Raw genomic sequence first — 96,175 nt, forward strand, 5'->3', positions numbered from 1 at the left:
GGGGAGGTGGGGTCGGTTTCGGGTGGGTTGGGTGTTGGATTGATCATGGTGAAACTCCTTGTATCGTCATCAGGAGCCATCACCCACTCGCTACCAAACGTTGGGTGGTGGCCATACGCAGGTTGGTAGACCGGGACACAAGGAGACCGGCGCGCCCGAAGACGCCCTGTGCATGGCCACCATAAAGCGGAGGCGATTGACCGCCGCGATGGTGTGCTCTGCATCTTGTGTTTGTCTCGGGCTACCAAACCCCATCACTGTTTTTCAGTGACCGGGAAACGATAAGACCCGCGTCGTAGACGCACAAGCCGGCGGATTCTGGCGTAGTCGTAGGCAATGACGCAAGGCGTTGTAGCCTTGGGGAAGTTACGGCGGGTTGCTTTAAACGGAGCTGTTTAAGCGCTCAAAGCCTGGAGGAAATCTCCTTCCAGATGTAGCCATAGTTGTATTGCAGCCAGCGAACCAACGCCTTATCAAACTGCCTGCGAAACCAGCTGTTCTCTCTCGCTGCCAACCGCTCCTCGATCATTGCCCTGAGCGAGTCTGGATCAAAGCCAGTCCATATCGGAGGCACAGCGGCCACAAGGTTGGTGAAGCACACCGGCGCGACTTCTGAATAAAGGATTTCGTAGAGCACGTCAGGATCGATGCCTCTGACCTCCGCCGCTACATGATCGTATTCGACCGGCAAATCGTTGAAAGGCCAGGAGAGTGCAGCTCTGACGTCGGTCAGTTGAGGCTCAGTCAGAAGATGTCCCAAAACCAAAACTCCTTTAGTTCGCCACTTAGCGGATGAGGACAAGGGACGGGGATATTTCTTGAAAGATAGTACTGGGCTTAATTGGCAGAAAAGGAGTGGGGGGATTTTCAGGATTTCGGAGAACGCGGGATTTATGCGAGCCATTCGCGGTGGGCGAGAGCGCTTGGCACGCAACCAAGCGCTCAGGGTAGGGCGAGGCACTTACGGCTCCACCCTGATATTTCAGTTTTTGCTGGCGTTCAGCTTGCGCAGTTCTTCGTAGGTCGCCGACTGGACGAACCAAAAGCCGGAAATGATGCACCAGCACAGGGTGCCGGCCACGAAGATACCCAGCGCCGGCAAGAACCCGCTGGTGAAAATCGCGACGATTGCGACCAGCCAGATGAAAGCCAGGGAGAGATAAAGGACGGTGTTGTTGACGCTGATGACGAAGTCTTTCACGGGGCATATTCCTTGCGGGATGTAGAAAAAATCCCCCTCTCCGGGGGGAGCGGACGCATGCTATCACATTGCCTTCACTGGCAAGGAAAAGTGAGTTCTTCATCTGAAAATAAATCCGTCCACTATTTTCGGTCCCCTATATTCGTTGCGAATGTCCGCTATCGGCCAGAAGCAGTCATTCGAGATATATCCTCTAAGCAGGCGCCCCATACCTGCCCTCGCACGTTGATTACAATGCTTCCGTTCTAGTTGCTACTGATCAACGTCAGGATATGGCCAGATCTGAATCGCAGACTTCGCCAGCGCCGCTCCCCTGGCGAGAATTTCCTGCTCCGACCATTCTTCATGGTCATGCAGGTCACGGCTGAGATTCAGCTTGCTCCATTTCAAGAGCTCCGGTTTCTTGGCTGTCCAAGCGGAGTTGGACAATGCGGGGTTCAGGCTGCTGGTCACCAGTGTCAGATTGCCTAGCGTGTGCTTGATTCGATCACGACGCTGGCTGAATTCCACCTTAGTCTGAGGATCATTCTGCACCTCCGCGGGCAGCGGCCAGTACTCCTGCCACTTCACAGGCAGAATGTGCTCGATGGTCAACCCTGTCGGCAGGCTGACAGCCTCGCTTTTTGCATGCGTCATCGCCCGCTCCAGGGCCTCCAGCACCGCCCGCACACGGTACTGCGGCCACCACTGGTATAGCGGGAAGTCGAGTAGCGCATTGTTCAGATCGCCGTCTTTCGGGAAGCGCACACTTTCGCCTTCGCTGGAGAGCAGGAATGCACCGACCACCTGGACCGTAATCTGCTTTTCCCGCTCGAGATGACGAATCAGATCGAGGAATAGTCGGTTGTAGTTTTTGGTGGTCAGGCCACAGATCATCCGACGGAACAGATAGGACTCAAGCACCGTCAGGATCGCCTCGAACTCGGTTTGCTGCTGCGGACGCAGTCGTTGGCTGCATAGCAGCAGCAACGGGTAAACCGTCGAAGTATCGATCACCACGAGGCGCGCCAGAAAACGGGCCAGACGAGATCCTGCCGTGGGCGAAGAGAACTGGCGAAAATGCTCGGCATAGGTCTTGAGCAGCGCCATATGCTCACTGGCAGAGTTGGCCGGTTCGATGAAACAAGAGCCCCAGTCAGCGGTGTACTGCACGTAGTTCTTGTATTCTTTAAAGATGTGGCCGACACGAATATCGCGGCGCATCGCCAGGGTCAGGAAATGGCGGATGAAGATGTCAATGCGTGGACGGTTTTCCCGCCCCTGCTTCACCTCTTCACGCCAGAACTCGCCATCGAACTCCGCCCAATGCTCTTCGTACAGCGTATCGATATCACCGCCTTCGCTTTGAGCGCGCCGGAACAGAAAGTTCTTGATCAGGTCCGCCGGCAGCAACTGCGTACCACGTGCATTGAGCGTCTCAAAGATCACTTGCGATTCGTCGTCTTCGCCGAGATCAATCACCACCAACTGCAAGCCATTGCGAACCACGGCCCAAAGCGCATCCAGCTGTTTCTCCGGCGACTCTTCGGCTTCTACAGCCTCCGGCCGCAACCACTCCTCGAACTGCCCATAAAAGTACAGGTAGGCACCGACGATGCCCTGATCGTAGCTGAAGTCCACGCCCTTTTTGCTCGCCTGCTGCAACAACGCATCCGGGCTGCCCGCGCCATGTACCAAGGCAAACGCAAGGCGATCGGCATTGGTTGGCAACAATTTGGGCACCTCTGACGGGTCATCGACCATCGTGTCACTGTTGGAGACCATCGAATCGAAGCGCCCGGCGAAGCGCTCGCTACCCCGGCTGCGGCACAGGTCGCGGGCGGCGATCAGCAGCAGCTGCAAGGTAGTGAAGCGCTGCTGCCCATCAATGACCTGACGGCCCTGCACCGAACCCGTGTCATTACGCAGTTGCTCAAGCACCACGGCACCGAGGAAATGCGGGCGCAGCTTCTCACCGGTCAGCATCACATCAAGCAGGCGCTCGAAGTCCTCCCAGAGCGGCTGCCAATTATCCTCACGCTTCCATACATAGGGCCGCTGGAACAGCGGAATCTGGTAGCACACCGTGGGTTCGAAGATCCGCAGCAGAGGACGGCTGTTGGCTTCCATCGTTCATTCAATCCTTAGTTATCTACTAGCGCAGCCGACTCATCAGCAACTGCTGTCTCGCTCGCGTACAACCTACATACAACCGGTTGCGGAATACCGGCTGACCAAGGTCGTAAAGGTCGATCATTGGCAACAGCACGACATCGAACTCCAGCCCCTTCACATGCAGCACCGACGTGAAGTGCACAAGGTACTTTTTCGACAGATCGATCTGTTCCGATACGCTCATCTTGCGGAAGCTGCCCTCCAGCTTCTGCGCACATAAAGCATGCAGAGACCGGGCGGTTTCCTGGTCGGGCAACACCACAACAACCGACTGATTTTCAGGGATAGCGGCGATCGTCTCGCATAGATACCTGAATTCTTCTTCACGCCGAGCAAAGCCATGCAGCGTGTAAGCGCCTTGCTCGCTGACCTGATCATGCAGAAGGGCAGCGTCCAGCTGCTGTACATCCGTATCGGCTCCGCGCTCGAACAACTGCCGCAGTACCGCACTTAGCGCAGCGAGATCCGGCTGCCCTTTCTGCCGCAGGTTCTCATCCAGCACTACAAACTCTGGACGCTTGCCAATAGGGAAGCAATCCGCGATGTGAATTTCCTCGTTGCGCAGCAACTGCTGCGAACGGTCTCCGACCACAGTGATTGCGCTGTAACGCGGATCAGCCTGGGAGGTCATCAAGTAGATCTGCTGCTCGCTGAAGTCCTGCACTTCATCGACAAACACGCTCTGATAGAAAGGGGCCTCACGCAGGCTAGCGGGGAGCTTGGCTGTTACTCCGGCACTGAGGTCGTGAGCCAGGCACAGCAGCAAGTCGATATCCGAATCGCACAGGCGTTGCTCTTCAAGACGCTCCAGTACCTGCCATGCAATGGCCGCATCAGGGAAGCTGTCGGCGTATTCATACAGCGCCTTTGCATACAGCCCCGCGAAGTTCTTCAGCGGCTTGGCCAGATGGTCCAACGCCGCCTGCCGGAATATCCTAAGCACCGAAGTACGGGCCTGTTCATCCTCACCAGGCAACACCTGACTACCGATGCCACTGCTGACCCTCAACCACTTCAGCACCTCACCGTCCAGGTAGAGCAGGGATTTGGGCGTACCAAGCACAATGAACAGCTCATTCACAGGCATGAATTTAGTCTCATACCCGTCACCACTCACTAACGATGGCAGCAGAGCGCGGACGCTCGTGCCCGAGAGTGAGGCCTGTACAGCATCATTGAAGGACAAGGGCTGGTTATCCGCCGAGAGGAACTGGTAACAACTACTCGATACACAGGGCAATGCCTCGGCCCCCTCAACAACACTTGCCCTGTACAGCACCAAAACCTGATTGGGTTGCTGGAACAAATCGACAGGTAACTCTGCCAGCCTTTGCGCCAGCTCCGGAATGCCCTCGCCATAGGCCATGTACTCCCCTACATGAATACTCAGGGTTGCCGGGCCCAGGATTCGCTGAGCCAGCGCCTGAATCCTCTCCAACAATTTGGCCCCCAACCGATACAAGGTTCGCTCCGCAGCCAAAGGCGAGAGCAGCTCTTGCACCAGTTCATTAACGCTGGCTGCAAGCGCTTGGCGGGCAGCGGCAAACTGACTGCGCTGCTGGGTAGTAAACCGTTGCAACTGCTCACTTTCGACCTCAACCAGCAGCTGCTGCAAGTCGGCGGCAATCACCCGCGCCAGCGCAAGCCGGGCGGCATTGAGCCACGCCAGTGTGGTGGTCAGAGAATGCCCCTCGTCGCTGCTGTGTTTGAAGCGCTTGCCAGAACCGCCCGAAGACTCCAGATGGCGATAGCTGCGCAGCTTGGAGCGCAACTCGTGATACTCAAGCACCGGCAAACCGGGCATACCTAGACGGCTGCAGGTTTGCTTGAGGTACTGGATCAGCTCCGCAGTGCGCACAAAGCCGACGCTGCCGTCCTGGGAGAACTTGCCGGCAAACTCCCCTTCCCAGTAGTCGAAGTCGTCGCCGAGAATGGACCGGAACGTCTCACGATCCGTAACTTCGTTCGAGTTGAAGTCACAGAGCATCTTGGTCCGCCCGAGCGCCGCCGAGGTCTTGCCTGAGCCCGCAACGCCCTCGACCCACATCGGCCCAACCGGCTCCCGGGAAATGATCTTGTCCTGATTCGGGGTTCTATTCAGAAAAAAGTGCTCATCCAGGCTCATCCGCTCAATTAGCTCGCCACCAACTTCATCGTCCACATCATCGAGATCGGCAATCGCCAGTGCGGAATCTTCTTCCTCGTCATCGAGAATCTGCAGCCGCGGTGCGGCAGGCACGGACGGTGTCAGCTCTACTGGCACGGCCGCCGGCTGCCCGTCTTCTGGTGGGTGTGTAACAACAAGAACCTCTGTCACCGGTGTGTTTGGCAGCCCGGCTTCGTTAGTTGTTCGCTTCGCAGGTTCGAGCAGCTCCTTGCCAATGGGCAGCACAACGGCGACAGGCTCCTCCACACTATTGGATTTTGCAGGCTTTTTACTCGGCGCGGTGGTTTGCTTGCCTGCTAAATTAGCCGTTGTCAAAAAGGCTCGCAGATCCATGACCTTTCCCTGGCCGTTAGCATTCTCCACGCCCACCGCTAGAAAGTTGCGTGCATGACGCTCCAGTTCCTCCAAATCATGGCGACGAAACTGGCGAGCCTCAGTGACCCGGTAATCACCCCAGGCTTTGGAAAAGCTCTCAAAACCGACTCCTGCCACGGCGCAAAGACGGCCCACCGGTGAGTGGGGAGTGGCATAGCCCGAGCTGGCTTTGGGGTACACCAGCGAGTCCATACCCAGCCGGAATGTAGCAACCCCCTCGTTCTCACGCTCGATCACTAGTGCCTTGCCGTAGGCGTTACGCTTAAGATTCCGGTAAGCCAAATCGCCCTCACGGATCATCTGCTCGGCGTAATCAATAATCCCCTCAAGGACCTCCAGCTCCTCACGGGCAACCTTGCGCAGGGATGTTTCACTAAGCTGCTTTGCCATACCTGTCACTCCTTATCCTTAGCAGAAAACGCCCATGCCCGACGTTACCCGATAGTCAGCGTAAATCATTTATCCCAGCATTGGCATTAGGCCAGCACGGCTGAGTCAAAAATGTCTTGAGCCTAAGCGGTAACCCATGCCCGCATCTAACGGCCAAAAGAAGCCGTTCCAGAGTGACCTCTTTCGCCCCATTGCTACCCTCGTTGAGCTAAGCCAACTGCCGCCCCCAAATATCTAAAGCTAAAAAGGGTCCCAGCCTTCGACAGTTAGGCTAGGATTTCAAACGGAGCGAGGAGTACTAGTTTTCTGATTGCTCTCTTCATGTGTCAGGGAGGAAGGCTTTATGAGAGTGAGCGGTGTTGCAATTCGAAATTTTCGTCGACTGGAAAATGTTCAGATTGACATTGAAGAAAGGGAATCTATTTTTGTTGGCCCCAACAATAGTGGCAAAACTTCTGCCACTGCAGTTTTTCGCTGTTTTCTTGGTGGGCGCGATTTCAAAATTCACGACTTCTCGGTCGCCCGAATGGCCGATATCGACGCATTTGTCACGACCGGAGATGTTGCGCAGCTCCCCAAAATTAGTCTTGATCTGTGGTTCTCCATCGACCCCGAAAGTATCGCATTCGGTAGAGTGTTCACACTGCTGCCGAAACTTTCGGATTTTACACGCGTTGGAATTCGGCTGTCGTATGAGGTCTCTGAAGCAAAGAAGTTACTCGAGCATTACGACGCCGCCTATCCATTAGAGGAAGGTGGGACGCGCGCCAAGGCGTTGTCGCAATATCTGGCGCTCGACGGAAATCTTGGCCGACATTTTGCGGTTTGCTACTCGTCACTAGAAGAGAAAATTCAGGACGGAGTGCCACCTGAGATCTTGACGAGTTACCTTGATCCCGACGAAGGCAAACGGCTTCTGAAACATCTCATACGGGTAGAGTTTGTAGACGCGCAGCGCAACATTAACGATGATGACAGTAGCCGCAGTAACCGGCTCTCGTCGGCCTTCGCCGCCTTCTACCGAAAGAATCTTGAGCAGGTTGGTCCTGCCGCCGATGCTCACAGTGTGATCGATGAGAACAACAAACAGCTAACCGATCACTATGCAAAGCAGTTTGCCCCACTGATCAACCTCATCAAGCACCTTGGCGTACCATCGATTAATGATCGGGAATTACAGATTATCTCCTCGCTTAGCCCTGAAACTGCTCTGCGCGGGAACACCGAGTTGCTTTACATTGATCCCAGCCGTAAGCATGAACTGCCTGAGCTCTATAATGGACTTGGCTTCAAAAACCTAATTTATATGGCTATTCAAGCTCGGCATTTCCATTCTCAATGGGTGATGACCTCCGAGAATAGGCCTTTATGCCTGATGATCTTTATTGAGGAGCCTGAGGTTCATCTCCACGCACAAGTGCAGCAGACTTTCATCTCCAACATCTGGCAGGTAATCAATCAATCTGCTGAGGCCGCTGGCGAGCCTAATCTTGTGCCGCAACTTGTTGTAACCACACACTCCTCTCATATTATGGAAGCCGTGGATTTCGAGAAAGTTCGCTATTTTCAGCGATGCCATACCGAGGGTGAGATGGTCGCGACTGGGATTCGCAATGCGTCCATAGTTAGAAGCCTTCGGGCCTTCCAGCCGGAGGTAGAGACGATTGATGGTAAATTGGTTTCACCGTCAGAATCGCTGGCTTTCCTCAAACGCTATCTACGCCTAACACACTGCGACCTATTCTTCGCTGATGCTGCCATCCTTGTTGAAGGTGCCGTTGAGAAATTGCTAATGCCGTCCATGATCGAGCGCGCCGCTGGGCGATTGCGAACTGTATATCTAACAATATTGGAGGTGGGAGGGGCCTACGCCCACCGCTTCGAGGGTCTGCTCAGCTTCCTTCATATTCCCTACCTTGTTATCACTGACCTCGACTCCGTGGCCCCCACCGGCTATCCCAGTGCCTGTCGGGCGGACGTTGTCGGTGCAAGAACCTCTAACGCGTCTCTAAAAAAACTTTGCGGACGGACTACGATCGCCGATCTGATCGCATTGACCTCCGCTGAGAAACAGCACATCGACAAAGATCGTTGCATTGCCTTCCAAACAGATATTCTTGTCGCGGATGGCGCTGCCAACGAAACATTGCGCCCCCGAACTTTGGAGGAAGCAATCGTCTATGAAAATTTTCGACTGCTTCGGTCCGGTGCTTTATCTATCGGTATCCTCGTCCCTGAACTTCTTAACGACGCTTACCAGGAGGTCTACGACAGAGTTCGGTCGGATAATTTTAAAAAGACTGACTTTGCCATGGATATTTTAGCTTGCACCGAAGAATGGATTGTCCCTGGATATATTGCCGAGGGATTAAGTTGGCTTGAGTCGCGCCTATCGCCCCCGCTAGCCGCGGTGACGGAGATAGAAGTCGCTGTCGCGGTGGAGGTATAACATGGGGGCATGGGTGGAAAGCGAAGCGGATATTCTAGTCCGTAAATGCATAGATGATCGTCGCAGCTTCACGATGATAGCCGGCGCCGGCGCGGGTAAGACTAGTTCGTTGGGCGATGCTCTTAATCGGGTTCGGGATAATGAAGGACGTGTCCTTAGAAAAAATGGTCAACGCATTGCCTGTATTACCTTTACCAAGCGTGCCGTTGAGGTCATCAAGAAAAGATTAGGGTTCGACGAGCTATACCTAGTTTCAACTCTTCATGGGTTTCTGTGGGGTCAGATTAGCCGCTTCCATGAAGATATTCGCCAAGCGCTGTACGCAAGTCGTATCCCAACGCTTATAAAAAAGGCCATGGGAGATGATAACGGGGGTAACAGCAAAAAGGCATCAAAGGCCCGTACAAAAATCGCTCGACTGACAGAACAGCGCGCTCTTCTCGAGTCAGTCAAACGTTTTGACTATGCCGACACAAGCTTCAGCGATTACGGCAAGGGACAGATCGGCCACGACGACGTCATAGAGATTGCAACTTACTTGCTTGCAAATAATGAAACTCTCAGGCGGATCATCGGCTTACGCTTCCCATATATCTTCGTCGATGAGGCGCAAGACACATTTGAAGGCATTGTCGCAGGACTCAATCTCGTGTGTGCGGGCGCTGAACTTCCTGTGGTCGGCTACTTCGGTGACCCCTGGCAGCAAATTTATGACCGGAGTGCCGGCAATTTTGCGCCACCTGACAATGGTGAGGTCATCAAGAAAGCTGAGAATTTCCGCAGTTCCAAGAGTGTTATCCGTCTTCTAAATGCCTATCGTGGGGATGTTGAGCAGTATGCCGCTGGTGAAAATGCGGCATGTGAAGGTAGCGTCGAATTCTTGCTGATTAAAGCAGAAGATCCAACGGAACCGCGCAGGCGTTACTCAGAGGAGCAGGTTGAGCGGGCGCTGGGACGTTTGGATGCTGCAGTCGAAGGCTGGGGCTGGACAGGGCGCAACGATGTCATGAAGCTCTTCCTCGCACGTCAAATGATCGCACGGAGGCTTGGCTTCGCTGACCTCAACCGACTCTTCACAGGCGACTATGCGTCGTCTCGTGCCCAAGATGCCTTTGAGGAAGGTGCACATTTCCTTCTCAAACCATTTATTTCGACGATTTGCCCTCTTATCTCTGCTCATAACCAAGGTGACGAACGAGAAATTATCAATCTGCTTCGTCGCGATAGCCCAGCTTTCGCGATCGATGGATTAAACGCGGAAAAATCGCTGAAGTTGATGATTGAAACTTCGAAGGCTTTGGTTGGCCAACTGCAGATTCTATGGGGTACTGAGACGATCGGAGCGATCCTTCGTTTTTGTATCGAGAAGCAGATAATCCAGCCTTCCGAAAGGCTAAGCGAGCATCTTGATCGTGCCCCTCGGGTTGAGCCGTTTGATGAGGATGTTCACAGTCTAGACAAAGGAGACTGGCTCGCAGACTCTCTCTTCAGAATGACGCCTGAGATGGTCGCACGTTACGCCGATTATCTTAACAACAACTCCGCCTATAGCACCCAGCATGGCGTAAAGGGCGAGGAGTATCCAAAAGTTTTGGTCGTCTATGACGATGTCGAGGCCGCATGGAACCAATACAGCTTTAGTAAGACCTTAACGCCGCTTACGGCCGGCGAGCCCTCTGACCGGCAACGCGCCCTAACTCAGAAGCTCGCGTATGTCTCGTTCTCCCGTGCGAAGGAGGATCTGCGTGTCGTACTGTTCACTGCTGACCCGGAAAGAGCACGGGTAGAACTCATAGGAAGCAAGCTATTAGTGCCTGATCAAATCCGAGTAGTAAATTGAATGTTGTGCCTGTCTGTTTATTCAGCAAATAACGATTAAGCCTTAGCGGGGGAAGGGCACTTATTTGCGTATGCTGAGAAAGGCGCTGTCGCGTAGTCCACTTCTGAAGTCAATAAACGGTTTACGCTGTCGACATTGGCGCTTCGACCGTCGCTCAAGAGGCGGTTGCTGCCGATCGTCGCTGACATTTATTGAATCTAAGAGGATGGATTTGAACGTCCGTTTTGGCCGGAAGCGGGCCTCGACGAATATTTGTTTTATCCGACTTCAAAGACCATCCAACTTAAGCCTTAACCCACCGCCCGCGACTCCAAGCACTCAACGAATCCACCCCCCACACAAGCACCAACATCGCCAAAATCACCGTCCCCGCCTGCGCCTCCTGAAACAAACTCAAGCTCACATACAACATCTGCCCCAACCCCCCAGCCCCGACAAACCCTAGCACGCTGGCCATCCGAATATTGTTCTCCCACCGATACAAACAGTACGCCAGCAACTGCGGCGCCAGGTTCGGCAGCGTGCCGTAGCAGAACGCCAAAACCGGATTCCCCCCTTGCAACCGAATCGCGTCCGCCGGTTCCGGCGGCGTGTTCTCCAGCGCCTCAGCAAACAACCGTCCCAATACACCCGTGGTGTGCAGGGCTAGGGCGAGTGTCCCGGCATTCGGCCCAAGCCCAGCCGCAAGCACCATCAACGCAGCCCACACCAATTCCGGAATCGCGCGCAGCGCATTGAGCAGCAGGCGCGCGGCACTCTGAAAAAACCAGCCAAATCGGCCTGCGGCGGGGAGCGCCAATAACAGCCCCAGCACGGCAGCAAGCAGGGTGCCCAGCGCAGACATGGCCAGCGTTTCCATCGACCCACGCAAGATGGCGGTCAGGTAGTCAGCGCTGAGGTCAGGGCTGAGAAAGCGCGCCACATACAGACCCATCTGTTTCAGGCTCGTCGGACTGCCAAGTTCTTCAAGATCAAGGCCAAGGTAGGCGAACGAGGCAATGACGGCCGCGACAATGGCAAGAATCAGCAACGGATTGATCAGGCGCTTCATGCCAGCCTCCAGCGCAGCAGGCGGCTGAGTTGGTCGGCGCCGAGGACGAGGAGGAGGAAGGTTAGGAGCATGCTGGCGACTTCGCCGCCAGCGAACATGCGGATCGAGAGGTTGATCTGTTGGCCGAGGCCGCCGGCGCCGACGAAGCCCATGACCACCGAGGCGCGGATGGCGCATTCCCAGCGGTAGACGGTGTAGGAGAGCAGTTCCGCCGCGACGTTGGGCAGTACGCCGTAGGCGAAGCTGGCGAGGCGGCCGCTGCCGGCCTGGAGCAGGGCGTGGGCCGGGCGTTGGTCGGTGGATTCGTAGATTTCGGCGTAGACCTTGCCGAGCATGCCGCTGTAGGTGATGGCGATGGCCAGCACGCCCGCTGCCGGGCCGAGGCCGACGGCGCGCACGAACAGCAGCGCCCAGACGATTTCCGGCACGCTGCGCAGGAAGATCAGCAGCCCGCGCACCGGCCAGCGCAGCAGGCGGCCCAACAGGCTCGGGCGGCCGCTGCGGGAGGCGGCGGTCAGCGACAGGGCGCGGCTGGCGAGCAGGCTGGCCGGCACTGCCAACAGCAGCGCCAGGGCCATGCCGGCGGTGGCGATGGCCAGGGTTTGCAGGGTGGCCTTGAGGAGTAATTGCAGAAACTCGCGGTCATGAGCCGGAGGCCAGAACATCGACACGAAGCGGCCCATTTCACTCTGGCTGTCGGCGTGAAACAGCACGCCCAGATCCAGTTCGCTGAGCTGGATGCCGGGCCACAGCAAGGCAATCGCCAGCCCGGTCAGCAGCAACCGTGGCAGTGCGGCGGGGTCGCGGGTGTCGGCGCTCAGCATCGCGGAATCTGCACAATCAGCGGGGGGACGGCGGGCGCTGGGGATTGCAGTTGTTCGTTGGCGTAGAGGGTGTCGAGCATGTCGCGGCTGACTTGTGCGGACGGGCAGTCGAACAGGATCCGGCCCTCGCGCAGGCCGACGATGCGCGGGAAGTGCGACAGCGCCAGTTCCACCGCGTGCAGGCTCGCGACCAGCGTGACGTTGTGCTCCCGGGCATGGCGCGACAGGATCGACAGCGTGTGCCCGGCCAGCACCGGGTCCATCGCCGAGACCGGTTCGTCGGCCAGCAACACTTCCGGCGCTTGATACAGCACGCGGGCGATACCGACGCGCTGCAATTGCCCGCCGGACAGTTGCTGGCATTGGCTGAAGAGTTTGTCGGCCAGATCCAGTCGTGCCAGTGCGGCGCGGGCGCCGGGCACGTCGAGCGGATGCAGCAGGTTGATCAGGCTTTTGCCCAGGCTCCATTGCCCGAGTTTGCCGGCCAGCACCGCCGTTACCACCCGTTGTCGGGGCGGCAGGGGCGGCGCCTGATGCACCAGACCGATGCGCGCACGCAGGCGCTGGCGTTGGCGGGCGGACAAATGCCAGGCGCGCTCGCCCAGTACTTCGATGTCGCCGCTGCTGGGCCGAATGGCGGTTGCCAGCATATTCAGCAGGCTGGATTTGCCGGCGCCGGACGGGCCGATGATCGCCACCTGCTCGCCGGCCTCGATCTGCAAATCCACGCCGCGCAAGGCCTCCACGCCATTGGTGTGGTGCAGAAAAGCCTGTTTGAGGCGCAGCGTCATTTCAGCAAGTCGGCGGCGCGGGCGGCTTCCTCGATGCCTTTGTAATTGTCCGGGCTGGTTTCGATGAAGCGGCTGGCGGCTTGCAGGTCGAGGATTTTCTTGTGCTCGGGGTTGGCCGGGTCGAGGTCGAGGAAGGCTTTTTTGATCTTCGCCGCCAGCGCCGGGTCGAGGGTGCCGCGCACGGTCCAGTTGTAATCGAAGTAGGCCGGGGTGGTGGCGAAGACCTTGACCTTGTTGGTGTCGACCTTGCCGGCGTCCACCAGTTTCTGCCAGACGCTGGCGTTCAGCACACCGGCGTCGACCTTGCCGGCCTGCACCCAGGCGACGGTGGCGTCGTGGGCGCCGGAGTAGCCGACGCGGCTGAAATAGCTTTCCGGTTTGATGCCGTCCTTGAGCATGAAATAGCGCGGCATCAGGCTGCCGGAGGTGGACGACACGGAGCCGAAAGCGAAGGTCTTGCCCTTGAGGTCGGCGAGGCTTTTGACGTTCGGGTCGGCGGTGATGAATTTGCTGGTGAACTGGGCGTCTTGTTCGCGCTGCACCAGCGGAATGACCTTTGGATCACTTTTCAGCTGCGCCTGGACGAAGGTGAAACCGCCGAGCCAAGCCAAGTCGAGACGGTTGGTGGCCAACGCTTCGACCACCGCCGGGTAGTCGGCCACCGGCACAAACTCGACTTTCATGTTCAGTTGCTTCTCCAGATAAGACCCCAGCGGCTCGAACTTGCGCAGCAGCTCGGTCGGGGCTTCATCGGGAATCGCGCTGACCTTCAGCACCTCCGCGGCTTGCGCCAGCACGGCGGACAGGGACAGGGCCAAACCAGCGGTCAGTGCCAGGGTTCGCTTGAGCATGGAATTCTCCGTTTCGTGGGCGTCAAGATCGGTGCGCCGACGATGGGTAATCATCGTCGGGTGCAGAGTCAGGTTAGACGAAACGGCGCGATTGCGAGGGAGTCGGGCCGTGGTTGCTTGTCAGGCGCTGGGCAATCGCGCCACCCATTTCCCGCCACCCGCGCCGTCCTTCAAGGCGCACAAGGCCTGAGGCAGTTCGCGGAAGTCGAACATCTGCAACGCCGGGCCGATCAGGCTGCCGTCGAGCAGGGCTTGCAGCAGGTGTTCGCCGTTGCGCCGCAAGGTCTGGCGGGCGTGCAGGCTGGCGTGGGCATGGAAGCTGTTCAAGGCCACTTCATGCAACGAAATCGCGGTGGTGAAGGCCGGCAGCGGCGCGCTTTCCTGACGATCCTGAATGCACACCAGATGGCCGTTGTAGCCCAGCAGGTCGGCCATTTCCGCCGCGTGAGCGCCGCTGACCGTGTCGAACACGGCATGCAAGCGACGTTCGCCGAGACTGGCTGTGAGTGCGTTTTTCCAGTCCGATTCGCGGTAATCGAATACGCCGACTGCGCCCAGGGCTTTGAGCTTTGCATGATGCGCGCCTGATGCGGTCGCCCAGACCCGCCATCCGCGTTGTGCCGCCAATTGCACCAGTAGTAGACCTACCGCGCCGCCGGCGCCGATCACCAGCACATCGACCGCGCCATTCGCGGGGACTTTTTCCACGGCTTGCCACGCGGTCAAACCGGGGCAGGGGAGTGACGCCGCAGCGGCATCATCAAGCGCTGTGGGCACCGACAGCACGGTGGCGGCGTCCAGCAGGCAGTACTCGGCGAAGCTGCCATCGCTCGCCAGCGATTGGTGATACGCCACGCGACTGCCGGGTTGCAGTGTCACCCCGGCGCCGGCTGCGACCACCACGCCCATGCCGTCGACACCCGGCACGCGGCCGGTGCTCCATGCGGGGTGGCCCCACTTGATGATCTTCCAGTCCACCGGGTTCAAGGCGATGGCGCGGTTGGCCACCAGCACTTGGCCGGGGCCGGGTTGCACGAGGGGTTTGCGGGTCAGTGTCAGGCCATCCAGCCCTTGGCCGGACGTCCAGGCCCAGGCAGCGTAATCGGTTTGCATTGTGCGATTTCCCATGACAGTCGATGGCCGCCAGTATCGGTGGCAACGTGCATGAGAAGAACCGGCCTTGGGTCAAAGGTGTTTTGCTTAAAAATCAGCAATGCCCCGCAGCACTTCAATCGACCTGCGCAAACCGCTCCACCAGCCAATCGATAAACACCCGCACCCGATTGCTCAAATGCCGGTTCGGCGGATACAGCACGTGAAACGGATACGCCGGTGGCCGCCAATCCTCGAGGATCGGCACCAGTTCGCCGCGCTCGATGGCCGTCCTCACCGTGTAGTTGAAGGTGTGGATGATCCCCAGTCCGGCGAGCCCGGCCGCCAGATGCGCGTTGCTCTCGTTGACGCTGATCAGGCCTTTGCCTTCGATCTGATGGCGTTCGCCGTTGCGCTGGAAGTTCGACGGCAGGATGCGCCCGGTGGAGGCCGAGCGGTAAGCGATCAGCTGATGGCTGGCCAGGTCGAGCGGGTGGCTCGGGGTGCCGTGGCGTTGCAGATAATCGGGCGTGGCGCAGGTGGTCCAGGACACTTCGCCGAGGCGGCGCACGGCCAGGGTTTGTTCGGTCAGCTGGCCGCCGCGAATCACGCAGTCGACGCGTTCGCTGATCAAGTCCACCGGGCGGTCACTGACGCCCAGATCAACCTGGATGTCCGGATAGCGTTCGAAGAACTTCGGCAGTTCGGGGATCACCAGCATCGTCGCGGTCGAGCCGCCGATGTCCACGCGGATCCTGCCGCGCGGCAGCCCTTGCGCCTGGCTGAAGCCTTGGTCGATGTCGTCCAGTTGATGCAGCAATTGTTGGGTCAGTTGGTAATAGGAAGCGCCGTCGGCGGTGACGGTGAGGCGGCGGGTGGTGCGTTGCAGCAGGCGTACGCCGAGGTGGTTTTCCAGTTGGCCGATCAGTTTGCTGACCGTGGTTTTTGGCAGGTTCAGCGAATCGGCGGCTTTGGTGAACGAACCGCTTTCCACGACGCGGGCGAAGGTGCGGATCGCCATTAACTGATTCATCGGCTCGGGCTCAGTGATGTAGATGCCGATGAGTATTGTGCATGTCTGTGCACAAACAAAACCGATTTAGCGGATTTTTCAATTCAATCGATCGGCCTAAAGTCGCTTCCAACGGCTCACCTACGACCCGTCACCTACCTCGAAACGGTTATTGGAGATTCATCATGAGCAACAGACTTGAAGGCAAAATCGCACTGATCACTGGCGGCACCACCGGCATCGGCCTGGCCTCGGCGCAGGAATTCGTCGCCCAGGGCGCCACCGTATTCATCACCGGCCGCCGTCAGGCCGAACTGGACAAAGCGGTCGCCGCCATCGGCCCGCGTGCCATCGGCATCCAGGGCGATGTGGCGAAGCTGGAGGATCTGGATCGCATCTACAGCGAGATTTCCGCCAAGGCCGGGCACCTCGACATCCTGTTCGCCAACGCCGGCGGCGGGGACATGCTGCCGCTGGGCTCGATCACCGAAGAGCACTTCGACCGGATTTTCGACGCCAACGTGAAGGGCACGCTGTTCACCGTGCAGAAGGCCTTGCCGCTGCTGCGCGATGGCGCCTCGATTCTGCTGACTTCGTCGACCACGTCAGTGCAGGGCACGGAGAACTTCAGCGTCTACAGCGCGAGTAAAGCGGCGGTGCGCAACTTCGCCCGCTCATGGTTGCTGGACCTGAAACCACGGCGCATCCGCGTCAACGCCATCAGCCCTGGCCCGGTGCGCACGCCAGGTCTGGCAGGGCTGGTGCCGGCGGAACACACCCAGGGGCTGTTCGATCAACTGGCGTCTATCGTGCCGATCGGGCGTCTCGGCGAGCCGAGCGAGATTGCCAAGGCTGCGTTGTTCCTGGCCTCGGATGACAGCAGCTTCGTCAACGGCATCGAGTTGTTCGTTGACGGTGGCACCGCGCAGATCTGATCTGATTTAAACCGCTTGATGCCCCGGCACTTGTTCAGTCGAGTGCCGGGGTTTTTCCGTTTCTTCGTCCGGCGCGTTGTCCCAGATCAGGCGCGGGTCGAAACTCATGGCCGAGAGCATGGTGAACACGACCACCAGGCCGAAAAACAGAATCCCTACGCGCGGTTCGATATCCCCCAGCGCCTGGAATTTCACCAGCGCCGCCACCAGTGCGACCACCAGCACATCGAGCATCGACCAATAGCCGATCAGCTCGACGAAGCGGTACAGCTTCGAACGCTCCTTGCGCGCCCAGTGGCTGTCCCGTTGCACGGTGACCAGCAGCAAGGTCAGCGCCACGAATTTCACCCCCGGTACGGCGATGCTGGCGACGAAGATGATGACGGCGATGTCCCACGCACCGTGTTCCCAGAACTCCAGCACGCCGCTCATGATGGTGCTGTCGGCGCCGCTGCCGAGCAGGGTGGTATTCATCACCGGCAGCAGATTGGCCGGCACGTAAAACGCCAGCGCGGCGAACATGTAGGCCCAGGTGCGGGTCAGCGAGTTGGTCTTGCGCCGGTGCAGCGGCGCCTCGCAGCGCGGGCATTGGTGCGGTTCGCCGGTCATGTCGCAGGCCAGTCCGCAGCTGTGGCACAGGCAGAGGTTGAGCTCGGTTGCCGTCGGTGGCCGTTTCATAGGATGTCCCACAGTTCACGCACGTCGCGCCCGGCGATGCGGATCAGCAACAGGCTGAGCACGGCCAGGGCAAACAGGCCGATGCCGGGAATGACGTCGAGCATGCCCGCCAGTTTGAACACCGCCACCATCGCGCCAAGCAAACACACTTCGAGCATGCTCCACGGGCGCAGCGTTTCCAGCCAGCGCATGCACAGCTTGAACCCCGGTGAACGGCGCGAGGCGAGGGCGAAGCTCAGGACCCAGATCAACAACACCAACTGAAAGGCCGGAGCGATGATGATCGATATTGCGGCGACCATCGCCATGAAGGTGATCGGTCCCTGACTCAGGGCCAACACCGAATCCCACAGGGTCGCGCTGTTTTTCAGGCCCTTCATGCTGATGCTCATCACCGGGTAGAAATTGGCGAACAGCCACAGCATCGCCGCCGTGAAGCTCAGCGCCAGACGTTGCTCCACGCTCAGGCCGTTGTAGCGCTGGAGCACGCCGCCGCAGCGCACGCAGAGGGTCTTCTGGTGTTTGGCCAGCGTGACTTTTTCGTACACGCAGTCGCAATGCTCGCAGATGATCAGTTGATCGGTGCTGGCCATGGGGCGCTCGACGGGAGAAGGGCTTGAACCCCTTCACTATAGAAGCGCTGGGGCATTCGGCAACCGGAGCGCCATTCGTCCAGCAGGGGGCACTAACCCGCACGCGCTTGTTTCACACGTTCAGGTACACATATCCCGCAGCAGAACGGAGAACCCCATGGACATTGATGAAAATGCACCCGGCAACCTGTCACAACAGGCCGTGACGCGCACCACCGACAACGAAACCGGTCATGATCCCCGCAAGGATGAGTCGCCAGTCCCATTGCCGCCGGACGATGAAGCACCCCTGGAAGAAGACATGAGCGATGTGGCGGCCAACGATTCGGTGGGATCCGAGCATCCGCAGGACGGCAACCGCTCAGGAAGCGCCGACGCCAATCCTCAGAGCACCGCCAAGGATGATGAAGACAGAGAGGCGCGTGGCTTGCCGGCGAGTGATCCGGAGTCGGGCGCCTGACTGCGCGACTGCCCATTTGAGAGCGTTCAGCGCAATCGGTCGTGCCAGAGGACCGGTTGCGTGGCATCCTCTTCCGCGATGGCAGCCCGCACGCTGGGCCGCTCGGCGATGCGCGTCATGTAGTTCGCCAGCGCTGGCCAGTCTTCGATGGCGATACTGAATGTCGGCAACCACTTCAGCACTGTGAATAGGTAGGCATCCGCTACACCGAACGCCTGCATCAGAAAGGGCTGGGTCGCGAGAATGCGGTTCAGGTAATCCAGACGCTTGAATAGTTTGTGTTTGAAGATCGTTTTGGTGGTTTCCGGGATTTCGCTGCTGAACAACGGCGCGCTGCCGCCATGAATTTCCGAACTGATGAAATTCAGGTATTCCTGCAAACGCGAACGTTCCCAGGTGCCATTGGCCGGGGCCATCGAATGACCGGGTACGAGGTCGGCGAGGTACTGCAGAATCGCCGGGCCTTCGGTCAGCACTTCACCGTTGTCGAGCATCAGCGCGGCCACGTAACCCTTCGGATTGATCTGGCGAAAGTCCCGGCCATCGGCGGTTTGCTTGGTCTGGTTGTTGACCCGGATCAGCTCGAACGGCAGCGCCAGTTCGCGCAATACGATGTGCGGCGCCAGTGAACAGGTCATGGGGGCGAAGTACAGTTTCATGGGATCTCCTTGCAGGTAGAGCCTCAGAATCCGCTATCGCCACGGCGCTTCGCAAAGGACAAATCCAGTGCTAGCGTATGACAAAATCTCATGGACTGAAGAGGTCATATGCTCCCGCGACTGCCATCGCTCAATGGATTGCGCGCCTTCGAATGTGCGGCCCGGCACCTGAGCTTCACCCGCGCCGCCGAAGAACTGAACGTCACACAGACCGCGATCAGCCATCAGATCCGGCGCCTCGAAGATGAACTTGGCGTGCGTCTGTTCATGCGCTTGAAGGACGGGTTGGCGCTGACGGAGGAGGGCAATGCTTATTTTCCCGGCATCCGCTCGGCGTTTCTTGAGTTGCGTTACTCGACTGAAAAGCTGCTGGAATCGGGCAACAACAGTGTCCTGACCATCAGTACTTTGGTGTCGGTGGCGTCCAAATGGTTGTTGCCGCGTCTGCCGTCGTTTCGCGAAGCGCATCCGCAGATTGATGTGCGGATCAGCGCCTCCACCGAGCTGGTGGACTTTCGCAAGGCCGGGATAGACGCGGCGATCCGCTACGGTAACGGCGAATGGCCTGGGCTGCGGGCTGACTGGTTGATGTCCGACGAGATCTTCCCGGTGTGCAGTCCGCGACTGCTGAACGGCGATAAGCCTTTGAAGACGCCGGCGGATCTGGCCCATCACCCTTTGCTGCAAGTCAGCGGCCTGACCGCCAATGACTGGAACGACTGGCTGCACGCGGCAGGCCTGCCACCGCTCACGGCCAAAGGCCCGCGACTGACCTTCGATCTGGCAATGATGGCGGTGCAGACCGCGATTGACGGGCAGGGCGTGTGCATCGGGCGTTCGACCTACGTCGATGACGATTTGCGCGCCGGGAGACTGGTGGCGCCGTTTGATCTGCGGCTGAAGTCCACGTCGGGTTTCTACTTTGTCACGCCCCATGAAAACGCCGAGTCGAAAAAAATCGTGGCATTCAGGCAATGGCTGTCAGAAGTGCTGTGAGTTGTATGCGCGTGTATCAATCCCGCCGCCATACACAATCGGGTAACAAACCCCGGCCTCAGGACACATCCCGCGTACATGCCTCGGCCAAAGTAGTCGTCAACACATCACTACTTTCAAGAGGGCAACACCATGCGCCGCACACTTCTGATGACCGCTGCCGCCGTACTCGTTTCGCTGACCGGCCTCGCCCACGCGGCTGACACCCAATCTGCCGCCCCGGCGAAGAGCTGGCAGCAGGGCCTGAGCCGTACCGATCTGGTCCGTCAGGATCTGGGTGCTGCGGATCGCGAAGTGATCCAGGCCCGTGTCGATTTCGAACCGGGCGTCACGTCGCCTAACCATGCGCATCCGGGTGTGGAAGTGGCTTACGTGATCAGCGGCACGTTCGAGTATCGGCTTGAAGGACAGGCGCCGGTGACGCTCAAGGCGGGTGATTCGCTGTTTATCCCGGCGGGTGTGGCGCATATCGCGAAGAATGTCGGCAACGAGAAGGGCTCGGAACTGGCGACTTACATCGTCAAGAAGGGCGAGCCGCTGTTGATTCTCAAGCAGTAACGCTCCGCGAAAACGAAGAAGGCCTGCCGATGTGGCAGGCCTTTTTGCGTCCGCTGTTCAGCGTATCAGTGGGCGTGCACCGGGTAGTCGGTATAGCCACGTTGATCGCCGCCAAAGAACGTGCTCGGGTCCGGTGTATTGAGCGTCAGGCCTTCGCGGATTCGCCGAGGCAGATCGGGGTTGGCCAGAAACGGTCTGCCGAACGCGATAATGTCGGCGCGACCGTCGGCCAGGGCCTGTTCCGCCGACTCGGGGTCGTAGCCGCCGGCGATCATCAGCACGCCATCCCAGGCATCACGCAACTGAGCGATGATCGCGTCCCAGCGCGGATCGAAGTTTTCATCCTTGACGGTGCCGACCACGGCCGGCTCGACCAGATGCAGATAGGCCAGTTTCCAGCGGTTCAGCGAGCGCACGATGTAGCCGAATGTGGCCTCCGGCGATTCATCGCCCATGCCCATGAAGCGGCCCATGGGCGTCAGGCGCACGCCGACCCGGTCGGCACCGACTTCGTCGACCACGGCCGCCACCACTTCCAGCAACAGGCGCGCGCGGTTTTCCAGGGTGCCGCCATAACCGTCGGTGCGCTGGTTGCTGTTGCTGTTGATGAACTGGTCCAGCAGATAGCCGTTGCCCGCGTGAATTTCCACACCATCCATCCCGGCGTTCAGTGCATTGCGGGCGGCGCGGCGGTAGTCGTTGATGATGTCGGCGATTTCCGAAACCTGCAGTGCGCGCGGCACGGGCACGTCGCCCCAGACACCGTTGCCCTCGGCATCGACGATGAAAGTCTTGCCCGGCACAGGCAATGCGCTCGGCGCCACCGGCAGTGCGTTGTCCGGTTGAAAGCTTGGGTGCGATACGCGGCCCACATGCCACAGCTGCATGAAGATCAAGCCGCCGGCCTCGTGTACCTGGCGGCTGACTTCGCGCCAGGCTTGCACCTGTTCATCGTTGTAGATGCCAGGCGTCCACGCATAACCCTGGCCCTGACGAGAAATCTGCGTTGCCTCGGTGATGATCAGCGCGGCGCTCGCCCGCTGGCGGTAGTACTCGGCGTTCATGGACGTCGGGATGTCGCCCGGTTGCCCTGCACGGGAGCGAGTCAACGGCGCCATCGCTACTCGGTGGGGAAGTGTGTAGGGGCCGAGGGCGATGGGACGGAACAGTTGTTGTGTCATGGAGGTTCTCCAGTCTTCGAAAAGGATCGGCAGGGCGGTGTCGGGACATTTGGCCCGACACCGGATGGCCCTACGTTAAGCGGCTGTCCGGCGCTTGATAATCCACACGCGACGCCACGCTGCATTGCGTGAAATGCAACGTGGCGCGGTTCAGGAAGGCTGTTGCGAGCGGGTCAGGGGCAGGTTCAGCCAGCGCCGTCCGGTGGCGTTCGCCACGGCATTGCCGATGGCGGCAGCCATGGGGCCCTGGACGATTTCGGCGGCTCCCAGAAACGGTTGCCCCGGCTGGTCGAGCAGGTGAACGTCGACCTTTTTGGGTACTTGCGAGAAGCGCAGGATCGGGTAGCCGCTCCAGTCGTAGCTGCGGATGCCGCCGGCGTCATAGGCGACCTTTTCATACAGCGTCCAGCTGGTGGACTGCACGATCCCGCCCTCGACCTGGTTGCGCAGGCCATCGGGACTGACGATCTGTCCCACGTCGACCGCCGTGACGACGTGATCGATCTGCACTTCGCCGGTTTGCGGATGCACCCGCAGACGCACGGCAATGGCGCAGTAGCCCATGATGTTTTTGTAGCGCGCGAAGGCGAAGCCAAGGCCTGCGCCGGGTTCACTGCTTTTTTGCGGCCAGCCGACGGCATCGCGAACCTTTTCCACAACAGCCCGTGCCCGAGGATCGGTCAGGTGTGCCAGGCGCAGGGCAACCGGATCGACTGCGGCCTTGGCGGCGAGTTCGTCGATACAGGCTTCGATGGCGAAGACGTTGATATGCGCGCCGAGCGAGCGCATGGCTGAGGTGCGGAACGGCATCTCGGTGACGAAGTTCATGTCGATCCGCGAGGAGGCCACGGCGTACAGCGGCACCGCGTTGCGATCGCCATCGCCCTCAGGCTGGGCGATCGGCACCGACGGTGCGGAAGCGAACGGCCGGGCCAGCAGGCGTGCAGGCAGCAAGCGCCCGGCGTTGACGATGCGTTCGTTGTGCGGCGTGGTCCACAGCTCATAGTTCCAGTCCTGCAGCCGACTCTGTGCGTCAAGGTTGGCTTGCACCTCGGTGACCATCGCCGAGCTGTACGGCTCCCAGAGGTTTTCCTGCTCGCGCATCCATTGCACCCGCACCGGCGTGCCCGGCACGCGCATGGCAATCAACGCCGCGTCGGCTGCTGCATCGTCCGCGCCGTTGTGGCCGTAACAGCCGGAGCCTTCGGTGTGGATGCAGCGCACGCGCTCGGGTGGTAGCCGCAGCATCTCGGCGATGCCGGCGCGCAGCGGATATACGCCCTGGGTGTGGGTCCAGACGGTGAGGGTGCCGTCCTTGAACCAGGCCACGGCGCAGGACGGACCGATCGAACCGTGCATCAGGTATTGCTTGGTCACCCGGGCGCGATATTCGTTGTCGGTCGCGCCTTGTGGGGTGCCTTCATGGCTGATCGGATAACGCCGTGAAGGCAGGCGTTTGAGCAAGGTGTGGATGTCGCGCGATTCGGGAATCGCCTGTCCGCCGCTCCAGCGCGCCGATGCGTATCCGTGGCGCATGGCTTTGATCGCTTGCCATTCGTCCCGCGCGACCACGGCCAGATAATTGCCGTCGCGAATCACCTGCACCACCCCGGACAGCGCCTTGATCGATTCAATATCGATGGCTTCCAGCGTGCAGCCGGGACGCGGCGGGCGGATGACCCGGGCATGGAGCATGCCCGGCAGGCGAATGTCCTGCACGAACGCGGCGCCGCCGCTGACTTTGCCCGGGATATCCAGACGTGGCAGCGAATGGCCGATGAGCTTGAATGACGCCGGTGGCATCGAGGGTGACTCGGACGTTGCATAGCAGTGCAGATCGACCTGCTGCACGGCGTCGGCGTAGGACATGCGTTGCCCGGTCGGGCCGAGAATGATGCCGTCGCGAGTCGTCAGCAGTGCCGGCGCAACGTTCCAGCTGCGCCCGGCCGATTCGAGCAGCATCTCGCGCACTTGTGCCGCCGCGTTGAACAGCGCGGTGCCGCTGTCGAAAATCGTGTGGCTGCCGGCGGTGTAGCCTTCGTTCGGCGTGAGTGCGGTGTCGGCGGTGAGCAGGTTGATCGCTGTGGGGGCGACCTCCAGCCGTTCAGCGGCAATTTGCAGTAACGCGGTTTTGACCCCGGTGCCCAGTTCGACCTTGCCGGTGTAGACGGTGATGCCGTCGGGGCCGACGCGGATCCACGCATCGAGCCAGGGGTTGGTGCGCAGGCTGCCGGGCAGGTCCGGCGCCAGCACGACCGTACCGAGGGTATCGACTTCGGTGTCAGCTAGGGCGCGGCGCGAGACCGGTACCAAAGCAAACGCCACCAGCAGCGCGCCCCCGCGCAGGAACGCGCGGCGACTGTGATCGACCTCGTTGATCGTCGTCATTGCGCACTCCCGTTTTGCCGGGCGACAAGGTTGATCGCCTCGATGATGCGCAAATGCGTGCCGCAGCGGCACAGGTTGCCTGCCATGTGTTCGCGAATGGTCTGTTCGTCGGGATGCGGATTGCTTTCGAGCAGTGACTGCGCACGCATCAACATGCCGGCGATGCAGTAACCGCATTGAGCGGCCTGTTTGTCGATGAACGCTTGCTGCAGGGAGCCGGGGCGTTCGGCGGTTCCCAGACTCTCGACCGTCCGAACCTTTTTGCCTTCAAGGCCGGCGCAGGGTGTCAGGCAGGAAAACACCGGTTGGTCATCGACGATGACGGTGCAGGCACCGCATTGGCCCAGACCACACCCGTACTTGGCGCCGTTCAGGCCCAGGTGATTGCGCAGCGCATAGAGCAGCGGCATGTCGGGTTCCAGCTCGAGAGCCCGGGAAGATCCGTTGACGTTGAGGGTGATCTGAGTCATTTCGTCTCCTGACGTAGCGCTTGGAGGGTGGCAGGAAGGTCGGTCCAGGGTTTGTCGGGGCTGGCCTGATGGCGCAGGTAGACGGCCAGGGCGTTGAGTTGAGCGTTGTCGAGACTGGCGGCGAACGAGGGCATCACCGGCCCCGGCTGGCCGGGTTCTGCCGGGATGCCTTCGAGTACGGTTTTCACAAAGTTGCGCGGGCTGGTGGCCTGCAGCGCCGAGGTGCGATCCAGTGCCGGGCGTCCGTCGATGTCACGCATCGGCGCGCCTTGGGCATGGCAGCCGGCGCAGGCACTGGCGAACAGCAGCGCGCCAGAGGATCGATCCGCAGGTTCAGTGCTGGCGCTCGGGATTTCGTTGATCGCGGTTTTCGCCGGCAGACTCAGCAGGTATTCGGCAATCGCCTGTGCATCTTCCACGGGCAAGCGCGCCAGACCGAGACTGACCGGGCGCATCGGGCCCGCCGCCGTGCCGTGTCCGTCGACCACTTCGGCTCGCAGGTAACGCACCAATTGTTCGCTGCTCCACGGGTTTGCCCGGTGCGCCATGCCCAGCAGTGACGGCGCGTCCCAGCCATCCACACTGCCGCCGGCCAGGTTTTCGCCGGATTTCTCGGCACCGATCAGGTTCAACGGCGAATGACAGCCCGCGCAGTGACCCGGACCTTCGACCAGGTAACGCCCGCGATTCCACGTCTGCGATTGCTCCGCCAGTGGCGTCAGCGGCTTTCCGTGCAGGAACAGCAGGTTCCAGAACGACACCAGTGGCCGGATGTTCATCGGGAAGTTCATGCGGTTCTGTTGTGGCGGCGAGTCCACGGCGGGGCCGCTCATCAGGTACGCATAGGCGTCGGCGATGTCGTCCTGGCTCATGCGTCGGTAATGAACGTAGGGGAAGGCCGGGTACAGGAAGTGGCCGTCGCGGGAGATCCCTTCACGCATCGCCCGCTCGAAGGCCGGCAGCGACCATTGGCCGATGCCGGTCTGTGGATCCGGAGTGATGTTGGTGCTGTAGAGGGTGCCGAACGGCGTCACCAGCGGCAGTCCACCGGCCAGGTATTGGCCGCCGGGACGCGTGTGACACACCGCACAGTCGCCAGCCTCGACCACTCGTGCGCCGCGTTGCCGTTGCGCGGAGTCGAAGGTTTGCGGGCGTTCGACCGGCGCAATTGCCGGCCGCCACATCAGCGCCAGGGCAGCGATTGCGCCGATCGACGCGAGGGCTGCCGCGCTGACCCACAGCGCTCTGGATCTCATGAAATGGCCGTTCATGAGCGTTGGCCCAAGAGGCACGCGGTGGGCGTGAGGGACGGATTCGGCATCTTCGACAACTCCTTGAACGACCGGGGAAGGGCGCCGATGCAAAGCCCTGCGCCAGGTGCCCAAGGGTAGAGAAGGTGCAAACGTCCGAGTATTGCCAGACCGCGCAATAGCACGTTGCGCCAAGTGCAACGCCGAGGGTCGTTGCATTTGGCGCATCACTCAATTGCCTTTGGGATGGATACTCGAAGGCCTGCGCGACCCTTAGCCTTGGCGTCACTTTCCCAACTCATTGAGGTGTCATCATGCTTACGGGCAATCCGGCAGCGGCGGCCAAGGCCGAACCATCCGCTTCTCTTTCCGGCCTGATGGTCGCGTTCCTGGCATTCTGCTGCGGCGCGGTCGTGGCCAACCTTTATTACGCTCAGCCGATCGTCGAACTGATCGCGCCGCAGATCGGCCTGTCCAGCGCCAATGCCAGTCTGATCGTTTCACTCACGCAGTTCGGTTATGCATTGGGCCTGCTGTTGCTGGTGCCGCTGGCCGACCTGATGGAAAACCGTCGGCTGGTGGTGGGCTTTACCCTCGCGGCGAGCGTGACGCTGTTGTGCGCCGGTCTGACGCATTCGCCGTCGATGTTCCTTGTCCTGTCGTTGCTGATCGGCCTGACTTCGGTGGCGGTGCAGATTCTGGTGCCGTTGGCCGCGCATCTGGCGCCCGAGGCGACCCGTGGCCGGGTGGTGGGCAACATCATGAGTGGCCTGTTGCTGGGCATTCTGCTGTCGCGGCCACTGTCGAGTCTGCTGGTGGAAGTGTTCGGCTGGCGCGGTGTGTTTTTCAGCGCGGCGGCACTGATGGCCGTCATCGCACTGATCACGGCGATCGCCTTGCCGCGCCGCGTCCCGAGCCATCAGGCGACGTACGCTGCGCTGATCGGCTCGGTGTTTGCGCTGGCCCGTCGGCACGCGGTTCTGCGTCAGCGTTCGCTGTATCAGGGCTTGCTGTTCGCCAGCTTCAGCCTGTTCTGGACCCTCGCACCGATCGAGCTGATGCGGCACCACGGTTTCAGTCAGGCACAGGTGGCGATATTTGCCCTGGTCGGCGCCGTCGGCGCGGTCGCAGCGCCGATTGCCGGGCGGCTGGCCGATGCCGGGCACGGTCGGCGCGGGACGCTCGTTGCACTGTTGCTGGCGCCAGCCTCGTTGCTGATCGCCGCGCTGCCGGGCAGCAGCTATGTCTGGCTGGTGGTTTGCGCGGTGCTGCTGGACTTCGCCGTGCAACTGAACATGGTGCTGGGCCAGCGCGAGGTGTACGCCATCGATCCGCACAGCCGCGCACGCCTGAATGCCGTGTACATGACCAGCATCTTCGTCGGCGGCGCGCTGGGATCGCTGGTCGCCAGTCCGCTCTACGAACATTTTGGCTGGAACCTGTCCGCCGTGTCCGTGGCGTTGCTGCCGGCGCTGGCCCTGGCGCTGTTCCTGAGCCGCAAGGCCGATGCCTGAACCGCAGGCACCGCTGAGTCCTATGAAGCACGGTCTTACAAGACGATTGGCGAACGGTGATGCACAATCATCACCGTTTCCTTTCGATCGGGCTCCACTTATGGACAAGTTGCTGGCACTGAAGATGTTCGTTGAAACCGTCCGTTGCGGTGGTTATTCCTCGGCGGCGCGCAAACTCGGCATCTCCACCTCTTCGGTGACACGCCAGGTGGCCGGGCTGGAAAACGAATTGGGCGCCAGCCTGCTCAATCGCACGACACGCAACACCAGCGTGACGGTCGCCGGCCAAACCTATTTCGAGAAAGCGGTGGCCATTCTCGATGCCATCGATGAGGCCGACGCGGTTGTCGCCGACCGTGGCAGCGAGGCGCAGGGACGCCTGCGCATCAGCGTGCCGGTCGAATTCGGCCGACAGATCATTGCACCGCAACTGGGGGTATTGCTCGACCGCCATCCGGGGCTTGAAATCAGTGTGTCGTTGAGCGATCAGGTCAGCGATCTGCTGAGCGAGCAGATCGATGTCTCGGTGCGCCTGGGATCGTCGGTGGTCAGTGACGATATCGTCAGCAAGCGGGTGGGCGGCTTCCAGCGCTGGGTGGTGGCGAGTCCGGATTACCTGAGCCTTCACGCTGTTCCGGCGCATCCACGAGACTTGCTCGAGCAGCAATGCCTGCGCTTCGACTACGCTGGTTCGCACCAGCACTGGACGTTCCAGGGCGACGAGGAAACCATCCAGCTCAATGTCCATGGCCGCCTGCAAAGCAACAACGCCGATATCCTGCGCGAAGCAGCGGTGGCGGGGCGCGGGGTGGCGCTGCTGGCCGACTGGCTGGTGCGCGCCGATGTCGAGGCCGGTCGGTTGACGCGGCTGCTGGAGGGTTATGAAGTCAACCCCGGTAATGCGAGCTGCTGCATCAATGCGTTGTACCTGCCGAATCACCGGGGCTCCAGCCGTATCAATGTGTTCATTGATTTTCTGGCGGAAATTCTGGCGACGGATCCATCGAGTCAACGCTAGATTGCCGTTTGCTGACGCTGCGCTATTGGTGGGTCAGGGTTCTCCCGCCGGCAGTGCTCCATTCCCTTAACACCTTCGTTTGATTGCCGCGTGTCGGTTTTACTGCAAAGATTTTCGTTGGTTTTTCCCCCTGCATTTCTCTCAGCTACGGTTAGCAATGGTGCCGAACGGCATACAGGTAACGGTGCCCCATGATCCAGCGATTACCAACGGCTGCGACGGCGATGAATGAAGGCATGCAGATTCTGTGGGACGACGGAGAACGCATTCTCCACCGGGCCAGACGTGCTTCTGGCGGTCGCGAGGTTGATGTCCTGATCGCCTCGCTCGCTGCGGAGCAACCATCGGGCGCCAGCGTCGAGCGTCTTGCCCATGAATTTTCCCTGAGAGACCAATTGGAGGGCGACTGGGCGGCGTGCCCCCTGGAGCTGTTGCAGGACGATGGCCGCGTGCAACTGGTGCTCGAAGACCCGGGTGGTGTGCCGCTGGCCCGTTTGCTCACGGCTCCCCTGGACGTTGCGACGTTTCTGCCGCTGGCCATCAGCGTGGCGGTGGCGCTGGGCAAGTTGCATCGGCGCGGCCTGATTCACAAAGACATCAAGCCCGCTCATCTTCTGGTGAACTGCCCCGATGGTCACGCCCGACTCACCGGTTTTGGCCTCGCATCGCGCCTGCCTCGCGAACGCCACGCCGCAGAACCACCCGAGACGTTGTCCGGGACCCTGGCCTATATGGCTCCGGAACAGACGGGCCGGATGAACCGCTCGGTGGATTCGCGCAGCGACCTCTATGCCTTCGGCGTCACGCTCTATCAAATGCTCACCGGGTCGTTGCCGTTCAGCGCTGCCGATCCGATGGAATGGCTGCATTGCCATATCGCCCGCACGCCGATGCCGCCGAGTGCACGCGTGGCGACCGTTCCCGAGATGCTGTCGCGGATCGTCATGAAGTTGTTGGCCAAGACCGCCGAGGAGCGTTATCAGTCTGCGCTTGGCGTCGAGCAGGATCTGCGCCGTTGTCTGGTAGGCTGGCATCAGCAGCACGTGGATGAGTTTGCGCTGGACGAGCAGGGGACATGCGACCGTTTGCTGATCCCCGAAAAACTCTACGGCCGAGAGGCTGAAGTCCAGACGCTGATCGCCGCATTCGAACGGATCGCCGTCAGCCGCCGACCGGAGCTGGTGCTGGTTTCCGGCTATTCGGGCATCGGTAAATCCTCGGTGGTCCACGAGCTGCATCAAACCCTGGTGCCGGTGCGCGGATTTTTCGCCAGCGGCAAATTCGATCAGTACAAACGCGACGTGCCTTATTCGACCCTGGCCCAGGCGTTTCAGGGACTGGTGCGCACGCTTCTGGGCCAGAGCGATTTGCAGATGGCCGGCTGGCGCAATGCGCTGCAGCAAGCGCTGGGCGCCGAGGCGCGGTTGGTGACGGACCTGATCCCGGAACTGAAACTGATCATCGGCGATACGTCGCCTGTGGCGGATCTGGAACCGCCACAGGCGCAACGCCGGTTCTTGCGGGTATTGCGACGGTTCATCGGCGTGTTTGCCCGCGCCGAACATCCACTGGTGCTGTTTCTCGACGACTTGCAGTGGCTGGACGTGGCGACGCTCAATTGGCTGGAGGAACTGCTGACCCGTTCCGACTTGCAGCACTTGATGCTGATCGGCGCTTACCGCAGCAACGAGGTGGATGCCTCGCACCCGTTGAGCACCCGGTTGAACGCCATCAAAGCGGCGGGCGGCCGGGTGCAGGAGATAACTTTGTTGCCGCTGGCCCGATCGCACATCGAGCAATTGGTCGCCGAGTCGTCGCGTTCCGAGGGATCGTACATCGCGCCGCTCGCACAACTGATTCTGGACAAGACCGCGGGCAATCCCTTCTTCGTCATTCAGTTTCTGCAAACCCTCGTCGAACAGGATCTGCTGACCTTCGATCATGACCGCAGGCAGTGGGTCTGGGACGCACAGCGCATTCATGCCAAGGGCTACACCGACAATGTGGTCGATCTGATGCTCGACAAACTGGCGCGGTTGCCCGCTGAAACGCAGCAGGCGTTGCAGCAGATGGCCTGCCTGGGCAACGTCGCGGATGTCGCTTCACTGGCTACCGTTCTGGGCCTGCCTGACGCGCAGGTTCACGGGGTGTTGTGGCCGGCGGTTCGTCACGAGTTGATCACGCGTCAGGACAGCGTCTATGGCTTCGTTCACGACCGGGTCCGGGAAGCCGCGTATCTGCTGGTTGATGAGGCTTCCCGTGCGCAGCATCACCTGCGGATCGGGCGTTTGCTGGTGGAGAAGACGCCGGCAGACAAGCATGCAGAAAAGATTTTCGAGATGGTCGGCCAGCTCAATCGTGGCGCCGTGCTGATGGACCGACAACAGGAGCGCGAACACCTGGCGCAGTTGAACCTGCTGGCGGGCGAACGGGCCAGAGCGTCGACGGCCTATGCTTCGGCGCTGACGTATTTCGCCCAGGGCGCAGCGTTGCTGGATGAGGACGGCTGGGAGCATCAGCGTGAATTGATGTTTGCGCTGGAGTCCGGCCGGGCCTTGTGCGAATTCCTCACCCGGCAATTAGGGGCAGCCGAAGCACGCCTGCGGCAATTGTCACGCCGTGCGCAGACGCTGACCGAACGTACCCGAGTCGCCTGCCTGCAAGCGGATCTCTATCTGATCCTGAACCAGAGCGACAACGCGGTGGCGGTGTGTCTGGCTTTCCTGCGTTATCTGGGGATCGAGTGGTCTCCTCATCCCGATGACGACGAGGTGCGTGACGAATATTTGCGGATCGGGCAACGGCTGGGCGAGCGCCCCATCGAGGCACTGATCGACCTGCCGCCCATGGTGGATGAAATCGCACTCGCCACCCTGGAAGCACTGACCAAGCTGATCGTCACGGCGGTTCACATGGACGGCAATCTTCCGGGGCTGGCCATGTGCCGGGCGATCAACCTGAGTATCGAATACGGCAACAGCGATGCTTCGTGCGTGGCCTATGCCAACGTGTCGCGGATCGCCGGGCGGCGGTTTGCGGACTATCCGGCCGGTCTGGCATTCGCGGAGCTGGGCTGCCGGCTGGTCGAACGGCGCGATCTGGAACGCTACAAGGCACGTACGCAACTGGCGTTCTGGCTGTTTGCCAAGCGCTGGGCTCAACCGATACGCACGTGCCTTGAACCTTTGGCCCAAATATTTGAAGTGGCGAACCGCACCGGCGATCTGCCGATTGCCGCGTTTACCGGCAACAGCCGGGTTTCCAACCTGCTGGCCACTGGCGAGCCTTTGGCCGGGTTGCAGGAGGAGGCTGAACGCGGGCTGGCGTACGCCAGAAAAATCGGCTTCGGCGTGGTCATCGATTTCATCGAAACCCAGTTGGCGTTTATCCGGATGCTTCGGGGCCAGACGCCAATCTTCGGCGATATCGGCCCGGGAGCGTTTTCCGAGCGCCACCCCGAGGATCACCAGACCTCGCTGGTCGCGATTTGCTGGCACTGGATTCGCACGTTGCAGGCCTGCTATTTCGCCGGTCAGTACGAGGCAGCAGCAGAGGCCGGCGTGGCCGCTCGACAATTGCTTCGCTCATCGCACTCGTTCCTCGAGGAGGCCGAATATTGCTTCTATCAGGCCTTGACCTTCGCCGCCCTGTGCAGCGCCAAGCCTGCCGGAGAGCGGCACGAGCAACTCGAGGTCATTACCGCGCAATACCGGCAACTGCAGGTCTGGGCCGAACTCTGCCCGGACAATTTCGCCAGCCACGCCGCGTTGCTGGCGGGTGAAATCGCTCGCCTTGAAGGTCGATTGCTGGAGGCCGAACATGGCTACGAGCAGGCGATCGAACTGGCGCAGCGCAGCGGCTTCCTGCAGATCGAAGCATTGGCCAACGAGCTCGCCGCGCGCTTCTATCAACACCGTGGGTTGCAAAAGATTGCCCGGGTCTATCTGCAGGATGCCCGCTACGGCTACCAGCGCTGGGGTGCCGAGGGCAAGGTTCGACAACTGGAGGCCGAGCACCCGTTTCTGCGGGTCGAAAAACCGCTGCCCGGTCCCACCAGTACCATCGCGACACCGGTCGAGCATCTGGACTTGGCCACCGTGCTGAAGGTGTCGCAAGCGGCCTCCAGTGAAATCGTCCTCGAAAAGCTGATCGACATGATCATGCGCACGGCGATTGAACAGGCCGGCGCACAGCGCGGCGTGCTGATCCTGACGGAGCAGGGCGAGCAGCGGATCGTCGCCGAGGCAACTACCCGCGATGACACCACTCACTTGGATCTGCACGATGCGCCGGTGGCGACGAAGCTGCTGCCGGAGTCGGTCCTCAACCACGTGCTGCGCACCCAGGAAAATCTGGTGCTGGATGATGCTTTGGGCGAACCATCGTTCGCTGCCGATCCGTACGTTCGCCAGCATCGCGCGCGCTCGGTACTGTGCCTGCCGTTGCTCAATCAGGCGAAGCTGATCGGCGCGCTGTACCTGGAAAACAACCTGACGTCACGGGTATTCAGCCCTTCGCGGATCGCCGCGCTCAGGCTGGTCGCTTCACAGGCAGCGATCTCGCTGGTCAATGCGCGCCTGTACCGCGATGTCGCCGAGCGCGAGGTAAAAAGCCGTGAGAGCGAGCAGCGTTATCGCGAGATACAGGCGGAGCTGGCCCATGCCTGCCGCGTTGCGACGATGGGGCAGCTCGCGGCCTCGATTGCTCATGAAGTCAGCCAGCCGCTGGCCTCGACACTGGCCAGCGCCCAGGCTGCCTTGCGCTGGTCGGGTGCCGCGCCACCGAACCTTGAGGAGACTCGCCTGTGCCTGGAGCGCATCGTCAAGGATGCCCATCGGGGCAGTGAGGTGCTGGATCGCATTCGCGGGCTGATTCGCAAGGCCCCTCAGCCGAAGGAGCCGGTCAACTTCAACGAGGTGATTGGCGAGGTCATCGAGATCACCCAGAGTCAGGCGCAGAAGGGTGGAGTGCTGGTGGAGGCGCAGATGGCGTCCGGTTTGCCACGAGTTGATGGCGACCGGGTCGAGCTGCAACAAGTGGTGCTCAACCTGGTGATGAACGCGCTGGAAGCCATGAGCGGTGCAGGCGTCATCAAGGGAGTGCTGCGTATCTGCACGCAGACCAATGAAGCGGGGCAGGTGTGGGTTTGTGTCAGCGATTCGGGACCGGGTTTCGGCGCGCATTCGATCGGGCAGTTGTTCACGCCGTTCTACACCACCAAACCCACGGGGCTGGGCATGGGGCTGTCGATTTGCCGCTCGATCATCGAGACCCATGGCGGCCAATTGTGGATCGAGGCCAATCAGCCGTGCGGTGCGATCGTCCAGTTTGTTCTGCCGGCCGATGCCGTACTGCTTCCGTAATCACAAAAAAAGGCGCCCGCCAAAATAACCGTGGCGGGCGCCTGGGAGTGCGCAGCAGTAGAGTGATCGTGGAGCGTCGGGGGATCAGGCCACCGGAATCAACGGGTCGGCAGCGGCCAGTGCGGTTGCACGATCGGCGGCCGGTGGGTAAATCCATACGGTGTTGATCTGGGTCTTGAGGTCTTTGGCTTCTTGCCCGACCAGTTTCAATTGGCGGTCCCAGCCTTCGGTGAACACCGCGCCCCAGGCCCCGAGGTCAAGGCAGGTCACGTACTTGGGCTGGCTGTAGGTCATCGGTGCGATGCCGATCAGGTCAGCCGCCACGTTGTTGCCGGCATAACGGCCCAGGCAAATGGCGTGCTGGCAGGACATTGCAGCGTAGTTTCCGAGATCATCCGTGGCGGCATAAGCCACATCGCCGGCGGCGAAGACATCCACGTGCCCTAGCACTTTCAGGTTGCCGTCGACATGCAGACGACCCTGCGGATCACGGCTGCCAGGCACCTGTTCGGTGAGCGGGCTGGCGCGGAAACCAACAGTCCAGACGACGGTGTTGGACTCGATCCGTTTGCCGTCGGCCAGGGTCACGCCGCCGGCATCCACCGAGGCGACCGAGGCGTTGACTATCCATTCAATGCCCAGCTCTCGAGACGCTTCGACAATGGACGGGCGAATGCCGTCACCCATGGTCGCGGCGATTTGCGGCGCGCGATCCACCACGATGACTCTGATCTGCGCATCGTCACCCAGTGCGGCACGCAGGCGGGCCGGCATTTCGGTGGCGGTTTCGATCCCGGTAAAACCGCCACCGGCGACCACCACGGTATTTCGCGCAGCGCTCGGCGGCTGGTTCTTCAAGGACTTGATATGGGCTTCGAGGCGGGCGGCTTCTTCGATCTGATCGACGTCGAAGGCGTGTTCGATCATGCCCTTGAGCGGTGGGCGAATCACGCGACTGCCGGCGGCCAGTACCAGTCGGTCATAGCTCAGTGTGCCTTGGGTGCCGAAGGCATCGCTGTAGGTCACTTGCTTGCTGGCGGTGTCGATGCTGTCGGCGATGCCTTTGACGAATTTCACGCCGACCGCATCGAACAGTTCACCCAGCGGCGCCTTCATGTTGTGGACATCCGGCTCGTAGAAACGCGGGCGGATGCGCAGTTCTGCCTGGGGCGCGAGGACGGTGATCTGCACGTCGTTACGATCATGCTGGTCCAGCAGACGTGCGGCGCTCAAGGCGCTCCAGACTCCACCAAACCCTGCGCCTATCACTAAAATGTGCTGTTTCATCGGATGACTCCTGAGGAAATTCTGATCGTTGAACGGCTTGTCTGTTCACGCGTGACCGTCTCCCGGTCTGCACGAAAATGGTTGTTGTGAACAACCGCAGAACCGGTTCGATTCGCTGGAGTTGATGCTATCGGGGAAGGCGCGCCGGGACACTTCTACATAGGGTCAGTGCCGACATGCTTAGGTGTGAGGTGGGGTATACACAGGTATAGGTAGAGGGCCGTCAAACGGGCCGATTGAACGCACTTTCGATGCAGGTGATGAGTTCGCCGCAAGGGAAAGGTTTGGGGAAGTAGGCGAGCGGCTCGGGGAATGCTGCGTCGACCTGTGGCGGTGGCCCTTGATAGCCAGTGATGAAAATGATCGGGATGCGGATGCCTCGGGCGCACAGTGCGTCGTACATCTGGATGCCGGACAGGCCGGGCATCTGGATGTCCGAGATGATGCAGCCGGGGCGGGGCGGTGCAGTCATCGCCAGAAAAGCCTCCGCGTTCGGGTACAACTGCACGGTGTAGCCGTGCGAACGCAACAGGCTGTCCAGCGCCATGCGCACGGATTCATCATCATCGACAACCGAAACAACAGCGGTGTGGGACATTGCTTTACCAGGGCTGATCTCGGGTAGCCCGTCAAGGACGCCCGCCATTCCCGCACCATACGCCGCTCGGTCCGGCGGCGTACTTATACGTGTGTATAGCGACAGTGTTTGAACTTCTCCGAGCCCGGTGCCATTGCAGCGTGTAGCTTCAGCGGGAGAACCGGCTGCGGTATTCCCGGGGCGAAACCGAGAGGTGGCGGTAAAAGGTGTCGCGCATGCGTTCTTCGTCGCCGAACCCGCACAGCAGAGCGATCTGGTCGATGTTGCGCTGGGAGTCTTCGAGCATCCGCCGCGCGGCTTCCAGGCGAAACAGCTCGAGTGCCTTGGCCGGCGTGCGACCGACCTTGCGCTTGTAAACCCGCGCGAAATTGCGCGGGCTCATCTGCGCCTGGCGGGCCAGGGATTCAACGTTCAGGCGGGTGTCGCCGAGGTTTTCGCTGATCCACAGGTGCAATTCGTCGAAGCAGCCTCTGTCGTCGATCTGCGATTGCAGCAACTGGCTGAACTGCGCCTGACCGCCGGGACGCTTGAGAAAAACCACCAACTCCCGCGCCACTTGCAACGCGACCGCACGGCCGCAATCGGCCTCGACCAGCGCCAGCGCCATGTCGATTCCGGTGGTGACCCCGGCGGAAGTCCAGACTTTGCCTTGCTGGATGTAGATCGCATCAAGGTCGACATCGACACTCGGAAAACCACCTTTGAGCATGTCGCACATTCCCCAGTGGGTGGTCGCGCGCAATCCTTCCAGCAGCCCGGCCTGGGCCATTAGAAAGGTGCCGCTGCACACCGAGGCGGTGCGTCTGGCGTTGACTGACGCCGCGCGCAGCCAGTCCACCAGTGCAACATTGTCGAGCATGGCCTGACGGATGTTCGGCGCACCGGGCACGATCAGCGTATCGATCGCGGTTTCGTCAAAGGTGTGCAGGGGCAGGGTGTCGACCGACAGCCCTTCGGCAGTAGTGATCAATCCGCCTTCGAGACTTGCGGTGTGTATCGCGTAGCCAGGCAAGCCGCGTTCAGCCCTGGCTTTGGACGCTGCCCAGAACACGGTCTGCGCGCCGGTCAGGTCCAGCAAGCCCATTTGCGGATACGCCAGGAACACCAGGGTGCGCGGTTGCGCGAGCAAACAGGTGAGCGGGTCGGGTTGGAGAAGAATCGAGTTCATGACTGCTTTGAAGGCTGGGTGACCGCCAGTTTTCGACGATCCGGTGTGCCGTAGTGTCCGCGTTTGCGGACAGGAGCGCGAATATACATTGGTATGGGGCACAGTCTCTTTAGCGCCGGTCGTACTCGCTCAATCCGGCGCAAACCCTATACCCGCGTATGGTGTTGGCCGTCGTGGTCGCGATGCACACTCGATTTCAAGGAGCGCTATTTCGCTCTTGCGGCATTCCTCCGAGAAATCCTGACTCAGCCAAAAGGAAAGCGACCATGTCTACCTATCTGAACCACTCCCAACAAACCAGCACAGCCACCAGCCTGCCGTTCACCTCGAACTTCGGTCAGGCGCAGGAGCTGGTGCCTTCGCGCTACGCACTGCGGGTCGGCGACATCGACGTGGTGGTGATCAGCGATGGCGTGCTGCCGCTGCCGACCTCGACCATGTCGACCAATGCCGATCCGCAGGCTCGCGCCGCGTGGTTCAAGGACATGTTCCTGGGGCCGGACGCGTTCGACTGGGCACTCAACGTGCTGGTGGTGCGCAGCGGCGAGCAGATCATTCTGGTCGACGCCGGACTGGGCGGGCAGTTTCCCGGTTTCCCTCGGGCCGGTCAGTTACCGAAGCGACTGGATGCGGCCGGCATCGATCTGGCAGCCGTGACCGACATCGTGATCACCCACATGCACATGGACCATGTCGGTGGTCTGCTGGTGGATGAAGTGAAGAGCCGGCTGCGTCCTGACGTGCGCATCCACGTGTCGGCGAAAGAGGTCGAGTTCTGGGAGACGCCGGACTTCACCCAGACCGTCATGCCGGCGCCGGTGCCTGACGTTTTGCGCGCGACGGCCAATCAGTTCATCAACGATTACCGCCGCCAGGTGCGCACCTTCGACGATGAATACGAAGTGGCGCCGGGTGTGGTGGTCAAGCTGACGGGTGGACATACGCCGGGGCACAGCATTGTCTACGTCAACTCGGGTGGCGAACGCCTGACCTTCGCCGGCGACGCCTTGTTTCCGGTGGCCTTCGAGCACCCGGAATGGCACAACGGTTTCGAGCATGATCCTGAAGAGTCGGTGCGTGTTCGGGTGCGCCTGATGCGCGAGGCGGCGGCGAGCGGTGAGTGGTTTGTCGCCACCCACCTGCCGTTCCCGTCGGTGGGCCGAGTGGCGGTCGATGGTGATGCGTTCCGCTGGATCGCAGCGTTCTGGGATTACTGATCGGCTGTCGGCGGCCCGGCTGCATTCGGCCGGGCTCGATAGAAATCAGGCCCCGCAAGTGGTGAACTTGCGGGGCCTTTTTTTGCTTTGAGGTTTATCGGTCGGGCAGGGCTGCGGCTTTTTTGGGGGTCAACGTCCGCGCATCAGCGCCTGCTCGATGCAGGCCAGCAGTGCCTCGGTATGGAAGGGTTTGGAGAAATAGCCTTCCGGCGTCTTCACACGGGCGCTGAACTCGGGGGGCAGGCCTGGCTTGCCGGTGATGAAGATCGTCGGAATGTGGATCTTCCTGGCCGCCAGTGCCTCGTACATTTCGACCCCGCACATGCCGGGCATCTGAATGTCCGAAATCAGACACCCGGTCTGCTCTGGCGCGCTGGATTCAAGAAATGCCAAAGCGCTGGTGAAAGTCTTGACTGTATAACCGCAAGACCGCAGCAAACTGTCCAGTGAAACCAGAACAAGTTCGTCATCATCGACAACTGAAATAATAGCTGAGTTGAACATGGGGTAAACCTTGCGTCTTTTGCGGGTGGCTGTAGCGCCCGCCATACTTGCAAGATACGCTTTCAAAAATTGTGGAATAGTATACGTGCGTATGTTTGGTTGGTTTTTTGTTAGTTGCGAAAGTTAATCAATTATTCAGGAAACAAGTGGTTGTTGATTAACGAAAGAAAATAACCGTTATGCCGAGTGCAGGCCTCGAAAAGTTGCCGGCTGGCGTAGTCGTTGTTGGCAATTGCGCTGGCGCGACAGTCACGGAACAAGGCGTCGGCGGCCCGTAGCGTTCGTAGGGCGCGATCGATGCCTTTCAGGCAGTCGGCGAAACACAAAAGCTCTGCAGCGTCATTGAGACGGTAAAGCGCGTCACGCTGGGCATGGCCGCCCAGGTCTGTGATGCCGGTGACGAGGAAGTCGGCGTATCGGGTATTGGCATTCAGCAATCTGCGCAACAGTGTCTGCACCGGCAAAAAGCTGACGGTCCGCAATGTCTGCTGGCTGTGTCTGAGTCGCGCCAGAATGCCCAGCGTAGCGCCCAGGGTCTGGGTCAACGCGTCGATGATCTCCACGCGCTCAGCGGTTGATAACGAGGTGTGCGTGCCATAGCGGCTGACGCAGGGCGGGTGACTGACAGGATACAGTGTGTGCGGTGCGTTCATGACCACCGTCTCCGGCTAGCGCTCGGGCGCGATTGAATGTTGTGATTGCAGCAGCGGACTCCATTGCTCCTGGTTGTCCGGGCGCCGGTAGTAAACAACCATGCGCCGGGCGACCTGCATGGCCAGATCGCGACCGTTGTCGGCCTCGACCAGCGCCAGCGCCAGATCGATCCCCGCACTGACGCCGGCGGAAGTCCACACCGATTCCTGGCGGACGAAAATCGCTTCGCGATCCAGTTCGACCTTGGGGTACAGCCGCTCGAACATGTCAGCCATCAACCAGTGTGTCGCCACGCGCAGGCCATCGAGCAAACCAGCCTGGGCCAGGAAAAAAGCGCCGCTGCACACCGACGTCGTTCGGTCGGCTGTGGCTGAGGTGACGCGCAACCAGTCCACCAGTGGCGCGTTGTCGAGCATGGCCTGGCGGATGGACGCCGAGCCCGGAACAATCAGCGTATTGATCGGCTCGTCGCTTAGCTCATCCAGCCGCCGGGTTTGCACCACCAGGCCTTCGCCGGTCCGCACCGGCCCGCCTTGCAGGCTCGCGGTGTGCAAGGCATAACCGGGCAAACCGAGTTGCGCCAGTCTGCAGGTCGCCGCCCAGAACACGGTCTGGGCACCGGTCAGATCCAGCAGGCCCATTTGCGGGTACGCGACGAAAACAACGGTACGGCCTGATTGCGGGGTTTCGGGTCCAGCGCCAGGGTTTGTACTTTCGATAGGCAATGCTGATCTCCATATCGCCGGCCGGCGACATCAGGGGTGGATGACGGTCATTGATCGTGTTCGGGCGCAGCCAATGGAATCGCAAACACAAACTGCGTGCCGACGCCCTCGGTGCTGTTGACCCAGATGCGCCCGCCGTGGAATTCAATGATCGAGCGGCAGATCGAGAGCCCCATTCCCAGGCCCGTTGGCTTGGTCGTGAAGAACGGATCGAACAGTGAAGGCAGGATGTCTTCGGCAATGCCGACGCCGGAGTCGGCGATTTCAAGCACGGCCTCGTTGTGCAGGAGCGAGGTGGTGATTCGCAGCGTCCGGGCCCGTTCATGCACGTTGGCCATGGCCTGGCAGGCGTTGATGATCAGATTGATGATGACTTGCTGCAGCTGCACCCGGTCGCCTTTGATCAGTGCGCTGCGAGTGCCCAGTTGGGCGTGCGGGCGAACCTCATGGAAGCAGATGTCATGCTGCATCAGCGTCAGCGAGTCACTGACGATGTCGTCGAACACTTCGACATTGCGCTGCACCTCGCTGTGGCGCGACAAGGCCCGGATACAGGCGATGACATCGGAAACCCGGACGGAGTTTTGAATGATTCGATCCAGCGAACGGCGCGCTTCTTCCAGGTTCGGCTCGGGACGGTTGATCCAGCGCTTGCAGGATTCGCCGCTGGTGATGACCGCCGCCAGCGGCTGATTGATTTCGTGGGCAATCGACGCGGCCAGTTCGCCCATCGACGTCAGGCGCGTGACGTGGGCGAGGGTGGCTTGCGAGTGAAACAGCGCCTCTTCGGACTGTTTGCTGGCGGTCACGTCCATCAGCGCCCCGGCGTATTCCGTGCGCCCGCGATGCCTGGGCATGGGGCTGGCGATCATCTGTACATGCTTGATCCGGCCATCGGGCATGACCAGCCGATGCTCTGCTTCGATCAGCTCCTGCCGGCGCGCGAACTGGTCCAGCACCTGATCGATCACCGGCAAGTCATCCGGATGGGTGCGTGACTTGACCAGGGCGAGTGTCGGGGGGACGTTCGGCGGATACTCGAAAATGCGCGAGGACTCCTCCGACCATGACAAGGACACGCTGACGTTCTTGTCGATGATGAAACCGATGCTGCCGGTGTGACTGAGCTTCTGTGCGCCGAGAAAGAACGCTTCCTTGCGCCGCAGCGTTTCAGTGGCGCGTTTGCTGCGCAGTGCCAGCAGGGAGATGGTCGTCAGCGCGATCACGCACCTGACGAATCCGGCGATGCCCCGGTGATCGCGATAGCCTTCGTCGACCAGGAAGTCGGCAGTCAGCAGCGTGAGGCAACCCAGCGCGACGGCCAGGAATACCGGAACCGGGAAGATGTTCGCGGACATGAACACCAGCGTGATGTAGAACAACGTCGGTGCAACATCCAGGTCAAGGTACGCGTTGGTGATATAGATCATGCTGCCGACCGCAATGGCGGCCAGCCAGGCGAAGGCGTCTGAGCAAAGAAGTTGTGCGCGACGTTTGATGATAGACATTTATTCTTCCAGATTTTTGCTATCGGACGGCAGGTCGTGTTCTCTCGATGAAGCAGGCAAACGCTATGAAAGGCGTATTAATGAAGAGATTGAAAAGTCTGAAGTTGTTTTTCAGGCATGACGGTTGTTGGCGACTGTCGGTCATTCACCAATCGTTGTATTGAGTAATGTTTATTTGAATAAAGATGTTATTCGAAGACTTATTCTCTGGCACCGCTGCATTGGGTCAATCGAAGTATGACTGTGTATGAAAGGGATATACCTAAGTGTTAGTTGCGCCGGGTCTGTCGATGGCTTGTCTGATGGCGCAAGCATGCGCCATCCCGGCAATCCTGAGCCGTGCCGTATCGGTTCATAAGGTCACCGATTGACAGGCTGCGCCGCGATGACTTCGGCCATGCGCACCAGGTCGGCAAAAGAGCGCGCGCCCATTTTGCGCATGGCCTGGCCCCGGTGGATCTTCACGGTGATTTCACTGAGGCCGATTTCCCCGGCGATCTGCTTGTTCATCAGGCCCGAGGCTGCCAGCGCCATGACCGTCTGCTCACGGGGTGTCAGCGTCCCATGGCGTGCGCGCAGCTCATCGGCATGTCGCCCGGACTCGCGACGCTGCTTGTCCCGCGAGTGCGCGGCACACACTGCATCGATCAGGTCCTGCTCGCGAAACGGTTTGGTCAGGAAGTCCACCGCGCCGGCTTTCATGGCGCGCACCGTCATGGCGATATCGCCGTGTCCGGTGATGAACACGATCGGCACGTTGATGCCGGCGGCGGCCAGTTCACTCTGGAAATCCAGGCCGCTGCTGCCTTGCAGGCGCACGTCGAGCACCAGGCAACTGACGGTGTCCGGACGCTGATACTTCATGAATTCGGCGACCGACCCGAACAGTTCGACCTTAAGGCCAATGGAGCGCAACAGGCTGCCGAGGGATTCGCGCAGCGCTGCATCGTCGTCGACGATGAATACCACCGGCTCGCTGGGGGTGTTGCTGATGGGATTGTTGTTCATTGCTTTTTTCCCAAGAGTTATGACGTTGTGGGTCTCGTCGTGGTATCGGCGAGGACCCATCAAGAATATGCGAATCCCTCGGCACGGGGGCCTGTGTTTGCTCGTTCAAGTTTATGCCCGACCAAAGGCACGGTCATGCTGCAGGTGTGGGCGGGGGAGCAGATAAACGGTTCAGCATCGTAGTGGCGCGGCACTCCGTCAGCTAGGACAAAAAACCCGAAAAAACCGCCATCGCAGCGGTCTTTTCGCGGCCGGATACAGCCACCCGTATCAAACGGTTCATACGCAAGTATCAAAACACTCACCTAACGCATGATCTCGCTGACCCCAAGTACCACAGACGCCCGGCAGGCTCGCCCTTAACCTTTATGAGCTCTCCGTCGATCTCAATGGCCGCGTGCCGGGTGGTGAACTTCATGAACAGAAATGAACTCCGTCGTGTCGACATCCATCTGCTGGTGGTCTTCGAGACGCTGATGCATGAGCGCAATGTCAGCCGGGTCGGCGAGAAGTTGTTTCTCGGTCAACCGACCATCAGTGCGGCGCTGGGGCGTTTGCGCGTGCTTTTCGACGACCCGTTGTTCGTGCGCGCGGGGAGGGTGATGGAGCCGACGGCGCGAGCCGAGGAGATTTTCGCCAATCTGACGCCGGCGCTGGATGGCGTGGTCGCGGCGTTGAGCCGTTGCCAGCCGTTTGATCCGGGCACCAGCGAGGCGACCTTTCAGGTCGGCCTGTCCGACGATGTCGAATACGCGCTGCTCCCGCGACTGCTGCGCCAACTGCGTATCGAGGCGCCGAACATTGCCTTGGTGGTGCTGCGGGTCGATCAGCAGCAGATGTCACAGCGGCTGTTCAATGGCGAGATCTCTCTGGGGATCAGCCCTACGCTTGATCTGCCGGCCAACGCCCGACGCAAGAGTCTGCGGTCGATCCGGCCGATGCTTTTGCGCTCGGACATGCGTCCGGGACTGCTGGCGCTCGATGAATTCTGCGAGCGACCGCACGCCATCGTGTCGTCCATGGGTAAGGCCAGGGATGACACCGACCACGCGCTGGACCTGCTCGGGCGTCGGCGCAAAGTGGTGCTGGCAGTGCCGCAGTTCAGTGCCTTGCCAAGGTTGTTGGCGCAGAGCGACATGCTGGTTATCGTGCCGGATTACGTGGCCAGGGCCATGGCCTCGGTTCAGGGTATCAGGGCCGAACCGGCCCCTCTGTTGCTGCCATCGCGGGAGCTTTCCATGGTCTGGCGTGCCGCTGCGCACAACGATTGCGCTCAGCGTTGGCTGCGGTCGCGTTGCCAGGCATTTTTCGGCACGCCGATCGAGTTGCAGGTAGTGCCCACGCTGCGCCCGGCGTTGCCCGTCGATCAGGCGTTGATGATGGCGCGGTAGATAACTGCAACGGCTGTGTCATTCGCCCAATAAAAAAGCTCCGACTTGATCGGAGCTTTTCTTTTTACGGGGTTTTACGCGGCTTGCCGTAGGGGCGCGGACCCGGCACATCACGCATTGATGAACGCCAGAAGGTCCGCGTTGATGGTGTCGCCGTTCGTGGTGCACATGCCATGGGGCAGGCCGGGGTAGGTTTTCAGCGTGCCGTGCTTGAGCAGTTTGATGGACAGATGGGCCGAATCCGCGATCGGCACGATCTGGTCATCTTCGCCGTGCAACACCAGGGTCGGCACATCGATGTTTTTCAGGTCATCGGTGAAGTCGGTTTCGGAGAACGCACTGATGCAGTCGTACTGTGCCTTGATCCCGCCGTTCATGCCCTGACGCCACCAATTTTCGACGATCGCCTCAGACACTTTCGCACCTGGGCGATTGAAGCCGTAAAACGGGCCGCTCGGGAAATCACGATAAAACTGGCTGCGGTTCTGCGCGAGTGCTTTGCGCAGTCCGTCAAACACTTCCATTGCAAGGCCGCCGGGATTTTTTGCGGTGCGCAGCATGATGGGTGGCACAGCACCGATCAGCACGGCCTTGGCCACCCGGCCGCGACCATGCCGCGCGACATAGCGCGCCACTTCACCACCGCCGGTGGAGTGGCCGATGTGCACGGCGTTGCGGATGTTCAGGTGCGCCATCAACTCGGCAACGTCGGCGGCGTAGGTGTCCATTTCGTTGCCCGTGGCGGTCTGCGAAGAGCGACCATGGCCACGTCGATCATGGGCGATGACGCGAAAGCCCTTGCTGAGGAAAAACAGCATTTGCGCATCCCAGTCATCACTGGAAAGGGGCCAGCCGTGATGGAAAACGATCGGCTGGCCCTGGCCCCAGTCCTTGTAGAAAATCTGCGTGCCATCTTTGACGGTAAGCATTCCCGAGCCACTGCCGTTGCCGGCGCTTTTGCTGACCCCTGACGCGGATGCCGGTGTCTGCTGCGTCGCCAGCGCCGGTAATGCCACCGCCAGGGTCGCGGCCATGGCCCCCGTCGTGATCAAGCCACGACGCGTGGTTCCGTTTTTCTCGTCAGTCATTTTGAACACCCATTGAGTTATTGAAGTCGCACAGGCGGCGCAAGGCTGCTGCCCTGGCCGAAGGCAATCTTTGGGCAAAGGAAAGCCGCTGAATACCAGACATGGGTTTTCGAAATTAACGCTTTGGTATGTAGGTGTGGCGGGAGGAATCTTGGCGGGGTTGGCGCGTCCCTGCGCCCGGACAGCTTAGAAGGTGTATTTGGCCGTCAACATCATGTTGCGCGGCGTGCCATAGCTGTCGCCGCCGTAGCTGACGGAGTTGGCGATGGTGGAGTAGTACTTGCGGTCGAAGATGTTGTTGGCGTTGAGTTGCAGGTCGAGGTTGTCATTGACCCGGTAGCCGGCCATCAGGTCGGTCACGGCGTACGCGCCTTGCTTGAGTCGGTAGTTGCCGCCATCAAGCAGTTCGATGTCGTTGTACATGCGGCTCTGCCAGGAGATGTTGCCGCCCACGCGCAGTTTTTCCAGCGGGCCCTGGAAGTTGTAGCCGGTGGTCAGTTTGAACAGGTGTTCCGGCGTGTCGGTGTCGAACTGCTTGTTGACGTTCTGCGGGTTCTCCGCGTCTTTGATGGTATGCGTGCGGGCGTAGGTGTAGCCGCCGCCGATCTGCCAGTTGTCGGTGAGCGCGCCTTGCAGTTCGAAGTCGATACCCTGGCTGCGGATCTCGCCGGAGGCCTCATAGCAGGAAGACTGCGGGCAGTTCGGCACGAACACTTGTACCGCGCGGTTTTCCTGATCGACACGGAACACGGCGAGGCTGGCGTTCAGCGCGCCGCCCAGGTATTCGCCCTTGATGCCGACCTCGTAGTTCTTGCCCACGATCGGCTTGACCGGGTTACCCGAGGTGCCCTTGTTGCTCTGCGGGGTGAAGATGTCGCTGTAGCTGGCGTATACCGAATGATGGTCGTCCAGCTCGTAGATCAGGCCGGCGTAGCGGGTGACGTTGCGGGTGACTTTGTAGTCGCCGTCACCATCGCGGTTGTCGTAGTCGTACCAGTCCAGACGTCCGCCGAGGATCAGCTTCAGCGGGTCGGCCAGGCTCAGGCGGGTGGTCAGGTACACGCCGTCCTGAGTGGTGACTTCACGCCCGTTGTCGGTGTGGACGAAGTCCGGTTTGCCGGCGTTGATCGGCCAGTTGGTGTCGTACGGCGAGTAGTTGTGGGTGGTCAGGTCGTAGATGCGTTTGCTGGCGCCTACCACCAGTTCATGGCTACGTCCGAAGGCTTCGAACGGGCCGCTGAAGAAGGCGTCCAGACCGGCCTGGTTTTCATCGGCCTTGGACTGGTAAACCGTGCGGGCCAGGGTGTTGTTGACCCAGCGCGACTGGTACGAGCCGGAGAACAGTGCGTTCTGCTCGGAATAGTTGGCGTTGACCTGCAGCTTCCAGTCGTTGGCCAGTTGCTGACGGATCTCGGCGAATACGGTGTTGATCTCTTGATCTTTGTCTTCCCAGGAAGTGCCGGGGTTATACGAGCGCGGCAGGTCGAGGTGATGGCCGTCGAGGCCGATCATTGATGAACCCCAAAAGTAGTTGGTCCTGTCCTTTTGGTGCGAGAAACCGAGGGTCAGGGTGGTGTCGTCGCTCAGATCGGCTTCGGTGACGGCGTAGAACAGGTTGTGTTGCTCGTCGACGTCATCGATGAAGCTGTTGGCGTCGTGGTAGGACGTGACCACCCGGCCGCGCAGTGTGCCGCTGTCGTTGAGCGGGCTGGAAGCATCGAGCTCGCCGCGATAGTTGTCCCAGGTTCCGGCGGCGCCGGTCAGGGTGACGCGCTGCTCGGCCAATGGCCGTTTGCGCACCAGGTTGATCGCCGCCGAAGGGTTGCCGGCACCGGTGACCAGACCGGTCGCGCCCCGAACGACTTCAACCCGATCGAACATCGCCAGATTCGGCTGGGAGCCGACGTTCACGCCGTTGTATCCACTCGGAATGCCGTCGTACATCAGGTTGTCGATGTCGAAACCGCGGGCTTTGTAGGACTGCCGGCCGGGGCCGTTGGAGTAGTCGAGGAACAGCCCTGGCGTGGCGTTGACCACGTCGTTGATGCTGGTCATCGCCTGATCGTCCATGCGCTGGCGAGTGATGACGGTGACGGCTTGCGGGGTTTCGCGCAGGGTCAACGGCAGTTTGGTGGCGGTGGCCATGGTGCCGGTGGTGTAGGAGTCGGAGCCTTCGGTGGTGCTGCCCAACTGGGTGGATGTGATGGCGGTCGCGCCGAGTTCGAGGGTGGCGGGCGGGGCAGAGTCTTGCGCCTCGCGGGTTTCATCGGCCAGCGCCGGGGTCATGACGGCCATGCAGATGGCCATGGACAGGAGATTGCGTGACGGGTTGAAACGACTCTGCGAGGTGGGGCGCGACATTGAGGCTTCCTGATTTTAAATAGCAAACAAAGAGCAGTTGAGAATCATTGCCAATAATTGTGTCAGGGTTTTTTACAGCGACAAAGCGATTCGTGAAAAAAATGTGAAATCGCGCAACGGGAGAGGGCGATGGGCTGGAGTCGTTATGGAACCGCTCAAGCACGGACGTTGCAGCACAGCCAACCGAAAAGCCGTTTGTCAGTTTCCAATGCAAACCAACGGGTTGGCGTCTATTTTTGTGGCCGGGTCAGCCAAATGACAGGAGAAATTCTGAAGTCATTGAAGCGAATTCGAACTGGCCCCGTGACGTTGATTTCAGGATGGATCTTGAATGAGGCGCGGAGCGTCGCCCAGGCGATGCGCAACGGAAACCCGCGCCTTTTAACTCGTTAAGGAGAACGCAGATGGCAATCAGCCGAGTCACCGAAACAACCGATAAAACAGCGCTGGTCCAAGCCGAGGTGTACCGCTGGTACAACCTCTTTTTCCCGTGGTCGCGCGGCGTGGCTTCCCAGTCGGAAGACGCGATAAAGCCTTTGTACGAAGCCCTGGCGAACGATTTCCGGGTGGTGCTCACGGACGGTCAGATCATGGACCGGGAGAACTACTGGGAGCGCCTTTGGGGCCTGCACGGCAAGCGTGCCGGAAGCCCCGAATCGCACATCATCAATCTCTCGATCACGCCACTTCCCGGTGACTGCTTCCTGACGGTTTTCGACCTGGTCAAGAACGGGATCACCAAGAAAAAAGTCGACTCGGCGCTGATGCGCCTCGACCCGGATTCACCGTCGGGAATCTCGTGGATTTACGTCCACGAAAGCGAGCACGAGACGTCGTTCGCGTAAATCATTCAATGACCGTTCGCTCCTCTGGTTATTTGAACCGCAGGAACGGCATCGCTCCAACCCTGTAAAAAAAACCGCCCGAAGCCGTGCATCGGGCGGTTTGCAGGATCAAACAGGGTTGATTCAGATCAACCGCAGGTTTACGTCGATGTTGCCGCGAGTGGCCTTTGAGTAAGGACAGGTCTGATGCGCAGCGTCCACCAGCGCTTGAGCAACCGAAGGCTCCAGCCCCGGCAGGCTGACAATCAAGCGCGCCTGAAGAAAGAATGCATCGCCGGCCTTGCCCAGATCGATTTCGGTTTCGACCGCCACATCCGCCGGAAGCCTGATCTTCTGTGCCGCGGCTGCCTTGCCCATGGCGCCGATGAAGCAGGCCGACCAACCGGCTGCCAACAGTTGTTCCGGATTGGTGCCGCTGCCATTTGAACCGGGTGGCGAGAGCTTGATGTCCAGGTTGCCGTCCGAACTGCGCGACGCGCCATCGCGCCCGCCAGTGGTGCGAGTCTTGCCGGTGTACAGCACGGTGTCGAGTTGATTGATCATGGAAATACCTGCCTGAGTGATGGTTGATGTCGGACAGTGAAGGTTCCGATGGCTCACACTTTTGCATTGGCATGTACCCGGGATGTGTCGTGCAGCGGCGTTTTTGTATCGCTCTGTAGCCTGGCCTGGACATCGGGGACGCGGCAGGCCATTGGTTCCTGTCGTTTATCACGTGGCGATACGCATTGATGGCGTACAGAGGTCGCTGTGCATTGCGCAATAGGGCAGGCTTGCGTCTGCCTGCCTCTTTCGCGATCCGGGCGGATAACCGTTCCCCGCGTCTGCGTCAAAGTGCGGGATTTACCCAGTGCGACGCGTGCGGCTGGCATCTTTGGAAGGTGGGCAGCCAAACTGGCGACTGTATTCCCGGCTGAATTGCGACGGGCTTTCGTAGCCCACACGATAACAGGCGCTCGCCACGTCCAGCCCTTCGCCGAGCAACAGACGGCGGGCTTCCTGCAGGCGCAGTTGTTTCTGATATTGCAGCGGGCTCATGGCCGTCACTGCCTTGAAGCGATGATGCAATGTGGAGTTGCCCAAATTGGCGACCCGGGCGAGTTCTTCGATGCGCAAGGGTTGGGTGTAGTGGTTGTTCAACCAATCGATTGCCCGCGTTACCCGGCGCGTTTGCGAGTCGCCGAGGGCAAGCTCATACAGACGACGGCCGTGCATGCCGCGTAGAAGGCGGTAATACAGCTCCCGCAGGGCCAAAGGTGCCAGCATGCCGATGTCTTTCGGGGTGTCCAGCAGTCGGACCAGTCGAAGCATGGTTTCCAGCAGGGGCACATCGACCCTTTCAAGGAAAAGGCCCAATTCCGGCTCGTCCGGTACGCCCGAGGGCGGAGCGTCGGCGATGACCTGCGCAATTTCCGTGGCCTCGAAATCGAACCGGATACACAGGTAGGGCGATTCCGGACTGGCCTTCAGCACGCGCCCGGCAACCGGGAGCGTCACCGAGACCACCAGGTAACTGAGCGGGTCGTAGAGGTAATGATCATCACCCAGGCTGATCTCTTTTTGTCCTTGCACGATCAGGCAAAGTGCCGGTTTGTGCACGGTATGGATCAGCTCCGAAGGTGCATCGAAACGAATCACATGCAGCGGAGCTATGGCGGTCTCATAGATCCCGGGTGTGGTAAACCGTTGCGTCAGCAGGCGAACCAGTTCGTCACGGTAGATGGCGGTGTTCTGAAGGATGAAAGCATCGCTCTGTTCCATTTCAAGGCTCTCACAAGTGTTCATGAGCGTCTGCCCGGAACTGCCCGGGCAGACGATATTCACCCGACATCATGAAAGTACTCATTGCCGATACAGGATCATTCCGGCGTGATACAGCACGTCGTCATGAAAGTGGCCATCAGCGGTGAAGCCGGTGTCGTCCCAGTACTGGATGTAATCACCAACCAGTTCGTAGCGGCCCTGATAGGCGCTCTTGTTTTTACCACGGGCCTCGTCGTAACGACCAGTCGTCAGAAGCTCATGACGGATGAATCCATCCGCGGTGACCCACATGCCTGCGTAACGATGATCCTGAGTGGTTTGTCTGGCATTTTTCATCAGTTTTTCTCCTCTATTTTCAGACTCAGCCGATACGACCCAAAGCCGTGCGATCAGCGCCGTCTTCGGCAACGCGGAACCCTGGAGTGCGGTCACTGCCGCCTTCACTCACGCGCATGCCGGGAGTTCGATCAGCACCGTCAGCGGCCAGGTACAGGCCGGTCGAGGAAAGGTTGATCGCGCAGGCCACCATCGCGCCGATCAACAGTGAAAGGGAAAGCCGTTTTGCGTTTTTCATTGTTCAGTCCTCATTGACGTTGTTCATCTGAACGGCCTGCCGTGGCCTGTGTGTGCATCCGTTGCGTGCTTTCAGATTACGTAGCCGAGCGCAGCGGTGTTAGGACGAAACTGCCGCAGATTTGCCTGATCCTCTCGGGCTGGTCGGGCATGCCGTGCGGCGCGTTTGTGCTGCGGCTCAGCCGGCCGTGACAGTCATGCCTCCGTCGGCCATGACCACCGAACCGACCATGAAGCTGGCCCGATCCGAGGCGATGAACGCGACCACTTCGGCGATTTCTTCCGGTTGGGCGGCGCGGCCGATCGGCGCCGCTTCGCCATGTTGGGCGAGAAAGGCAGGGCCGTCGTCGACCACATTGTTGAGGATGTTGGTCACCACATCGCCGACACCGACAGCGTTGACGCGGATGCCGTGGCCAATGACCTCAAGCGCCAGGGTGCGCGTCAATTGGGCCAGCGCGCCTTTGGAAGCGGTGTAGGCGGCAATGGTGGGGAAGGCGAAATAGGAAGCGTAGGACGCGATGTTGACGATCGATCCGGACTTGTTGGGCATCATCGCTTTGACCGCCTCCCGGCTATGCAAAAAGGCCGCCGTGGCGTTGACCGCCTGAATGCGTTCCCAGTCTTCGCGGGTCATGTCGATGACCAGTTTGTTGATGATGATGCCGGCGTTGTTGACGAGAATGTCCAGCCGACCGAATTGCTCGACGGCCAGGGCGACCGCGCGTTCGGCTGCTCCGTCCTGAGTGATGTCTGCCACCAGGGGGATCAGGCCTGGGCGGGCCAGCGCTTCAACCTCAGGGTTTATATCTTCAGCAATGACCTGGGCGCCGCGGGCATGCAGCAGCAGTGCGATGGCCTTGCCGATGCCACTGGCCGCGCCAGTGACCAGCGCAACTTTACCGGCCACTTCGTTTGGGGTGCTGTTCTTGAAGTCGTTCATGATGTTCTCCAGCGATTTGATCGAGTAGCGACAAGCCGTGTTGGCGCCGGCGAGGCGCTGTCATCGGCGACAGGCCCACTGTCTCGCAGCGAAGCGAAGTCGGCTTTCGTGGGATTGCCCGCGCTGTCGGGGTTTTGCGCTGAATGTCAGTGAGGAAGGTTCGGTGCTCGATTCAATCCACGGCAAAAGCCCGATATCATCGAGCCGGTCTGCTGACGCGGTGTGCGGGCAAGCATCCAAGACCTGTCGGGCTTGGCACAGCCGAATCTGAAAAGGACGAGTTCATGGCAAATACCGGGCGTACCTCCCAGGAACAGATGTCGACATCTTCTCGAGACTTGCGCATCACCGGCGAGTCGATGGCTGAGTTCCTGCCAGGCGAACCGCAGGCGTTACCCTCGCGCCCGGAAATCACGGATGTTGTGATTCAGCTGTTCACCCATCGCAGTGTTACCGAACCCATTCTCGTGCCTGCAGTGGTGGAGCCGTTGCTCGTTCTGGTTCTGGCCGGGGCGGCCAGGGTGGAGGAGCGCGCATTGGGTGGCGAGTGGGAAGCTGCGCAGGTCAGTGCCGGCGATTTTTTCCTTACCAGTTCCGATGAGCCGTATGAAATGCGCTGGCAGACGCACGGAGGCGATACCTTCGAAGTCATGCATCTTTATCTCGGGCTGCCGCTGATCGAGCAAGCGTCTCGAGAGCTGTCGGGTCAGCACGCAGGGTCTGTGCGTTTGCGCGATGTTTCAGGGGCACGGGACGGGCGCGTCGCGTTTGTCATGGAGCAGTTGCGCACCGAGCTGCTCCTGGAACGCTCGCCCAGCGCGCTTTTCGCCCGCTCTCTGGCGCAGGCGCTGGCCGTGCATCTGGTGCGCAGCTATCTCGATGAAGGCCAGCCCGGGCGTCGGGTCAATGCCTTGCAAGCCTACAAATTGCGCAAAGTCACGGACGCCATGAGCGCGCATCTGAGCGCTGAATTCAGCCTGGCCAAACTGGCCAGTCTTGCCGAGCTGAGCGAGTACCACTTCAGCCGCCTGTTCAAGCGGGCGACGGGGCTTTCGCCGTCGCAGTACTTCATTCGCTTGCGCATGGCTCGCGCGCGGCACCTGTTGCTGAAAACCCGCCTTAACGTCATCGATGTCGGACTGGAAGTCGGCTACTCAAGCCCCAGTCACTTCTCTCAGATCTTTCGGCGTGAAGTGGGCGTAACGCCTAGCGAGTTCCGTGGGGCTTGAGCGCCGCTGCGTTTCAGGTTTGCAGGCGATGCACACAGACACGAATAGGCAAAAGTTGCGCAGGTTTCGGCACGCGTCGACGAGGCTCGTGCCCTTAATCTTTTCGACGTACCCCGCAGTAACGAACGCGTCTTCAGCGGTCGGTGCTGAACTTCAATGCAGACAGCAGGAGCTACGGATATGTCGAACATTCAAAACAAAGTCGTCCTGATTACCGGTGCAAGCAGTGGTATTGGCGAAGCAGCGGCCAGGTTGATCGCCGCCAAAGGCGCGCATGTGGTTCTCGGCGCCCGCCGTACCGAGCGTCTGGACAAACTGGTCAGCGAGATCCAGGCCGAAGGGGGCTCCGCAAGTGCCTGCGCACTGGACGTTACGGATCTGCAATCGATGCACGCCTTCGTGGCATTCGCCAAGACGCAACATGGCAAGGTCGATGTGATCATCAACAACGCGGGGGTGATGCCTTTGTCTCCGCTGGCTTCGTTGAAGGTCGATGAATGGAACCAGATGCTCGATGTCAACGTTCGCGGTGTGCTGCACGGTATTGCCGCCGTCTTGCCGGACATGCAGGCGCAGGGCTTCGGGCAGGTCATCAATATCTCGTCCATTGGTGGCCTGGCGGTTTCTCCGACCGCTGCGGTCTACTGCGCGACCAAATTCGCAGTCAGGGCTATCTCGGATGGCTTGCGCCAGGAAACGGACAAGATCCGGGTGACCGTGGTGTGCCCGGGTGTGGTCGAGTCCGAACTGGCCGATACGATTTCCGATGAGGTGGCACGCGAGGAAATGAAAGCCTTCCGTCGTGTGGCACTCAATGCAGACGCCATTGCGCGAGCGCTCGCCTATGCCATCGAGCAGCCTGACGATGTTGATGTGAGTGAGATTGTGGTTCGCCCGACCGCCAGTCCACACTGAGCAGTCTGGGGGCAAGGCGCGCTCGCCGGCGGCTAGCCAGTCCCGCGCCGTGCGCGGGACCCGCAAGTCGATGTTTTATCAATCTCTCCTCTAGCGCATCTGCAGGATGATCGGACTGCTGCTGGCCGGATCGGTGTGCTCACGTAGCTTGCCCACCGTCTGCGCATCAACGGCACTGCCGTGGTTGCCCCAGGTGCTGCGCATGAAGGTCAGCACTTCGGCGATCTGCTGATCCGACAGCTGCTCACGGAAGGCCGGCATGCGATAGGCATCCGGCACGCCGGCCGCCACCACACGTTGCGCGCCATTGAGGGTGATGTTGATCGCCGAGGCGCTTTCCTTGGCCAATGCCGAGGTGGCGCCCGCCAGCGGCGGCATCCATTGCGATTGACCCTTGCCGTCCAGACCGTGGCAAGACGCACAGCGTGTCACGTAGGTATGCGCACCGGGCGAGTCCAGACGTTGCGCTGCCGAAACCGCTTGGTACTGCCAGGGTGCGCCATCCCGTTCACGATCGCCGGGAAGCGACTTCAGGTAGTGGGCAATCGCGGTCAGATCATCATCGCTCATGAACTGCGTGGAGTTGTTGAACGCCTCGGTCATCGAGCCGTAGACCACCGCGTGCTGGTTGCGACCGGTCTTGAGGAACTGCACGATCTCTTGCTCGCTCCAGCGGCCCAGCCCGGTGTTGTGATCATCACGCAGGCTCGGTGCGTACCAGCCATCGAGCAGGGCGCCGGCGAGGTATGGCTTGCCGGACTCATCCAGTGCCTTCTCGTTGAACGCCAGGCTGCGCGGCGTGTGGCAACTGCCACAGTGCCCGGCGCCCTGCACGAGATAAGCGCCACGGTTCCATCGTTCATCCTGCGTCGGTTTGGTCACATAAGGTTCGGCGTCAACAAATACACCGCTCCACAGCGCAATCGGCCAACGCAGGTTCAGCGGAAACGGAATCGCACTGGGGATGTTCGCCTGTTTGACCGGCGCTACGCCTTTCATAAAAAACGCATACAGCGCTCGTACGTCTTCATCACTGAGCTTGGCGTAGGACGGGTAGGGCATCGCCGGGTACAGACGGCGACTGTCGGGCGCCACGCCGTGGCGAACGGCACGGTCGAAGTCCGCCAAGCTGTAGTGGCCGATTCCGGTTTCCGTGTCCGGGGTGATATTGGTCGCATGGATCGCGCCCAGCGGTGTGGCCATTTCCAGCCCACCGGCGAACGGCGCGCCATCCGGCACGCTGTGACAGGCCACGCAATCACTCAACCTGGCGACGTATTCGCCCCGAGCGACCAATGCCGGGTCGATGTCGGCCACGGCGATCTGGTGGTTTTCCAGGCGCGAGACGGGCTCGCGGGTGACATACCAGGCCAGCAGGCCTGCCGCGACCAGACACGGCACGGCCAGCCAGCCAGCGGTTCTTGCGAATCGGCTGTTATTCATGAACGCTCCGGCGCTGATCAGGTGAAGGTGTGTCGGCTCAGGGGCAGGCTGCGCACCCGCTGACCGGTTAGCGCTGCCACCGCGTTAGCGACAGCGGGCGCGACCGCAGGCAATGGCGGTTCACCGATGCCACCCATTTTTTCCCCGCTCTCGACCACACGCACATGAACCCGTGCCATCCGCGCAGGCGGCAGGATCGGATACAAGTCGTAGTTACGCGCCCGGGGTTTGCCATCGATCCACACGGCTTCTTCCACCAACGTCTGCGACAGACCCAGCGCCACGGCGCCATTGACCTGAGCCTCGACAATCGCCGGATTGACGATGCTGCCCGGATCAATCGCCTGCCAGATGTCATGCACCTTGACCTGGCCGTTCTCTATGGACACCTCGGCGATCACCGCCGTCTCGGTACCGAACGGCGAAGCCATGGCCACGCCGCGTGCACGTTTGCTGCCATCCTCGGCGGTAAACGGCCCGCGCTTCCAGCCTCCGGACAGTTCACCCACCGCTTGCAGCAGCGTGGTCAGGCGTTTGTTGTCACGCAGCAAATGCAGGCGCAGCTCGAATGGGTCTTTGCCCCCCTTGTCGGCCAGTTCATCGAGGAACGATTCATAGAAGAAGTCGTTGAGGGAATTACCCACCGAGCGCCAGTAACCGAGCATGGCCGGGCCTTTGACGTAGATCTGCGCGATGCGCTTGTTGGGGATCGCGTAGGACTTGCCCGACAAGCCTTCAAGCGCAGTCGGGTCGAGCTTTTCACCTTGCTTGCCGGCGAGGGCTTCGGTCGGCCCTTCGGTGGCACTGACCGCTTCGATTGCCAGCGGCCAGCCGTCGTTGTCCAGTGCCGCGCGGAAATTCACGGCGGCAACCGGGCGAAGCACGTCACGCAGGAACTCTTCTTCACGACTCCAGATCAGTTTGACCGGGCGGCCAACCGCTTTCGCCAGCGCGATCGCCTGAGGATAGGGACTGGCCGAGTCGTAGAGAAAATGCCGGCCGAAGAACCCACCCAACAACGGCGAATGCAAGGTGATGCGCGACGGATCCAGCCCGGTGCGTTTGGCGATGTCGGCGCGGAACATGTCCGGCGCCTGATTCGGCAACCAGACTTCCAGCGAACCGTCCGGATTGAACCGGGCCAGCGCTGAAGGCGGCTCCAGTTGGCCGTGGTTCAGGTATTGGTTGTGGTAAGTGGCGTCGATCCGGGTCTTGGTCTCCTTGAGAATCGAAGCCACATCGCCCTCATGTTCATCGTCTCTGGCGGGGCTTTTATCTTCAGCGAGGCGCTTGAACCAGGCATCGCTGGAAAAGTCGGCGGGCATCGGCCGCACCTGGCTGTCTGCGGTGGGTTCCTGCCAGTCGACCTGAATCGCTTCTACCGCACGCTTTGCATGCCACCAGCGCTCGGCAACCACCGCCACAGCGCCCGGCAGACGATGCACGGAATGTACGCCTTTCATCGCCTTGACCTGGTCTTCGTTGCGCAGGTTGCCCACGGTCATCCCCAGGCGCGGGGCATGTTGAACGGCGGCATGCAGCATGTCGTCAACCTTCAGATCGATGCTGTACAGCGCCTTGCCCGTGGACTTGTCGTAGGCATCGAGGCGCTTCACCGGTTTGCCGATCCAGCGGAACTGACTCGGATCACGCAGCTTCACAGAGGCCGGATCGGGAACCGGCAGATCCATCGCGCGCTCGGCCAGTTCACCGTAGGCCAGCGAGCGGCCCGACTTGGCGTGCACGACTTTGCCAGGCTCGGTGGTCAATTCACTTACCGGCACGCCGAGTTGCTGCGCGCCCGCCTGCAACAACATGGCGCGGGCGAGGGCGCCGAGGCGGCGCATCACCGGATAGCTCATGCGCACCGACATACTGCCGCCGGTGATGCGCATGCCGTTTTCCATCACTACGTAGGCTTCTCCGGGCGGCGCTGCTTCGACCAGGAAGGTTGCCGGGTCGGCATCCAGTTCTTCACCGACGATCTGCGCCATCGCAGTGAACGTCCCTTGTCCGCCTTCCATGAACGGGCAGAGCAGGCGCACCCGATTGTCCGGGCGGATCTCGAGAAACGCCGGGACCTGTGTGCCGCGCTCGGCAGTCGCTGCCGCTGCCGCTTGTACCCGTGTCACACCGAGTGGCAGACCGAAGCCGAGCACCAGTGCGCCGACGGCGGTACCGGTCAGGAAACGTCTGCGCGACACATTGATCGGTTCCTGCAGATCCAGGACTGAAGCGTGTTGTGAAGGATCGATACGAACGTCCATCACGCGTCCCCCTTGCCGGCAAGTTCATGCACGGCGGCATGAATGGCGTTGTAAGTACCGCAGCGGCACAGATTGACCATCGCCGCCTCGATCTGCGCATCACTCGGTTTGGGGTTCTGCTTGAGCAGCGCGGTGGCGGCCATTACCTGTCCGGACTGGCAGTAGCCGCACTGGGCGACCTGCAGATCGACCCAGGTCGAGACGACTCGTTTGCCCACGTCATCGCTTTCGATGGCTTCAATGGTGGTGACCTCGCGGCCAACCACACCGGCCACTGGCGTGACGCACGAGCGCACGACGTTGCCGTCCACCAGCACCGAGCAGGCGCCGCATTGCGCCAGCCCGCAGCCGTACTTGGTGCCGGTCATGCCCAGATCATCGCGGATCACCCACAGCAAGGGTGTATCGGCGTCGGCATCGACCTGATAGGTCTTCTGGTTGATTCGTAGTTCCATGATTCACCCGCTGATCATCGGTTGACGTGCATTGTTATGAGCGGTGACACGCGGCGGGGCGCATCATCGGTGACGCTGGTTGTTCGTTCAATTCGCGACTGTGCCGAGCGCTTCTGCCTCGAAGGGCTGCCCGCGCAAAAGAGCCATGTCGCGACTCGGTGCGGTGCCGAACAGCCGGCCATATTCGCGGCTGAACTGCGAAGGACTTTCATAGCCGACCGCAAACGCCGCCCGCGACACGTCCAGGCGCTCGACCAGCATCAGCCGCCGGGCTTCGTTGAGCCGCAGCCATTTCTGGTACTGCAGCGGACTCATGCCGGTGAGCTGGCGGAAATGATGGTGAAAAGTCGGCGCGCTCATCTGCACCCGCGCGGCCAAATCATCGATGCGCAGGGCATCGGTGTAGTTGACCTTGAGCCAATCAATCGCCTTGGCGATGCGATAACCCTGACCGTCGACGGCAGTGATCTGCCGCAGCCGCGGGCCTTGGTCGGTATGGAGCAGCCGATAGTGGATCTCGCGCAGAATCAGCGGTGCCAGGACCGGGATCGCCTCGGGTTCATCGAGCAATGCCAGCAGGCGATCGAGCGCGTCCTCCAAAGCTGACGACAGGCTGCCAATCGCAGCGCCCGTACCCGTTGATGGCTGGCGTTTCGCGGGCAAGCCGCTCTTGGTAATGACCTCGGCAAGCATGCTGACATCCAGCTTCAACACGAGGCCGACACAGGGCTGTTCAGGACTGGCGAGCATCACTTCGGAGTTGGCGGGCAGATCCAGTGAAGTGACCAGAAACCGCGACGGGTCATAGCTGTAGCCCTCACCGCCGACCCACAAGCGCTTTTCGCCGCGACCCACAAGAATCAGGCTGGGTTCGATCATGCACACAACGGGTGGTGCCGGTTGGTCGCGACGAAACAGAGACAGACCGGGTATCGACGTGGCGAAGTCGCCCGGTGCGTTCACACGCGGGTCGATGTGCCGTGCCAAAGGTGATTCCTGGGGCAGAGGGGTCGGGATCATGTGGGCTCACTCCTTTGACCGAACTCTAATGCGCGCGCGCGACGTTTCCTATCCATGACCCTGCATCGCTAGAGGATCAGGCAAGCATTCAAGAGGAATGCGCTAGGGAAGCACCGGACTGACCGGGAGAATGTGTCTATCTGTTACAGGGGCACTGCCCGGATAGGCGACAAACTGTTTGCCCCTGCGCATCACCCCCCCCACACGTTTTTCGCACCACAGGTAGTTCCCATGACGTTTCCTTCTACAGATCCTTCTAAAAGAACAGGCGGCTGGAGCGCCGTGCTGGCGATGTCGTTAGCGGCATTCGCTCTGGTCGCTTCAGAGTTCATGCCTGTCAGCCTGCTGACGCCGATTGCGGCGGACCTGCACATCACTGAGGGCCAGGCCGGGCAGGGGATTTCCGTGTCCGGTGCCTTTGCCTTGATCACCAGTTTGTTGATCGCCTCGGTCGCCGCTCGCATCGAACGCAAGCAGCTTCTGCTGGGCCTTACCCTGCTGATGATCGTCTCCGGTACGGTCGTCGCACTCGCCCCAGGCTACCCGTCATTCATGTTTGGACGTGCGCTGATCGGGATTGCGATCGGTGGTTTCTGGTCGTTGTCGGCGGCGACTGCCATGCGCCTGGTGAAGCCTGAACAGGTTTCCCGCGCGCTGGCCATCGTCAATGGCGGTAACGCATTGGCCACGGTCATCGCCGCTCCGGCGGGCAGCTTTCTCGGCTCGTTGATCGGCTGGCGCGGTGCATTCTTCTGTGTGGTTCCGGTCGCGGTGCTTGCCGCCGTGTGGCTGCTGATCAGCCTGCCGTCCTTCAAGGCCGAACGCCAGGCAGGTAGCGGCAACGTTCTGCGTCTGATGAAGCAATTGCCAGTGGCCTTGGGCATGGTCGCCGTGAGTGTCTTTTTCATGGGGCAGTTCATGCTGTTCACCTATCTACGGCCCTTTCTTGAAGGCGTGACTGGCGTCAGTGTCTCAACCTTGTCCTTCATGCTGCTGGGGCTTGGAGTGGCAGGTTTTATCGGCACCTTTCTGATCGAACGGTTTATGGGTCGCGGCCTCTACCGCACGCTGACTGCCATTCCACTGATCATGGCGGCCATCGCGCTGGCGTTGGTCAGCTTCGGCAAATCACCGGTGCTGACCGCCGTGTTGCTCGGAATCTGGGGGCTGGTCGCCACGGCCGCGCCGGTTGGCTGGTGGACGTGGCTGGCGCAGACGCTCCCGGATGATGCGGAAGCCGGAGGCGGCTTGCTGGTGGCCATCGTCCAACTGGCGATCGCCGGCGGTGCAATCATTGGCGGTCTGGCCTTTGATTTGAGCGGCTACAAAGCCACCTTCGAGCTTAGCGCCGCTGTCCTGGTCGCCGCGTCTGTGTTGGCCTGGCTGGCCGGACGCAATGCCACGGAAGTTCATCTTGTCGAGCCGAACGCGACAGCCTGACGAGATCACCTGCAACCGGTTTCGCCTTATGGCTCAAGCATCAAACTGCGCCAAACGATAACGGGCGGTTCAACCCGCGCAACATCCGGTTGCGGCGCTTGCTGTTCCTGCACCTCTGGCGAAATCACTTCGGATGATGAGCGCTCAAGCAGTAAAAGCTGTGCAGTTTCTATGGTCGACTCATGAGTAGGCGGCGTGGTCATTTGAGCGCAACAACGACCTTGCCCTTGGCGCATCCCTGCTCAACGTACTTCAATGCTTCAGCCGTTGATTCAAAGGGGAAGGAACGATCAACCACTGGTTTGATGATCCCGTCCTCCACGAGCGCGGTGATGTGTTGCAGTTGAGCGCCATTGGCCCGCATGAACACGAACGCGTAGCTGACATCCTGCTTGCGCGCTTTGCGACGAATGCCAAGGCTCAGCAGGCGCATGACTTGCTGCAATGGCCAGGACAACCCTTGCTCCCGCGCGAACTGCACAGTGGGTGGGCCCGAGATGGAAATGAGTTGACCACCGGGTTTCAGGACCGCGAGTGATTTCTCCAGCACGTCGGCGCCAAGGCTGTTCAGCACCACGTCGTAGTCACGCAGCACATTTTCGAAGTTCTGTTGTTTATAGTCGATGACTAGATCGGCCCCCAGCGCTTTGACCCATTCGACATTGGCGGTGCTGGTAGTCGTGGCGACAAACGCACCGAGGTGTTTGGCAAGCTGAATCGCAATTGTGCCGACGCCGCCGGAACCCGCGTGAATCAGCACTTTCTGGCCCTTTTGCAGCCGGGCGGTTTCAACCAGTACTTGCCAGGCGGTCAGTGCAACCAAGGGCAGGGATGCGGCTTGTGCCATGTCGGTATTGGCGGGTTTCAGGGCGACCGCGTTTTCGTTCACGGCGATCAATTGGGCGAACGTCCCGATCCGCGCTTCGGGCGGGCGAGCGTATACCTCGTCTCCCGGTTTGAAGCGTGTCACCTGCGGGCCGACTTCAACCACAACCCCCGCCAGGTCATTGCCCAGGATCAACGGAAAGGCGTAGGGCAGGATCAGTTTGAACTCGCCTTTGCTGATCTTCGAATCCAGCACGTTGACGCTGCTCGCATGGACCTCGATCAAGACGTCGTGGGCACCGACTGCAGGGGCGGGCGCTTCGCCAATGCGTCCGGGATTCTTGCCATAGCCATCAATCAGAAATGCTTTCATCGTGGTGCGGCTCTTGCTGGTTGTACGGAGGGTAGTCGGTGGGTTGCGGTGTTGCTGCGTGACGTGGTCAAGCATCGAGAAACGCCTGCGCCTTGGCCACAAAGTCGGCGTGATGCTGGAAAATCCCACCGTGCCCGGCATCCTCAAAAATCACCAACTGTGCGTTGGGGATAAGCCTGGCCAGTTCAAACGAGTTAACGCTGGGCACCATGATGTCGTTGTCGCCGTTGACGACCAGCGTCGGCGTGCGCAAGCGTCCAAGCGCTTGTTGCGGTTGTCTGCCCCACGCGGTGATGGCTTTCAATTGCCGCAGGAAAGCGCGGGGCGTCGGGCCCTTGTCGCGATTTTTCTTGCGTGCCTTGAGGCGTCTTAAATACTGCGAGGCAGACCGTCGCCCATTGGCCGACGAGGTGAAGAAAAGGTAGAACTTGGGATCGCGCAGGGTCAGCAAACCTTTGAGGATCAATGGCCATGAAACTGTGCCGACCTTGTCTATGCCGGTGCCGCCCGCCGGTCCAGTACCGGTCAGAATCAACCGGCGTACCAAGTCAGGCGCCTTGAGGGCAATGTCCTGAGCGACGAAACCTCCGAGGGAGAAACCGAGCACATCCACGGTTTTCAGCCCCAGCGCCCTGATCAGCTGGATGGCATCGTCGGCCATTTCGCCCACCGTCAGTGGCGCGGTTCCACCCGAGTTGCCGATGCCGCGATAGTCGGTGGTGATGACGCGTCTGGTTTGCGCCAGGCCATCGATGATCGCGGGGTCGAAGTTGTCCAGTACCGCGCCCCAATGGTTGAACAGTACCAGGGGCATGCCGGTTGCGGGCCCAGTGTCGCGATAGGCGAAGGGAATGCCGTTGACCGTGATCGACTGGTTCGCCGCGTCGACGAATGACGGCGGCGCACCCGAGAGGGGATTTGTCTGCATTGAATTCATTGTCACTCCGGACAGCGGGCAGGATTCGATGCAATGCCAGGTGCCTGCATCGAATCTGCCGCGAATGCTCGCTAGCAAAAAATCACTGTGGCGTCTGATAGCGCTGGGCAACCGCAGACTGGCGAATTTGCCCCAGCAGGCCCTGGCGTGCGCCCTGCAGGTCATCCCAGCGCTCGGCTTCGTGCAGCGGCGGGATGGTCACAGGTTCGCGGCGATCGAAACCGACCAGTGCGGCATCCACCAGATCACCCACTTCCATGATTTCGCTCAGGGTGTTGATGTCGACGCCGGAGCGATCCCAGATTTCCGTGCGAGTGGCGGCGGGCAACACGGCCTGCACGTAGACGCCCTGAGGCGAGAGTTCCAGGCTCAGGCCCTGGGACAGGAACAGCACGAAGGCCTTGGTCGCACCGTAGACGCTCATGCCGAACTCCGGCGCCAGGCCCACCACCGAACCGATGTTGATGATTGCGCCGTCGCCGGCCTTGGCCAGGCGTGGGGCGATGGCGCTGGCGAGCCGCACCAGCGCCGTTGTGTTCAGGGCGACCAGTTGCGCAACGCTGTCGGTGCTTTGATCGACGAAGTGGCCGGACAGCGCGGCGCCGGCGTTATTGACGAGAATGCCGATGCGGGCGTCGTCGCGCAGGCGGCTTTCAACGGTGGTCAGATCGCTGAGTTGGGTCAGGTCTGCCGGGATGACATCGACGGCGACGTCGTGCTCGCTGCGCAAGCGCGCTGCCAGTGTGTCCAGGCGAGCCTGATCGCGGGCGACCAGTACCAGATCGTGGCCACGTTTGGCGAAGCGTTCGGCATAGACGGCGCCGATACCGGTGGAGGCGCCGGTGATGAGAACAGTAGGGCGAGTGCTCATGGGGTATCTCTTTTTCAGGAGGTGAGAAACGGAACGCGCTCAGCTTGCGCTGACGCTCGATTCAGCGAGAGCCGGGTAGTCGATGTAGCCCGCCGCGCCGCCGCCGTAGAGGGTGGCGGGATTGAACGCGGACAGCGGCGCGCCCTGCTTGAGGCGCTCCACCAGATCCGGGTTGCCGATGAACGGTCGACCGAAGGCGATCAGGTCGGCCTGGTCTTCGGCGAGCCGCGCGTTCGCCAGGTCCAGGTCATAGCCGTTGTTGGCGATATAGGTGTTTTTGAAGCGTTGGCGCAGGGCCCCGAAATCGAAAGGGGCCACGTCGCGCGGGCCGCCGGTCGCGCCTTCGACCATGTGCAGATAAACCACACCGAGGGCGTCGAGTTGCTCAACGACGTAATTGAATTGCGCCTGCGGATCGCTGCTGGATACGCCGTTGGCCGGCGACACGGGAGACAGACGCACACCGGTGCGATCCGCGCCGATCTCATTGATGACGGCCGCCGTCACTTCGAGCAACAGACGTGCACGATTTTCAATCGAACCGCCGTAAGCGTCGGTGCGCAGATTGGCGTTGTCTTTGAGAAATTGATCCAGCAAGTAGCCGTTTGCACCGTGAATCTCCACGCCGTCGAACCCGGCGGCGACCGCGTTGGCCGCGGCCTGGCGGAAATCGGAGACGATCCCCGGCAGTTCGCTGGTTTCCAGGGCGCGGGGTTCGGAGACGTCTTCAAAGCGGTTGTTGACGAACACTTTGGTCGCGGCACGCAGCGCAGAAGGGGCCACCGGTGCGGCGCCGTTTTCTTGCAGGTCAACGTGTGAGACGCGGCCGACATGCCACAGCTGCAGGAAGATTTTTCCGCCCTTGGCGTGAACCGCATCGGTGACCGTGCGCCAACCGTCTATCTGCGCCTGCGTGTAGATCCCGGGGGTGTCCTGATAACCCTGGCCCTGTCGGGAAATCTGCGTCGCTTCGCTGATCAGCAAACCGGCGCTGGCGCGCTGGCTGTAATAGACAGCCGCGAATTCGCTCGGGACAAAGCCCTGGCCTGCGCGGTTGCGTGTCAGCGGTGCGAGAACAACGCGGTTCGACAGCGTGAGACTGCCCAGGGTGTAAGGGGTGAACAGAGTCTGCTTGGTCATCTGATGAATCTTCCGTGCCCGTTGATGGAGATCGGTGGGTGCGAAATTAGGATGATGATCGAAATCTAAACTGTCAACAGTTTTGATTATGGCCAACATCTATGTATCATCGGACGCAGGAAATCCCGCTGAACACGAGGTATTGCACGTGAGAGTGACCAAGGCCCAGGCGCAGGCCAATCGAGAACACATCGTTGAGACGGCCTCAGAGCTGTTCCGTGAGCGTGGCTTTGACGGCGTCGGTGTGGCGGATCTCATGGCGGCTGCCGGTTTCACACATGGGGGCTTCTACAAGCATTTCGGGTCGAAGGCCGACCTGATGGCCGAAGCTTCGGCCTGCAGTCTCGGCAAATCGTTGACCGGCGCCCAGGCGCTCGATGTTCCCGGTTTCATCAACGTCTATGTGAACAGAGAACATCGCGACGGACGCGGCAGCGGTTGCACGATGGCCGCACTGTGTGGCGACGCGGCGCGTCAGTCGGACGATGTGAAAGCAACGTTTGCCGAAGGCATTGAACGCACCCTGCAAACTCTGGGGGAAAAATATCCGACAGGGCCGGATGCTGGGGAGGGCGAGGGGAGAAAGAAAATGATCGACTTGCTGTCGCGTGCGGTCGGCGCAATTGTCTTGTCACGCGCCTGTCCGGATGATTCCGCCCTGGCGGATGAAATCCTTGAGGTATGCCGCGCCGAAATGTTTGCTTCATTGCCGGTGTTGCCGGTCGATGAAGTAGAAACCTTGTAGAAGGACTGATCCGCCCTGTTCGATGACTTGAACGTCAGCCCGTTTTCAGCCAGCCGGTTTTTCGTGAAATATGTACTCTGTTGGTCACGATTTGTAAGACCTCGACAGGCTGAGTAAGCTACGCCCATGAATCAGCCATCGATATCTTCGCCCGGCCCACGTGGCCCAGTCGATCACGACATTCGTGATCAGATTGTCGCGGCAGCCAATGAACACTTCAGCCAATACGGCTATGGCAAAACCACGGTTTCCGATCTGGCCAGGGCCATCGGTTTTTCCAAGGCGTACATCTATAAATTCTTTGATTCCAAGCAGGCGATCGGCGAAGCGATCTGCTCAAATTGTCTGGGGCAAATGGTTGCAGCGGTCGAACAGGCTGTTAACGCAGAGGCGATTTCGCCGACCGAGCGTTTACGCCGGCTGGTGAAGACCGTGATTGCCACGGGTGTGGACCTGTTCTTCAATGATCGCAAGCTTTACGACATCGCGGCATTCTCGGCAGCGGAGCGTTGGCCAAGTGCTCAGGTGTATGAGGAGCAGATCAAGCGCTTTATTTTCGACATCGTGCGTGAAGGGCGAGAGCTCGGAGAGTTCGAGCGCAAGACTCCGCTGGACGAGACCGTCGAGGCGATTCATCTGGCGCTGCGTCCCTTCGTCAACCCGTTGCTGCTGCAGCACAATCTCGATTTTATCGAGGTAGCGCCCACGCTGACCTCGAACCTCATTTTGCGCAGCCTGATGCCCTGACCTGAAAGCGATCTGGTGGTGCTGCTCAGCGTGCCGCTACAGGTTGTGATTCAGTGGGTTGCCAGCCACCACCAAGTGACTTGAATACCGCCACCGCCGCACGGGCCGATTCCGTCCGCGCCTGCGCTCTGGCGTCGGAGGCCTGCAACAGTGTTTCGTCGGCGTGCAGGACATCAATCAGGCTCGCGGTGCCTTTTTCATAGGCGGTGAACGAGGACTGGCGAGCTTGAGTCAGCGCGGCTTCGCCGCCGGTAAGGGTGGTGGTCTGGGCTTGCCGATTCACCAGTGAGGACACCGCGTTCTCTACATCTTCGGTGGCACGCAGTACCGACTGGCGATAGGCCGCCAATGCTTCTGATTCCTGACCTTTGGCCTGATCGATCCGGGCGTTGATGCGTGCGAAGTCGAAAAGCCGCCAGCGCAAACCCAAGACACCGGCAGACTGGCTTGCGCCACCAGTGAAAAGATTGCCGCCGGAGACGGCTGTCGCGCTGCCCAGCAAGGCGCTGAGAGAAAATTTCGGGTAGTACTCGGCAATCGCTTCGCCGATACGCGCGTTAGAGGCCGCAAGGCGGCGTTCGGCCACGATCAGGTCCGGTCTGCGCCGCAGCAGATCTGCCGGTGTGCCCAGCGCAGTCAGCGACGGCACATCGGGAATTTCGTCCTCACGTGCCAGTTGCGTGCGGTGAGTGCCGGGAGGCGTGCCGAGCAGTACGTCCATCGCATTCATTGCTGCTTCCAGACCGCTTTGCAGTACCGGAGCGGTCGCCTCGACTTGCGACAACTCACCCTCGGCCTGGCGCACCTGATACTCCGCGGCCAGACCCTTGCCGTAAAGCAACCGGACCTTTTCCAGCAACGCGCGCCGAGTATCGACTTGCCGGTTGGCGATGTCCAGCCGCGCCTGTAATCCGCGCAGGGTGATGTAGATATCGGCCGTTTGCGCAGCGATCGCCAACCTCGTCGCCGTGAAACCGGCTGCTGAGGCCTGATACTCAGCCAGTGCCGCCTCACGCCCGCGGCGCAGTCCGCCAAAGACATCGACTTCCCAGCCCGCCTCGAGATTGGCCTCGTAGGCATTGCCGTAACGGTCATAGCCGGGTGTTGAATTCAACACCTGGCCCAGTGGCGTCTCGACGGACTGATAAGCGCGTGCCGCCTGTGCGCTGATGTTCGCCGAGGGCAGCAGTGCTGCATTTGCGACGCCCAGGCCGGCCTTGGCCTGGGTGACGCGCGCTGATGCCTGTGCAAGGTCCAGATTCTGCTGCAAGGCCTGGTCGATGAGGTTGCTCAGTAGCGGATCGTTAAAGCTTTCCCACCAGGCGGCAAGGCTGTCCGGTGTCGATCCGGATCGCGGTTCGACAGCAGACCGCGCCAGGTAATGATCTGAAAGCGGGGCGTCTGGACGATGGTAATCCGGACCCACCGCACAACCTGCCATGAGGCTGGCGCTAACCAAAAGAGCAATCGGGCGCAGGGGAGGCATCGGCATTCCTTAACGAGATTTTTGTGACCATATTAAGCAATGGTCACAGCGTGTCAATTAAGGCTTGAAAAGGCAATCACGGCATAAATGATAAAACTGGAGCGTCGAATACCTCATTTAATGTGACTGTTGACGATATTGGTCACAAAGATGAGAATATGATGATCATCCTATTTCAGTAAGTGAACCTATGCGCCGGCTTCGAATTTCCCCCATTGCCGCATGCCTGTTGCCACTCGCCCTGGCGGCGTGCGGTGATTCCTCATCCGTTGCAGACCCGCGCACACAGGCGCCTCTGGTCAGGTTCACCGCCGTTCAGGCTGCGGCTGACGGTTCTCGCACCTTCACGGGAGTGGTGACGGCGCGCATTCAGGGCGATCTGGGGTTTCGCGTTTCGGGCAAGGTGCTCGAGCGTCTGGTTGACACGGGGCAGAGCGTCAAACGCGGTCAGCCGCTGATGCGGCTCGACCCCATCGACCTGGGGTTGCAGGCACGCGCGCAGCAGGAGTCGGTCACCGCCGCCCGGGCCCGGGCCAGGCAGACAGCCGATGACGAAGCCCGCTATCGCACTCTGGTCAGCGCCGGCGCCATTTCCGCATCGGCCTACGATCAGATCAAAGCCGCCGCAGATACCGCCAAGGCGCAACTCAGCGCTGCTGAAGCGCAAGCGGACGTAGCCCGCAACGCTTCCGGTTATGCGGTGCTGGTCGCCGATGCCGACGGCGTTGTGGTGGAAACACTCGCCGAACCCGGACAAGTCGTCAGCCCTGGACAACCGGTGGTTCGACTGGCGCGGGCAGGGCAGCGCGAGGCCATCGTGCACTTGCCCGAGACGTTGCGCCCCGCAGCAGGATCCACCGCGCAAGCCACGCTCTATGGCGACGCCTCGGGTGCTGTTACCGCGAAACTGAGGTTGCTTTCCGATTCGGCAGATCGCACGACGCGTACGTTCGAGGCGCGCTACGTACTGGAAGGCGCGCTGGCCAATGCGCCGATAGGTTCGACAGTCACCCTCAGAATCGCCGAGGGTTCGACACCTGCCGCATCGTTGCAAGTGCCTGTTGCCGCGCTTTACGACGCGGGTCAAGGTCCTGGCGTGTGGGTCATCGACGGCACACCGCCAACCGTGACCTGGCGAGCGGTTCGGGTGCTGGGGTTGAGCGACGATTCGGCCCGAGTCGCTGGCGATCTCCGGGTTGGCGAACAGATTGTGGCGCTGGGCGCTCACCTGTTGCGCGAAGGTGAAGCAGTAAGAATGCCCGTGCCTGATGCGGCGACCGTTGCCGGGAGTCGTCCATGAGCGAGGGCCTATTCAACCTCTCTGCCATCGCCGTTCGCGAGCGTTCGATCACGGTCTTTCTGATTTTCCTGATCGCCGTTGCCGGCACCCTGGCGTTCTTCCAGCTGGGGCGTGCCGAAGATCCTCCGTTTACGGTCAAGCAGTTGACCGTCATCACGGCGTGGCCGGGGGCGACCGCACAGGAGATGCAGGATCAGGTCGCGGAGCCACTGGAAAAGCGCCTGCAAGAACTCAAATGGTACGACCGCTCGGAAACCTATACGCGGCCAGGGCTCGCTTTCACGATGGTCTCGTTGCTCGATAGCACGCCGCCCTCGCAAGTGCAGGAAGAGTTCTATCAGGCGCGTAAAAAACTCGACGATGAAGCGATCAAGTTGCCGGCGGGCGTCATCGGGCCGATGATCAACGACGAGTATTCGGACGTGACCTTTGCGCTGTTCGCCCTGAAAGCCAAGGGCGAGCCGCAGCGTCTGCTGGTCCGCGATGCGGAGTCCATGCGCCAGCGCCTGTTGCATGTGCCGGGGGTGAAGAAGGTCAACATCATCGGCGAACAAGCCGAACGAATATTTGTTTCCTTTTCGCATGACCGGTTGGCGACCCTGGGCTTGTCACCGCAGGACATCTTCGCCGCGCTGAACAGTCAGAACGCACTGACCCCGGCCGGATCAATCGACACCAGCGGGCCACAGGTTTTTCTGCGCCTCGATGGTGCGTTCGACAAGCTGCAAAAAATCCGCGACACCCCTGTAGTCGTGCAAGGGCGGACACTCAAGCTGTCTGATGTGGCGACTGTCGCACGCGGTTATGAAGACCCGGCTACCTTCCTGGTGCGCAATAACGGCGAAGAGGCGCTGTTGCTCGGTGTGGTGATGCGTGAGGGCTGGAACGGTCTTGATCTGGGCAAGGCGCTGGATGCCGAGACCGTCAGGATCAACGAGGAAATGCCCTTGGGTATGACCCTCTCGAAAGTCACCGACCAGGCAGTGAATATCGACTCCGCCGTTGGCGAGTTCATGGTCAAGTTCTTTGTCGCGCTGCTGGTGGTCATGCTCGTCTGCTTTCTGAGCATGGGCTGGCGCGTTGGCGTGGTGGTCGCCGCTGCGGTGCCGTTGACCCTGGCGATCGTGTTTGTGGTGATGGCGGCCACCGGCAAGAATTTCGACCGTATTACCCTCGGGTCATTGATCCTTGCGCTTGGTTTGCTGGTCGACGATGCGATCATTGCCATTGAAATGATGGTGGTGAAAATGGAGGAGGGCTACGATCGCATCAAGGCCTCTGCCTATGCCTGGAGCCACACGGCGGCGCCGATGCTGTCCGGAACCCTGGTGACGGCGATCGGTTTTTTGCCCAACGGTTTTGCTCAGTCCACGGCCGGCGAATACACCAGCAACATGTTCTGGATCGTTGGCATAGCTCTCATCGCTTCGTGGGTCGTGGCAGTGGCGTTCACCCCTTATCTGGGCGTGAAACTGTTGCCGGATATCAAGGCGGTGGAGGGTGGACATGCGGCGATCTACAACACGCCGCGATACAACCGCTTCCGCCGGGTTCTGACCCGGGTCATTGCCCGCAAATGGCTGGTCGCGGGCATGGTCATTGTGCTGTTCTTTGTGGCCGCTGCGGGTATGGGCCTGGTGAAGAAACAGTTCTTCCCGACCTCTGACCGTCCTGAAGTCATGATCGAAGTGCAAATGCCCTACGGCACTTCCATCGAGCAGACCAGCGCCACGGCGGCCAAGGTCGAGGCTTGGCTGCACCAGCAGGATGAGGCGAAAATCGTCACGGCCTATATCGGTCAGGGGGCGCCGCGTTTCTTTCTGGCGATGGCGCCGGAGCTGCCCGATCCGTCGTTCGCCAAGATCGTTGTGCTGACCGACAGTCAGGAGGCACGGGAAACCCTCAAACTGCGTTTTCGTGACGCGGTCGCTCAAGGGCTTGCCCCTGAGGCGCGCCTCAGGGCATCGCAGATTGTGTTTGGTCCTTATTCGCCATTTCCGGTGGCTTACCGGGTGATGGGGCCTGATCCGGCAAAGTTGCGCGTGATCGCCGAGCAGGTGCGGGGCGTGATGCAAGACAGTCCGATGATGAGAACCGTGAACACTGATTGGAGCCCGCTGACTCCATCGTTGCATTTCAATTTGGATCAGGACCGTCTGCAGGCAGTGGGGCTGACATCGACTGCGGTTGCACAGCAGTTGCAGTTCCTGCTCAGCGGAGTACCGATCACGGCGGTGCGTGAGGACATTCGTTCTGTGCAGGTCATGGGGCGGGCAGCGGGCGATATCCGGCTCGATCCGCAGCAAATCGAAGGCTTCACCTTGGTCGGTGCGGCGGGGCAGCGTGTCCCGTTGTCGCAGATAGGCGAGGTCGATGTGCGCATGGAGGATCCGATCCTGCGCCGGCGTGATCGCACCCCGACCATCACCGTGCGCGGCGACATTGCCGAAGACTTGCAGCCACCGGACGTTTCCAGTGCGCTGCTGAAGCAACTGCAGCCGATCATCGAGAAACTGCCTTCCGGTTACCGGATCGAGCAGGCGGGCGCGATTGAAGAGTCCGGCAAGGCCGGCAAGGCAATCCTGCCGTTGTTGCCGATCATGATCGCCATGACCCTGGTCATCATCATTGTGCAGGTCCGTTCGATCTCGGCGATGATCATGGTGTTCCTGACCTCGCCGTTGGGCTTGATTGGCGTGGTGCCGACACTGCTCATTTTCAATCAGCCGTTTGGCATCAATGCGTTGGTCGGGTTGATTGCACTGTCGGGGATCCTGATGCGCAATACGCTGATTCTGATCGGTCAGATCCATCACAACGCGCAAGAAGGGCTGGATCCGTTTCATGCTGTCGTCGAAGCCACGGTGCAACGTGCGCGACCGGTACTGTTGACAGCCCTGGCGGCGATCCTGGCGTTCATTCCCCTGACACACTCGGTGTTCTGGGGGACGCTGGCCTATACCCTGATTGGCGGTACGCTCGTCGGCACCGTCATGACGCTGGTGTTCCTGCCCGCGATGTACTCGATCTGGTTCAAGATCGGTCCCGACGCCAGGGCGCGGGCTGCAATAGTCAAACCGATGTAGCGATAAATGCAGGAAATCGAGGCCCGTTCTGGCGGGCCTCTTTGTCCGCGCACGTGAACAGCCTGACGCTATTGGCTCGTCATTTCCAAACCCCGGAAACGTCCGCGTGAGCCCTTGGTGCCAGAGCTTATGAAATCGTGTACCAGTGGAAATGGATGTACTCGTCTTCATACTCCGCGAACAGTGAAACGATGAAATCCGTCTTCATTGAGTACATCAACAACGCTCCGACAAAACCTGTCGGCTCATGCAGCGGTTGCTTGAGCGGAGCAATCAAATCAATCGTCCGATCCACAATCATCTGATTGAAAACAGCTTCCGGGATTTTCTCAAACTTGGCGTCGGATACGTGTTGCGGGAAACGGCTGTCACTTTCAGGTCGCCAATCCAGGTACTCCGCCTGGAGCCAGAATTTCAGTCCGTCTTCACCATGCCGTTTGGGTGCGCGAGTTATTCTGATGGTCTCCTGCGACTCAGAATATCGAAAGGCGTCGTTTGGATAGGTGACGTAGTAGAGACCGCGATATTCACTTCGTGCAGCACTACAAATCTGCTGGTCACTCGATAGTTGATCGAAATCGCTTCTGTCGAACATGTAAATACCTGCGGTTTACTTCGTGCAATTGGGCTGGAGCGCGCGATGTTAGCAAAATAGTCTTGCCGATTTTTCCAGGAGGCGTCTTCACCCCGTTTTGGCCAGACTCAAAGCAAGTCTTCAGGCTGCATCGTCAGAATGATTTTCCCGACGTTCTCGGAAGACTCCATTCGGCGGTGAGCATCGGCAGCCCGTGATAACGCAAACGTGCTATCGACGACAGGCTCAAGGCTTCCGGCCCCTTCAAAGCGATCAAGCCAGTGCTCGCGGAAGCGCTTGATCATGTCGTGCTTCTCCGGCTGCGTACGCGACTTCATCACCGTACCGATGATTTGCAAATGGCGGTAAAGAATGTCCTCCAGCGCTACGGTCACGTTGCCGCCTGCGCCGAGGATGCCCACCTGAACCAGGCGACCGCCCTTTGCAAGGGATGCGATGTTGCGTGCGAAATAGGGCGCCCCGATAAAGTCGATGATGACATCGACGCCGCGACCCTGGGTTTTGGCGGCGATTACGTCAGCGAAATCCTGCGTCTTGTAGTCGATCGCCACGTCAGCGCCCAAATGCTCGACACGCGCCAACTTGCTGCCTTCGGCCGTCGCATACACCGTGGCACCCGTGGCATAAGCCAGCTGCACCGCGGCAGACCCGACGCCGCCGGCGGCCGCATGAATCAACACTGAATCGCCGGCCTTGAGCCGAGCCAGATGCATCATCGCTTCATGGGCCGTGACGAAGACCTCTGGAATAGCCGCCGCGTGTACATAGTCAAGCTGCGCCGGGATGTGCATGGCCATGCGGTAATCGATGCGTGCCAGTTCGGCGTAGGCACCGCCTCCGACCACGCCCATGATTCGATCACCTGCTTCGAACCCCGTCACCGCGCTACCTTTCCCGATCACTTCGCCGGCGATTTCCAGGCCGATGATCAGCGAGTCGCCGAAATTCGGATGGCCGTACCCACCGGTTCGATGCGTCAGATCCGCACGGTTCACCCCGGCGGCATAGACACGTACCAGCAGGTCGTCAGGCCGCACTTCAGGATTGGCGACTTCGACGAGTTCAAGGACGTCTGGCGCACCGAATTGTCTGATGTTGATGGCTTTCATTCAGTTGTTCTCCGTTTCGCTGAACGTGGCGTTGGCAATAGCAGAAGCAGTGATGGCGCCAGGGAAGCCCACATAGAAAGCCAGGTGCGTGATCGCTGCCGCCAGTTCGTCTTGGGTCACACCGTTGCCAGCCGCCCTGCGTAAGTGAGCAGGCAACTCCTCCGCGTGACCACCGGCAATCAATGCCGCCACGGTGATCAGGCTACGGTCGCGCGGGGACAGCGCGGGATCGCTCCAGATTTGCGGATAAAGCGTCGAGTCGACGAATTGCGCCAGCTTTGGCGTGAACGCGCGCGCGGCTTCGCGAGGACTGCTGAAATTGAGCTTGGACATGGGCGAGTTCCTTAAACCTGGCTGATGAATTTGTGGGTGAGATAGTGCTCTATGCCTTCAATGCCGCCTTCGGAGCCGTGACCGCTTTCTTTCATGCCGCCGAACGGGAGCTCAGTCGCGACGATGCGATATTGGTTGATCCCGATCATCCCAGCCTCTAACCCGTCGGCGACGTCAATGGCCGTGCGCGCGCTGGAGGTAAACGCGTAGGCCGAGAGTCCGTACGGCAGGCGGTTGGCTTCTTTCAGCCCATCGGCCAGTTCATCGAACGCCATCAGCACGGCAATGGGGCCAAAGGGTTCTTCGTGCATGACGCGGGCGTTCATCGGCACATCTGCCAGAACCGTGGGTTGGAAGAAGTAGCCTTCGCCTGACAAGGCTTCACCACCGACCAATACCCGCGCACCTTTTTCGACGGCATCGGCCACCAGTTCTTCCATCTTTGCCAATTGCCTCGGGTTGGCCAACGGTCCGACCTGGGTGTCAGGATGCAAGCCGTCGCCGATCCGCAGGGCCTGGGTCGCAGCGACAAAGTGATCAACGAAGGCTTGATAGGCACCACGCTGGATCAGAAACCGAGTGGATGAAATGCACACTTGCCCGGTCCCGCGAAACCGATTGGCGACACCTTCGATGGCGGCTTTTTCAATGTCGGCATCTTCGAATACCAGAACCGGTCCGTGCCCACCCAGTTCGAGGGTGATGGGCTTCACGCCTTCAGCCGCTCGTGCAGAGAGCAGGCGCCCGATCGGCACTGAACCGGTGAAGGTCACTTTGCGAATGATCGGCGAGGCGATTAGATGGCTGGACACTTGATCCGGTACGCCAAAGACCACTTGCAGTACACCTTTGGGCAATCCAGCATCATCGAGTGCACGCGCAAGGGCCAGCGCTGTGGAGGGGCTTTCTTCACCTGGCTTGAGAATGACGCTGCAACCCGCAGCCAGCGCTGCCGCGAGTTTGCGTGCCGGGGTGATGGCCGGGAAATTCCAGGGCGTGAATGCGGCCACCGGGCCGATGGCCTGGCGTTTGACCAGTTGCAGCATGCCTGGTCGATTGGCCGGGACCACACGGCCATCGATTCGCCGGGCACTTTCGGCGAACCATTCGAAATACTCCGCCGCGCGGGTCACTTCATCCAGGCTTTCACCCAGCGGTTTGCCTTCCTCCAGGGTCATCTGCGCAGCAATCTGCGGTGCACGTTCGAGGATCAGGTCGGCGGCACGCTTGAGAATTTTTGCGCGTTTGTCGGGCACGGTCTGGCGCCATTGCTCGAAGCTCAGTCGAGTCACTGCCAGGGCGTGATCAAGATCGTCTGCGGTGGAGAGTGGGACGCGTCCGATTTCCCGGCCGGTTGCCGGGTTAACGACGGCGACAGTCTCGCGCCCTTCGGCGTTGAGCCATTCACCACCGATGAAAAGATAAAGCGGATCGTAGGAAGTCTTCATGATGTGGCCTTCAGTTGGTTGTGAGATTCGTATGAAGCTCGGTGCCTGATTGGCTGTGCTGCAAAGCCAGATCAGGAAGCTTGTGCAAACAAGTCTATGGAAGGAGGGCCCGTTGATTTAGTCGGGCCAAAGGGAATCATTGTTGTCCGCAGAGGTAATATCGGGCTGCGGGCCGACCGTGTAGCATCCTGAAAAAAGCGGTATCACGGGTGAGCGCCAGATCTACAGGAAGGTCGTGATGGATAAGCTTTCGAACATGTCGGTGTACATAAAGGTTGTCGAGATGGGCAGTTTCACGGCCGTGGCCAATCATCTGGACTCCACGGTCGGTAACGTATCGCGTGCTGTATCTGCGCTTGAAAACGTGCTCGACGCACGACTGTTGCAGCGCTCGACGCGGCGCCTGTCGGTCACCGATGCGGGGCGACGGTTCTATGAGCGCTGCACGAAAATTCTGGCTGATCTGGAAAGTGCCGAAGCCGAAGCCAGCAATGCGGCGCTGGAGCCTCGGGGAACACTGCGGGTGCATTGCGTTCCCGGGCTGGCTCGGCATCTGGTCACGCGGGCCGTGCTGGAGTACCGCCAGCAATTCCCGGAGGTGTCCGTGGATTTACTGCTTTCGCAACGAATGCCAAACCTGCTGGAAGACCAACTGGATGTCTCGATTCTGATCGCCCGAGCGCTGCCCGATTCCGCGTACGTCAGCCAAAAGATCGGTGTCAGCCACTGTGTTCTGGTGGCGTCGCCAGACTACCTTGCCCGGCATGCGCCTCTTGAGACGCCTGAAGATCTGCGTGATCACCAGTGTTTGCTGCTGGGTACGGTGGACTATGCGCGGGATGAGTGGCAGCTCAAAAGCAAGGCGGGGGACGCGACATTTATCCCGACAGGGCCGAGTTTCAGCGTCAACGATATGGATGCGATGGCGCTTGCCATTCGAGAGGGTGCCGGGATTGGCTTGCTGGCCGGGTTCACGGCCATCGACGACCTGCGCTCCGGCAAGCTGGTGCGGGTTTTGCCTGACTACCATACCTACGAGCGTAACGTGTATGCCGTCTATACCTCGCGACAGTTCGTCGATGCAAAAATCACGCGTTTCATCGAAACGTTGAAAGATCAGGTTGGCAGTCAGCTGGCAGCCACGGCCAAAGCACTTATCGGTTGAAACACTGCGGGGCAGAAAGGTATTTGCGCCTCGATGAAGCAACTTCCCGAGGCGCAATGATCGGCGAACAGGTTACTTAGCCCTGGCTGCAGCGGCCCATGACGTTATAGGCCAGTACGTGTTGTTTGCCTTGCGAATCCTGGTAGGTCATGTGTGTCGGTACGACTGCACAAATATCCGGCACCGGGTCTTCAGAGATGACCTTGGCGACATCAAGGTGGGTGCCGTAGCCATATTGCTCGACCTGTTGATTCTTGGCAGTACCGTCCTGTGCCGCTACCACAGAGCTGAAGCCCAAGAGTGCGACGATGATCATTGCAGTTTTCATGATGAGATTTCCTGAAGTAAGTTTGATCTTGCTGGCAGGACGAACTTTAGGCTTGAGGGTTTTGTGGAAACAGGAGTGAATCAGGGAAAGACTTTTCTACATTCCGAACACAATCGTCAGGTTTCGGACGTCAGAACGCTTGATTTTGGGACTGTCGGCTTTTGACTGAAAACTGCATGTTGAAGACAGCTGCCTCCCTCAGTTGCGAGGTGGAGACAACTAATTTTTTTTGGGGGGGGCGCCGCCTTGTCGGAAGAGCAGGGGGTGCGGAAGTGACCGAAAAGATGCGCAAACCATCCTGAGGGAGAGGAGTAAAATTCCTGGAAGCCAGAAACGACAAAGCCCTGAATAATCAGGGCTTTGTCGTACATAAGATGGCGGAGGCGATGGGATTCGAACTCATGGACCTGTTACAGTCGACGGTTTTCAAGACCGTTGCCTTAAACCACTCGGCCACACCTCCGTTGCGTTGCGGGCGCCATAATACCTGAATGAAACACACTGTCAAACTCTGTGCATGGCTTGTTACAGAGCGTCTGTTATGATCTTTGCGACTGAACGTTTCAAACCAACAGGAGTGTCGCCATGCGCGAACAGGATTACGCAGTTCACAACAGCGTGCAGGCTGAGCAGCTAGAGGTTAGCCGCGTCCTGCGCAACACTTACGGTCTACTGGCGCTCACCCTCGCATTCAGCGGTGTGATGGCGTTCGTGGCCCAGCAGATGCGGGTCGGCTACCCGAATATTTTCGTGGTGCTGATCGGTTTCTACGGGCTGTTCTTCCTCACCAACAAGCTTCGTGATTCCGCCTGGGGCCTGGTGTCGGCGTTTGCCCTGACCGGTTTCATGGGTTTCCTGCTCGGCCCGATCCTCAACCGTTACCTGGGCATGCAGGGCGGCGCTGAAGTGGTCAGCTCCGCGTTCGCGATGACCGCACTGGTGTTCGGTGGTCTGTCGGCTTATGTGCTGATCACCCGCAAGGACATGAGCTTCCTCGGTGGTTTCATCACCGCCGGTTTCTTCGTCCTGCTGGGCGCGACGCTGGCGAGCATGTTCTTCCAGATCAGCGGCCTGCAACTGGCGATCAGCGCAGGTTTCGTGCTGTTCTCGTCGGTCTGCATCCTGTTCCAGACCAGCGCCATCATCCACGGCGGCGAGCGCAACTACATCATGGCGACCATCAGCCTGTATGTATCGATCTACAACCTGTTCGTCAGCCTGTTGCAGATCTTCGGCATCATGAGCCGCGACGACTGATCGCTGCACTGCAATAAACAGAAAACCCGCGAAAGCGGGTTTTTTGTTGCCTGCGAAAAAGCGAGCAGGCGATCAATTGATCACGATGCTGCCATCGGCCTGTTGCTTGTAGATCGTGTAAGGCAACAGCAACGTATCGAGCACTCCCGACACGGCCGCATCGACCAGCAAACCCGGCGTCGCGTTCTTGTAGTTAAACGCATCGACGTCATCCGGCTTTTCGGCGTGCAGCAAGCAGAAGTCGTACGTCACGCCGCTGTAGATGCGTGGTACGGCGCCGCAGTAGGATTTGTTCGCTTTCAACTGGTCGGTGGAGTGCTTGTCACTGAACGCAACGGTCTGCACCGTCCCGCACCCAGCCAGCATCAACGCCGTCAGCATCATTGCCTGAATTTTCATACCGCCAATCCTTCGCCGGAAAAAACTCAATCTACGCCGCTCAGGCCATCGGCGGCAATCGACGTTTCACCGGGGTCTTCTTGACGATCGCAGTATTGGTTTCCGCCAGCGTATTCAGCCGATCAAGCAGGGTATCCAGCTGTTCCATCGAACGCACATGCAGGCGGGCGATAAAGCAGTCCTCGCCGGTGACCTTGTCGCACTCGGTGAACTCCGGAATCGACATAATCTGCCGCTCGACTTCCTGCAACTGCCCCGGCAATGGCCGCACCCGGACAATCGCCTGCAACTGATAACCGAAGCATTTGGGATCGATCTCCACGGTGTAGCCCTTGAGCACACCGCGTTCTTCCAGCCGGCGCAAACGCTCGGCCACGCTCGGCGAGGACAACCCGCTGATCTGCGCCAGCGCCTTGAGCGAGCGCCGCGAATCCTCCATCAAGGCCCCGATCAGGATCTGGTCGATATCGTCGGTCATACAAAAACTCCCGCATTAGGCGAATGACGCAAACCACCCTTGATAAAAAAGGCAGAAATCGAGTTTAGCCTGCTTTTTGCGCTGGAGAAGCCCCGGTCGCGCTTGGCATACTTTTGCCACACATTAAGGAGATTGATGATGGACAAAACAATCCGTCGCGGCTCATTCGAAATGACCGCCGCCATGTTGATATCCGGGACCATCGGCTGGTTTGTGCTGGTGTCCGGGCAACCGGTGCTGGACGTGGTGTTCTGGCGCTGCGTGTTCGGCGCCGGCACCTTGCTGCTGATCTGCGCTGCGTTCGGTTTCCTGCGGCCGGGTATCCTGACCCGCACCACGTTTCTGCTGGCGGTGCTCAGCGGGGTGGCAATCGTCGGCAACTGGGTGCTGCTGTTCGCCTCCTACTCACGGGCCTCGATCGCCATCGGCACGGCGGTGTACAACGTGCAGCCGTTCATGCTGGTGGGTTTGGCGGCGCTGTTTCTCGGCGAGAAGATCACCCTGCAGAAGCTGTTCTGGCTGGCGATTTCTTTCATGGGGATGCTGGCCATCGTCAGTGCCCACGGCGGGCAGGGCGAGGGCGGCAATGATTACCTGACGGGGATCGCGCTGGCGCTGGGGGCGGCGTTTCTTTACGCCATCGCCGCGTTGATCATCAAGCGCCTGACCGGCACGCCGCCGCATCTGATTGCGCTGATCCAGGTCTGCACCGGGGTGTTGCTGCTCGCGCCGTTCGCCCATTTTTCAGCGATGCCCGAGGCACCGAGTGCCTGGGCCAGTCTGGTGACGCTGGGCATCGTCCACACCGGTCTGATGTACGTGCTGCTCTACGGCGCGATCCAGAAATTGCCGACCGCATTGACCGGCGCTCTCTCGTTCATCTACCCGATTGCGGCGATTTTCGTCGACTGGTTTGCCTTCGGCCACCAACTGCAAACCCTGCAATGGATCGGCGTGGCGGCGATTCTGCTGGCCGCTGCGGGTATGCAACAGGGTTGGGGCTTCAAGGCGCGGCGCCTGGCCGCGCAGTAAACCTCAGATGTTCCAGCGCGGCGCAGTCTTCGCAAGGCGCTGGCGCATCTCGCCGACGTTGGCCGCCAGTTGCCGGGTCAGCAGACGGTAGCCATCCAACGGGCTGTAGACCGGCGTGTCGAGGCTGGCGTCCGGCAATTCCACCGGACGCCCCAATCGACCGGACGCCCCGGTTTTCAACGCCCGGGCCATGCCGATCAATTGCACGCGAATATGCCGGTGCTCAGCCTTGAGCGCCGCTTGCAGGTGCGCCATGGCGTCGGGGTCGTTGGCGTCCGGGCGGATATTGCCGAGGATTTCCAGGGTGCTGATGCACATGCGCAGGTTGCGCTGGATGGCGTCCAGTTCGGTCATCGAGACTTTGACTTCCTTGGACACCGACGGCATCAGCGAACGCAGTTGCACCATCGCCGCGTTCAGCCGGTTCATCAACTTCAAGTGTTCGTCGGCGGTCACCGGTTGGCCGCCGATGATCCGCCCGTACACAGTGGCGCAATCGCGCAGCGCGTCGGCCAGGTTGTATCGCCACGAGTACACCGCGTACAGCGGCAGGGCGAAGGAAAAGGCCAGGGCCAGGGCGATACCGATCAGGATATCGACCCCGCGCCACAGCCCGTCGGTGATCGGGTTGTCGCCATGCCCGGCGACGATGAACACGGTGATGGCCGAGAGCAGGGCGGTGTAGCCGCCCTTGCCGATGGCGTGATACGAGAAGAATCCGCACACCACCGCCATCGCAAAATAGGTCAGCCACGGCATTCCCAGCCACGCCTGCTGCGCCACTATCAACAAACCGACGCCGGCACCGATCAAGGTGCCGGTTGCACGTTCGGCGGCTTTTTTACCGATGTTGCCGTGGTGCTGCAAACCGCCGATCACCACCAGCATGGTCACCGACGCCCATTCGCCGTGGGGCAGATTGATGCCGGTGGTCAGCAGGATCGTCGCCAGCAACCCCAGCGCCACCCGCACCGCGTGAATCGTGCGTGCATGGCGGTAACGTCGATACGGGTCGAGCAACGGCCGCAGGATCCGCCGCAACAGCGGCGGCCAGCGGTGGGGGCTGAAAGTGCTCAGCGCTGATTCCTCCTCAGAAGATGTAGTCGGTGGCGATGAAGTTCGAATCGCGGCCGCGAATGATTTCGCTGATCAGATCCTTGTTGGGTTCCTGGAACTTGGTCGCCACCAGGGTGCGGATCGAAAACACCCGCAGTGCATCGTGTACCGACAGCGTGCCTTCGGCGGAGTTCTTGCGACCGTTGAACGGGTAGGTGTCCGGGCCGCGCTGGCACTGGGCGTTGAGGTTGATCCGCCCGACCTGGTTGGCGAAGGTGTCGACCAAGCGGCCGACGGCCACCGGGTTGGTGCCGAAGATGCTCAGTTGCTGGCCGAAGTCCGATTCCAGCACGTAGTCGATCACGGTATCGAGGTGACGGTACGGCACGATCGGCACCACCGGCCCGAACTGCTCTTCCTGATAAACGCGCATCTGCGGCGTCACCGGGTACAGCACCGCCGGGTAGAAGAACGAGCTCCGCGCTTCGCCACCATTCGGGTTGACCACCTGGGCGCCTTTGCTCTGCGCGTCAGCCACCAGCCCATGCAGATAATCGACCTTGCCCGACTCCGGCAGCGGCGTCAGCGAAACCCCGCTGTCCCACGGCATGCCCGGTTTGAGGCTGGCCAGTTTGGCGTTGAATTTCTCGATGAAGCTGTCCACCACATCTTCATGCACGAACAGAATCTTCAACGCAGTGCAGCGCTGGCCGTTGAACGACAGGGAGCCGGTGACCGCTTCGCTGACCGCGTTATCCAGATCGACTTCCGGCAGGACGATGCCGGGGTTCTTCGCATCCAGCCCCAGCGCGGCGCGCAAGCGGTGTGGTTTCGGGTGCAGCTTCTTCAGGTCGCTGGCGGCCTTGTTGGTGCCGATGAAGGCGAAGATGTCGATCTTGCCGCTGGCCATCAGCGCACTGACGGTCTCGCGGCCGCTGCCGTAGATGACGTTGATCACGCCAGTGGGGAAGCTGTCGCGGAAAGCTTCAAGCAACGGACGGATCAGCAGCACGCCGAGCTTGGCTGGCTTGAACACCACGGTGTTGCCCATGATCAGCGCCGGAATCAGCGTGGTGAACGTCTCGTTCAGCGGATAGTTGTAAGGGCCCATGCACAGCGCCACGCCGAGCGGGACGCGGCGGATCTGGCCGAGGGTGTCCTGTTCCAGCTCGAAACGGCTGGAGCGGCGGTCGAGCTCTTTCAGCGCATTGATGGTGTCGACGATGTAGTCGCAGGTGCGGTCGAACTCTTTTTCCGAGTCCTTGAGGTTCTTGCCGATTTCCCACATCAGTAGCTTCACCACGGCGTCGCGCTGCTGGCGCATGCGCCCGAGGAAGGCCTCGACGTGCTGGATGCGTTCGGCCACGCGCATGGTCGGCCACAGGCCCTGGCCCCGGTCGTAGGCGCGGACGGCGGCGTCGAGGGCGGTGAGGGCGGTGTCGGCGTCCAGCAGCGGCGTGCTGCCGAGGATCACTTGTTCGTCGCCGTTGTCGCTGTGCAGATAGACCGGACTGCGCACTGTCGCGAGCGGGCCGTCCCAGCGGCGCAATTCGCCATCGACCAAGTATTCGCGTTGCTCGACCTGACCGTCGAGGCGGTATTTTTCCGGGATGTCGCTGACAGAAGGGAACAGGTTGCCAAGGATGTTTGCTGTGGTCATGTCGCTACCCCGTGTTGATGTCCGCATGCAGATCAAAAAGTCTCAACAGGTTATACGCCTGAATGCGCGGAAATTTAAACCCGCAAATGTCACGCGAATGTCACGCGAAACCGCACAGCAGAGCGGGCATCCACACATGATCGTTCCCACGCTCTGTGTGGGAATGCCTCAAGGGACGCTCCGCGTTCCAAGCGGACGCAGAGCGTCCAGGGCTGCATTCCCACGCGGAGCGTGGGAACGATCGTCTTCAGATAATGGGCTGGCCCCGTTTGCCCCCCTCAATGTCCCGCAATGCCCTCAACCCGCCGACCCGCCTGCCTTAAGGTGTGACCACAACAATAAGCGAGGCCGTTATGCGGGCAATCCGACTCACATTATTACTGGCGTTGGCCATGACGCTGCCTGGCTGCGGCGAAGACCCCAAACCCCCGGCCAGCACCAACAACTCCATTCCCAAAGACCCGGCGCTGGCGCAGATCTACGCCAACAGCTGCCAGCTCTGCCACGCCAACCCCGCCGCGAATGCGCCGCTGACCGGTGACCGCAAGGCCTGGGAGCCGCGCATCCAGCAGGGCGCCGACACGCTGCTCGACCACGCCATCAACGGCTACAACGGCATGCCGCCGATGGGCCAGTGCGTCGAGTGCTCGGAAGAACAATTCCTTCAGTTGATCGGCTTCATGGCCGACCAGCCGCTCCCACAGTAAGGATCCTGGCATGCCGATAGATCTGACACGCCGGCAGTTGTTGCACCGGGCAAGCATCGTCGGCGCGTTCAGCGCGCTGGCTTCCAATCCGGCCCTGGGCCAGTTGATGCGTGCACCGCGGCTGATTCCCTGGCGCAACTGGTCGGGCGGGCAGAGTTGCCTGCCGGCGGCGCGAGTAGCGCCGAAGAATCTGGACGAACTGACGACGATCATTCAGCAGGCCCCCGGCAAGATTCGCCCGGTCGGCTCGGCGCATTCCTTCAGCGCGCTGGTGCCCACCGACGGCACGTTGCTGTCGCTGAGCTACTTCAACGGTCTGCTCGACCACGACCCGAAAACCCTGCAAGCCGAATTCGCCGCCGGTACGCCGATGTCGCGCATGGGCACGCCGCTCAAAGACATCGGCCAGGCGCTGCAGAACATGGCCGACATCGACTACCAGACCCTCGCCGGGGCCATTTCCACCTCGACCCACGGCACCGGCAAAACCTTTCAGTCCTATTCCGCACACGTCTGCGGGATGCAACTGGTGACCGCCAGCGGGGAAGTGCTGGACTGCGACAGCCAGCGTCATCCCGACGTATTCAACGCCGCCCGGGTGTCACTCGGCGCACTCGGCGTGGCCACCAAAATCCGCCTGCAAAACCGCCCGGCCTATCGCCTGCGGGAAACCCAGTGGATCGCCAAAACCGAAGAACTGCTCGAAGACCTGGACAAGAGCACCCGCGAAAACCAGCACTGGGAAATGCTCGTCGTCACCCATTCCGACTACGCCTTGTCGATCGCCCTCAACGAAACCACCGACCCGCCCACGCCGCCGATTCCGCCTGAAGAGGAGGGCGGCAACGAGTTCGTGACCCTGATCGAGAAGATCGACAAGTACGGCAGCGATTTCCCGAACCTGCGCAGTTCGCTGCTCAACAGCCTGCGACATCTGGCGAGTTTCGATGACCGGGTCGGCGACTCGTTCGACATCTACGCCAACGTGCGCACCGTGCGCTTCAACGAAATGGAATATTCGGTGCCCGCCGAACAAGGCCCGGCCTGCCTGCGCGAGATTCTCAAGCTGATCCGCGACAAGGACCTGCGCACCTGGTTTCCCATCGAGTACCGCTACGTCAAGGCTGACGACATCCCGCTGAGCATGTTCGAGGGCCGCGACAGTTGCTCGATCTCGGTCCACCAGCATTACCAGATGGACCACCACAACTTCTTCGCCGCCGTCGAGCCGATCTTCTGGAAGTACAACGGCCGCCCGCACTGGGGCAAGTTGCACACGCTGAATGCCCGCACGTTGCAAACGCTCTATCCACGCTGGCAGGAATTCATTCAGGTACGCCAGGCGCTGGACCCGAGCGGCAAGTTTCTCAACGGGCATCTGTCGTCGATTCTGGGGGTGAGCTGATGGCGGTCAATCGACGTAATTTCGTGCTCGGGACTTTGGGCGTTGGCGCTTTGCTGGTGGGTGTTGGCGCATGGCTGCGGCCGGGGGATCGCGGCGGGCCTTACAGCGAGTACTTCCGGGCGCTGAACAACGAGCTCAAGACCAAAGGCCCGATGCGCCCGGTGTTGCTGATCGATCTGGATCGCCTGGACCACAACATCGACGTGGTTATGCGTTCAGTCAAACGCGCGGGCAAGCAGTTGCGGCTGGTGGAGAAATCGCTGCCGTCACCGGGACTGCTCAGCTACATCGGCCAAAGGGCTGGGACGCAGCGGCTGATGTCGTTTCATCAGCCGTTTCTCAACCACGATGCGGTGACGTTCCCGCAGTCTGACATTCTGCTCGGCAAGCCCTTACCGGTGCGCTCGGCAGAGCTGTTCTATCAAACCCACAACGGCCCGTTCGACCCGACGAAGCAACTGCAATGGCTGATCGACAACCCCGAACGCTTGCAGCAATACCTCGCGCTGGCCCAAGGGCTGGGCACGCGGATGCGGATCAACATCGAGCTGGACGTCGGCCTGCACCGTGGCGGCGTCAGCGATCTGAACGTGCTCGGGCAGATGCTCGCGCTGATCGCCGCCAACCCGCAGCACCTGGAGTTCGCCGGGTTCATGGGCTACGACCCGTTCGTGGGCATGGGCGTGCCGGGGATCCTCGGTTCGCCCGAGGAACTGTTCGCCAAGGTGATGGTGATTTACCAGCGCTGCGTCGACTTCACCCGGCAGCAATACCCGGCGCTGTGGCATGACGGCTTGTGCCTGAACACCGCCGGCAGCCCGAGTTATCGCATGCATGAAAATGAAAAATTGAGCAGTGAAGTGTCGGTGGGGACGGCGATGCTCAAGCCGACTCACTATGACTTGCCGTCGCTGGTTGAACACGAACCCGCCGCGTACATCGCCACACCGGTGTTGAAAAGCACGGGGGCGGTGAACATTCCGGCGCTGGATGATAAGTCGAGGCTGTTTTCGTGGTGGGACACCAACCAGCGGCAGACCTTTTTCATCTACGGCGGCAACTGGATGGCCGAGTTCGAATCACCGCCCGGATTGCAGAGCAATGGGGTTTACGGCCGTAGCTCGAATCAGGAGATGGTCAATGGCTCGAATGCCGTAGGGCTGACGGTGGAGGATCAAGTGTTCCTGCGCCCGACCCAGACCGAGGCTGTCCTCCTGCAATTCGGCGATTTGCTGGCGGTGCGTGGCGGCAAGATCGTCGATACCTGGCCGGTCTACACCTGACGGAATGTTTTTCTGAAAACATCCAATAACCCTGTGGGAGCGGGCTTGCTCGCGAAGGCGTCCCGTCAGTCACTCTATAAGTGACAGACACACCGCTTTCGCGAGCAAGCCCGCTCCCACAGGGTTTTGTGCTGTCTGCAATTCCCCGATCAATTTCTGTAATGAAGCTTTTATGACAAAAGTTCGGTAGCACATCGCCAGTCCGGTCATGCCTATGTAACGCGCTTGAGGGGCCCTTTGGGCGCTTTTCACAAGCCGAGGCGGGACGCCGGGAGTGAGGCAATGGGGACTATGGAACGCTACTCGAAAGTGGGCATGCAGGAACTCGATCAACGCCTGTCGAAGATCGTCGAAGCCGCGCGCAAGAAGCCGGTTTCGGTGTATCGCTACGGCGCGCCGTGGGTCTGGATCGTGTCGCAGGATGACTGGCAAGGCGCCTTGAAAGAGGTCTCCAGCTACATTCCGCCGGGGCATTCGCTGGTGCTGCTGCGCCCGCAGATCGACGATTTGCTCGACGCCCACCGCGACCTCCTGCACGACCTCAATGCCCAACCCGGCATGCTGATCGCCCCGCAGACGGTCATGCACATCCTGCTGCTGCAATTGCTGTATTCGGTGCCCAGCGAGCAGCAGCTCTACGAACAGCTCAATTACAACCTGCTGTTCCGCTGGTTCGTCGGCCTGGGTCTGAACCAGAAAGTCTGGAGCTTCAACGTCCTCAGTCGCGACATCGCCACGCTGCTCAACGAGCCGCGTGCGGTGCAGCTCATCCAGAAAATCATCGGTGAAGTGTTCTGCGGCGCGCTGCTGCAAATGCCCGAGTTCTCCTTGAACTTCGCACTGCTGCACACCTGGCTGGGCAAGCACACCGGGGCCTGCACTTCAGCAATCAAGAACGCCAGTAACTGACGCACACGCAAGGCGCATGAGCGCCAACAGGTCATCGCGAATTTCAGGGGGTAGTGTGGATCAGATTTTCACGTCACGGCTGGCGCTGTGGGGCTGGCTGCTGGTGACGGCCGGCGCGCAGCCGGCGTTCGCCGATGAGGCCGGGAACGCAGCGGCGCAGCGTCTGGTGGACGTCAACGAATACTTCGTGCGCGGCAACACCGTGCTCGACGCGCGGGCGATCGAAGAAGCGGTGTATCCGTTCCTCGGCCCGCAAAAAGCCTTGAGCGACATCGAAGGCGCGCGGGATGCCTTGCAGAAGGCCTATCAGGAACGCGGCTACCAATCGGTGTTCGTCGAGCTGCCGGAGCAAGCCGTAGCCGACGGTATCGTCTACCTGCAAGTCAGCGAAACCAAAGTTGGCCGGGTGCGGGTGGTCGGCGCCAAACACTATTCGCCGCTGGATATTCGCGACAACGTCCCGGCGCTGAAGGAAGGCGAGGTGCCGGACTTCGCCAAGGTCCAGGGCGAACTGGCGCAACTCAACAAGACCCCGGGCCGGCAGGTGATGCCGCTGGTGCGCGAAGGTCAGCGCCCCGGCACCATGGACGTGGACTTGCAGGTCGAAGACCAGAACCCGTGGACCGCCAGCGTCGGGCTGAACAACGACTACAGTGCCGACACCGAAAAACTGCGCACCGTCACCAGCCTCGGCTACAACAACCTTTGGCAGTTGGGGCACAGCGTCAACCTGACGTTCTTTACCGCACCGCAGGAGACCGACAACGCCAAGGTCTGGTCCGGCTCCTACACCGCGCCGCTGACCGAGCGCTGGAGCGTGCAGTTCTCCGGTTACCAGTCCGACAGCAACGTCGCCACCATCGGCGGCAGCAACGTGCTCGGCAAGGGCCATTCCTACGGCGTTTCGGCGATCTACACGATCCCGTCCAGTGGCAACTGGTCGAACTCGCTGTCGGCCGGCATCGACTTCAAGGACTTCGACGAACGCCTGACCTTGTCCGGCGAGAGCGACAAGGTGCCGCTCAAATACGCGCCGTTCACCTTCGCCTACAACGGCTATCGCTACAGCGAAAAGAGCCAGCTCGGCCTCGGCCTGAGCCTGGTTGCGGCCACCCGCAGCATCTTCGGCTACGGCAGCTCCGACGAAGACTTCGACTACAAACGCTACCGCGCCAACCCGAGTTTCGCCGTGCTCAAGGGCGATACCAACTTCACCTGGACCTTCGACAGCGATTGGCAGAGCGCAAGCAAAGCCGCGTTTCAGCTGGCGTCCGGGCCACTGGTTTCCAACGAACAATTTTCCGCCGGCGGCGCGACTTCGGTGCGCGGTTATCTGGCGGCCGAACGCACCGCCGATGACGGCTTCCTGCTCAGCGAAGAACTGCGCACACCGTCGCTGGCCAAGTACGTCGGCGGCTGGATGCAGGACTGGCGCTTCTACGCCTTCGCCGAAGGCGCGCAACTCTACCTGCGCGACGAGCTGCCGGACCAGGACGCCAATTACGCCCTGGCCAGCGTCGGCCTCGGCACCCGCGCCAGCCTGAGCAAATGGCTGTCCGGCAGCCTCGACTGGGGCTACCCGCTACTCGAAGGGCCGAACACCTCGAAACAGGAATCGCGCCTGCACTTCAACCTTCAGGCCACTTTCTAACAAGGAGCACTTCCATGCAGCGCCTTTTCCTTTCGTTGTTGATCTGCCTGGGCTTCGTGCTCCCGGCCACGGCTCAGGCCTGGTGGCAGGACGACTGGCATTACCGCAAACAGATCGCCGTCGACACCACGCCGCAAGGCGCCGCGATCAATCAGGCCCTGGGCCGCACCGCGCTGCTGGTGCGCCTGCACACCGGCAACTTCACGTTTGACGGCGTGAAAGAGGACGGCTCGGATCTGCGCTTCGTCGCCGCCGATGACAAGACCGTGCTCAACCACCAGATCGAAAGCTTCGACGCGCTGATGGGCATGGCGCTGATCTGGGTCGATGTGCCGAATGTCGAGGGCGGTCAGCGTCAGGACATCTGGATGTATTACGGCAACCAGAAGGCGCCGGCCACCGGCAACGGCCAACTGACGTTCGATCCGAATTACACCGCGCTCTATCACTTCGACGGCGCCACCGGCACCCCGGCGAAAGACACTACCGCCTACGGCAACACCGCGCAGAGCGCGACCGGTGCCGCAATTGACGGCGTAGTAGGGCGGGCCTTGCAGTTCAGCGGCCAGCCGTTGCTGCTGCCGGCCAGTCCGTCGTTGCAGCACAACGCCGGCAGCGCGTTCACCTTCAGCGCCTGGCTGCGACTGGATCAGGCCAATGGCGAGCAACTGATCCTGGCCCGCCGCGAAGGCGCCAACAGCCTGCTGGTCGGTGTGAATCAGGGCGTGCCTTTCGTGGAAATCGATGGCCAGCGCGCCGTGGCCACGCAACCGCTGAATCCGGGTCAATGGCAGCACGTCGCACTGACCGCTGAAGGCGCCAAAGTGACGCTGTACATCAACGGTCGCGAAGGCGCGGCACTGGCTCAGGCAATGCCTGCGTTCAATTCGGTCATGGCCATCGGCGCCGATTTGCACGAAGGTCCTTTCCAGCCGTTCGTGGGCGCCATCGACGAACTGCGCCTGTCGAAAGTCGCCCGCCCGGCGCCCCTGTTGCTGGCCGACGCCACTTCCCAGGGCGCCGATTCGAAACTGGTTGCCTATGGTGTCGATGAAGAACAGTCCGGCTTCGGTTTCGGCAGCCTCGGCTTCCTGCTCAACGCGGTGCCGGTGGACGCTTGGGTGATCATCGCGGTGCTGGTGCTGATGATGTTCCAGTCGTGGATCATCATGCTGCGCAAGAACCGTACCCTCAGCCGCGTCACTGCCGCCAACGAAGATTTCCGCGTGCAATTCGCCAAGGTCGGCACGCGCCTGGAAATGTTCGCCGACGACACGCAACTCGCCCAGCGTTTGCAGCACTCGCAGCTGTGGCGTCTGTATCTGGTGGCGGTGAAAGAGATCCGAACCCGCCGCGAGCAGGGCGCCGATACCTCGTCGGTTTCCGCTGCAACCATCGAAGCCATCCGCTGCTCGATGGACGGTGTGCGTACCCGTGAAAACCAGCAGCTGAGTTCGAAACTCTCGACCCTGTCCAACGCCATCGCCGGCGGCCCGTACATCGGCCTGCTCGGCACCGTGCTGGGGATCATGGTGGTGTTCCTCGGCACGGCCATGGCCGGCGACGTCAACATCAACGCCATCGCGCCGGGCATGGCGGCCGCCTTGCTCGCTACCGCCATGGGCCTGTTCGTCGCGATCCCGGCGCTGTTTGGCTACAACCGCCTGATCACCCGCAACAAGGAAGTCAGCGCCGACATGCGCGTGTTCGTCGACGAGTTCATCACCCGTCTGGCGGAGATGCACGGCGAAGGCCAGTCCAGTGAAGCGGCGCATCAGCGCGGTCATCACGCCAACCACTCCGTACCGGCCTGAGGAGCACAGACATGGCGTCCGTAAATGCCTCCCACGACGATGACGAAGATGCAGCGGTGGACAGCATCAACATCACGCCACTGGTGGACGTGCTGATGGTGGTGCTGGTGATGTTCATCCTCACCGCCACCGCGCAGGTCTCCGGGATCCAGATCAACCTGCCCAAGGCCAGCGCCGCGGTGTCGCTGTCCGAGGCCAAGACCAAGGCGATTTCGGTCAACGACGGCGGCCAGGTGTTCCTCGACGCCTACCCGGTGACGTTGCCGGAGCTGGAAGAACGCCTGCGCATCGAGAAGGCGCAGAACCCGGACTTCCCGGTGATCGTGCGCGGCGACGCCACGGTGCAGTACCAGAAAGTCATCGAAGTGCTGGATCTGCTGCGCCGGCTCGAACTGTCCCAGGTCGGTCTCGTTACCGGCAAACCGACGCAGGGCTGAGTGATGACTGCACAACTGCCAATCGAGCCTTTGCCGGTGAAAAAGTCGCCACTGCGTTACGTGAAGTGGGGCGCCGGGCTGTTGCTGGGCGCCGTCGCGGCATTCCTGTTGTGGCAGTGGGCCAACGACATGAGCGGCATCCGCCGGGAAGCGCCGAAGGTGCCGACGATCATCCCGTTGCCGCCACCGCCACCTCCGCCGCCGGAAAAACCGCCGGAGCCGGAAACCCCGGTGGAAGAAAAAATCGTCGAGCCCGAGCCAACGCCCGAGCCGCAAGAGGTCAAGCCCGAGGAAGAAGCGCCGCCATCGCCGGCGGACGATCTGGCTAACCCGATGCAGATGGACGGTGACGCCCAGAGCGGCAGCGACGCCTTCAACATCGGCGCGGGCAAGGGCGGCGGCATGGCCGGTTCCGGCGGTGGGCGACTGGGCAACGGCACGTATAGCCAGTTCCTCGCGTTCACCTTCCAGAAGCTGCTGCGCGAGAACCTCGACCTGCGCAACCTCGCGTTTTCGCTGCAGGCCGATGTGTGGCTGAGCAGCGTCGGCGAGATCACCCGGGTCGAGCTGATCAAGTCCAGCGGCAACCCCGAGATCGATACGCAAGTGCTCGCCGCGTTGCGCAACGCGCCTGCTTTGAGCGAGCGGCCACCGGCCTCCATCACCTTGCCTGTGCGCATGTCCCTGCAAGGGCGGCGTCCGGGTTAACCGCATTCATAAAGCTGTATGAAAAGGAGTTGTGTGCAGATGATTTCCAACGTGAATCGATTGTCCCTGGCGGTCGGCATGGTCATCGCGACCCTGGTCGGTCAGGCCGCGGCAGCGCCTGCGCCCTCGGAGAACGCCACGATCAATCTGATCCGCTTGCTGGTCGAGCAGGGCATTCTGAAACAGGACAAGGCCGACGCACTGATCGCCCAGGCCCAGAACGAAGCGGCCCAGGCCAAGCAGGCTGCGGCGTCTACTGCCGTGGCGGCCGGGCCGGTCGCAGCACCGGGCGATGTGCGGGTGCAATACGTGCCGGCTGCGGTGCGCGACCAGATCCGCGATCAGGTCAAGGCCGAGGTCATGGCCACCGCCAAACAGGAAAACTGGGCCGCGCCCAATACGTTCCCGGACTGGGCGTCGCGCATCAGCTTCGACGGCGACATTCGTCTGCGTGACGAATCGCGCTACTACTCGGGCAGCAACAGCAACGAAATCGTCGACTTCGCCAAGCTCAACAACAACGGCCCGTACGACGTGAACCCCAACAGCAGCACCGCGTTGCCGCCGTTGCTCAACACCCGCGAAGACCGCGAAAACCTGTTCCGCCTGCGCGCCCGGCTGGGCATGAAAGCAGTGATCTCGCCGGAATGGACCGCCGGCATCCGCATCGGCACCGGCTCGGACAACAACCCGGTGTCGACCACCCAGAACCTCGGCGGCGGCTTCTCGAAAAAGGACATCTGGCTCGATCAGGGTTACCTGACCTGGAAGCCGTCGGATGAACTGACGCTGACCGGTGGCCGGTTCGCCAACCCGTTCATGTCCACCGACATGCTGTATTCCAACGACCTGAACTTCGACGGCGTGGCGGCGATCTTCGACCACAAGCTCAGCCGCGACTGGGGCGTGTTCGGCACCGTCGGCGCGTTCCCGGTGGATTACACCAACGACACCACCACCAGCAACGGCTTCGACAAGGAAGAAAGCGACAACAAATGGCTGTACGGCGCGCAGATCGGCGCCAAATGGGCGATCAACAGCAACAACCGCTTGAAAGGCGCGCTGGCCTACTACCGCTTCGACGACATCGAAGGCCAGCGCTCCAGCCCCTGCGAACCGTGGGCCGGCGCGCCCGGCTGCGACAGCGACGGCACCCGCGCGGCATTCATGCAAAAGGGCAACAGCGTGTTCCTGCTGCGTGACATCACGCCGAACCCGCTCAACCCGACCACCACGCCGCAACCGCAATTCGTTGGCCTGGCGTCCGAGTTCAACCTGCTGGACCTCAACGTGGTGTGGGACGCCGACCTGCCGGAAGACTTCAAACTGCGCAGCCAGGGCAACTACATCCACAACCTCGGCTACGACGAAGGCGACATGCGCAAGCGTTCGGCCGGGCAACTGGTCAACAACCTCGACAGCAACGGCAACATCGAAAGTGGCGCCAATGCGTGGATGGTCCAGTTCACCCTCGGCAACGCGCTGGAGCTGAAGAAGCAGGGCGACTGGAACCTGTTCGCCGGCTACAAGTACATCCAGCCGGATGCCTTGCCGGACGGCTTCAACGACTCGTCGTTCCACCTCGGCGGCACCAACGCCAAGGGCTACTTCCTGGGCGGCAATTACGGTCTGGCGAAGAACGTCTACGCCACTGGTCGCTGGCTGAGTTCGGAGGCGGTGTATGGCGCGCCGTTCGACATCGACGTCATGCAGCTTGAGATCAACACGCGCTTCTAAGCGCCGGGAGAGGGTTATGAAAATCCGCTTTTTATGGCTTGGGCTCGGGATGTTGATCGCCACCGGGGCGAGCGCCGAAGGCATGGAGGAACGCCTGCGCACCCAGTTGCGCAGCACCACCCAGCAGCTGCAAACCCTACAAAGTCAACAGGCCCAAGCCAGCGCCGCGCAACTGGCGGCGCAGAACGAAGCCAAGGCTGCACAGGCGCAAATCAAGCAATTGACTGCGGAGCTGGCCAAGGCCAAAGGCCTCGCCGAGCAACTGGCCGGGCAGCAGCAAAGCCTGCACAGCCAGGCCCAGGCGCAAGTCGCGGCCAGCAACGAGCAGAGCGGCAAGTTCAAGAAAGCCTATGACGAGTTGTTGGTCATGGCCCGTGCCAAAGAGGCAGAACGGTCTAAGCTTCAAGCGCAATTGACTGAACGTGACACACAAGTGCAGCAATGTTCGGTCAAGAATCAGCAGATGTACGGCGTGGCCAAGCAGATTCTCACCGCCTACGAAAACATCGATGTGGCCGAGGTGATGAAGATCCGCCAGCCCTTCGCCGGCAGCGCCCGGGTTAAGTTCGATGAGCTGGCTCAGGGCTTCGGCGATGAACTGTACAAGACTCAATTCGATGCGCCGCAAGCCGCGATCGCGCACTGATTAAAAGACTCATGGACAAGGAAGAAGTAATGACTCAATTGATCTCCCACGTATCCCCGCAATCCCTGACCGAAGTGCTGCAAGCCGCCGGTTACCGCGTCAACCAGACCGAACAGAACGGTATCGTCCAGTTGCTCAGCGCCAGCCAGGGCATCGGTTATGCCGTGCGTTTCGGCAACCCGGCGGTGGCGGAGCAGGGCAGCTACGTCGACTTCACCTTCAGCTGCGCCTTGCGCGTGCAGGGCGAGTTGCCGGCCGGTGTGGCCGAGCAGTGGAACGCTACCCGCCGGTTTGCCCGGTTGTCGTTGCAGGGCGAGTTTCTGGTGATGGAGATGGACGTGGTGGTGGCCGCTGGCGTCAGCAGCGATTACCTGCGCGGCAACCTGGAACTGTGGGATCGCCTGTTGCAGGAGTTCATCGTTTATCTGCGTGACTTCACCCAGAACGCTGCTGCCGCCCAGGCTCCAAAGGTTGAGCAAGAGGAAGTCGCGCTGTGACGAAACCTGCCATGGTAATCAGCGCCGCTGCGGTGGCGCTGTTGGTGGTGGCCGTGGCGCTGGTGGTGCGGCCGGGCAATGACCCGGTCGCCGCCCAGCAACCGGCGCCGGTGATTGCGGCGAACAGTGGGCCTGCGGTGGCGCGGTTGGGCAATCAACAGGTGTCGCCGGAGGAATTGCAGGCGTTGCTGGCGGCTGTTCCACCGCAAACCCGCGAGCAACTGCGCGGTAATCGTGAGGCGCTGGAGCGCTGGATTCGTTCACGCCTGGCTGAAAAAGCCGTGCTGGAGCAGGCCGATGCCCAGGGCTGGGCGCAGCGTCCGGACGTGGTACGGCAGACCCGCGCCGCCACCGAACAGATCGTGTATCGCGACTATCTTCAGTCGGTGAGCAAAGTGCCGGCGGATTACCCGAGCGCCGCCGAGTTGCAGCAGGCGTATGACGCGGGCAAGGCCAATTGGCAGACGCCGGCGTTGTATCGGGTCAGCCAGATTTTCCTGGGGGTGAATGAGCCACAGAATCTTGAAGCCGTGCGTAAGCAGGCGGCGGATCTGAGCAAGAAAGCCCAGTCGACCCCTGCGGAGTTTGCAGCGCTGGCCAAGGAGTTTTCACAGGACCGGCTCACCGCTGAACGTGGCGGTGACACGGGGTTGCAGCCGTTGCAGCAACTGGTACCGGAAGTGCGTGGTGCGGTGGCGCGACTCAAGGTTGGCGCGGTCTCCGATCCCGTTCAAAGCAGCGCCGGCTTCCACGTGATCAAACTCACCGAACAACAACCAGCCCGCACCGCGACCCTCGACGAGTTGCGCGATCAACTGACCCAAGCCTTGCGGGCACAGCGTCAGGAGCAGATCGCCCAGGCTTATTTGGACGGCATGCTCAATACCGCAACGCTGAGCATCGACGGGGCCGAGCTCAACAAGGTGCTGGAGGAAAAGCTGTAATTCAGACTCACCACTGAACCTATGTGGGAGCGGGCTTGCTCGCGAAGGGGCCATGCCAGACAACTTATTCGTTGAATGACACACCGCTTTCGCGGGCAAGCCCGCTCCCACATTAGAGCCGTGACGCTTTCCAAAAATACAAAGATCGACAGGGAGTCATCGATGTCATTCACCGAACCCGCAGCACGACAGAGCAGCGCCGATTTCCGCTGGCCCCGGGACAAGGACGAACCCTGGCTGGCGCAAGCCGCGACCCTCGACGGCGACGTCGCCCAATACTTTCTGGTCAGCGCCCGTTGCGGCTGCTTCATGCAGGCCGCCCGCAGCCTCAACGTGCGCTCGACCCTGCTGCGCAAACAACTGGCGCAACTCGAACAACAACTGCAATGCGCGCTGTTCAGCTT

General features: G+C 60.6%; 85 protein-coding genes, 1 tRNA gene and 1 pseudogene. 36 read left to right on the plus strand and 51 right to left on the minus strand.

The annotated features are described in order from the left end of the window. Nucleotides 1-403: 403 nt before the first annotated feature. The 4 genes from K5E37_RS10670 to K5E37_RS10685 all read right to left on the minus strand — a co-directional run bounded on the left by K5E37_RS10670 (nucleotide 404) and on the right by K5E37_RS10685 (nucleotide 6,287). Nucleotides 404-760 (minus strand): hypothetical protein, encoded by a 357-nt coding sequence (locus tag K5E37_RS10670; RefSeq protein WP_221533772.1) that lies wholly within the window; start codon nucleotides 758-760, stop codon nucleotides 404-406. A gap of 222 nt (nucleotides 761-982) precedes the next feature. Beyond that, complete coding sequence (locus K5E37_RS10675; RefSeq protein WP_011333849.1) at nucleotides 983-1,201, minus strand: hypothetical protein; 219 nt, start codon at nucleotides 1,199-1,201, stop codon at nucleotides 983-985. 252 nt (nucleotides 1,202-1,453) lie between these two features. Further along, a complete protein-coding gene (locus tag K5E37_RS10680) occupies nucleotides 1,454-3,310 on the minus strand; it encodes a DUF262 domain-containing protein (RefSeq protein WP_221533773.1) in 1,857 nt (618 codons plus the stop codon). A gap of 25 nt (nucleotides 3,311-3,335) precedes the next feature. Next, nucleotides 3,336-6,287, minus strand: coding sequence for an ATP-binding domain-containing protein (locus tag K5E37_RS10685; protein WP_221533774.1), 2,952 nt, complete (start codon nucleotides 6,285-6,287; stop codon nucleotides 3,336-3,338). A gap of 343 nt (nucleotides 6,288-6,630) precedes the next feature. On the opposite strand from K5E37_RS10685, the gene K5E37_RS10690 reads away from it, so the two are divergent. Together K5E37_RS10690 and K5E37_RS10695 are read left to right on the plus strand one after the other, a co-directional pair. Further along, a complete protein-coding gene (locus K5E37_RS10690; RefSeq protein WP_221533775.1) occupies nucleotides 6,631-8,736 on the plus strand; it encodes an ATP-dependent endonuclease in 2,106 nt (701 codons plus the stop codon). A 1-nt stretch (nucleotide 8,737) separates the two neighbouring features. Beyond that, nucleotides 8,738-10,576: a UvrD-helicase domain-containing protein gene (locus K5E37_RS10695; RefSeq protein ID WP_221533776.1), complete on the plus strand. Its 1,839-nt coding sequence runs from the start codon at nucleotides 8,738-8,740 to the stop codon at nucleotides 10,574-10,576. Nucleotides 10,577-10,859: 283 nt separating this feature from the next. On the opposite strand, the gene phnE is transcribed toward K5E37_RS10695, so the two are convergent. From phnE to K5E37_RS10725, 6 genes are all read right to left on the minus strand, one after another. Continuing rightward, nucleotides 10,860-11,627, minus strand: coding sequence for a phosphonate ABC transporter, permease protein PhnE (phnE, locus tag K5E37_RS10700; protein WP_221533777.1), 768 nt, complete (start codon nucleotides 11,625-11,627; stop codon nucleotides 10,860-10,862). Beyond that, the gene (locus tag K5E37_RS10705) at nucleotides 11,624-12,451 is read right to left on the minus strand and encodes an ABC transporter permease (RefSeq protein ID WP_221533778.1); all 828 of its coding nucleotides are present in this window, start codon (nucleotides 12,449-12,451) and stop codon (nucleotides 11,624-11,626) included. The genes phnE and K5E37_RS10705 overlap by 4 nt, the downstream gene beginning before the upstream one ends. Further along, nucleotides 12,445-13,242 carry a phosphonate ABC transporter ATP-binding protein gene (locus K5E37_RS10710; protein ID WP_221533779.1) on the minus strand — a complete coding sequence of 266 codons (798 nt, stop codon included), beginning with the start codon at nucleotides 13,240-13,242 and terminating at the stop codon, nucleotides 12,445-12,447. The genes K5E37_RS10705 and K5E37_RS10710 overlap by 7 nt, the downstream gene beginning before the upstream one ends. Next, complete coding sequence (locus tag K5E37_RS10715) at nucleotides 13,239-14,093, minus strand: putative selenate ABC transporter substrate-binding protein (protein WP_102718319.1); 855 nt, start codon at nucleotides 14,091-14,093, stop codon at nucleotides 13,239-13,241. The genes K5E37_RS10710 and K5E37_RS10715 overlap by 4 nt, the downstream gene beginning before the upstream one ends. Nucleotides 14,094-14,213: 120 nt before the next feature. Next, nucleotides 14,214-15,206, minus strand: a complete 993-nt coding sequence (locus tag K5E37_RS10720; RefSeq protein WP_221533780.1) for a zinc-binding dehydrogenase — start codon at nucleotides 15,204-15,206, stop codon at nucleotides 14,214-14,216. A 115-nt stretch (nucleotides 15,207-15,321) separates the two neighbouring features. Next, on the minus strand, nucleotides 15,322-16,218 hold the full coding sequence (locus K5E37_RS10725) for a LysR family transcriptional regulator (protein WP_221533781.1): 897 nt from the start codon (nucleotides 16,216-16,218) through the stop codon (nucleotides 15,322-15,324). 164 nt (nucleotides 16,219-16,382) lie between these two features. Here K5E37_RS10725 and K5E37_RS10730 point away from each other — a divergent pair, with 164 nt between their 5' ends. Next, nucleotides 16,383-17,132, plus strand: coding sequence for an SDR family NAD(P)-dependent oxidoreductase (locus K5E37_RS10730; protein ID WP_011333861.1), 750 nt, complete (start codon nucleotides 16,383-16,385; stop codon nucleotides 17,130-17,132). Between the two features lie 6 nt (nucleotides 17,133-17,138). Here K5E37_RS10730 and K5E37_RS10735 read toward each other — a convergent pair whose 3' ends face one another. Next, the gene (locus tag K5E37_RS10735; protein WP_221533782.1) at nucleotides 17,139-17,810 is read right to left on the minus strand and encodes a paraquat-inducible protein A; all 672 of its coding nucleotides are present in this window, start codon (nucleotides 17,808-17,810) and stop codon (nucleotides 17,139-17,141) included. Further along, a complete protein-coding gene (locus K5E37_RS10740; RefSeq protein WP_134023388.1) occupies nucleotides 17,807-18,403 on the minus strand; it encodes a paraquat-inducible protein A in 597 nt (198 codons plus the stop codon). Before K5E37_RS10740 ends, K5E37_RS10735 begins: the two co-directional genes overlap by 4 nt. Before the next feature lie 157 nt (nucleotides 18,404-18,560). On the opposite strand from K5E37_RS10740, the pseudogene K5E37_RS29575 reads away from it, so the two are divergent. Beyond that, a pseudogene (locus K5E37_RS29575) lies at nucleotides 18,561-18,752 on the plus strand (hypothetical protein); the annotation flags it as partial. Between the two features lie 137 nt (nucleotides 18,753-18,889). Here the strand turns inward: K5E37_RS29575 and gstA are convergent. Further along, nucleotides 18,890-19,522, minus strand: a complete 633-nt coding sequence (gene gstA, locus K5E37_RS10750) for a glutathione transferase GstA (RefSeq protein ID WP_221533783.1) — start codon at nucleotides 19,520-19,522, stop codon at nucleotides 18,890-18,892. A gap of 108 nt (nucleotides 19,523-19,630) precedes the next feature. Between gstA and K5E37_RS10755 the strand changes: the two genes are divergently transcribed. Further along, nucleotides 19,631-20,518 (plus strand): transcriptional regulator GcvA, encoded by an 888-nt coding sequence (locus K5E37_RS10755; protein WP_085604332.1) that lies wholly within the window; start codon nucleotides 19,631-19,633, stop codon nucleotides 20,516-20,518. Between the two features lie 132 nt (nucleotides 20,519-20,650). After that, complete coding sequence (locus K5E37_RS10760) at nucleotides 20,651-21,076, plus strand: cupin domain-containing protein (protein WP_085604329.1); 426 nt, start codon at nucleotides 20,651-20,653, stop codon at nucleotides 21,074-21,076. Between the two features lie 65 nt (nucleotides 21,077-21,141). Here the strand turns inward: K5E37_RS10760 and K5E37_RS10765 are convergent, their stop codons facing one another. From K5E37_RS10765 to K5E37_RS10780, 4 genes are all read right to left on the minus strand, one after another. Then, a complete protein-coding gene (locus tag K5E37_RS10765) occupies nucleotides 21,142-22,257 on the minus strand; it encodes an alkene reductase (protein ID WP_221533784.1) in 1,116 nt (371 codons plus the stop codon). Between the two features lie 150 nt (nucleotides 22,258-22,407). Then, the gene (locus K5E37_RS10770; protein WP_221533785.1) at nucleotides 22,408-24,645 is read right to left on the minus strand and encodes a molybdopterin cofactor-binding domain-containing protein; all 2,238 of its coding nucleotides are present in this window, start codon (nucleotides 24,643-24,645) and stop codon (nucleotides 22,408-22,410) included. After that, complete coding sequence (locus K5E37_RS10775; protein ID WP_085604320.1) at nucleotides 24,642-25,115, minus strand: (2Fe-2S)-binding protein; 474 nt, start codon at nucleotides 25,113-25,115, stop codon at nucleotides 24,642-24,644. Before K5E37_RS10775 ends, K5E37_RS10770 begins: the two co-directional genes overlap by 4 nt. Beyond that, on the minus strand, nucleotides 25,112-26,371 hold the full coding sequence (locus K5E37_RS10780) for a cytochrome c (protein WP_221533786.1): 1,260 nt from the start codon (nucleotides 26,369-26,371) through the stop codon (nucleotides 25,112-25,114). Before K5E37_RS10780 ends, K5E37_RS10775 begins: the two co-directional genes overlap by 4 nt. 308 nt (nucleotides 26,372-26,679) lie before the next feature. Between K5E37_RS10780 and K5E37_RS10785 the strand changes: the two genes are divergently transcribed. The 3 genes from K5E37_RS10785 (at nucleotide 26,680) to K5E37_RS10795 (ending at nucleotide 34,260) form a co-directional block, all read left to right on the plus strand. Next, entirely contained in the window at nucleotides 26,680-27,879 is a 1,200-nt protein-coding gene (locus K5E37_RS10785) for an MFS transporter (protein WP_221533787.1), read from the plus strand. A gap of 100 nt (nucleotides 27,880-27,979) precedes the next feature. Further along, the gene (locus K5E37_RS10790) at nucleotides 27,980-28,897 is read left to right on the plus strand and encodes a LysR family transcriptional regulator (protein WP_221533788.1); all 918 of its coding nucleotides are present in this window, start codon (nucleotides 27,980-27,982) and stop codon (nucleotides 28,895-28,897) included. 236 nt (nucleotides 28,898-29,133) lie between these two features. Then, the gene (locus K5E37_RS10795) at nucleotides 29,134-34,260 is read left to right on the plus strand and encodes an AAA family ATPase (RefSeq protein WP_221533844.1); all 5,127 of its coding nucleotides are present in this window, start codon (nucleotides 29,134-29,136) and stop codon (nucleotides 34,258-34,260) included. 84 nt (nucleotides 34,261-34,344) lie between these two features. Here K5E37_RS10795 and K5E37_RS10800 read toward each other — a convergent pair whose 3' ends face one another. From K5E37_RS10800 to K5E37_RS10810, 3 genes are all read right to left on the minus strand, one after another. Then, nucleotides 34,345-35,547, minus strand: a complete 1,203-nt coding sequence (locus K5E37_RS10800; RefSeq protein ID WP_221533789.1) for an NAD(P)/FAD-dependent oxidoreductase — start codon at nucleotides 35,545-35,547, stop codon at nucleotides 34,345-34,347. A 223-nt stretch (nucleotides 35,548-35,770) separates the two neighbouring features. Beyond that, nucleotides 35,771-36,145, minus strand: a complete 375-nt coding sequence (locus K5E37_RS10805; protein ID WP_007955198.1) for a response regulator transcription factor — start codon at nucleotides 36,143-36,145, stop codon at nucleotides 35,771-35,773. Nucleotides 36,146-36,293: 148 nt separating this feature from the next. Then, nucleotides 36,294-37,313 carry a GlxA family transcriptional regulator gene (locus K5E37_RS10810; RefSeq protein WP_221533790.1) on the minus strand — a complete coding sequence of 340 codons (1,020 nt, stop codon included), beginning with the start codon at nucleotides 37,311-37,313 and terminating at the stop codon, nucleotides 36,294-36,296. A gap of 266 nt (nucleotides 37,314-37,579) precedes the next feature. Here K5E37_RS10810 and K5E37_RS10815 point away from each other — a divergent pair, with 266 nt between their 5' ends. Then, a complete protein-coding gene (locus tag K5E37_RS10815; RefSeq protein WP_221533791.1) occupies nucleotides 37,580-38,530 on the plus strand; it encodes an MBL fold metallo-hydrolase in 951 nt (316 codons plus the stop codon). Between the two features lie 129 nt (nucleotides 38,531-38,659). Here K5E37_RS10815 and K5E37_RS10820 read toward each other — a convergent pair whose 3' ends face one another. The 5 genes from K5E37_RS10820 to K5E37_RS10840 form a co-directional block, all read right to left on the minus strand. Further along, nucleotides 38,660-39,034, minus strand: coding sequence for a response regulator (locus K5E37_RS10820; RefSeq protein WP_221533792.1), 375 nt, complete (start codon nucleotides 39,032-39,034; stop codon nucleotides 38,660-38,662). A 131-nt stretch (nucleotides 39,035-39,165) separates the two neighbouring features. Then, nucleotides 39,166-39,687: a hypothetical protein gene (locus K5E37_RS10825; RefSeq protein ID WP_221533793.1), complete on the minus strand. Its 522-nt coding sequence runs from the start codon at nucleotides 39,685-39,687 to the stop codon at nucleotides 39,166-39,168. Between the two features lie 15 nt (nucleotides 39,688-39,702). Continuing rightward, complete coding sequence (locus tag K5E37_RS10830) at nucleotides 39,703-40,413, minus strand: AraC family transcriptional regulator (RefSeq protein WP_221533794.1); 711 nt, start codon at nucleotides 40,411-40,413, stop codon at nucleotides 39,703-39,705. 47 nt (nucleotides 40,414-40,460) lie between these two features. Continuing rightward, nucleotides 40,461-41,921, minus strand: a complete 1,461-nt coding sequence (locus K5E37_RS10835; protein ID WP_221533795.1) for an ATP-binding protein — start codon at nucleotides 41,919-41,921, stop codon at nucleotides 40,461-40,463. A 360-nt stretch (nucleotides 41,922-42,281) separates the two neighbouring features. Beyond that, entirely contained in the window at nucleotides 42,282-42,929 is a 648-nt protein-coding gene (locus tag K5E37_RS10840) for a response regulator transcription factor (RefSeq protein ID WP_085604284.1), read from the minus strand. A gap of 416 nt (nucleotides 42,930-43,345) precedes the next feature. Here K5E37_RS10840 and K5E37_RS10845 point away from each other — a divergent pair, with 416 nt between their 5' ends. Then, the gene (locus tag K5E37_RS10845) at nucleotides 43,346-44,320 is read left to right on the plus strand and encodes a LysR family transcriptional regulator (protein ID WP_221533796.1); all 975 of its coding nucleotides are present in this window, start codon (nucleotides 43,346-43,348) and stop codon (nucleotides 44,318-44,320) included. A gap of 110 nt (nucleotides 44,321-44,430) precedes the next feature. Here the strand turns inward: K5E37_RS10845 and K5E37_RS10850 are convergent, their stop codons facing one another. Continuing rightward, the gene (locus K5E37_RS10850) at nucleotides 44,431-45,249 is read right to left on the minus strand and encodes an alpha/beta fold hydrolase (protein ID WP_218191703.1); all 819 of its coding nucleotides are present in this window, start codon (nucleotides 45,247-45,249) and stop codon (nucleotides 44,431-44,433) included. Between the two features lie 345 nt (nucleotides 45,250-45,594). Next, nucleotides 45,595-47,769: a TonB-dependent siderophore receptor gene (locus tag K5E37_RS10855; protein WP_221533797.1), complete on the minus strand. Its 2,175-nt coding sequence runs from the start codon at nucleotides 47,767-47,769 to the stop codon at nucleotides 45,595-45,597. Nucleotides 47,770-47,898: 129 nt separating this feature from the next. On the opposite strand from K5E37_RS10855, the gene K5E37_RS10860 reads away from it, so the two are divergent. Both K5E37_RS10860 and K5E37_RS10865 read left to right on the plus strand, forming a co-directional pair. After that, complete coding sequence (locus tag K5E37_RS10860; RefSeq protein ID WP_221533798.1) at nucleotides 47,899-48,162, plus strand: hypothetical protein; 264 nt, start codon at nucleotides 47,899-47,901, stop codon at nucleotides 48,160-48,162. Between the two features lie 11 nt (nucleotides 48,163-48,173). Then, nucleotides 48,174-48,614: a hypothetical protein gene (locus K5E37_RS10865; RefSeq protein ID WP_221533799.1), complete on the plus strand. Its 441-nt coding sequence runs from the start codon at nucleotides 48,174-48,176 to the stop codon at nucleotides 48,612-48,614. Between the two features lie 123 nt (nucleotides 48,615-48,737). Here the strand turns inward: K5E37_RS10865 and K5E37_RS10870 are convergent, their stop codons facing one another. The 5 genes from K5E37_RS10870 to K5E37_RS10890 form a co-directional block, all read right to left on the minus strand. After that, complete coding sequence (locus K5E37_RS10870; RefSeq protein ID WP_221533800.1) at nucleotides 48,738-49,157, minus strand: organic hydroperoxide resistance protein; 420 nt, start codon at nucleotides 49,155-49,157, stop codon at nucleotides 48,738-48,740. A 300-nt stretch (nucleotides 49,158-49,457) separates the two neighbouring features. Further along, on the minus strand, nucleotides 49,458-50,375 hold the full coding sequence (locus K5E37_RS10875; RefSeq protein ID WP_007955179.1) for an AraC family transcriptional regulator: 918 nt from the start codon (nucleotides 50,373-50,375) through the stop codon (nucleotides 49,458-49,460). A gap of 81 nt (nucleotides 50,376-50,456) precedes the next feature. Then, nucleotides 50,457-50,714, minus strand: coding sequence for an Atu4866 domain-containing protein (locus K5E37_RS10880; RefSeq protein WP_085604265.1), 258 nt, complete (start codon nucleotides 50,712-50,714; stop codon nucleotides 50,457-50,459). A gap of 25 nt (nucleotides 50,715-50,739) precedes the next feature. After that, nucleotides 50,740-50,952, minus strand: a complete 213-nt coding sequence (locus K5E37_RS10885) for a hypothetical protein (protein WP_221533801.1) — start codon at nucleotides 50,950-50,952, stop codon at nucleotides 50,740-50,742. Between the two features lie 177 nt (nucleotides 50,953-51,129). Further along, nucleotides 51,130-51,894 (minus strand): SDR family NAD(P)-dependent oxidoreductase, encoded by a 765-nt coding sequence (locus tag K5E37_RS10890; protein ID WP_007955177.1) that lies wholly within the window; start codon nucleotides 51,892-51,894, stop codon nucleotides 51,130-51,132. Nucleotides 51,895-52,178: 284 nt separating this feature from the next. Between K5E37_RS10890 and K5E37_RS10895 the strand changes: the two genes are divergently transcribed. Both K5E37_RS10895 and K5E37_RS10900 read left to right on the plus strand, forming a co-directional pair. Further along, nucleotides 52,179-53,123: an AraC family transcriptional regulator gene (locus K5E37_RS10895; protein WP_221533802.1), complete on the plus strand. Its 945-nt coding sequence runs from the start codon at nucleotides 52,179-52,181 to the stop codon at nucleotides 53,121-53,123. Nucleotides 53,124-53,303: 180 nt separating this feature from the next. Continuing rightward, a complete protein-coding gene (locus tag K5E37_RS10900) occupies nucleotides 53,304-54,038 on the plus strand; it encodes an SDR family oxidoreductase (protein ID WP_085604259.1) in 735 nt (244 codons plus the stop codon). A gap of 90 nt (nucleotides 54,039-54,128) precedes the next feature. Here the strand turns inward: K5E37_RS10900 and K5E37_RS10905 are convergent, their stop codons facing one another. The 4 genes from K5E37_RS10905 to K5E37_RS10920 all read right to left on the minus strand — a co-directional run bounded on the left by K5E37_RS10905 (nucleotide 54,129) and on the right by K5E37_RS10920 (nucleotide 59,223). Then, nucleotides 54,129-55,481 carry a cytochrome c gene (locus K5E37_RS10905; protein ID WP_221533803.1) on the minus strand — a complete coding sequence of 451 codons (1,353 nt, stop codon included), beginning with the start codon at nucleotides 55,479-55,481 and terminating at the stop codon, nucleotides 54,129-54,131. Nucleotides 55,482-55,498: 17 nt separating this feature from the next. Continuing rightward, nucleotides 55,499-57,748: a molybdopterin cofactor-binding domain-containing protein gene (locus tag K5E37_RS10910; RefSeq protein ID WP_221533804.1), complete on the minus strand. Its 2,250-nt coding sequence runs from the start codon at nucleotides 57,746-57,748 to the stop codon at nucleotides 55,499-55,501. Beyond that, nucleotides 57,748-58,203: a (2Fe-2S)-binding protein gene (locus K5E37_RS10915; protein ID WP_039772180.1), complete on the minus strand. Its 456-nt coding sequence runs from the start codon at nucleotides 58,201-58,203 to the stop codon at nucleotides 57,748-57,750. Before K5E37_RS10915 ends, K5E37_RS10910 begins: the two co-directional genes overlap by 1 nt. An 87-nt stretch (nucleotides 58,204-58,290) precedes the next feature. Further along, nucleotides 58,291-59,223: an AraC family transcriptional regulator gene (locus K5E37_RS10920; protein ID WP_221533805.1), complete on the minus strand. Its 933-nt coding sequence runs from the start codon at nucleotides 59,221-59,223 to the stop codon at nucleotides 58,291-58,293. Between the two features lie 231 nt (nucleotides 59,224-59,454). Between K5E37_RS10920 and K5E37_RS10925 the strand changes: the two genes are divergently transcribed. Next, nucleotides 59,455-60,663, plus strand: a complete 1,209-nt coding sequence (locus K5E37_RS10925; protein WP_221533806.1) for an MFS transporter — start codon at nucleotides 59,455-59,457, stop codon at nucleotides 60,661-60,663. A 199-nt stretch (nucleotides 60,664-60,862) separates the two neighbouring features. Here the strand turns inward: K5E37_RS10925 and K5E37_RS10930 are convergent, their stop codons facing one another. The 4 genes from K5E37_RS10930 to K5E37_RS10945 all read right to left on the minus strand — a co-directional run bounded on the left by K5E37_RS10930 (nucleotide 60,863) and on the right by K5E37_RS10945 (nucleotide 64,809). Then, on the minus strand, nucleotides 60,863-61,861 hold the full coding sequence (locus K5E37_RS10930) for an NADP-dependent oxidoreductase (RefSeq protein WP_221533846.1): 999 nt from the start codon (nucleotides 61,859-61,861) through the stop codon (nucleotides 60,863-60,865). A gap of 67 nt (nucleotides 61,862-61,928) precedes the next feature. Beyond that, a complete protein-coding gene (locus tag K5E37_RS10935) occupies nucleotides 61,929-62,798 on the minus strand; it encodes an alpha/beta fold hydrolase (RefSeq protein WP_221533845.1) in 870 nt (289 codons plus the stop codon). A gap of 82 nt (nucleotides 62,799-62,880) precedes the next feature. Then, nucleotides 62,881-63,669, minus strand: coding sequence for an SDR family oxidoreductase (locus tag K5E37_RS10940; protein WP_085604232.1), 789 nt, complete (start codon nucleotides 63,667-63,669; stop codon nucleotides 62,881-62,883). 39 nt (nucleotides 63,670-63,708) lie between these two features. Beyond that, a complete protein-coding gene (locus K5E37_RS10945; RefSeq protein ID WP_221533807.1) occupies nucleotides 63,709-64,809 on the minus strand; it encodes an alkene reductase in 1,101 nt (366 codons plus the stop codon). Between the two features lie 148 nt (nucleotides 64,810-64,957). Here K5E37_RS10945 and K5E37_RS10950 point away from each other — a divergent pair, with 148 nt between their 5' ends. Together K5E37_RS10950 and K5E37_RS10955 are read left to right on the plus strand one after the other, a co-directional pair. Further along, on the plus strand, nucleotides 64,958-65,554 hold the full coding sequence (locus K5E37_RS10950) for a TetR family transcriptional regulator (protein ID WP_221533847.1): 597 nt from the start codon (nucleotides 64,958-64,960) through the stop codon (nucleotides 65,552-65,554). 126 nt (nucleotides 65,555-65,680) lie between these two features. Beyond that, nucleotides 65,681-66,301, plus strand: a complete 621-nt coding sequence (locus tag K5E37_RS10955) for a TetR/AcrR family transcriptional regulator (protein ID WP_039772195.1) — start codon at nucleotides 65,681-65,683, stop codon at nucleotides 66,299-66,301. Between the two features lie 25 nt (nucleotides 66,302-66,326). Here the strand turns inward: K5E37_RS10955 and K5E37_RS10960 are convergent, their stop codons facing one another. Further along, nucleotides 66,327-67,787: an efflux transporter outer membrane subunit gene (locus K5E37_RS10960; protein ID WP_221533808.1), complete on the minus strand. Its 1,461-nt coding sequence runs from the start codon at nucleotides 67,785-67,787 to the stop codon at nucleotides 66,327-66,329. A 190-nt stretch (nucleotides 67,788-67,977) separates the two neighbouring features. Between K5E37_RS10960 and K5E37_RS10965 the strand changes: the two genes are divergently transcribed. Together K5E37_RS10965 and K5E37_RS10970 are read left to right on the plus strand one after the other, a co-directional pair. Beyond that, entirely contained in the window at nucleotides 67,978-69,087 is a 1,110-nt protein-coding gene (locus K5E37_RS10965) for an efflux RND transporter periplasmic adaptor subunit (RefSeq protein ID WP_085604223.1), read from the plus strand. Continuing rightward, on the plus strand, nucleotides 69,084-72,173 hold the full coding sequence (locus K5E37_RS10970) for an efflux RND transporter permease subunit (protein WP_221533809.1): 3,090 nt from the start codon (nucleotides 69,084-69,086) through the stop codon (nucleotides 72,171-72,173). The genes K5E37_RS10965 and K5E37_RS10970 overlap by 4 nt, the downstream gene beginning before the upstream one ends. A gap of 127 nt (nucleotides 72,174-72,300) precedes the next feature. Here K5E37_RS10970 and K5E37_RS10975 read toward each other — a convergent pair whose 3' ends face one another. From K5E37_RS10975 to K5E37_RS10990, 4 genes are all read right to left on the minus strand, one after another. After that, nucleotides 72,301-72,768: a hypothetical protein gene (locus tag K5E37_RS10975; protein ID WP_007955136.1), complete on the minus strand. Its 468-nt coding sequence runs from the start codon at nucleotides 72,766-72,768 to the stop codon at nucleotides 72,301-72,303. 107 nt (nucleotides 72,769-72,875) lie between these two features. Further along, nucleotides 72,876-73,877 carry an NAD(P)H-quinone oxidoreductase gene (locus tag K5E37_RS10980; RefSeq protein WP_007955134.1) on the minus strand — a complete coding sequence of 334 codons (1,002 nt, stop codon included), beginning with the start codon at nucleotides 73,875-73,877 and terminating at the stop codon, nucleotides 72,876-72,878. After that, complete coding sequence (locus K5E37_RS10985) at nucleotides 73,878-74,210, minus strand: carboxymuconolactone decarboxylase family protein (RefSeq protein WP_163854186.1); 333 nt, start codon at nucleotides 74,208-74,210, stop codon at nucleotides 73,878-73,880. A gap of 11 nt (nucleotides 74,211-74,221) precedes the next feature. After that, a complete protein-coding gene (locus K5E37_RS10990; RefSeq protein ID WP_221533810.1) occupies nucleotides 74,222-75,658 on the minus strand; it encodes an NAD-dependent succinate-semialdehyde dehydrogenase in 1,437 nt (478 codons plus the stop codon). Between the two features lie 238 nt (nucleotides 75,659-75,896). Here K5E37_RS10990 and K5E37_RS10995 point away from each other — a divergent pair, with 238 nt between their 5' ends. Further along, on the plus strand, nucleotides 75,897-76,823 hold the full coding sequence (locus K5E37_RS10995; RefSeq protein ID WP_007955127.1) for a LysR family transcriptional regulator: 927 nt from the start codon (nucleotides 75,897-75,899) through the stop codon (nucleotides 76,821-76,823). Nucleotides 76,824-76,899: 76 nt separating this feature from the next. On the opposite strand, the gene K5E37_RS11000 is transcribed toward K5E37_RS10995, so the two are convergent. After that, nucleotides 76,900-77,151 (minus strand): DUF2790 domain-containing protein, encoded by a 252-nt coding sequence (locus K5E37_RS11000; RefSeq protein WP_007955124.1) that lies wholly within the window; start codon nucleotides 77,149-77,151, stop codon nucleotides 76,900-76,902. A 375-nt stretch (nucleotides 77,152-77,526) separates the two neighbouring features. Next, nucleotides 77,527-77,614, minus strand: a tRNA-Ser gene (locus tag K5E37_RS11005). A 122-nt stretch (nucleotides 77,615-77,736) separates the two neighbouring features. Here K5E37_RS11005 and K5E37_RS11010 point away from each other — a divergent pair. Continuing rightward, nucleotides 77,737-78,408: a Bax inhibitor-1/YccA family protein gene (locus tag K5E37_RS11010; RefSeq protein WP_007955123.1), complete on the plus strand. Its 672-nt coding sequence runs from the start codon at nucleotides 77,737-77,739 to the stop codon at nucleotides 78,406-78,408. Nucleotides 78,409-78,480: 72 nt separating this feature from the next. On the opposite strand, the gene K5E37_RS11015 is transcribed toward K5E37_RS11010, so the two are convergent. Together K5E37_RS11015 and K5E37_RS11020 are read right to left on the minus strand one after the other, a co-directional pair. Then, a complete protein-coding gene (locus K5E37_RS11015; RefSeq protein WP_085604207.1) occupies nucleotides 78,481-78,807 on the minus strand; it encodes a YceK/YidQ family lipoprotein in 327 nt (108 codons plus the stop codon). A 40-nt stretch (nucleotides 78,808-78,847) separates the two neighbouring features. Further along, nucleotides 78,848-79,285: an Lrp/AsnC family transcriptional regulator gene (locus K5E37_RS11020; RefSeq protein WP_007955121.1), complete on the minus strand. Its 438-nt coding sequence runs from the start codon at nucleotides 79,283-79,285 to the stop codon at nucleotides 78,848-78,850. Between the two features lie 138 nt (nucleotides 79,286-79,423). Here K5E37_RS11020 and K5E37_RS11025 point away from each other — a divergent pair, with 138 nt between their 5' ends. Continuing rightward, the gene (locus K5E37_RS11025) at nucleotides 79,424-80,317 is read left to right on the plus strand and encodes a DMT family transporter (RefSeq protein WP_221533811.1); all 894 of its coding nucleotides are present in this window, start codon (nucleotides 79,424-79,426) and stop codon (nucleotides 80,315-80,317) included. A gap of 3 nt (nucleotides 80,318-80,320) precedes the next feature. Here the strand turns inward: K5E37_RS11025 and K5E37_RS11030 are convergent, their stop codons facing one another. Then, nucleotides 80,321-81,358, minus strand: a complete 1,038-nt coding sequence (locus tag K5E37_RS11030; protein ID WP_221533812.1) for an FUSC family protein — start codon at nucleotides 81,356-81,358, stop codon at nucleotides 80,321-80,323. A 49-nt stretch (nucleotides 81,359-81,407) separates the two neighbouring features. Next, nucleotides 81,408-83,033: an NADP-dependent glyceraldehyde-3-phosphate dehydrogenase gene (locus tag K5E37_RS11035; RefSeq protein ID WP_221533813.1), complete on the minus strand. Its 1,626-nt coding sequence runs from the start codon at nucleotides 83,031-83,033 to the stop codon at nucleotides 81,408-81,410. Between the two features lie 353 nt (nucleotides 83,034-83,386). Here K5E37_RS11035 and K5E37_RS11040 point away from each other — a divergent pair, with 353 nt between their 5' ends. From K5E37_RS11040 to K5E37_RS11100, 13 genes are all read left to right on the plus strand, one after another. Beyond that, nucleotides 83,387-83,740: a cytochrome c5 family protein gene (locus K5E37_RS11040; RefSeq protein WP_085604195.1), complete on the plus strand. Its 354-nt coding sequence runs from the start codon at nucleotides 83,387-83,389 to the stop codon at nucleotides 83,738-83,740. A gap of 76 nt (nucleotides 83,741-83,816) precedes the next feature. Next, nucleotides 83,817-85,145, plus strand: coding sequence for a D-arabinono-1,4-lactone oxidase (locus tag K5E37_RS11045; protein ID WP_221533848.1), 1,329 nt, complete (start codon nucleotides 83,817-83,819; stop codon nucleotides 85,143-85,145). A 74-nt stretch (nucleotides 85,146-85,219) separates the two neighbouring features. After that, the gene (locus K5E37_RS11050; RefSeq protein WP_221533849.1) at nucleotides 85,220-86,428 is read left to right on the plus strand and encodes a DSD1 family PLP-dependent enzyme; all 1,209 of its coding nucleotides are present in this window, start codon (nucleotides 85,220-85,222) and stop codon (nucleotides 86,426-86,428) included. A gap of 282 nt (nucleotides 86,429-86,710) precedes the next feature. Beyond that, entirely contained in the window at nucleotides 86,711-87,337 is a 627-nt protein-coding gene (locus tag K5E37_RS11055; RefSeq protein WP_074690888.1) for a transposase, read from the plus strand. Nucleotides 87,338-87,392: 55 nt separating this feature from the next. Beyond that, nucleotides 87,393-88,988, plus strand: a complete 1,596-nt coding sequence (locus K5E37_RS11060) for a ShlB/FhaC/HecB family hemolysin secretion/activation protein (protein ID WP_221533814.1) — start codon at nucleotides 87,393-87,395, stop codon at nucleotides 88,986-88,988. A 14-nt stretch (nucleotides 88,989-89,002) separates the two neighbouring features. Further along, nucleotides 89,003-90,802: a DUF2341 domain-containing protein gene (locus K5E37_RS11065; RefSeq protein ID WP_221533815.1), complete on the plus strand. Its 1,800-nt coding sequence runs from the start codon at nucleotides 89,003-89,005 to the stop codon at nucleotides 90,800-90,802. A gap of 11 nt (nucleotides 90,803-90,813) precedes the next feature. Further along, a complete protein-coding gene (locus K5E37_RS11070) occupies nucleotides 90,814-91,239 on the plus strand; it encodes a biopolymer transporter ExbD (protein ID WP_007955109.1) in 426 nt (141 codons plus the stop codon). Between the two features lie 3 nt (nucleotides 91,240-91,242). After that, nucleotides 91,243-91,947: an energy transducer TonB gene (locus K5E37_RS11075; protein WP_221533816.1), complete on the plus strand. Its 705-nt coding sequence runs from the start codon at nucleotides 91,243-91,245 to the stop codon at nucleotides 91,945-91,947. Nucleotides 91,948-91,986: 39 nt separating this feature from the next. After that, nucleotides 91,987-93,684 (plus strand): putative porin, encoded by a 1,698-nt coding sequence (locus K5E37_RS11080; RefSeq protein ID WP_007955107.1) that lies wholly within the window; start codon nucleotides 91,987-91,989, stop codon nucleotides 93,682-93,684. Nucleotides 93,685-93,700: 16 nt separating this feature from the next. After that, nucleotides 93,701-94,330 carry a DNA repair protein gene (locus K5E37_RS11085; protein ID WP_221533817.1) on the plus strand — a complete coding sequence of 210 codons (630 nt, stop codon included), beginning with the start codon at nucleotides 93,701-93,703 and terminating at the stop codon, nucleotides 94,328-94,330. 29 nt (nucleotides 94,331-94,359) lie between these two features. After that, nucleotides 94,360-94,827, plus strand: a complete 468-nt coding sequence (locus tag K5E37_RS11090) for a YbjN domain-containing protein (RefSeq protein WP_221533818.1) — start codon at nucleotides 94,360-94,362, stop codon at nucleotides 94,825-94,827. Between the two features lie 11 nt (nucleotides 94,828-94,838). Next, a complete protein-coding gene (locus tag K5E37_RS11095; RefSeq protein ID WP_260404081.1) occupies nucleotides 94,839-95,771 on the plus strand; it encodes a peptidylprolyl isomerase in 933 nt (310 codons plus the stop codon). Between the two features lie 162 nt (nucleotides 95,772-95,933). Continuing rightward, a partial coding sequence (locus K5E37_RS11100; protein WP_221533820.1) for a LysR family transcriptional regulator occupies nucleotides 95,934-96,175 on the plus strand: 242 nt, incomplete at its 3' end.

It is taken from the genome of Pseudomonas sp. RIT778, from assembly GCF_019718735.1.
Classification (GTDB): domain Bacteria; phylum Pseudomonadota; class Gammaproteobacteria; order Pseudomonadales; family Pseudomonadaceae; genus Aquipseudomonas; species Aquipseudomonas aphyarum.

What these genes read in the sequence shown, in the direction of transcription:
- K5E37_RS10680 (WP_221533773.1), bottom strand. Translation starts at nt 3,310, where the DNA reads ATGGAAGCCAACAGCCGTCCTCTGCTGCGGATCTTCGAACCCACGGTG.
- K5E37_RS10685 (WP_221533774.1), bottom strand. Translation starts at nt 6,287, where the DNA reads ATGGCAAAGCAGCTTAGTGAAACATCCCTGCGCAAGGTTGCCCGTGAG.
- K5E37_RS10690 (WP_221533775.1), top strand. Translation starts at nt 6,631, where the DNA reads ATGAGAGTGAGCGGTGTTGCAATTCGAAATTTTCGTCGACTGGAAAAT.
- K5E37_RS10695 (WP_221533776.1), top strand. Translation starts at nt 8,738, where the DNA reads ATGGGGGCATGGGTGGAAAGCGAAGCGGATATTCTAGTCCGTAAATGC.
- phnE (WP_221533777.1), bottom strand. Translation starts at nt 11,627, where the DNA reads ATGAAGCGCCTGATCAATCCGTTGCTGATTCTTGCCATTGTCGCGGCC.
- K5E37_RS10705 (WP_221533778.1), bottom strand. Translation starts at nt 12,451, where the DNA reads ATGCTGAGCGCCGACACCCGCGACCCCGCCGCACTGCCACGGTTGCTG.
- K5E37_RS10710 (WP_221533779.1), bottom strand. Translation starts at nt 13,242, where the DNA reads ATGACGCTGCGCCTCAAACAGGCTTTTCTGCACCACACCAATGGCGTG.
- K5E37_RS10715 (WP_102718319.1), bottom strand. Translation starts at nt 14,093, where the DNA reads ATGCTCAAGCGAACCCTGGCACTGACCGCTGGTTTGGCCCTGTCCCTG.
- K5E37_RS10720 (WP_221533780.1), bottom strand. Translation starts at nt 15,206, where the DNA reads ATGCAAACCGATTACGCTGCCTGGGCCTGGACGTCCGGCCAAGGGCTG.
- K5E37_RS10725 (WP_221533781.1), bottom strand. Translation starts at nt 16,218, where the DNA reads ATGAATCAGTTAATGGCGATCCGCACCTTCGCCCGCGTCGTGGAAAGC.
- K5E37_RS10730 (WP_011333861.1), top strand. Translation starts at nt 16,383, where the DNA reads ATGAGCAACAGACTTGAAGGCAAAATCGCACTGATCACTGGCGGCACC.
- K5E37_RS10735 (WP_221533782.1), bottom strand. Translation starts at nt 17,810, where the DNA reads ATGAAACGGCCACCGACGGCAACCGAGCTCAACCTCTGCCTGTGCCAC.
- K5E37_RS10740 (WP_134023388.1), bottom strand. Translation starts at nt 18,403, where the DNA reads ATGGCCAGCACCGATCAACTGATCATCTGCGAGCATTGCGACTGCGTG.
- gstA (WP_221533783.1), bottom strand. Translation starts at nt 19,522, where the DNA reads ATGAAACTGTACTTCGCCCCCATGACCTGTTCACTGGCGCCGCACATC.
- K5E37_RS10755 (WP_085604332.1), top strand. Translation starts at nt 19,631, where the DNA reads ATGCTCCCGCGACTGCCATCGCTCAATGGATTGCGCGCCTTCGAATGT.
- K5E37_RS10760 (WP_085604329.1), top strand. Translation starts at nt 20,651, where the DNA reads ATGCGCCGCACACTTCTGATGACCGCTGCCGCCGTACTCGTTTCGCTG.
- K5E37_RS10765 (WP_221533784.1), bottom strand. Translation starts at nt 22,257, where the DNA reads ATGACACAACAACTGTTCCGTCCCATCGCCCTCGGCCCCTACACACTT.
- K5E37_RS10770 (WP_221533785.1), bottom strand. Translation starts at nt 24,645, where the DNA reads ATGACGACGATCAACGAGGTCGATCACAGTCGCCGCGCGTTCCTGCGC.
- K5E37_RS10775 (WP_085604320.1), bottom strand. Translation starts at nt 25,115, where the DNA reads ATGACTCAGATCACCCTCAACGTCAACGGATCTTCCCGGGCTCTCGAG.
- K5E37_RS10780 (WP_221533786.1), bottom strand. Translation starts at nt 26,371, where the DNA reads ATGAGATCCAGAGCGCTGTGGGTCAGCGCGGCAGCCCTCGCGTCGATC.
- K5E37_RS10785 (WP_221533787.1), top strand. Translation starts at nt 26,680, where the DNA reads ATGCTTACGGGCAATCCGGCAGCGGCGGCCAAGGCCGAACCATCCGCT.
- K5E37_RS10790 (WP_221533788.1), top strand. Translation starts at nt 27,980, where the DNA reads ATGGACAAGTTGCTGGCACTGAAGATGTTCGTTGAAACCGTCCGTTGC.
- K5E37_RS10795 (WP_221533844.1), top strand. Translation starts at nt 29,134, where the DNA reads ATGCAGATTCTGTGGGACGACGGAGAACGCATTCTCCACCGGGCCAGA.
- K5E37_RS10800 (WP_221533789.1), bottom strand. Translation starts at nt 35,547, where the DNA reads ATGAAACAGCACATTTTAGTGATAGGCGCAGGGTTTGGTGGAGTCTGG.
- K5E37_RS10805 (WP_007955198.1), bottom strand. Translation starts at nt 36,145, where the DNA reads ATGTCCCACACCGCTGTTGTTTCGGTTGTCGATGATGATGAATCCGTG.
- K5E37_RS10810 (WP_221533790.1), bottom strand. Translation starts at nt 37,313, where the DNA reads ATGAACTCGATTCTTCTCCAACCCGACCCGCTCACCTGTTTGCTCGCG.
- K5E37_RS10815 (WP_221533791.1), top strand. Translation starts at nt 37,580, where the DNA reads ATGTCTACCTATCTGAACCACTCCCAACAAACCAGCACAGCCACCAGC.
- K5E37_RS10820 (WP_221533792.1), bottom strand. Translation starts at nt 39,034, where the DNA reads ATGTTCAACTCAGCTATTATTTCAGTTGTCGATGATGACGAACTTGTT.
- K5E37_RS10825 (WP_221533793.1), bottom strand. Translation starts at nt 39,687, where the DNA reads ATGAACGCACCGCACACACTGTATCCTGTCAGTCACCCGCCCTGCGTC.
- K5E37_RS10835 (WP_221533795.1), bottom strand. Translation starts at nt 41,921, where the DNA reads ATGTCTATCATCAAACGTCGCGCACAACTTCTTTGCTCAGACGCCTTC.
- K5E37_RS10840 (WP_085604284.1), bottom strand. Translation starts at nt 42,929, where the DNA reads ATGAACAACAATCCCATCAGCAACACCCCCAGCGAGCCGGTGGTATTC.
- K5E37_RS10845 (WP_221533796.1), top strand. Translation starts at nt 43,346, where the DNA reads ATGAACAGAAATGAACTCCGTCGTGTCGACATCCATCTGCTGGTGGTC.
- K5E37_RS10850 (WP_218191703.1), bottom strand. Translation starts at nt 45,249, where the DNA reads ATGCTTACCGTCAAAGATGGCACGCAGATTTTCTACAAGGACTGGGGC.
- K5E37_RS10855 (WP_221533797.1), bottom strand. Translation starts at nt 47,769, where the DNA reads ATGTCGCGCCCCACCTCGCAGAGTCGTTTCAACCCGTCACGCAATCTC.
- K5E37_RS10860 (WP_221533798.1), top strand. Translation starts at nt 47,899, where the DNA reads ATGGGCTGGAGTCGTTATGGAACCGCTCAAGCACGGACGTTGCAGCAC.
- K5E37_RS10865 (WP_221533799.1), top strand. Translation starts at nt 48,174, where the DNA reads ATGGCAATCAGCCGAGTCACCGAAACAACCGATAAAACAGCGCTGGTC.
- K5E37_RS10870 (WP_221533800.1), bottom strand. Translation starts at nt 49,157, where the DNA reads ATGATCAATCAACTCGACACCGTGCTGTACACCGGCAAGACTCGCACC.
- K5E37_RS10875 (WP_007955179.1), bottom strand. Translation starts at nt 50,375, where the DNA reads ATGGAACAGAGCGATGCTTTCATCCTTCAGAACACCGCCATCTACCGT.
- K5E37_RS10880 (WP_085604265.1), bottom strand. Translation starts at nt 50,714, where the DNA reads ATGAAAAATGCCAGACAAACCACTCAGGATCATCGTTACGCAGGCATG.
- K5E37_RS10885 (WP_221533801.1), bottom strand. Translation starts at nt 50,952, where the DNA reads ATGAAAAACGCAAAACGGCTTTCCCTTTCACTGTTGATCGGCGCGATG.
- K5E37_RS10890 (WP_007955177.1), bottom strand. Translation starts at nt 51,894, where the DNA reads ATGAACGACTTCAAGAACAGCACCCCAAACGAAGTGGCCGGTAAAGTT.
- K5E37_RS10895 (WP_221533802.1), top strand. Translation starts at nt 52,179, where the DNA reads ATGGCAAATACCGGGCGTACCTCCCAGGAACAGATGTCGACATCTTCT.
- K5E37_RS10900 (WP_085604259.1), top strand. Translation starts at nt 53,304, where the DNA reads ATGTCGAACATTCAAAACAAAGTCGTCCTGATTACCGGTGCAAGCAGT.
- K5E37_RS10905 (WP_221533803.1), bottom strand. Translation starts at nt 55,481, where the DNA reads ATGAATAACAGCCGATTCGCAAGAACCGCTGGCTGGCTGGCCGTGCCG.
- K5E37_RS10910 (WP_221533804.1), bottom strand. Translation starts at nt 57,748, where the DNA reads ATGGACGTTCGTATCGATCCTTCACAACACGCTTCAGTCCTGGATCTG.
- K5E37_RS10915 (WP_039772180.1), bottom strand. Translation starts at nt 58,203, where the DNA reads ATGGAACTACGAATCAACCAGAAGACCTATCAGGTCGATGCCGACGCC.
- K5E37_RS10920 (WP_221533805.1), bottom strand. Translation starts at nt 59,223, where the DNA reads ATGATCCCGACCCCTCTGCCCCAGGAATCACCTTTGGCACGGCACATC.
- K5E37_RS10925 (WP_221533806.1), top strand. Translation starts at nt 59,455, where the DNA reads ATGACGTTTCCTTCTACAGATCCTTCTAAAAGAACAGGCGGCTGGAGC.
- K5E37_RS10930 (WP_221533846.1), bottom strand. Translation starts at nt 61,861, where the DNA reads ATGAAAGCATTTCTGATTGATGGCTATGGCAAGAATCCCGGACGCATT.
- K5E37_RS10935 (WP_221533845.1), bottom strand. Translation starts at nt 62,798, where the DNA reads ATGAATTCAATGCAGACAAATCCCCTCTCGGGTGCGCCGCCGTCATTC.
- K5E37_RS10940 (WP_085604232.1), bottom strand. Translation starts at nt 63,669, where the DNA reads ATGAGCACTCGCCCTACTGTTCTCATCACCGGCGCCTCCACCGGTATC.
- K5E37_RS10945 (WP_221533807.1), bottom strand. Translation starts at nt 64,809, where the DNA reads ATGACCAAGCAGACTCTGTTCACCCCTTACACCCTGGGCAGTCTCACG.
- K5E37_RS10955 (WP_039772195.1), top strand. Translation starts at nt 65,681, where the DNA reads ATGAATCAGCCATCGATATCTTCGCCCGGCCCACGTGGCCCAGTCGAT.
- K5E37_RS10960 (WP_221533808.1), bottom strand. Translation starts at nt 67,787, where the DNA reads ATGCCTCCCCTGCGCCCGATTGCTCTTTTGGTTAGCGCCAGCCTCATG.
- K5E37_RS10965 (WP_085604223.1), top strand. Translation starts at nt 67,978, where the DNA reads ATGCGCCGGCTTCGAATTTCCCCCATTGCCGCATGCCTGTTGCCACTC.
- K5E37_RS10970 (WP_221533809.1), top strand. Translation starts at nt 69,084, where the DNA reads ATGAGCGAGGGCCTATTCAACCTCTCTGCCATCGCCGTTCGCGAGCGT.
- K5E37_RS10975 (WP_007955136.1), bottom strand. Translation starts at nt 72,768, where the DNA reads ATGTTCGACAGAAGCGATTTCGATCAACTATCGAGTGACCAGCAGATT.
- K5E37_RS10980 (WP_007955134.1), bottom strand. Translation starts at nt 73,877, where the DNA reads ATGAAAGCCATCAACATCAGACAATTCGGTGCGCCAGACGTCCTTGAA.
- K5E37_RS10985 (WP_163854186.1), bottom strand. Translation starts at nt 74,210, where the DNA reads ATGTCCAAGCTCAATTTCAGCAGTCCTCGCGAAGCCGCGCGCGCGTTC.
- K5E37_RS10990 (WP_221533810.1), bottom strand. Translation starts at nt 75,658, where the DNA reads ATGAAGACTTCCTACGATCCGCTTTATCTTTTCATCGGTGGTGAATGG.
- K5E37_RS10995 (WP_007955127.1), top strand. Translation starts at nt 75,897, where the DNA reads ATGGATAAGCTTTCGAACATGTCGGTGTACATAAAGGTTGTCGAGATG.
- K5E37_RS11000 (WP_007955124.1), bottom strand. Translation starts at nt 77,151, where the DNA reads ATGAAAACTGCAATGATCATCGTCGCACTCTTGGGCTTCAGCTCTGTG.
- K5E37_RS11010 (WP_007955123.1), top strand. Translation starts at nt 77,737, where the DNA reads ATGCGCGAACAGGATTACGCAGTTCACAACAGCGTGCAGGCTGAGCAG.
- K5E37_RS11015 (WP_085604207.1), bottom strand. Translation starts at nt 78,807, where the DNA reads ATGAAAATTCAGGCAATGATGCTGACGGCGTTGATGCTGGCTGGGTGC.
- K5E37_RS11020 (WP_007955121.1), bottom strand. Translation starts at nt 79,285, where the DNA reads ATGACCGACGATATCGACCAGATCCTGATCGGGGCCTTGATGGAGGAT.
- K5E37_RS11025 (WP_221533811.1), top strand. Translation starts at nt 79,424, where the DNA reads ATGGACAAAACAATCCGTCGCGGCTCATTCGAAATGACCGCCGCCATG.
- K5E37_RS11035 (WP_221533813.1), bottom strand. Translation starts at nt 83,033, where the DNA reads ATGACCACAGCAAACATCCTTGGCAACCTGTTCCCTTCTGTCAGCGAC.
- K5E37_RS11040 (WP_085604195.1), top strand. Translation starts at nt 83,387, where the DNA reads ATGCGGGCAATCCGACTCACATTATTACTGGCGTTGGCCATGACGCTG.
- K5E37_RS11055 (WP_074690888.1), top strand. Translation starts at nt 86,711, where the DNA reads ATGGGGACTATGGAACGCTACTCGAAAGTGGGCATGCAGGAACTCGAT.
- K5E37_RS11065 (WP_221533815.1), top strand. Translation starts at nt 89,003, where the DNA reads ATGCAGCGCCTTTTCCTTTCGTTGTTGATCTGCCTGGGCTTCGTGCTC.
- K5E37_RS11070 (WP_007955109.1), top strand. Translation starts at nt 90,814, where the DNA reads ATGGCGTCCGTAAATGCCTCCCACGACGATGACGAAGATGCAGCGGTG.
- K5E37_RS11075 (WP_221533816.1), top strand. Translation starts at nt 91,243, where the DNA reads ATGACTGCACAACTGCCAATCGAGCCTTTGCCGGTGAAAAAGTCGCCA.
- K5E37_RS11080 (WP_007955107.1), top strand. Translation starts at nt 91,987, where the DNA reads ATGATTTCCAACGTGAATCGATTGTCCCTGGCGGTCGGCATGGTCATC.
- K5E37_RS11085 (WP_221533817.1), top strand. Translation starts at nt 93,701, where the DNA reads ATGAAAATCCGCTTTTTATGGCTTGGGCTCGGGATGTTGATCGCCACC.
- K5E37_RS11090 (WP_221533818.1), top strand. Translation starts at nt 94,360, where the DNA reads ATGACTCAATTGATCTCCCACGTATCCCCGCAATCCCTGACCGAAGTG.
- K5E37_RS11095 (WP_260404081.1), top strand. Translation starts at nt 94,839, where the DNA reads ATGGTAATCAGCGCCGCTGCGGTGGCGCTGTTGGTGGTGGCCGTGGCG.